The sequence below is a fragment of the Croceitalea sp. P059 genome (assembly GCF_031846365.1).
Taxonomy (GTDB): Bacteria; Bacteroidota; Bacteroidia; order Flavobacteriales; family Flavobacteriaceae; genus Croceitalea; species Croceitalea vernalis.
In genome coordinates, this window is sequence record NZ_JAVRHW010000001.1 from 749,727 (window position 1) to 865,069 (window position 115,343).

Here is a 115,343-nt window from a genome sequence, read left to right on the forward strand (position 1 = left end):
TTTAAGCTTATAATCCAAAATCTCTTCATCTGATAAGTTCTTTTTCTCATGTAAATTTTCTGAAAGAAATTGATATATGGCTAAATAAAAAAGACTGATTGTGGTCATTCTTTGCTGACCGTCGACCAACTCTAAATCGGCAGGTTTATGCGTGTCGGTCTGGGTATTAATACAAATTATTGAACCCAAAAAATGTCCTCCAGCACTTTCTTCGATGTCATCAAATAATGCTTCCCATTCCCATTTGCTCCAGATGTATTCTCTTTGATATTTCGGAATATGGTAACTTACTTTGTTATCAGAACCAAAAAGTTCTGATAATGGTTTATCGTCAGTGTTTTGAATCATATTATTTTTTTAATCCATCAATTATACTTCCTATCACAGCCCCACCCGCCGCAGTCAAACAAAATAGCGGCAAACCTATTGCACCACCGAGTGCGGCAATACCCGCTCCACTAAAACCGACCAATGATAAGGTGCCAACCCCAGCGATGAGCGCCAATCTTTTTGTATAATTGGCACTTTTCCAGTGCTTTTTAGTTTTAGCAATAACAAATTTTGAAGTATTCTTAAAGGTTGAAGAATTGTTTAACGCCTTTAGAGCATTCAGTTTTCCTTTTAGGTTTAGTTTTTTATCAATCCTTATTTCCTGTACTCTTTCAGCCCATTCAAGTAATTGCTTTTTTTCATCTTCTGTCAATCCCTCAAAATCTATGTGCTTATTTGATTGGTTCATACTAATACTCTCTTTGTTGCTGCTTGCAAAATTCCAGTAATTAATTGTCCATTATAATGTACCCATTCGTCTTCATCACAAACCATAATCAAGCGTTCTTTTGCCCTACTTATAGCCGTATTGATGTTGTTTAAACCTGATGACATTGCATTCTGGGAATCAGTAAACCAAGGTTTTCTCCCATTGCCTATATCACAAACCGAATAAATAACCGTATCCCATTCCTGACCTTGCGATTTATGCACTGTTAATACCTTATTGTTTTGTTGGTAAGCTGGTAATTCATTGCTGATAGCACGAACTTGGGCGGAATAAGGTGCCAAAACTGCAACACTAGCTTCTGGCGAAAAATTATTTTTGACCAGATTAACTATGGCATTGGCTTCAGCTAAATTCAACCTACCGCGTCCCCTGTTATTCGCCGCGTTTTTTACATTATAGATTATAATTTCAGTTTCAGTATTCAATTTTGAATGAAATCCTTCAGGGTAAACATATTGTTGCAAGACATCGGCTAAAGACTTTCCAAATCTGAAGGTACCAGTCAAATTTGTTTTCTTTAAATTTTGGAAAGGTGCTCGCTCTCCATTGAGATAATTTGATACAACAGTATTTAGTTGGTCTTGAGCAAAAAGATCCTCTAGATAAATAGCTGATTGATCCCAAACCATAACCGGTCTAAAATTTTCATCGTTCTGAATGTCTCGTTTTGAAATTTCACATACCGGCGGTAATTGCATATGATCTCCTAAAAAGGTAACAGGAATGTCTTGATTAAAAAGGGTCATGGCCTTAATAATATTAGAGTACCCAGCTTCATCCAGAAAAACATGATTGGTATTGAGTTTTTCTTCCCTAAAACGATATAAATAGGTGTCTAGAGTTGCTCCAACTATAGATACATTCTTTAATCTTTGTTCCGTACTATAGTTTTCTAAATGCTCTTTATCTGCCTTTAATTTCTGATATTTTGCTTCTAAAGAAAGTTTGTCCAGAGTCTTGTACTCCATTGATAACGCTTCATAAACCGGTTGGTTGTTTTCAAGTATTTGAATCTCTTCATCTAACTGTTCAGTAAGAAATACGAAATTAGATTCAAGGGTTATTTCAGGTAAATCAATATCAATAGATTCAGATAACACATTTGCCTTTTGAACGGCAATTTTTAGCAATTTTAAACTTTCCTGCTTGGATTGGGTATTAGATGAGATTTTTTGATCAACTGTTCTTCTCTTATTTAGACCAACTACGATAAGATTTTCAAGCTCTACTTGTTTGTCAATTAATGAATTGATTTTTGCATCTAAATCTACTTTAGAGAAAACAGAGATAAATTTATAGGTCAAGGATGTTTTCTTTTTCTTGATGCGAAGCTGCTCCTCATTATTGTATTGAATTTTTAATTCAAGACTCCTTGCTTCGGACGCCCCTAATTTCTTTTGCTCTAAAAGAGATTTCTCTTTTTCATACAGACTAGAAGCTTGCTCATAATTATCTTCGATTTCCTTGAAATAGGTCTTTAATAAATTTATATTTTCTATTTTTTTTCCAATACCGTCAATTCCTAGGATATTTTCAATAATCACTATTTGGTCATTTAGCTGTTTTAGCTGATTTTCCAATCCAATAATTTCGCAGACCTCAGGATAATCATCAGCGAATTTTTTAGAAGGACCGCCTAGTCTCAAAATATTTTCCCTTTTAATTCCGGCTTTATCAGTCATTTTAATAACACCGCGATATATTTGTTCCAAGGCATGGTTGGTAGGGGCAACAATGGTCACTTTTTTATTATTCTCCAAATAGTGCAAAATGGCATAACTTAAAACAAATTGCGTCTTACCCGTACCGGGTGCTCCCCAGATATAGGACAAGGGCTCATTAAAAATCAGCTTCAGCGCATTTATTTGTTCTTCTGAAGGAACACTTTCTTCAAAATAAATATCTGATTTAGGCGTATTCAAAACAGAAGCTTTATCTGGCAGCTTTAAATCCTTACCATTTAGCTCATACCACTCTTTAACCCGCTGAATTAAAAACTTTAAATCGGAGATGATTTGCCAATCATTCACACTGGCATTAACCATCTTGTGAAATACTGAAGAATTTGGTTTAATAACAATCGTATTAGTGTCCCTATCATACACTTGAATTTTTACACTTTCTATTGTCCATTCTTCATTAGTTGCCAAACACTTAAAAATCAGTGTTTCTTGATCAAAAATTTTTGAGGTAATTTTTAGCTTTAGTTTGTCCTCTTTGACCTTTTCAATAGAGCGTATTCGGATGACGTGAACCCCTTTGTTATTTCGATCTAAATGGTCGTAGTATGCCTGTGAACCATCAATACATATTTCTCGAATTTCTTCTTTGGTCATCGTTACTCAAATTCAAGTTTTGGCAACCCCTCCACAATATCCACCGTCTGTACAGATACATTAATAATACTCAACAACAAATCAAAAATATAGCTTGGGTTATCGTGTTCTTTGCCCCAATCATTAGGATCGTTGGTAATGCCACTTTTCTTATCGGTTTTGACTTGGTAACGTTCCATAATCCACTCTATGGCAGATTTGCCATTTACGACATATTTGTATGCTCTTTCTGGGATATTTTTAATGGTAATACGACCGTTATACAAAATGGTGTCTTTTTGGTCTTTTTTAGGGAAACGCATTTTGCTCACGCTGTAAAAATCATAGGCATCTGTTTTAATTAAAGCATCTTGACCAACTACCTCAACATCTGGGTAAGGTTCAACCGACTCATAATTAATATGCAAGTCTGCTAAGGCACGACCTGCTTTAGAAAATTTCCAGAAGTCTCTTGGGCTATCTACCAATGGTAAACGTGGCAACATTTTTTTAAGGTCGTTGGCAAAGGTTTCTCTATAGTCTGGACTATGTAAAATACCATAGACATAATAAAAGATGTCTTCTTTAGTTACCGATTTACCATATTGCTTTTGAGCACGCTCTAAAATAAAATCACTAATACCATCACGTTGTATAAACTCACTTTCACCTTCTTGGTCAAATAAACCTGGGGTTTGTTTGGTGCTCTCTTCATAGTAGTATAGCGGGAACGATTTTGTATCTCCATTAAAATGATAATCTGCTAAATTATCAGAAATAAGACATGACATTCCTTTGGGTGTTGACGAAACATTAATGATAACATTTAAACTATTTTTTAATGGAAAAAAATCTTCGAAATTCCCTTTTCTATGTATCAATAAATCGCCGTAGTATAGATTACTTTTATTAAATGGCCTATATAATGCAGGTCTTAAAACATTAGTATCATACTCATCCTTTCTTCCTCTGCCTACATTTGGAACTAAACTACTTGACCAACTAATTTTTTCATCATTATAATCTATAAATTCCTTTATTGAAAGTTTAGAATTAATAGCCTTAGCTTTCGTATAATCATTGACTTGGTTGTTATAAAAATCAATTGTACCTCTAATGTTTGTTTCTAATTTTTTAGCAGAATAGTTATAAACCCAATAGTCTCTACTTGTACCAATACCAACGGAATAATGAATAAAAAATGAATTGTTTTTAAGTTTCTTTCTTTTTTTAGGTAAAATCTGAATTAATTCACCGAATTTATCATTTCGTTGATTTATCCAGTCTCCTTCCTTATTTGGTTTTAGTATTTTCCATTGCATTTTAGGATTAGAAACTGTTCCAAATTTTTCAATTATATCAAGCTTTTCTTTTTGACTTAAATAATCACCTATATCATGGTATTTTATTACGGCTTTTTCATTTTTAGATTTTGGGTTTTTAACTAGAATTGATACTGATATTGTAGTTCTTGTTCCTTGTCCAAAAACATTGTCTTTTTCTTTTCTTCTTTGCTCGCCTTGCGTACGTGCATTTCCTCTTAAATTGAATACATAAATAGCATCAAATTCTTTCTCGATTATCTTTCTAAATCCATCTTGTGAATTACCATCTATCCATGCACCATTCGATACAAATGCAATGATCCCACCTTCATCATCAGCCAATCTATCCGTACTCCAACGAAATGCTTTGATATAAGAGTCATATAAGGAATTTTTATTCGTCGCTTCAGATACAACAGCATAGGTACTAGAAATACGGTTATCTAAATTTTCGTATTTCATATTTTGTGCATCATCATTTTCAGATTTTTGTCCAACAGAATATGGCGGATTCCCAACAATCACACGAATGGGTCCCTTTTTCTGTATTTCTAAACGTTCCGAATTTTGTGGGAACATTTCAGAGAAAATTACAGAGTCTTTGGTTTCACCTAATTGAAAGGTATCGGTTAAACAAATACCATCAAAAGGCACATAATCGCCTTTGTTACCCATCACATCGTGGTAGGCGTTTTCAATATTAACATCGGCAATATAATAGGCCAGTAACACAATTTCGTTTGCATGTAATTCGCGTTCGTATTTTCGTGGTAAATCTTCTTTTTTAATAAGTCCAGACTGTATTAAACGCGTAATAAACGTGCCTGTTCCTGTAAATGGGTCGAGTACGTGCACATCTTCATCAGAAATGGTTTGTCCAAACTCTTGTTGTAGGACATCATTCACCGAATGCAGAATAAAATCGACCACCTCAACTGGTGTATAGACAATACCTAATTGCTCCACCATTTTTGGGAAAGCGGTTTTAAAGAATTTATCGTATAACTCTATAATGATACGTTGTTTGGCTTCGGCATTATCGATACCTGCGGCACGCATACGAACAGATTCGTAGAATTTGTTGAGGACTTTAGTATCTTTTTCAAGTGCGCCTTCTTCCAATAAGCCCATCATGTGTTCCATCGCCATGGACACCGCATTGTTATCTACAAAGGAATAACCTTCAAATAAGGCTTCAAAGACAGGCTTGGTAATCATGTGCTGTGCTAACATTTCCACTGCTTCCTTTTCTGAAATACTGGAATTGATGTTAGATTGCAAGCCTTTTGAAAATTTGTCAAAAGCCTTTCTATGTTCTGTTTTTTCTTCAATGAGATAGGTAATACGTTCTACCAATCGTTGGGCAATTTCAGCTACATTAGTTGCCCATTGTTCCCAATAACGTCTGTCACCAACCTTTTTAACCAAACGTGCATATAAGACATTTTGTAAAGCATCGAATTGAAATCTAAATTGCTCATTTAATTTATCGGTTTTGTAACCACCTTCATTTTCGTTTACCCAATTACCATCTTCATCAAAGGAATAATCAGGTCGTCCAATTAGGATTTGGTCTGGTCGCTTTTTATTGAGGTCTATTTTATTGATAATGGCATTGAATCTATCATCGTGCGCACGTAAGGCATTTAAAACGGTCCAAACCACAGCATATCGTTTGTTATCATCTAAGGCTTTATCAGCTTCCACATCTGAAGGCACTAATACAGGAATAATGATGTAACCATATTTTTTACCTTCTGAACGTCTCATCACGCGACCAACGGATTGTACCACATCTACTTCCGAATTACGAGCGGATAAAAACATCACAGCATCCAATGATGGTACGTCAACACCTTCACTTAAACAGCGCACATTGGTGAGGATTCTGGTGTCGTCACTATCCTCTTTTAACCATGACAATAATTCTTCCCGCTCTGTGGCAGACATTGTTCCATCGATATGTTTTGCTTCCGTACTGATTCGAACTTTTTGTTCATTTTCTGGTAGAGACTCGATATATTCGTTTGATACTGTATTAAAATAGTTCGCTATTGTTGTTGATGCTGTTGCATCTGAATAGGCCGTTGGATTGATACGAGAGCAAAATGCTACTGCACGTTTCATAGGATTAGGGTCAACCTCTCGTAATGAGCCATCGTCTCCCATCATTTGTTTAGCCAATGCATTGATACAACCTATAAGTTTAGAAGCATCATCACTATTAATTTCCTGTTCTTCGTCAGAAATCATTTTCTGAACTGATGGTGGAACGTCTTTGTCACTTAAGGTAAGGATGAGTACTTTGTAGTCTGTTAAGAGATTCTTTGCAACGGCTTCACCGAATCCAATGCGGTAGATTTCTTCGCCGTATTGCTCTACTTCATCCATTGACCACAAGTCAACAGCATCTTGTGCAGCCTTGTCTTTAGCTTTTGGGTCATACATTCGTGGTGTAGCAGTCATGTAGAGTCGTTTTTTTCCTGCAACAAAATCGTTGTCGTGTACTTTTGTGAATGCTGACTCGTCTTCTCCACTTACTTTAGCACCTGTCGTTCGATGTGCTTCATCACATATAATAAGATCAAATATAGATGCATCACCAATATTATTTTGTAGTGCTTTTTGTGCTGTGGCAATAACTTCTATAGATTGATATGTAGAAAACACAACGGTCATGCCGTCATTACCATGCTCTTGGTAATAGGCAAATTGTCTTATAATATTTTCAATATCTGTAGATGCTGGTAATGCTAAATCTACAGTACTATAAAAATCGGCATCTTCTCCTTTCTTTTTCTTTTTGGTAATATCTGGTTGAGAACAAATACAAATGGCATTAATTGGATTTCTGGCTTGTGCAGTCCATTCGTTTAAAGTTTGACCTATCAAAGCAATTGATGGCACTAAAAATAGAATTAGGCCTTTGCCATTGGTTTCGTGCTCTGCGATACGTAAGGCGGTAAAGGTTTTACCAGTACCACAAGCCATGATGAGTTTACCTCTATCATGTTCCTTAAAATGTTTGTTAGTATTATCTAAGGCTGTTTTTTGGTGGTCTCTAACATCGTACTTTGGTACAAGTGCAGATTTCCCAGTAATTCCATCCTCTAATTTTTGCCAATCGACAGGTGCTTCTTCCAAAGCGAATAAACCTAAACGGGATAACGGAATATTTTGAACAGCAATAACATTCTCTGCATTCTGAGTCCAGCGTTTACCTGTGGTATCTATCCATAAGCGATGTGCAAAACGAGTTGTTTTATGATTTTCACCTTTAAACTGTGTACTTGAAGCTGATAAAAAACTATCTACAGCTTTTTTGTCTATGGTTGCACCTTCAGCATAGCATTTACATTGAATTGCCCAATAATCTCCTTCATTCGTTAAAGCGACGATATCAATGCCAGTGTCATTACCGCCTAAGTCTCTGCGACTTGGAAACTCATTCCATAGCCAAACATTTTTAAATTTGCTCGCATATTTTGGATCAGTTTGTAAAAATGCTGCCATGAGGCGTTCAAACTTATCACCTTTATCACGTTCGGAAAACGCGTATTTACGATACTTTTCTAGGATTTCCTTGAATGTCATTTAAACGTTTGATTAATGGGGGAGTTAATGGTTAACCTAAAATAGCTATTATGAAGGCAACAAAAAACAGAAAACCGTAATTTGGGGTTTAAGGCTAAATTTATTGTGGTTTTAGCACAAAACTGTAAGAAAAATAAGTAATATTTAGTATGCAATTTTCACCTCTGGGTAGTCCATCTTTTCAATATTAGTTTCGTAATTGCTATCCACCGTTCGGCTATACAAGTCTTTGGTTACCGGGTGCATGCTCAACTCGCCTTCCCATAAATCGTCTTCCAATACATGTTGTACATCACTCGCCGTATTACCATCATGCAACCAAGCATCAATATCATCCTCTGCAATGAGCACCGGGCGGCGTTTTTTGTCGTTATGGACTTCCGCAAATTTTGGGGTAGCAGCCTTAGTCAACACCGTAAACGTCCATCGTTCGTCTGCCGTATAGGTATAGATGCCTGCTAAGTACAACGGGTCGCCATCCGTTCTATGCATATAAAAGGGCACTTTATAGTCCTTACCCTTTACCTTCACCTTAGTGTTATGGGGTTCAAAAAAACCATCAATGGGGATCACACAACGCCGCTGCACCCATGAATACCTATAGATAAAATGGTCAAAAAGCTTTTCTGATTTGGCATTGAGCCCCCCAAAGGTTTTTGGGTTTTTAAAATACTCCTTGTAATCAGCCTGCTTTTCTCTTGCTGGTAGCAGTCCCCACATAGCTGGCACCAAATGATTGGGGTATTCTTGGGGTATGATCCACATAATAGGATGGCTCCATCCATTGGCGTGGTAGTAGATCAGTTCTAAATCGGAGTCTTCATTTTTTAGCACCGATTGTAGCTGTAAGCGTTTTTGTAGGGCTTCTTTTTTTCGGGTTTGACGGGTACTATAGCACATGAAAGTAATTTACGAAATATTGTTTTGAGTCATTACTTTTTCCATTGATGAAAAAAGTAAACAAAAAACCTCGACTGATAGTTATTTTGTCCATTTTGTCTTGACACAAAGCGGATTAAAAAGTCAAGAAGATTTTAATGAAATTTTTGGCACTGCCAAAACCATGGATGCTACTATCGCTTCATGCTCTTTTTCGCCATGCGAAACGCACTTCCGCTGGTAGCACCATTATTTCTGGAAAATCTTCGGTCACCGCCCCAAGGTGTCCAGGGTTCTTGAATTCTAAATCGGCCTTTTAAAAAGATGAAATATTTAATTGTTGATTACTTCTCCGCAGCATAGGGAGCAAAAGCTTCGGAACAGCTTTTTAAAGCGCGAAGTTTTGCGAGTGGTTTTACGCAGTAAAAATGCCTATGGAGAAGGCGTGTTTTTCTTTGTTTCGTTTCTTTTGCACGAACAAAAGAAATGAATATAGAATCCTTTTTCAATGGTTTTACTTTTTTCCATTGGTGAAAAAAGTAAACAAAGAACCTCGGCGGATGGTTATTTTGTCCATTTTGTCTTGACACAAAACGGATTAAAAAGTCAAGAAGATTTTAATGAAATTTTTGGCCCTGCCAAAACCATGGATGCTACTATCGCTTCATTCTCTTTTTCGCCATGCGAAACGCACTTCCGCTGGTAGCACCATTATTTCTGGAAAATCTTCGGTAAATAAATGAGTATTAATTCGATAACAAACCATTTTCAATAGCAGGAATTCTAAACCGTTCTGTAGTTGCATTTTCATGCTCCTTTTTAAATATTTCTGCAGCTTGAGCAATCACTTCAGGGTGTTTATCCGCAACATTTTTGGTTTCAGCAGGGTCCGTACTAAGGTTGTAGAGTTCTAAAGTGGGCGCTTTATCATCTTTTAAATGTTGCCGAATCACTTTCCAATCCCCAATTCTTAAGGCTACTTGTCCGCCATATTCTGGAAACTCCCAATACAGAAAATCATGTACTTTTTGTTCTGAAGTATTCAAAAGGGTGGGTAAAAAACTAATGCCATCGGTTGGTGTTTCTTCTTCAAATTTCAATAAATCGTCTAGCGTAGCAAAGACGTCGTACTGGACAGAAATATGATTCGTATGTGAACCAGCTGCAATATGGTTTGGCCAACTAGCGAGCATCGGTACACGGATACCACCTTCATACACAAAACCCTTGCCTTTTCCATAGGCCTCACCAAAGGGTCCGGAACTATTAAAGTATGCGCCATCGGTACCACCAGAATAGGTTACCCCGTTATCAGAGCTGAATAAAATTAAGGTATTCTCATATAGTCCTTCTTGTTTTAAATGCGCTACTAGTTTGCCTATATTCTCATCTAAATAGGATATCATAGCGGCATAACCCGCTCTTGGATTTTGATGTGGAAAATAGCCTTTGTCACCCAAGTAGGGTTCTTCTGCTCCAAACTTTTCCTTGTAATAGTCAACCCAGCGTTCAGGTGCTTGAATAGGGTTGTGGGGTATGGGTGTTGCCCAATAAAAGAAAAATGGTGCTTTCTTTTCTTTAGAAATAAACCCTAGCATTTGGTCAAACATGATATCTGGCGGGTATTCCTTTAGCGTAAAATTGGCATAACTATCTGGGTTATTAGGGTCTGCTCCTTTTGTAAGCTTTGTGCGTGGTGCGATGGTATCATTTTGTAAATGCACTCGATTTTCATTGTGATATAAATGCAGCGGATAATAGGTGTGGGCTTGGCGCTGACAGTTATAGCCATAGAAGAAATCGAATCCCATTTTAGTAGGAATAGCATCGGTATGTGGTGCGCCTAATCCCCATTTGCCAATCATTCCTGTGCGATAGCCTTTTTCTTGAAGTCGTTGAGGTAATAACACGGTGTTGGAGGGTATGGGCCGTTGGCCTTCTAGCGTAGAATCATGTGCCATGGCGCGGTAGTCCCAAACATCACCACGTTCGTTCCATTCATCATTACCTCGTATGTAGGCATGGCCGGAGTGTTTGCCTGTTAATAGCATATAACGTGCTGGTGCGCAAACGGGAGCACTGCTATAATGTTGCGTGAAAAGCATGCCGTTTTTGGCAAGGGCATCTATATGTGGTGTTTCAATCTTTTGTTGACCATAAGCCCCAAGTTCTCCATAGCCCAGGTCATCAGCAAGAATGTAAATGATATTTGGTTTCGGATTTTGTTGCGTAATCTCTTTTTCTTTTGGAGCACAACCCAGCATTAAAGTCAAGAGAAATAAAAGAGTAGGAAGTAAGCTATGTTTAATATTCATCGAACTATTCAGGATTTTCAATTTCTTTTTTAAGCATTTGAAGCACCTGTTTTTTAGGTAAAGCTTCAATCGTATGCCCATTGCGACCGGTCATTGTTTTCGCGGCAAAAAGAGAGTTTAATATGGCTTCTTCGGTAGCTTCAATAGTCGCTAAAAAGAGGGGTGTCATGGCTTCGTTTCGTAAAGTAGTATGGGTCTTTGTGTTCCCCTCAGCACGATATGGAATGCGACAGCTTTCTGCCGTAGAAACCGCAATCACATAATCTCCGCTACCATTACTAGCAATACCCCCAGTTTTTGCCAAGCCCAACATTGCCCGTTTAGCTAAGCGTTCTAAATTGCGGCTATCTAATGGGGCATCCGTCATGACGACCATCATACAAGAACCATCAGCTTCGTATTTAAAACTATCCGAATAGCGCCCTAATTGCTTCCCAACTTGTACTCCGTTTATCTCCAACACGCCCCCAAAATTACTCTGCACTAAAACTCCCAAAGTATAGCCACCTGCTTTTTTGGGTAGTACTCTTGAGGCAGTTCCAATTCCTCCTTTATATCCAAAACAAATAGTGCCCGTACCTGCACCTACATTACCTTCTTTTACTTCGCCGTTATTTGCATTTAAAATGGCATCTAAGACTGCTTTTTCATCTACATGGCGCCCTCGAATATCATTCAAATACCCATCATTAGTTTCGCCCACCACTGCATTTACGGAGCGTACATTTTCATTGCCCGGCAAGGCTAAACTATAGCCAACCAAGGCATCAATAGCGGTAGCTACGTTTAAGGTATTGGTTAGAACAATAGGAGTTTCTATATTCCCTAATTCTTTTACTTGTGAATAACCTGCTAGTTTTCCAAATCCGTTCCCAATATAAATTGCGGCGGGAACTTTTTCTTGAAAAATATTCCCATCATGAGCTAAAATCGCGGTGACTCCAGTTCTGATATGTTCCCCTTCAATAAGGGTAGTATGCCCCACTTGTACTCCGGATACATCTGTGATGGCATTGAGGGCTCCTGGTTGCAACACTCCAATTTCGATGCCGTAATCGCGTGCTCGTTTTTGGTCTTGGGCATGACCTTGAATTACAATCGAAAAAACGAAAATGAATAGGAAACAAACTCTCATAGCAATAAACGAATAAAAGGTATTGGTTTAAAGCTAAGCAAAAAGGTTTAGATGTGGGCTTTGAGTATCACAGGCCTCAATTTAAGTCGTTGTCTGAGGCACTCAATTTAAGTTGTTGTCTGGGGCACTCAATTTACCTCGTTGTCTGAGGCACTCGAAGACAACATTGTCATTTTTTATCGCGATAGGCGATTGATAGCTCTGGTAATTTATTGTGATTACCTTCAATAAGTGCTTCTTTCTTTTTACGACTCCACCCTTAAATTTGTTTTTCTCTATAGAAAGCTTCATCAATACGCTGAAAAATTTCAACATAAACTAAATGCACAGGGAGTCTTTTTTTAGTGTGATTTGCTCCTTTGCCTTCTTGGTGTTGCCGTATACGTAATTCTAAATATTTAGTGCTTCCAGTGTAATAGGTTCCATCAGAACATTCTAAAATATAAGTGTATCCTTTCATAACTATAAATTGGAGTCAATGGACCCTTCAATATAATACTATTTATGTTCACCTTGGTTTTCGCTCTGGGCTTCGAGAGCCTCAGCCCACGCATTAATGAATTTTTTAAATGGCTAACTTTTAGAAGTTCTGGCTTTTTCACTACTTTTAAAACTGACTAATTCCAATCAAATTAAAATGAAACAGCTATTCTCCAAAGCTAGCCTGCTCTTGCTAGCTCTTTGTTTTACAACCATTTCAACAAATTCACAACGTAGAAAATCTAGTACAACTCCTAAAGTACCGGCAGAACTGTATTCTAGTTTAGAATATAGATCTATAGGCCCGCACCGTGGTGGCCGTTCGGCGGCGGTTACTGGAGTGCCTGGTGAACCTAATTTATTTTACTTTGGTGCTGCCGGTGGTGGCGTATGGAAAACACTAGATGGGGGGCGTACTTGGGCTAATATTTCAGACGGGTATTTTGGCGGTAGTATTGGTGCTGTTGAAGTAGCCCAAAGTGACCCTAACGTAATTTATGTGGGGGGTGGTGAAAAAACCCTTCGCGGAAACGTTTCTAGTGGTTACGGAATATGGAAAACCGAAGATGGTGGTAAAACTTGGGCATCTGCAGGACTAAAAAACAGCCGTCATGTTCCAAGAATTAGAATACATCCAACCGACCATAATACAGTGTATGCCGCAGTATTAGGAAATATTTATAAGCCAACCCAAGATCGTGGTATTTATAAAAGTACGGACGGCGGTAAAACATGGGATAAAAAACTGTTTGTAAACGACCAATCTGGTTTTGTCGATTTAACTTTTGACCCAAACAACCCACGTATTTTATATGCATCTTCATGGAGAGCGCAGCGTACACCTTATTCTTTAAGTAGTGGTGGCGATGGTTCTGGACTTTGGAAGAGTACTGATAGTGGTGAGACTTGGACAGAGATTTCAAAAAATGAAGGTTTTCCAAAAGATACTCTAGGGATTATTGGAGTGACCGTTTCTCCTAAAAATAGTGAACGCGTTTGGGCTATTGTAGAAAATAAAGAAAAGGGTGGTTTGTACCGTTCTGAAGATGGCGGAAAAACTTGGGCACAAGTAAATAGTGAGCGTAAATTACGTCAACGTGCCTGGTACTATACCCGTGTGTATGCAGATACGGAAGATGAAGACGTCGTATATGTTTTGAATGTTCGTTATCATAAATCTACGGATGGGGGTAAAACTTTTAATACGTTTAATGCCCCACATGGGGATCATCATGATTTATGGATAGCTCCAGAGAATAGCCAACGTATGATTATAGGTGATGATGGTGGCGCACAGGTTTCATACGATGGTGGTGAAACCTGGAGTACGTATTACAATCAACCAACAGCTCAGTATTATCGGGTGACTACAGATAATGCTTTCCCGTATCGTATTTATGTGGCCCAGCAAGATAATTCTACGCTACGCGTAAATCACCGTTCTGATGGAAGTTATATTACCGAAGATGATTGGGAGCCAACTGCTGGGGGTGAGTCTGCTCATTTAGCAGTAGATCCTAATAATAACGATATTGTTTATGGTGGTAGTTATGGTGGATTCTTAACAAGAGTGAATCATGAAGCGGGTACGGTTAGAGGTATTAATGTGTGGCCAGACAACCCAATGGGATATGGTGCTGAAGGTATGAAGTATCGTTTTCAGTGGAACTTTCCTATACTATTCAGTAACCACGACCCTAAAAAATTATACACCTTTTCACAGAACGTACATATGTCTACCAATGAGGGGCAAAGCTGGGAATTAAAGAGTGGTGATTTAACAAGAAATGACCCAGATAAATTGGTGAGCAGTGGTGGTCCAATTACACAAGATAATACCGGTGTTGAATATTACTGTACCATTTTTGCAGCGAATGAAAGCCCATTAAAAGAAGGTTTACTTTGGGTTGGTAGTGATGACGGATTAATACATGTAACCAAAGATGGTGGTGCTAATTGGGAGAATGTAACCCCAACCAATATGCCGGAATGGAATATGATCAATAGTATTGAACCCTCTGCTTTTGATGAAGGAACTTGCTACGTGGCAGCTACAAAATATAAGCTAGGTGATTTTGCTCCTTACCTGTATAAAACCACTGATTACGGTAAAACGTGGGTAAAAATAACGAACGGTATAGAAAGTGAGCATTTTACGCGTGTGGTTCGTGAAGACCCAAAACAAAAGGGCTTGTTGTATGCGGGTACCGAAACAGGAATGTATATTTCTTTTAATGATGGAGCTAATTGGGAAAAGTTTCAATTGAATCTGCCGATTGTTCCGATTACAGATTTAGCCATTAAAGACGATAATTTAATTGTTGCTACACAAGGGCGTAGCCTTTGGATTATTGATGACCTTTCGGTACTACACCAAACCAAAACAGAGGATGCTGGAGTAGCTATGAAATTGTTTGCACCAAAAGATAGTTATAGAACTAGAGGTAGAGCTGCAAGCAAGCCAAGTTTAACAGCCGGACAAAACCATCCGAATGGTGTGGTAACTCATTTTTATATGAAAGATGTAACTAAGAAAGATAGTGTAAGCTTGACGTATACTTCTATGGCAGGTGATACCTTGGCCAACTTTAGCACTTTTTCCAAAGAAAAGAAGGATAAATTAAAAATAGAAAAAGGAGGCAATACCCATATTTGGAATACTAGAGGAACAGGTGCTGATAAGTTACCAGGAATGATATTTTGGGCAGCGGGTTTTAACGGAGCGAAAGCAGTACCTGGTAGTTACAAAGTACACTTGAATAAAAATGGAGCTACCCAGAGTCAAACTTTTAAAATTTTACCTGATCCTAGAGCTGAGGTTTCGGTCGCCGATATGCAAAAGCAATTTGACTTTATTACCAGTGTGAATGAGACCGTAAATAAGGCACATGAGTCTATTAAAAAGATTAGAGGTATCAATAAAAAGTTAGATGCTTTTATGAAACAGTATAAAGGCAATGAAGCGACGAAATCTTTGGTAGAAAAAGCCAAAACAATGAAAGAAGGTTTTAGTGAAATTGAAAAGGCATTGTACCAAACTAAGAATAGAAGTGGACAAGATCCGTTGAACTTCCCAATTCGCCTGACCAATAAGCTAGCGCACCTGAACAGACTTGTAAGTATTGGTGATTTTCCTCCTACTGACCAAGATGTTGCTGTAAAGAACGAAATGACTACTAAAATAAATGCGCAATTAGCGGCTTTTGATGCTATGGCGGATAAAGAAATGAAAGAATTTAATACAGAATTCAACGCGCTGAATTTGCAATATTTGAGTGTGGAAGATTAAACTATCACGGCTTTTGCCACCCCTCCTTTTTTAAGGAGGGGACTACAAGAGGAACCAGTTTGACATTAGTTAATGATATTAAGATTGGTTCTTTGGTCCTCCCCTGAAAAGGGGAGGTGCCGATAAATAGCTGCTCAAAGTTTAAATATATTTCATATGGGTTTTCACACAGATTACTGTTAAAACCCATTTTCTTTTTTAAGTTTGTTCGACCCTAATGCAGTCAGATTCCATGCAAGACCCAACATCTTTTTACCAATCGCAACTAACTAAATTTCAAAAGCAACTTCAAACGGTAAAAACAACGCTTAATACTTTAAGCCTAATTCGTTTGGTGCTGTTTTTAGCAGTATTAGCTGCTGTTTATTTTGTGTGGGGCAACACCCAAATTATTTTAGGAGTTCTTGTTATAGCTACCGTATTCTTTATTGCGCTTCTGATTCGTTATAACACGCTAAAATATGAGCGTGATTTTTTAAAGGCTTTAATTAAAACTAACGAGACGGAACTTAAAGTCTTAAACCGTGATTTTCATGATTTACCAGATGGAAAAGAATATGCGCAAGGAGCTCATGATTTTAGCCAAGATATTGATTTGTTTGGTCGTGGTTCTTTTTTCCAATACAGTAATAGAACGGCTTTAAAAAGTGGAACAGATCGTTTTGTTCATGGACTACTTTCTAACCATATTCAAAATGTCGACGAAAAACAGGAAGGAATTAAAGAATTGGCTGCTTTACCAGAATGGCGACAACAGTTTGGAGCCGTAGCTACATTGGTCAAAACTGAGGTTAGTGTAACAAGCGTTGTAAATTGGCTTCATCAGTATAGCTTCTTTGTACCAAAAAAAGCCCAATTAATAAGCATACTATTTTCAGCGCTGTCTATTTTAGTTTGGGCGCTCTATTTCTTAAATTTTATCTCTGGCTACCTCGTATTTGCAGTTTTTTTGTTAGGCTTAGCGATAACAGGTAAGTACCTAAAAAGTATCAATAAACTCGCCATACATACTGCACAAATCCAAAGTACTTTTCGACAATATGCTAAACTTATAGCTTTATTGGAGACTCAAGATTTTGACGCAAAGGCCTTAGGTCAAGAAAGAGCTAAAGTCATTGGGGCAGAGGGTTCAAGTTCCACTTTGCTAAAGAAATTCGCAAAGCTATTAGATGCCCTTGATCAACGAAATAATATACTCATTAGTCTTGTAGCCAATGGGTTTTTCTTGCGTGATTTATATATCTGTAAATCTATTGAAGATTGGATTTTAAATCATGGAAAAAAGGTGTCCAACTGGTTTGACGCTATTGCATTTTTTGATGCCTATTGTAGTTTAGGTAATTTTGCTTTTAACCATCCTAGGTATGTTTATCCTTTCATAAATCAAGATCAAAACACTATTGATTGTAAGGGTGCGGTGCATCCATTGTTAGATACTGAAATGGCCATTGCAAATGATTACTGCATTGCAAATGATCAATTTTTCGTGGTTACTGGGGCTAATATGGCAGGGAAAAGCACTTTTTTGCGTACCGTAGGTCTTCAAATAGTGATGGCTAATGTAGGATTACCGGTTGCGGCGACCGAAGCAAAGTATACCCCTATTAAATTAATAACAAGCATGCGTACTACCGATAGTTTGACTGATGATGAAAGCTATTTTTTTAGTGAGTTAAAGCGCCTAAAATTTATTATTGACAAAATTGAAGAAGAACCTCATTTCATAATTTTAGATGAGATTTTAAAAGGAACCAATAGCACAGATAAAGCAGAAGGTTCAAAGAAGTTTATTGAAAGATTAGTACGACTAAAAGCATCGGGTATAATCGCTACTCATGATTTAAGTTTATGTGCTGTTGCTGATAGCTTAAAAGAGGTAAAAAATTACTACTTTGATGCTCAAATTAAAAATGACGAATTATATTTTGATTATGCTTTTAAAGAGGGTGTCTGCCAAAATATGAATGCTAGCTTTTTATTAGCGAAAATGGGCATTGTAGATGATGCTTCATTAGACCATAATTAACAAAATCAACCAAAATGAAAAAAACTTTACAATTCCTTTTAATCTTATCATTTACCACAGTTTTCGCACAAACTGCTGAAGATTATTTTAAACCCTTAAAGTTTAGAAATATAGGTCCTTTTAGAGGTGGGCGTTCTGTTTCGGCCTCTGGAGTTGTCGGTGATGCAATGACTTATTATATGGGTACAACGGGCGGTGGATTATGGAAAACGCAAGACGCTGGACAACGCTGGAAGAATATTTCAGATGGTTATTTTGAAATGGGTTCTGTAGGCGCTGTTGCGGTGTCTACGTATAACACTAATATCGTTTATGTAGGTATGGGAGAACATGCTCCTCGAGGGGTGATGACATCCTATGGAGATGGAGTATATAAATCTACAGATGCAGGTAAGACATGGAAGCATATGGGATTGACAGCAACACAGCATATTTCTCGTGTTATCATTCACCCTACCAATCCTGATATTGTATATGTTGCTGCTCAAGGACAATTATATGGTCCTAATAAAGAGCGTGGAGTTTATAAATCTACCGACGGAGGAAAGACTTGGAAGAATACCCTTTTTGTAAATGAATTAACTGGAGCTGTTGAACTTTCCATGGATGCGAACTATCCTGAAATTATGTATGCAGCCATGTGGGAACACCAACGAAAGCCAAATATGGTTGTTAGTGGTGGTGCCGGTAGTGGTTTATACAAATCAACCGATGCTGGTGAAACTTGGACTGAAATGACCGAAGGCCTTCCTGAAGAAAAAGGTAAAATGGCAATTTCCGTGAGTCCAGCAAATTCAAATAAAGTATATGCCTTAATTGAAAGTGATTCAAATCAAGATAAAGGAGGACTTTTTGTTTCCAATAATGCCGGCAAATCATGGAGCATGGTCAGTGGTGATAATCGGTTGACCCAGCGGGCGTGGTATTATATAGAGGTGTTTACAGACCCTCAAGATGAAGACATTGTTTATGTATTGAGCGCACCAGCACTTCGTTCGTTAGATGGTGGAAAAAACTGGGAACGTATTTCAGGAACACATGGTGATTATCATGATTTATGGATCAACCCTAAAAATTCTTTGAATATGGTCATCGCCAATGATGGTGGTGCAGCAGTAACTTTCGACTTTGGAAAGACCTGGTCCTCGCAGGTGAATATGCCTACTGGGCAGTTCTACCGTATTAATACCGATAACCTTTTTCCTTATAATATTTATGCTGGTCAACAGGACTATTCTTCTGCAATGGTCGCTAATATGTCTGTTGGTAGGGGTGGAATAACCATGTCCGATTTTAGCCCATCAGCTGGTGGAGAAAGTGCTTTTCTGGCTTTTGATCCAGACAATCCTAGATATGTAATGGGTGGAAGTTATTTAGGTACTATCAATGTCTTAGATATGGAATCAAAGGCAACTACGAGTGTGATGCCCGCACCCATTCAATATTTGGGTCGCGAAGCACGAAACATGAAATACCTCTATAATTGGAATGCTCCGACTTTACGTTCGCAGCATGAAGAAAATACCTTTTATCACGGAGCGCAGCTCTTATTAAGAACTCGTGATATGGGTGTTACTTGGGAAGAAATGTCGCCAGATTTAACACGTGACATAGATGCCAAGCAAGGTAATGGGGGTGGCCCGTATACTAATGAGGCCGTTGGAGCAGAGAATTACGGTACCTTGGCTTATGTTTTAGAATCACCACATGAAGCGGGCGTTTTTTATACTGGGAGTGATGATGGTTATGTTCATATTACCAAAGACAATGGAGAGAGCTGGCAAAATATCACACCTAAGAATTTAGGTGAGTCTTTAGTGAATGCCATTGAAGTTTCTCCGCACGATCAAGCAACCGTTTATATTGCTACTACAAAGTATAAGTTTAATAATCATACTCCAGCAATATATAAGAGTACGGACTATGGTAAAACGTGGACCAGTATCAATTCAGGCATACCATATGGTGCGTTTACTCGAGTAGTTCGTGAAGACCCAAGTAAAAAAGACGTTTTGTACGCAGGTACTGAAAAAGGTCTATATCTTTCATGGAATGGTGGAAAAAGCTGGAAGCAGTTTCAATTAAACCTGCCTAAAACACCTATAACGGATATTAAAATTCATGAGGGAGATTTAATAGTGGCAACATCTGGTAGAGCGTTTTGGATACTGGACGATTTAAACTTGTTGTCGCAATATACTCCTGACAATAAGGGGATGAAATTATACCAACCTAACGATGCCATGAATGGTGCATGGTATAGTCAAATGAATGGTAATATTGATAATTTCGATGGTATGAGTACCTTATCAGGTGTGAACCCGGCCAGCGGAATGGTGCTATACTATGAATTACCAAAATTGAATGATTCTGTTGCTCTTAGTATGGACATTATGGATGCAACTGGCAAGCTAGTTAGAAGTTTTTCTTCTGAAAGAGACAAAGATTATGTTCCACATAATGGAGGAGGACCAAGAAGAGGACCTACCTTATCTAAGAAAGAAGGATTAAACCGATTTGTGTGGGATATGAAAACACCAATTTTACCAGGTATTCCAGGAGCTTATATTGAATCGCGTTTTAGTGGTCACGTAGTGCCACCAGGAACTTATACAGTGCGACTAACAGCTGGGAATGAGGCAAAAACTATAGAAGGTAAAATTGTCGCCATGCCAACGTATAGAACGACTACAGAACAGTACGCAGAGTACCACGCCTTTATGACCGATATGGAACTGCGGTTGACCGAAATGCATAATACCGTTAATTCATTGTATAAAGTACAAGGGCAAATTAAAACTGCTTTGAAAGATGTTAAAGATGAGTCGGTTAAAGCAGAAGGAAAGAAGCTATTGGATGAACTAGACGCATGGGATAAAGATATGATTCAACGTAAATCACAAGCCTATGACGATGTAGAGAATTTTCCAAATAAATTCACTGCGGAATATCTGTTCTTAATTGATGCAACTAATAGCACTATTCCAAGGGTGAATCAACCCTCTAAGGATCGAAAAAAGGAGTTGGATGCCCAATGGTCAGGCTTAAAAGCAAGAGCGACTACCTTGATGAAAACATCTATTCCTGATTTTAATAAAAAACTTTGGGATACAGGTATTGGGGCTATTAGGTTGTAGGGAACTAAGTTTTAGCAGCTAGTCTTATTATGCTGTCCGGGCAAGCTGAGTCGATAAATTATGCAAAAATTTGAGAACTGCTCGGTTCACGTTTTCAGGTAAAATTGAATCAAAGCTTGCATTTAATCCTCCCCTTTTTGCAAGGGGAGGTGCCCGTAGGGCGGAGGGGTCTTGTTGAAGTTATGTAAAAAGCAAATCCAATTGATTTAGTTCTTACAAATGCTCTAAATTTGCCATTAATTAACAATGGAATATTACAATTACATAAAATCCCTACACCTCATTTTTGTGGTCACTTGGTTTGCAGGTTTATTCTATATTCCTAGACTGTTTATAAATCATATTGAAGCTCACGCCAAACCATCTCCTGAAAAGGAAATTTTGACGACGCAGCTAAAATTGATGACCAAAAGACTGTGGTATATCATTACCTGGCCATCAGCTGTTTTATGCATTTTATTTGCTGTTTGGTTATTGTTATTAATGCCAGGTTGGTTGCAACAACCTTGGATGCATTTAAAACTGGGCTTTGTTTTTTTATTGCTTTTATACCATTTAAAGTCTCATCAAATTTTTAAGCAATTGCAAGGTGATGATGTAAAATACACCTCGAACTTCATGCGTATCTGGAATGAAGTCACTACGATAATTCTTTTTGCAGTAGTCTTTTTAGTAGTTTTAAAAGACACCTTTAACTGGATTTATGGAGTTGTTGGAATTATTACGCTTGGCATCTTATTAATGCTTGGAATAAGGTTTTATAAGCGAATCCGAGATAAAAATCCCAAAGCTTAAAAAATACAAGGTCAAGTATCAATGACAAGTTCAATTTTATTGACCCTGTTTTTGAGTTTGCACTTGATTCTTGCGCTTGAAGTTATTTTGGTTCGATTATTGCTAACTTTAAAACAAAATTCGGCAAGTCTTGCTCAAAAAATTATCCCTTAGATCACGCATATTTTTCACCATGATTCTTTTGGTGCTTATAGCCTCAGTTTTGATGGCAGGAGTTACCTTATTCCAATATCAAGAGCAATCTGAAGATTATCATGAAAATAGGTTAGAGCGTAAAGAAGAGCAAATTCTACAAAGTATTAGTTATGCATTACGCGAAACTACTTATGAACCTTCCACAGATAACCTAGAACATATTTTTAGAGATGAAATTTACAAGATTGCCGACGTTCAAAATGTCAATTTCAATATTTATGATTTGGACGGAGGACTTATTAAAAGCTCTAAACCTGCCTTTGAGGCCGATTCTGTTTCAAACTGCTTAGATGCTGAGGTTTTAAACAATTTATTGAATAGCCCAGATAAGCGCTATATTGAAGAAAAGAGTACTGCGGGGGATAATTACCAAGCCACTTATAAATACATTACCGACCTAAAGTTTAAGCCCATAGGGATAATGAATCTTCCCTATTTTGAAGACAACTCCTTTAATGATATGGAGCTGCGAGAATTTTTTTATCGCTTAGGAGGCGTGTATTTGGTTATGCTTATTTCGGCTATAGTTTTGGCCTATTTCATTTCAAAATACATTACAAGATCACTACAAACTGTCGCAGATAAAATGGTTCAAACCACTTTAAATCAACGAAACGAAAAGATTGAGATTGAAAATCCTTCAGAAGAAATAGGGAAATTAATTGATTCGTATAATGGGATGATTGATGAATTAGAGGAAAGTGCTGCTAAATTAGCTCGTAGCGAACGAGAACAGGCTTGGCGTGAGATGGCAAAGCAGGTTGCACATGAGATTAAAAACCCCCTAACCCCTATGCGTTTGACAGTTCAAAGCTTTGAACGAAAATTCAATGCTGATGACCCAAAGGCTGAAATAAAACTTAAAGAATTTTCCAAAACTTTGGTACAGCAAATTGATACTATGAGCAATATTGCTTCGGCGTTTTCCAACTTTGCCGATATGCCAGCACAACAGAAAGAAACACTGAATGTGATCAAGGTTTCGAAATTAGCGGTTGATATCTTTCATGAACCATTCATTCATTTTATTTCAGATGAAGAAGAGCTCATTGCAAAAGTAGATCGTACACAACTGATTAGAATTGTGACTAATTTGGTAAAAAATGCCATTCAGGCTGTTCCTGAAGTTGAAAATCCTAGAATATTAGTAACTGTAGCATCTGAAGGACAAGACGTTAAAATTTCTGTTGCCGATAATGGAATTGGAATAGCTGATGAGTTCAAAGACAAAATTTTCGAACCAAAATTTACCACTAAATCGAGCGGAATGGGACTTGGCTTAGGAATGGTTAAAAACATCGTAGAGAACTATAAAGGGAGTATAGATTTTACTTCACAAGTTGGTAAGGGAACAGTATTTACAGTTAAGTTTCCAAAAGAATAAGAATGTTACTACTCGAATTGAAGTTTAAACAGGATTAACAATAGTCAATGGAATATCATAATATTTATATCGAAGAAGAAAACCAGGTCGCGACGATTACAATTGACCGCCCTAAAAAGCTAAATGCACTAAACAAAGCAACGATTGAAGAGTTGCATGAGGCTTTTAAAGAATTAAAAGATGATGATAGTATAAAAGTCATTATCATAACGGGAACAGGAGAAAAAGCATTTGTAGCAGGTGCAGATATATCAGAATTCGCGCATTTTTCTGTTAAGGAAGGTGGTAAGTTGGCCGCCAAAGGCCAAGCACTTTTATTTGATTTTGTCGCCAATCTTTCAACACCAGTAATCGCCGCCGTGAACGGTTTTGCCTTAGGTGGCGGATTAGAACTTGCTATGGCTTGTCATTTTAGAGTTGCCAGCACTAATGCCAAAATGGGTTTACCTGAGGTTTCTTTAGGTGTTATACCAGGTTATGGCGGAACTCAGCGTTTACCTGAACTAGTAGGTAAAGGACGAGCTATGGAAATGATAATGACGGCAGGTATGATTTCAGGGGAAAAAGCATTGGAATATGGTTTGGTTAATTATGTGGTAGAACAAGAAGAATTACTACCATTATGTGTGAAGTTGGCAAGCAAGATATCGAATAACTCTTCTGTGGCTATTTCTCAGGCAATAAAAGCGGTAAATGCTGGTTATAGCTTTAATACCGATGGCTATGCTTCGGAAATTGAAGCCTTTGGCGCTTGCTTTGACACAGATGATTTTAAAGAAGGTACAACGGCCTTTTTAGAAAAACGAAAAGCAGATTTCCCAGGTTCATAGTCAGGTTACCCAAACCTACAAAAATGAAGAAAATACTACTAGTTTTAGTCCTTTTTTGGGCAAATTTGGCAATTTTTGGTCAAAAAATGCCCGTTTCTTATGATTTTGGAGAAAAATTAAACGACAGATATCGCTATTCCAACTTGGTCACTATTGATAACGATGGTGATGGAGGTTATGTGATGGTTAGAGCCTATTTTCAAGGTTTGATCCTCAAACCTAAGGGCTATATTATTGAACATTATAATAAAGATTTAGAACTGGTCTCTGAATTCAATTATAAATTAAGAGGTCTTCAATTTGTAGATGGCTTTATAAAAAATGGGCAACTTCGCCTTATTTTTTTCAATTATGACTTTGAGAGAGGATTCTATGAGTACCAAGCGCATACCACCAATCTGGTAAACTTTGATTTTAAAAAAGAACAATTGCTCAAGTTTGTCACTCCTGCTGTTGAAGGGGCTTTTGGGAAAAATTATTATAACAGGGATTTTAAAAAGGGCTTTTCAACAACCTTATTATTCAACCCGGAAAAAACAGGTTTTGTGATTAGCACCCATCATAAAAAGGGTAAAGAGAACAAGCATACAATTCATCTTTTTGATGATGATTTAAATAAACGATGGGCACACGATTTCTCATCTGAGGTAGAGGAAAAGAACTATGCATTTGAAAATATAGCTTTATCTAGTAACGGAAATGAGGTTTACATTCTTGGGAAAGCATATTTCAAAAAGAACCGTTTTAAAGCCGAAGAACGTAAATTTCAATATGAACTCATAAAGATTGGAGGAGGAATAGCAACTACGCAGTCTTTTGATAATCCTGGGAAGTATTCTGAAGGTCTTTATCCAGTTATTCATAATAACAAGCTGTTTTGTGTTGGCTTTTATGCGGATCGTAAAGACAATCGCTATAATGGCCTGTCCTTTTTTGAGCTTAATCCAGTTTCACTTTCCATCGTAAACAAAAAATATAGTCCATTTACCCAACAGTTTATGGATGATAAGTTTGGTCGTGACGATGAACAAGTAATCAATAATTTGGTATTTAAAAGTGTTGAATGGACGGATCAGAACGAAATTCTATTTAACGCTGAGGAGTATTTTGTAACCTCTAGTATGCAAAGCAGTGGGGCAGCAGGACAACGAATTCAAGTTGAACGTTTTCATTACAATGACATAGTTAGTGCTAAATTGGATATTCAAGGCAATATGATTTGGGCTCGAAATATTAATAAGGCCGAAGTTACTCAAGGTGACGGGGCTTATGCCTCTTATAGCACATACACTAAAGACGGGGCTACTTATTTCTTTATTAGTACAGCATCTGAAAACCCGCAATTAATAAAAGGAGAACGATTGATTTTTAAACAAGGGCTTACAGGAAACAGAAACGTATTCTTGATTTCGCTTGATGAAAAAGGTACCTTAGATTACGAAAAAGTTATTGACGCAAAGGAAGCTCGTTTACCCTTAATGGTATCTAAACCACTTATTGATGTTAATGCAAATGAACTTGTTTTTTACTCTAAAAGAGGTAGCAAAAAACAATTAGTCAAAGTAGAATTTAACTAAGAACAAAATGAAAATGAAAAGAATCTTTAAAGCACCCGTATTTGTAATTTTATTTTTAGGAATACTAATTTCTTGCAGTGATTCAGATGATTCGTCAAGTGAAGCTTCTTTGGCTGGTAATTGGCGTGTGGTTTCAATTAAGGTATCCAATGCTACTCTGGTTCAGCAGGCCCCGGATAACGAAGATATCGTCATTAACTTTAGTGCTAATGGGGATTTTACAGGGAGTACATCTGTAAACCAATTTAGTGGCACTTACGAAACTATTTCAGATACAATGACCATGTTGTCTTTTCAGACGACGGAAGTGGCTGATACGAGATTAGGAACTGCTTTCTACACTTCAATCACAAATGCTCAAGTACCCAATACGACCTTTGCACAGTTCGGTTTTAGCTTTGATAGTGGCAATCTTATTTTGTTTTATGGAGATGGTGGTGAAATGGTTTTAGAATAGTTAAATCATCTTTGTTATTTAACAAAAGCCATGTTTAAAATTAGGATATAATCCATAAATTTGGAAAAAATCCTATTCATTGCACCAAAACGACTTTTTAAAAGGGCGAGGGGCACAGCAAAATGTGCACAATAGATTTGAGCGTCATATTTATGAAAAACGTGCTGATTTTTTAGAGTTCTGCAGAATTGAGGGTGAGCTATCTGATACTAATAAAACGGAGTACATTCCTATTTTTCCGAAAACAATTGTAAACAAGGTTACAAGTCCTGATGTTGGAATGGAGTATTCCATGAATCCTTATCAAGGTTGTGAACATGGTTGTGTCTATTGTTATGCGCGAAATACACATGAATTTTGGGGCTTTAGCGCTGGGTTAGATTTTGAACGCAAAATTTTGATAAAAAAAGATGCTCATTTATTGTTAGAAAAACAGCTTAAAAGCAAGCGTTGGAATGCTAGAACTATCGTTTTGTCTGGAAATACGGATTGTTATCAACCAGCTGAAAAGAAATTTGAAATCACAAGAAGGTGCTTAGAGGTGTTTTTAAAGTATAGACATCCAGTTGGTATTATCACTAAGAATGCGCTTATACTGCGTGATTTAGATATTATTAAAGAACTTGCAAAACATCAATTAATAGGAGTTAATGTGTCCATCACTTCACTATCAGAACAAACGAGAAGATTATTGGAGCCTCGAACCACCACAATTAAAAAGAGATTGGCTACTGTTCAAACTTTATCAGAGAATGGAGTGCCAGTAAATGCGATGTTAGCACCTATAATTCCGGGTATAAATAGTCATGAACTTTTACCATTGGCAAAAAAAGTATCAGAAAATGGGGCCTTATCCTTCGGTTTTACAGTCGTTCGTTTGAATGGAGCTATAGGTCAGATTTTCACAGATTGGATTAAAAAGGCAATGCCTAATAGTGCCCAAAAGGTACTTCATCAAATACAAGATTGCCATGGGGGCACTCTAAATGATAGCAGGTTTGGAATTCGTAGTCGAGGCGAAGGCAAAATTGCCGAACAGATACATGATATGGCAAAATTGGCTAGAAAAAAGTATTTTTCTACCTCGGTTTTTCCTAAACTAAGAACCGATTTACATGAGCAATATAAAGATGGACAATTGAAGCTTTTTTAGCCTAACTCCCAACCTTTACGATATGCTCTTGTAACCCATTCATTAGCTTTTTCATAATTAGTGATTTTCATATTGTCGCCATCCCAGAGTAACTTTCGTCGACCTGGATAATCATATGGAGCCCAATCACCAACTTTTTTACCATCTTGTAAAACCATATATTGATATGCTTTTACTGCTAAATTCCCCATAAGTACAGTTTCAGTCAATGGACCAGCTTTAGCAAAGTTAGATGAGGTTTCCGTGCCATTCATACAACCATCAACAAAGTTGGCAATATGCCCGTCAACACCATTAGGAACTCGAGCATATTTTGGGGCAGGAGATTTGTAAATATCTTTTAATTCTGAAGGTAAAAAACGAGCATTTCTAGAATAAGTATCAAAAATTAGCGTACCTCTATCGCCATACATAATGGTACCACCACCGCCATCACCGATGGTCTCATCGTCTTTTAATTCATCTGGCAAGTCAGGTTTTAATCCGCCATCATACCAATTCAATTGAATATCGCCATGATGTTCGTGCTCAAATTTTAAATGTATTTTAGAAGAAGGGGGACAAGAAGGACTATAATCTGCCTCAACAAAATCTCCTACCCAAACAGTGGTGCAGCTTGCTTCTGCTTCGGTTGGATAGCCCAAATTAAGAACGCTAAAAGGAGTTTCCATAATATGACATCCCATATCACCAAGAGCTCCGGTACCAAAATCCCACCATCCTCTCCATTTAAATGGTAAATAGGCTGCGTTATAATCTCTCATAGCAGCCGGACCTAGCCAAAGGTCCCAATCCAATTCTTTTGGTATAGCTTGTTTCTCAACTGGAATTGGCACGCCTTGAGGCCACACCGGCCTATTGGTCCAACAATCAATGGTATGCACTTTACCGATAACACCACTTTCTACCCATTCACGGGCAATACGGCTATCATCGCTTGAAGCTCCTTGATTTCCCATCTGGGTCACAATTCCATTTTCTGCTGCGATTCTTGTCATCATCCGTGCCTCATGAATATTATGAGTCAAAGGCTTTTCAACATAAGCATGCTTTTTCTCTTTCATAAATGGTAATGCAATAGTTGCATGAGTATGGTCGGGTGTTGCGACCATTACGGCATCGATATCTTTTAAATGCTTATCATAAACCTTTCGAAAATCTTTGTATTTTTTGGCATCTGGGAATGCTGCAAAAGTTTCCTTTGCTCTTCTTTCATCTACGTCACAAAGTGCCACGAATTTAACCTTGCCCGTATCATGAAATCCTCTAATGACTCCGCTACCGCGACCCCCAACGCCAAAGGCACCTACATAAAGTGTATCACTTGGTGGTACGTGATTTTTACCTAAAACAAAACTTGGTACGATGGTAAAAGCTGCAGTGGAAGCAGCTGCATTTTTAATAAACTTTCTTCTTTGCATTCTGATTGGATTTGATAACGCCTTGAAGATACAAAAAACGATGAATTTAAAGACTATCGTTTTTAGCGTTCACCCTTCCACTCGCCATAGAATTGTTCTAAATACCCCAGCATATATTGGTGGCGCTCTTCAGCTATTTTTCTGCCAGTTGCTGTGTTCATTTTATCTTTTAATAGCAAGAGCTTTTCATAGAAATGGTTGATAGTAGGAGCCGAAGAATTCTTGTATTCCTCTTTTGACATATCTAAATTAGGCGATATCTCAGGGTCATAAAGCGACCTATTTTTAAACCCTCCATAATTGAATGCCCTAGCAATACCAATTGCCCCAATAGCATCTAAACGATCCGCATCTTGAACTACTTGAAGTTCTTTAGAAGTAAAACTCTTACTTGTTTCCTCAAGAGAATTTTTAAAAGACATATTTTCTATAATAAGCACTACATTCTTACAAGTTTCTGCATCAATTTGAATGGAATTCAAAAAGTCTTTTGCCATTCTTGGCCCGATGCTTTCATCACCTTTATGAAATTTAGGATCTGCTATATCGTGTAGGAGGGCAGCTAAACTCACTACCAAAATGTTTACACGCTCTTCTTTGGCAATCAAAAGCGTGTTATTAAACACACGTTCAATGTGAAACCAATCATGGCCACCCTCAGCTCCCTTTAGTGTTTTTTTTACAAAGTGAATGGTTTTCTCAACTAACTCAGTGGTTGTCATAAACAATGTCTTTTGTAATTGTTTGTTCAACCTTTAAAATTAATTCGTCGGCGTTACCTATATTTTCAATTGGTTCATGCACTTTAAATTTTAAATAAGCTCCTAATCCCATTGGAAATTGACCAAATCGAAGAAGTTTCCATGAATTATTAATGGTAATGGGTACGATTAAGGCCGAAGGAGCTCTTTTCATAAGCATTTTCAGCCCCATGGGTTTAAAAGGTTTGGGTTTTCCCGTTCTGCTTCTTGTTCCTTCAGGAAAAATAACGGCACTCCGGTTATGCTCTTCAATATAACTCCCCAATTTGGCGATAGCCATAATTGCTTGTTTACCGTCTTTTCTATCGATTAAAGCGGAACCGCCATGACGAAGATTATATGACACACTTGGAATACCTTTTCCTAATTCTTTTTTAGCGACAAACTTGGGATGATGTTTACGCATATACCATATGATCGGAGGAATATCATACATACTCTGATGATTGGTGACTATTATAAGTGGCCTATTACCAGGAATCTTATGCGGGTTATCAAATTGATAGCGACTGCCTAAAATATTAGTAGAGCGCATTAAAAACCAATTTAAAATACTTACAGTTCGCTTTTGTGCAGTATACCCAAACACTTTTAAAGCTATCCATTGAATCGGATGAAATATCACTAGGGTTAAACCGAAGAAGAAAAAGAAAACTAGGGTTATCGGATATGAAATTAGTTTCATCATGGTGCAAAACTAAAAAACCACTTCAATAAGAAGTGGCTTTTTACTAAGATTTTAATCACTCCAAAAGTAGAGCAGCATGCAAAGAGCTACTAACAGTGTTCGTTATAAGCTTCCATTAGGTTTTCGGCAATCATTTCAGCCGGTCTACCTTCAATATGATGTCTTTCAATCATATGCACCAACTCGCCATTTTTAAAAAGAGCCATACTTGGTGATGAAGGAGGAAATGGTACCATTGCAGCTCTAGCCGTATTTACCGCTTCAGTATCAACGCCAGCAAAAACAGTTGTAATATGGTCTGGTTTTTTAGCATTTTGCAGGCTCAACTTCGCAGCAGGTCTTGCGTTTGCAGCTGCACAGCCACAAACAGAATTTACTACTACTAAAGTGGTGCCATCTTGTTTTAAAGCGTTTTCAACGGCGTCGCTAGTATATAATTCTTCAAACCCAGCAACTGCTAAGTCGTTTCTCATAGGTTTTACTAATTCTTCAGGATACATAGTCTTTTTTTTAATATGTTCAAAGATAGGGCTTTTGTCGTTTTTTTTAAAAGACTTAACAATGCATTCACAATCCTATTGTTTGACAAACCGCTATCTTTGAAATTTAAATAATTTCATGCATGATTAAATGGTTGGGAGCCGTTATTGGATTTTCTATTAGAGGTGTACTTGGAGGGATACTGGGCTTTTTGGCAGGTAGCTTTTTGGATAATTTAATGGGAGGAAAATCGCAAAATCCAAGATCTGTTTTTGAAGATTTAACACGACAGAATGTTTCACCTGCGGATTTTGAATTAAATCTTTTATCACTTTGCTCCATTGTAATTAAGGCTGATGGTCAAATAAGCCAGCGTGAGTTAGACTATGTTAGACAATATTTTTTAAGCACATATGGTAAAGAAAAAGCGAATGCAATTTTTAAAACATTTAACGAGGTAATTAAAAAACGTGAGGTGTCTGCCCAGCGTATTTGTCAATACCTAAATCAAAGAACACGTTATGAGGTGCGATTACAATTATTACATTTCTTGTTCGGTATTGCGCAAGCTGATGGTCAAGTAAGTTCTGCTGAAATAAATAAGCTAAATGAATTAGCGGGTTACCTAAGAATAGGTCGAATTGATTTTGAAAGTATTATGGCCATGTTCGTAAAATCTGCCGATAATGCTTATAAAATTTTAGAAATAGAAAAATCTGTAACGGATGATGAAGTGAAAAAAGCGTATAGAAATATGGCTAAAAAATATCATCCTGATAAAGTAATCACAGAAAACGAGGCTATTAAAAAAGGTGCTGAAGAAAAGTTTAAAGAAGTGCAAAAGGCCTATGAGGTAATTCAGCAAGAAAGGGGGATGAACTAAATTTGGTTAGTCTCGATTTAAAACTTTTTTTTAACTAATATTATGCAAGATTTTTGGTTTTATATTCAATTAGGCTTACAACATGTCCTTGATTTAGACGCATATGACCATATACTTTTTTTAGCAGCTTTAGCAGTACCTTTTACTTTTAAAAATTGGAAACAAGTCGTCATATTGGCAACAGTTTTTACTATTGCTCACTGTGCCTCTTTAGCCTTTTCTGTCTATGGTATTTTTTCTGTAGATGTAGGTCTTATAGAGTTTTTAATACCGGTAACAATAGCTTTAACAGCTTTATATAATTTTTTACGAATTTTTAAAGAAGAAAGTATAACAGGAATTTATTTTCAAGCTTTGGCAACCGCTTTCTTTGGATTGATTCATGGTTTTGGATTCTCAAACTATTTTAAAATGCTCATGGCCGAAGAGGAACATAAATTGGGCCCACTTTTAGGTTTTGCAACGGGTATTGAGCTTTCTCAGGTAACCATTATTCTTTTGGTTTTGGTCCTTGCATATATCGTTCAACAAGTTTTTAAAGTAAAGCAATCTATTTTTATTGGTGTTACATCGATTATTATCTTTCTGATTACAATACCCATGTTAATCGCTACGTTCCCTAATTAGGGTATTAGTTAAAATTAATAGAATTCCGTTGTAGGTCTCTTACAAAGCGGGTATATTTAAATATTATCCTCAAATTTTATAATGAAATCAGCAAAGCAAGAAAAATACGATAAGGCCTATTTACGGATGGCTAAGGAATGGGGCAAGCTATCCTATTGTAAGCGTAAGCAAGTTGGTGCTATCATTGTAAAAAATCGTATGATTATTTCTGATGGATACAATGGTACGCCTTCAGGTTTTGAAAATTTTTGTGAAGATGAAGAGGGTTACACCAAGTGGTATGTACTACATGCTGAGGCCAATGCAATTTTAAAAGTTGCGGCTTCAACCCAATCATGTGAGAATGCAACGCTATACATTACACTTTCACCTTGCAGAGAATGCAGTAAGCTCATTCACCAATCAGGTATAAAGCGTGTAGTCTATCAAAATGCATATAAAGATGATTCTGGGCTTCGTTTCTTAGAACGAGCTGGAGTGGAAACCATGCATTTACCTATTTTAGAAGAGTTGGCATAATCCAAAGCCCCAATATGAAAAAGAAATATAGTTATTTATTGCCAACATTGCTTGCACTTGCCGTAGCATTGGGCATTTTTATTGGAGGTAAACTACACTTTAATGATAGCCCTGAAAAATTATTCTCAACGAACTCCAAAAAAGATAAGTTAAACAGACTTATAGATTATATCGACTATGAATATGTAGATGAAATTGACACTGACAGTATTGTTGACTTGACAGTAAATAATATTTTAGGTAAGCTTGACCCACATTCGGTTTATATCTCTAAAGATGAGATGGAAGCTGTCTCTGAGAATATGAAAGGTGACTTTGTTGGTATTGGTATTCGGTTCAATAGGTTTGGAGATACACTAACTGTTGTTAGAACCATAAAAGATGGTCCCAGTTATAAAAAGGGTTTGCGTGCTGGGGATAAAATTTTATTAGCAGATAATGACACGCTATTTGGTAAACGCATTCCTAATTCAAAATTGGTTGAACGTTTAAAAGGTAAAGAAGGGACCAAGGTAAATCTAAAGATATACCGCAAATCTGAAAATAGCATATTTGATGTAACCATAAAGAGAGACATTGTGCCAATCAAAAGTGTTGATGCGCACTTCATGCTGACCAATGATTTAGGATATTTAAGCATCAACCGATTCGCAGAATCTACATTCAGAGAATTTAAAACTGCTTTATTAGAACTTCGTAAAAAAGGAGCAAAAAAATTGGTTCTTGATTTAAGGGATAACCCGGGTGGATACTTAGGGATAGCCGAAAAAATGGCCGACGAGTTTTTAAAGGACGGGAAATTAATTTTGTTTACTAAAAACAAAAAAGGGAAAGTAAATAAAGCCTACGCTACAGATCGCGGAAGTTTTGAAGACAATCCTGTTTATGTGCTTATAAATGAACGCTCTGCTTCAGCTAGTGAAATTATAGCTGGGGCCTTACAGGATAACGATATTGGTACAATAGTTGGACGACGATCATTTGGGAAAGGATTAGTGCAGCGTGAAATGGATTTAGGTGATGGTTCAGCAGTGAGGTTAACAGTATCTAGATACTACACGCCAACAGGCCGTTCAATTCAAAAATCTTATGACAAGGGTCATAAAGACTACTACCAAAAATTCATGGAACGTTATAGTAGCGGTGAATTAATTTCAGTTGATAGTATAAAAGTAGCTGATTCTTTAAAATTCACAACCCCTAAAGGCAAAGTAGTCTATGGTGGTGGTGGTATAATACCTGATGTCTTTGTCCCTATTGGTTCACTTGACCAAGAACGCATTGAGAGTTTAGATTCATCAGGATATTTATCAGATTTTGTCTTTCGATTTTTAGAGCAGGATAGAACCAGGTTCTTGAACTACCCAAAACACGAATTCATTGAAGAATACAGAGTTGATGATATCATTTTTGAAAGATTTATTGATTATTTATTAAATAGAAATCTGAAATTAGATTTTTACGGAAATGAAGAGAAAATTAAAACTTACATTAAAGCTAACATCGCAGAGCAATTGTATTCACCAAATCTTAGTTCACAGATAAAAAGTGAACATGACATTATGCTGAAAAAAATCCTAGATTTAGATGCAGAAGTTATGAAGGTAATGGAGGAATCCTTAATTCAATCCAAAGATTAATTATCCTTCAGTTTTTCTGATATTTTTCTTGAAGTATTGAAAATCAAGAGTATGACAATTGCACAAAAAGAGGCTAATACTCCAATACATGCAATTAAACTATCACCTTCAAATAAATTATTGAAATCAAGTAAGGTGATATTATAGATGGCGAGGGCCAAGGCAAGAATAACTAAAACAATTACAAAAGTCTTATTCATAATACTTTAAGTTAAAATAACTGATTTATGTTGGCAGCGAATAATTTTACCGCTATTGCTAGCAAAATTACGCCAAAAACTTTTCGCAATACGCTCAATCCATTTTTACTTAAAATGCGTTCTATTTTTTTTGAGGACTTTAATACGAAATAAACAAAAACGATGTTGATGAGAATAGCGACAATTATATTTTCTACATAATACTCTGCTCTTAATGCTAAAATTGAAGTCAAGGTACCTGCTCCAGCTATTAATGGAAAAGCAATAGGGACAACAGAGGCGCTTTCAGGTTCTTCGTCTTTGTATAGGGTTATGCCTAAAATCATTTCAATTGCCAGAAAGAAAATAACAAAGGCCCCCGCGACAGCAAAAGAATTTACATCAATACCAATAAGATTTAAAATACGTTCCCCAACAAATAGAAAAGCAATCATTAGGCATGCAGCCACAATAGAGGCCTTTTCAGACTGTATATGACCAACTTTGTTTCTTAATGAAATAATGATTGGGATACTACCTAAAATATCAATTACAGCAAAAAGCACCATGCTTGCTGTTGCAATCTCTTTGAAGTCAAAATTCATCGCTTACCATTTAAATTATGTGTAAATCTACGTTAGAAAGTGTTTCTTGGATTACAAAATGGATTATTAAATTTGTTCTTGTAAAATGGTGACATGTTTCAAATTGAAAATACCCTTATTTCCGAGGAAATAATAGAGAATGATTTTGTTTGTAACCTAAATGCATGTAAAGGTGCGTGCTGTGTTGACGGTGAATCAGGAGCACCATTAGAGGATGCTGAAACTGAAATTTTGGTCGATATTTTTGCTGATGTAAAACCATATTTAACACCAGAAGGTATTAAGGCCATTGAAGAGCAAGGTGCATTTGTAAAAGGTGAAGATGGCGAATGGGAGACACCTTTAGTAAATAAAAGTGAGTGCGCTTATGTTATTTTTTCTGAAAAGGGGGTAGCAAAATGCGGTCTAGAAGAAGCTTATAATCAAGGAGCAACCACTTGGAAAAAACCTGTTTCATGCCACTTGTATCCAATACGAACACGAGAGTATACCGAGTTCACAGCGGTAAATTATCATAAATGGGAAATATGTGATCCGGCCTGCAGTCTTGGACAAGAATTAAAAGTGCCGATTTATAAATTTGTAAAGGAAGCATTGACCAGAAAATTTGGGGAAAAATGGTACTCTGAATTGGAGAAGGTGGCGGAAGAACTAAATTCTAGACCATAGGTATTTCTAAGATGATTTTGGTTCCCCTAGAATTGCCTTCTTCGTTAAACAAATCTATAATATCAATACTAAAGTCATTTTGATAGTCCTTAGCAAAATTAGCCAAACGCTCTTTTGTGATATCAATACCAACTGAGTTTCTCTTCAGTACTCTATTCTCTTTTATCTCTTCAGAAACTTTTCTTCCAACACCATTGTCTATAATACTGATTTGCAAATGAATACTATCTTTTTTGGCTACAATCACCCAAATTTTCTTGTTAGCTTCTTTTGAAGATAAACCATGCCATATAGCGTTTTCTAAAAATGGCTGAAGAACCAATGATGGTATTTTAACTTGTTCGGCATTTATATCGTCTGCCACTTCTATGGAGTATTCAATTTCATCTGAAAATCTAATATTTTCAATATTAAGATAAAGCTCGGCCGTTTCTAATTCTTCTGATAATTGTGTTTCTTTTAATGCAGAACCTTCTAGAATGCGGCGTACTAATTTGGAGAATTTATTCAGATAATGAACTGCATTTTTTTTATCATTATTGATGATATAAAGTTTGATAGAATTTAATGAATTGAAAAGAAAATGAGGATTCATTTGACTTCTCAACATGTGTTGTTCTAAGCCTAAAACTCGTTTCTCATAATTGGATTGTGATTGTCTGTACATAATAAACAGAATGGTTCCGATAAGACCAATTATAAGGGTACTTACCAAAATTGTAGTTTGATTTTTTCTCAATCTTGATTTTACTAATTCATTCTCTTGAGCCAATTCTGAGATTTGACTATTCTTTCTGTCGCTCTGATATTTGAGTATTAAATCATTAACATAACTGAGGTTTCTATCATTCGTAATCTCTTTATAAATTTTCTTGGCCTCTTTTTGATATTCTAATGCTTTACTAAAATTTTCCCTTTTTTCTTCAAGATCAGAAAGGTGCAAATCGGCATACATTACTAAGCTCGGCATGTTGCTCGCTGAAGCTAATTTTCTTCCTTTAACTATATTTTTCTCAGCTTCAGATATGGTCCCAGAATCCAATTCGGCCCAACCAAGATTGATTAAGACAGAAGATAGAAGAAATTTGTCTCCAAGGTTTGTTGCAGGTTCTTTTAAAGTTTGAAGCAGCGCCAAGGCAGCACTTGGCATATCTTGTTTTAAATAAACCTGCGCAATACTATTTTTACAAAGTACCTGTCCGAATTTGTTATTAATTTCATCATTTAAGGCAAGCGATTTTCTATAATAATCTAAGGCGATATCAAGCTGACCTTTTTGTTCGTTAGCTTCACCAATATTTTGATTATTAATAGCTAAACCCAATTTATTATTCAGTGCTCCTTCAAGTTCAAGTGCCTTTTTAAATTGAGTTATCGCCAAATCGTATTGACCCAGGGTGTGATATAAATTACCAATAGAATTAAACGAAATATTAATATGGCGCTTAATATGAACAGATGGATTTTCAATAATTTCGGCAAGCTCTAAAGCCCGATGATGATAGTCAAGAGCAGTTTTGATGGCATCCATTCTTCTGTAAACCACTCCAAGCATATTTAAGCTTAGAACAATAAATTCTTTGTTTTCAATTTCTTCTGAAAGCACTAGTGCCTCTTGATGCAGCGCAATTGCACGTTTGAATTCAGATAAATTTCTATATACCGTACCCTTTTGATTAAGGGCATAAGTATAACCTGCTTGGTAATTATTTTCTAATGCACTTTGAATGAATCTATTTAAGGCAATGGTATCTCTTCGATAAGGTTTTAAAGCCTTATTAATTTTTAGATAAGTCTTTGGCGCTACTAATAAAAGTTCTTCAACTTCTTTTGATAAAACTTGCTCTTCTGTCTGTGAAAAACCAAAATATCCCAAAGCAAAAAAAATAAGGCTCATCATGAAACTTATTTTTTTGACAGTGGATTTTACCAATAAGGTTTTTTTGGTTTTTAGCATTCAAAAAGATTAAAGTAAATCTAAGAAATCAGATTTCTTTTGCCTAGAAACAGGAATTTTATGATTCGTGCTCAAAATCACATAACCGTCAGTTTTAAGAAATTCTTTTATCTTTCCTAAGTTGACTACGAATGAATTATGAATTCTAAAAAAAGATTCTTGCGGCAAAATTTGGTTAACTTCTTTTAATTTTTTGGTCAATAATATTTTTTGACCGTCTTCTAAAAACAAAGTACTGTAATTGCCATCGGATTCAACATATAAAATTTCTTCGCTTTCTAAAAATAATAACTTGCCATCAGTGTTGATGGTGATTTTCTTTTTGATAGATTTTGAATTGAAATTAATTAAAATACGTTCTAACCGATCTGCGGTGTAGTTTTTACTATTGTACTTTTTGACCTTGATGATGGTATCGTTTAAATCATCGCTGTCTATAGGTTTTAAGAGATAATCAATAGCCTCATTTTTCAATGCTTTTAAAGCATATTGATTGTAGGCCGTTGTAATAACAACAGGAAAGTTTTTATTTCTTAGGCTTTTAATAAATTGAAAGCCATCCATAGAGGGCATTTCAATATCCAAGAAAAGACAATCAGGAGTGTTTTTTTCTAAATAATCGAGTGCCTTGTAGGCATCAGTAAATGATGCGATCACCTTGACCTCATCGCTCAGGTTGCTAAGCTCCCAACTTAAACTCTCAAGAGCTTTTGATTCATCATCAACAAGAACTGCTTCTAACATGGTAAAAAGATATTCAATAATAGGTGAAATTACTATTAATATATATGGGATGATTGCGAATTTGTGCTGATGGGTAGTAATCGATTATAAATGGTCATTTAGCATGTAGCTTTAATTTGTAGGATATAGACTACATTATTATATTTAGGTGATTTTAAAGACATAATTGAATTTTTTTGAAGTCCATTTATACATCTTTTGCTACCATTTACACAAAGAGATTATACAAAAGGAAGGTCACCAATTATCTTCGAGGAGATAAGTATACAGCTTTAGTAAAATGAAGAAAAGTTTGATTTTGTTTATTGCTCTGTTGATGACCTTAGTATTGGCGGTAGTCACAGAAAAAGCTGAGACAATGGAAGGTGAAAGGTTAGTTTCTATCATAGCAGAATAAATGAATTAACTACCAACCAGCGTACGGCCAACCAACATGCTAAAAGTATGTGAATTAAAAAGTGTTTGGTCAAGATTGTTTTGATTTTTTGAAATAGGTTTCGGGGGAACTACCTAGACGAAAATGATAATCTATTGACCCGGCCGTACGGTTTGGTGGTAAAATTATAGACCAAAAGGTATTGTAAAATCATACTTTTTGGTCTTTTTTTATTGTATTTTTTTTGTTGATTATTAGCAGAAACTCATCGCTTGTACAAAAGGCTAATGAACATCACTTATCAACCTACATTTCAACAACCTGTGTTAAAAACTTTGAGACGTAATAACTCAAACAAACTTTATGGTTTGCTCACATTTTTGAATCTTTGTTAGTCCCAGCCAAAAGGTAATATCAATTCCGAATATTAAAAATTTAAACTCTGAACGCTATGTCCTCTGCTATTGAACCTATTTTGCAAGAAAATGAAGATCGCTTTGTTATTTTTCCTATCAAGCATCATGATTTGTGGGAGTGGTATAAAAAATGTGAGGCGTGCTTTTGGACTGCAGAAGAAATTGACCTTCACCAAGACCTAACCGACTGGAATGGAAAACTCAATGATGATGAGCGTTATTTCATCAAACATATTTTAGCCTTTTTTGCCGCCTCAGATGGTATTGTTAATGAAAATCTTGCTGAAAATTTTGTAAATGAAGTGCAGTATGCTGAAGCAAAGTTTTTTTACGGATTTCAGATAATGATGGAAAATATTCATTCTGAAACCTATTCGTTACTTATAGATACTTATGTTAAAGAAGAAAAAGAAAAAGGAATTTTATTTAAGGCACTTGAAAATTTTCCAGCAATCAGAAAAAAGGCAGATTGGGCCTTAAAGTGGATAGATTCTCCAAGTTTTGCAGAACGTTTAATTGCTTTTGCTGCGGTTGAGGGTATTTTCTTCTCAGGAGCATTCTGTTCCATTTTCTGGCTTAAGAAAAGAGGTATCATGCCTGGCTTAACATTTTCGAATGAATTGATTTCTAGAGATGAAGGGATGCATTGCGATTATGCTGTTCACTTACATAACAAGCACTTAATTAATAAAGTGCCGAAAGAACGAATAACAGAAATTTTGGTAAATGCCCTTGATATTGAACGCGAGTTTATAACAGAGTCTTTACCGGTTAGTTTAATTGGCATGAACTCTAAATTGATGACGCAATATTTAGAGTTTGTTACAGATCGTTTGTTGGTTGAATTGGAATGCGATAAAGTTTATAATGCTTCCAATCCTTTTGATTTTATGGATATGATTTCTTTACAAGGAAAAACTAATTTTTTTGAGAAACGTGTTTCTGAATATCAAAAAGCGGGAGTTTTGAATAATGATAAAGATACAGACGCTCATAAAATAAGCTTCGATGCTGATTTTTAACGCTTTCTTTTTGCCCCTTTTAGAAAGACGATAAATATTCAAAATCTATAGTGAGAACAGTATCTATTAAAAATTAATTAGTCACCTAAAATACGGAACACATGTTTGTAGTAAAACGAGATGGAAAAAAGGAGCCAATGATGTTTGATAAGATTACAGCAAGGGTAAGAAAACTTTGTTACGGTCTTAATAGTTTAGTGGATCCAGTTAAGGTTGCTGTAAGAGTTATTGAAGGTTTATATGATGGAGTGACTACATCAGAACTTGATAACCTCGCCGCAGAGATTGCTGCAACTATGACAACTACGCATCCTGATTTTGCCAAGTTAGCGGCACGTATTTCCGTTTCTAATTTACATAAGAACACTAAAAAGTCTTTTTCTGAAACAATGGAAGACTTATATAAGTATGTAAATCCAAGAACAGGTAAAAAAGCTCCATTATTGTCTGATGAGGTATATGAAGTCATTTCTAAGAACGCCGATAAATTAGACTCTACCATTATTTATAACCGTGATTTCGGTTACGATTACTTTGGTTTTAAAACATTAGAGCGTTCTTATCTCTTAAAGATAAATGGAAAAATTGCAGAGCGACCTCAACACATGTTAATGCGCGTTGCTGTTGGTATACATTTGAACGATTTAGATTCGGCAGTGGAAACATATGAGTTGATGTCTAAAAAGTATTTTACTCATGCTACGCCAACACTTTTTAATTCCGGAACACCGAAACCTCAGATGTCTTCTTGTTTTCTTTTAGCAATGAAAGAAGACAGTATTGATGGTATATATGACACATTAAAACAAACCGCAAAAATTTCTCAGTCTGCTGGTGGTATTGGATTGTCTATTCATAATGTTCGTGCGACTGGCTCGTATATAGCAGGCACTAATGGTACTTCAAATGGTATTGTGCCCATGCTTAGAGTATTCAACGATACGGCAAGATATGTTGATCAAGGTGGAGGAAAAAGAAAAGGAAGTTTTGCTATTTATGTAGAACCATGGCACTCTGATATTTATGATTTTCTTGATTTGAAAAAAAATCATGGAAAAGAAGAGATGCGGGCACGTGATTTGTTTTATGCTATGTGGATTCCTGATTTATTCATGAAAAGAGTAGAATCAGATGCGGAATGGACTTTAATGTGCCCAAATGAGTGCCCTAATTTATTCTCTACGCATAGTGACGAATTTGAAGCCTTGTATTTAAAGTATGAATCTGCTGGTAAAGGAAGAAAAACAGTAAAAGCTCGTGAGCTATGGGAGAAGATTTTAGAATCGCAAATTGAAACTGGAACTCCTTACATGCTGTATAAAGATGCTGCAAATAGAAAGAGCAATCAGAAAAATCTAGGTACCATACGTTCGTCAAACCTTTGTACTGAGATTTTGGAATACACCTCACCTGATGAGGTGGCTGTTTGTAATCTTGCCTCCATTGCGCTACCAATGTTTATTAAAGATGGTCAATTTGACCACAAGGAGCTTTTTAAGGTAACTAAAAGGGTTACAAAGAATTTGAATAAGGTTATTGATAGAAATTATTATCCGGTCAAAGAAGCTGAAAATTCTAATATGCGCCACAGGCCAATAGGTTTAGGAGTTCAAGGTTTGGCTGATGCCTTTATCATGCTCAGATTACCTTTCACTAGTGACGAGGCTAAAAAACTGAACCAAGAAATTTTTGAAACGCTTTATTTCGCCGCGGTAACAGCATCAATGGAACAGGCTAAAATAGAAGGCCCTTATTCTTCTTATGAAGGTTCGCCAATAGCTCAGGGTGATTTTCAGCACAATCTATGGGGAGTAAAAGATGAAGAATTATCAGGCAGATGGGATTGGGCTAAACTTAGAAAAGAGGTTAAAAAGAATGGGGTTAGAAATTCTTTACTAGTTGCTCCGATGCCAACAGCATCAACATCTCAAATATTAGGTAATAATGAGTGTTTTGAGCCTTACACTTCAAATATCTATACAAGACGGGTACTTTCAGGAGAGTTTATTGTGGTTAACAAACACCTTCTTGAAGATTTAGTGCGCCTTGGGTTGTGGAATGAGAGTTTAAAACAAGAATTAATGCGAGCTAATGGTTCCATACAACATATCGATACTATTCCTGAGGATATTCGAGAATTGTATAAAACGGTTTGGGAGTTAAGCATGAAAGATATCATTGATATGAGCCGTCATAGAGGATACTTTATTGACCAAAGTCAGTCTTTGAACTTATTCATGGAGAATGCTAATTATGCTAAACTGACCTCAATGCATTTCTATGCCTGGAAGAGTGGTTTAAAAACTGGTATGTATTATTTAAGAACAAAAGCGGCCGTAGATGCTATCAAGTTTACTCTTGATAATACTAAGAAAAAAGAAGTGCCTGTTAGTGTTGCTGCGGAAGCAGAAGTAGTTGCTGCGACACCAGCGACAGCAGAGAATTTAAACGTTAATCCGACACCGGAGCAAAAAACGGAGTCGGACATTCAGCCAATGACAGCAGCTGAAATGAAAGAAATGATCGCACGAGCTAAAGAAGGGCAAGCAGATGATGATTGTCTGATGTGCGGATCATAGTGTAATAGTGTTTATTTCATAAAAAAACCCTTTTCTTTAGAAAAGGGTTTTTTCTTTATTATTTAAATTAGGTTTATAGCGACCAAGCCTTGCCTCCACTTAATTCATCTAAATCACCACAAGCAATATATTCACCAGGAACAGGTAAATAAGCCAAAACTTCTTCACCAACGTACTCAGATGATTTATAGCCCCAAGTAGCCATATCTCTTACATTAGTAGCAAAAGTAAAGCAAGCAACTTCTTCATCTAATTCTGCTGATTCACCTTTCATCATGGCTTCCATATATTCACCAATCATTTCTTCTTGAGCTTCTTCGTCCTCGTCAGACCTTTTAGCCAAATATTTACCAAGAAGGGGTTCAAAATCAATTCCTTCAATGTCTGCTAAACTTTCTTTACCAGCACCAGTTAATACTTTGTTCATAAAAGTATCCATCACCATAGTCATGAAACCTTGCTGTTCTTCAGGTAATACCGATTTAGCGAATTCATCAATAAAAACATGAACATTCACATCAGTTGCTGAAGGAGTATCAGTTCTTGGCAAAATCACATCTATCATTTGTGCTAAAGCATAACCTTTATCTTTTTCAAAAAATGAAGGAATCCACTCGGCATAAGGCATTTTTTCTTTACAACTTTGCGCTAAGCTTATAATTGTCGGTGTGGCTACGGCATAGCCGAATACCATTCCTATATTTTTAAGTGCTGATCTTCTTTCCATTAGATATTTGCTTTTTTAAGTTCTTGGGCAGCATGGTTTGCCGCTCTTGCCGTAAAGGCCATATAAGTTAGTGATGGATTAACACATGCAGCTGAGGTCATAAAGGCCCCATCTGTAACGTAAACATTTTTACAAGCATGAATTTGATTGTATTCATTTAATACAGATGTTTTAGGGTCACGACCCATACGGGCAGTCCCCATCTCATGAATACCTAAGCCTAAAGCTCCTGGGTTATCATAAGGTTCTACATCACGAAGACCGGCCTTTTCAAGCATTTCAACTGCTTGTTTTTTCATATCTTCTCGCATCTTCCATTCGTTTTCTTTGAATTCTGCATCAAAAGTTACTGTTGGTAATCCCCATTGGTCAAGATTATCATAATCCAAAGTCATTCGGTTTTCTTCATAAGGAAGTACTTCACCAAATCCACCAATACCAAAAGTCCAACCACCAGGTTTCATTACAGCATCTTTGTAATCTTTACCAAATGATGTTTCGGCAATTGCGTCTTCCCAATTTCCCCGTCTGGCACCACCTTGATAACCATAACCTCTGAGAAAATCTTTGGTATCAGAATCACCTCCTAAGTTTTTAAATCTTGGAATATAAACTCCGTTTGCCTTTCTACCTTTATAGTATTTGTCTTCAAAACCATCAAATTTACCACTAGCGCCAACGCCCAAATGGTGGTCCATAATATTTCTGCCTAGTTGGTCAGAATCATTACCAAGACCATTTTTAAAGCGATCTGATTTTGATTGCATTAAAATAGCTGTAGATGCAATTGCAGAGGCACATAAGAAAATAACTTTAGCATTAAATTCAAAGGTTTCTTTTGTGACTCTATCAATAACTTTTACACCAGTAGCCTTTTTGGTTTTGGCATCATAAATAACTTCGTGAACAATAGAATCTGGTCTTAATGTTAAATTACCTGTGCGCTCGGCAACAGGCAAAGTTGAAGAAACACTACTAAAATATGACCCAAAAGGACATCCTCTAATACATCTATTACGATACATACATTTTGAACGGCCATCACCTTCAAATTTCTTATCACTAGTAATGTGAGCAACTCGACCAGCAGTAATTACACGACCATTAAAATGTTCGGCAACTTTAACTCTAACATGATCTTCTAAACAATTTAGTGGCATCATTGGTTCAAATTGACCGTCTGGTAATTGTGAAAGGCCTAGTAATTCTCCAGAAACACCTATGAACGATTCTACCTTATCATACCAAGGGGCAATATCTTTGTAGCGTACTGGCCAATCGACACCGTGTCCGTCTTTTTTGTTAGCCTCAAAATCTAAGTCACTCCAACGATAACTATGACGACCCCACATAATGGAACGACCACCAACGTGATAACCACGCATCCAATCAAATCGCTTAGTTTCATTATAAGGATGTTCTAAATCATTTACAAACCAGTGTTTCGAATCAGCTCTAGTAGTATAACCCGTTCTGTTTTGCTTTTCTTGTTTAGCTATATCTTCCTGTGTTGGTTGTCTCGCATTTGGAAAATCCCATGTATCTAAATTTGCCGTTGGGTAGTCTTCTCGATGTTTGACCATTCGACCACGTTCTAAAATCAACGTTTTTAACCCATTCTCACATAATTCCTTAGCAGCCCATCCACCACTTATACCTGTTCCTACAACAATCGCATCATACGATTCTTGTTCTTCATTGTAATAGAATTTACTCATGTATTCGTGAATTGTTTATTCCATAAATGTATTAAATATTAAATTAATTTTCTACATTTAATCCTTGTGTTTATTGAGAATTTGACACTACAACGTTATCGTAAATCTTAATTTGTTAATTATCAGAACTTCAAAATAACCGACCATGAATAGAAGAAAATTTGTAAACAGTACTGCAAAAACAGGTTTAGCCCTTACTTTTTTAGGAGCATATGCTTGTAAAGAGAATAAAAAAGAAGAAAAAATTGATGCTACAGAGGAAGTTGTTGAAAAATCGATGGCAGAACCATTCTTTAAATTATCGCTAGCTCAGTGGTCGATAAATAAAATGATAAGAAATGATGGTGTAGACCCATACACTTTCGCAGAAAAAGCTGCGGGATGGGGTTTCACCGGTTTAGAATATGTAAGTCAATTATATAATGCGGAATTAGAGGCTGCCAATTTTTCTGAAGAGGCCATGCAGAATTTTGTTGATAAATGTAATACTGAGGCAAAAAAGCATGGGCTTGAGAATGTTCTGATTATGATTGATAGACAAGGTGATTTGGCTGCATCAGACGAAAAAGAAAGAAAAGAAGCTGTAGAGAATCACCATAAATGGGTCGATGCGGCCGCAGCAATGGGTTGCCATTCTATTCGCGTTAATTTAAATGGTGTGCAAGAACCAGAAAATTGGGTAGCTGCCTCCGTTGATGGATTATCCCAATTAGCTACTTATGCAAAGGATAAGAACATTAACATTATTGTAGAAAACCATGGAGGCTTATCATCGAATGCGGCCATGTTAGCTAGTGTTATGACTAAGGTCAATATGGACAATTGTGGAACACTGCCTGATTTTGGTAATTTCTGTATTAAAAGAGAATCGGGTGATTATTACGAGTCAAAATGTATTGAAGAGTATAACAAATATAAAGGTGTTGAAGAATTAATGCCGCATGCTAAAGCAGTTAGCGCTAAAGCTTATGATTTTGATGAAAATGGTGACGAGACAAAAATAGATTTTGCGCGAATATTAAAACTTGTTAAAGATGCTGGATATTCTGGATATGTTGGCGTAGAATATGAGGGTGAAAATTTAAGTGAAGAAGACGGAATTTTAGCCACTAAGAACCTTCTTATTAAAGAGGGTACTGCATTAGCCTAATTGATTTTTATGGAAGGATTTTTTAATCAACTTTTTGATTACAATTTTTATTGTAATAAAAAGCTTATTGAGCAGGCCGTTGAGTTCGATGCTATTTCTGATAATACTATTAAACTGTTTAGTCATATTCTTAATGCCCATCATATTTGGAATAAAAGAATTTTAAAAGAAGAAAGTAGTTATGATGTTTGGCAAATTCATAAAGTAGCTGATTGGCAAGACATTCATTACGAAAATCAAAGAGCTACATTTGAAATCATTCGAAATAATGATGATTTGAATATTAGGATTGATTTTATGACGACTGAAGGAAGGTCTTTTGCGAATGATTTAAAAGATATTCTATTCCATATTATTAATCATTCAACTCATCATAGAGGTCAAATATTGGCAGATTTTAGAAGTAATAATATACAACCCTTGGGTTTAGACTATATTCATTACAAGCGATAATTTAATAGGTTAAATGAGTAATAAGGTCAAGTTTCAATTGTCTTTTATGATGTTTCTCGAATTCTTTATTTGGGGAGGATGGTTTGTGACTTTAGGTACTTTTTTAGGCGATAACCTCAACGCTAGTGGAGCTGAAATTGCCAAAGCTTTCTCCACACAATCTTGGGGTGCAATTGTAGCTCCTTTTATAATAGGTTTAATTGCTGATCGATATTTTAACGCCGAACGCATTTTAGGCGTGCTTCATATACTAGGGGCCGTCTTAATGTATTTAATGTATGGAGCAGATAGTTTTGACGTATTCTATCCATACGTTTTAGGTTATATGATTTTATACATGCCGACCTTAGCTTTAGTGAACTCTATATCATTTAATCAAATGAAGGATCCAGCTCAAGAGTTTTCACTTATTCGAGTTTTTGGGACTATAGGATGGATTATTGCGGGCTTGATTATAAGTTATGTTTTTCTATGGGATTCACCTGAATCTAGAGCAGAAGGCATGTTGAAAAACACTTTTCTTATGGTGGGTATAGCTTCTGCAATTTTAGGTTTTTTTAGTTTTACTTTACCAAAAACTCCACCAAGAGTTTCAAAAGAAGAGAAAGTTACTATCTCAAGCCTTTTAGGTCTTGATGCGTTGAAACTTCTTAAGGATAAAAACTTTTTGATATTTTTTCTTTCATCTGTCTTGATCTGTATTCCTTTAGCTTTTTATTATCAAAATGCCAACCCTTTTTTGTCAGAAATAGGAGTGAGTAATCCTACAGGTAAAATGACGATTGGTCAAATTTCAGAGGTGTTGTTTATGTTGCTTTTACCCTACTTTTTTAAAAAATACGGCTTTAAAAAAACAATCCTTGCAGGAATGTTAGCATGGACTATTCGTTATTTATTATTTGCTTATGGTAATTCTGGTGAATTAACTTTTATGCTCTTAATTGGTATTGCACTTCATGGTATCTGTTATGATTTTTTCTTTGTGTCTGGTCAAATTTATACCGATACGAAAGCTGGAGAAAAATATAAGAGTGCAGCCCAAGGTTTGATTACATTGGCCACTTACGGTGTAGGTATGTTGATTGGGTTTTGGATTGCAGGAAAAATAACAGACACCTATCTTTTAGAAAACGGAGGTCATACCTGGCAAACCATTTGGATGTATCCTGCTGGTTTTGCCTTATTAGTTTTCGTCATTTTTGCTGTCACATTTAAAAATGAAAAAATAGAATACAAATAGTAACCAATTTAATTAGATAAAATAATCATGGAACAAATAAACAAGAATAAACTCTTTTTTGCAGCCTGTATATCACTGGTCGTTACGTCAATGACATTCGCAATTAGAGCTGGAATATTAACACAATTAGGTGTTGATTTTGAAATTAATAATAAAGAATTAGGATATATTAATAGTATGGCCTTTTTAGGTTTTCCTTTAGCTATGCTTATTGGAGGTTTATTGTACAATGCACTTGGGCCAAAAAAATTATTAATTACAGCATTTGTTTGTCACCTTCTTGGGTTAGTTCTGACTATTTATGCAGGAGGTTTTTGGACCTTAATTATTTCAACCTTTTTTATTGGTTTTGCTAATGGATCTGTTGAGGCTGCGTGTAATCCTATGATTGCCGATATGTATACTAATAATAGAACAGCCATGCTCAACAAATTTCACGTGTGGTTTCCTGGTGGATTAGTAATAGGTTCGCTGGTTTCAAAGTTTATGACTGATGCAGGTCTTGGTTGGCAATTGCAGATTGCAACCATGTTGATTCCTACTTTGATTTATGGCTTTTTGGTATTCACTCAAAAATTTCCAAAAAGCGAGAATATCGAATCCAATACCTCTGAAAATATCAAAGCACTTGGCAATCCGTTATTTTTATTTATGATAGTTTGTATGACGCTGACAGCTACATCAGAATTTATACCACAGCAATGGGTAGAAACTATTTTGGGTAGCTCAGGAGCAAGTCCAATGTTGGTTTTAGCATTAGTTACTGGTATAATGGCTTTGGGTAGATTTTTTGCCGGGCCTATTGTACATAAATTGAACCCAATTGGAGTGCTTTTCATGTCAGCAATTATAACAGCAAGTGCTATCTATTTTATGAGTATCTCTGAAGGTGGAATGATTTATGTTGCTGCTGCATTGTTTGCTCTAGGAGTATGTTATTTCTGGCCAACAATGATTGGTTTTACTTCAGAATATACATCAAAAACAGGGGCTCTCGGAATGTCTTTAATGGGAGGTGCTGGAATGTTTGCAACTTCTATTTGGAACCCAATTATTGGGTCACGATTAGATACTGAAAAAGCCAATGCACTAAGTACAGGCCTTGTTGGAGAGTTAGCAGATATTGAAGCCGGAAGAGCTGTATTAGGCTTTATGGTCTATTTTCCATTGGCTTTGGTTGTGCTTTTTGGAATTCTGTTTGTAATGAGAAAAAAGATTGAAGAACAAAGAATTAATAGCGCTCCGACTGAAGCTGCTTAAAAACATGTTACACTATATAATTTAAAGTAATGCCAAAGAAAATTAGATTAGGAATTTTAGGTGGGGGAGGTGACTCTCTTATTGGTGTTTTGCATCGGGTTGCATCACACATAAATGATAACTATCAAATTGTTGGGGCAGTATTCAATCCCAACCATGAGCAAAGTGTTGCTTTTGCTAAAGAGATTGATATTCCTACCAATAGAATTTATAAGGATTTTGATACCCTAATTGAAGAAGAGTTAAAACTGCCTGAAGATGAACGTATCCAAGTTTGTTCAGTTCAAACGCCAAATTTTTTGCATTTTCCTATGGCAAAAAAGTTATTGGATAATGGCTTTCATGTGATTTGTGAAAAACCAATGACCATGGATTATGCTGAGGCAAAAGAATTGGAAGCTGCTCATAAAAAGTCAGGCAAGGTATTTGCGCTAACGCATACCTACACCGGGTATCCGATGGTACGTCAAATGAGAGAAATGATTAAAAATGGAGAACTGGGTAAAATTCATAAAGTTGATGCTCGTTACTATCAAGGTTGGATTAACCCAATAATTCATGATAAAGAAAAACGTTCATCCGTATGGCGCTTGGATCCAACCAAAGCCGGAATCAGTTCATGTATGGGTGATATTGGTGTGCATGCTTTTAATCTTGTTGAGTTTACTACAGGGCTAAAAGTTAGTTCCCTTCTTTGTGATTTTAATTACCTATATGAAGACAATAAAATGGATGTCGATGGCACCGTATTGATTCGTATGGACAATCATGTAAAAGGAGTAATACGGGCTAGTCAAGTAGCTACAGGAGAAGAAAATGGCTTAGCTATTCGTATTTATGGAGAAAAAGGAGGACTTGTTTGGGAGCAAGAAAATCCTAATTTCTTGTATTATTTTACGGAAGGAAAACCACTACAAGTATATAAACCGGGACATCCATATAATTCTGAAGTTTCTTTAAGCGGAACTAAATTACCAGCCGGACATCCCGAAGGTATTTTTGATTCCATGGCGAATATTTATTTAGGAGCTGCTAAGGCAATTCGAGGAGAAGATTATAACGATTGTGAATTTCCAACTATGGAAGATGGTGTTCGCGGAATGAATTTTATTGAAGGCACAGTTGCCTCACATAAACAAGGAAATGTTTGGATAGATATGGATTAGCCTATTCTGACACCCCGCCTCAAATAAAAATGGCCGCTATATGCGGCCATTGTCTTTTTAAAATACTTTTTCAAAACGTTCAAAAACAACAATCATACTTTCCAATGGTCTTCTATTAAATTCCTCGAGTTCTCGAGTATAATATTCCCAATGAGTTTTTTGCCAATATTCAAGACTTTTATCTCCTTCACCTTCTAAACGAGCATGCTCTGCATGCACAGAAAAATAAGGCATCATTTTTACAGAAGTGGTTTTAATAATACATTTGGCTTTTCCGTTCCAATCCGTTACAATAAAAAAGTCACCAATTTTCGGCAAGGATTTTTCATGTAATTGTAAGCCTAATAACGAATATGAAGTAGCTCTTTTAATCTCTTTTTGGACCAGTTTTGCCAGATTGTTCGCGTCTTTTTCATTATCACCAAAATAGCCAACTTCCGGAGCTTTTTCAAAAGCAAATTCCGTGTGTTTATCTAAAAAATCTCCCCAAAGATTTCTTGCAGAGGCGTTTTCCATGTATTCCAGTATTTGTTAAGCGAATTTACCTAATTTGAATTGTTCAGCAGCATGATTAGCTGCTCTAGCTGTAAAGGCCATATAAGTTAAAGATGGATTTACACAACTCGCCGAGGTCATAAAAGCTCCATCAGTAACATACACATTTGGAACATCATGAACTTGATTGTGTTTATTAACAACTGAGGTTCTAGGATTCCATCCCATTCGTGCACCGCCCATTTCATGAATACCAAGTCCAGGACCGTAAGGACGTTCCCATGTGTTTACATTTTTGAAACCAGCTGATTTCAAAATGTTAACCGATTCTTCAAAAATAGCCTCTCGCATTTTCAGTTCGTTGGCCTTAAGTTCTACGTCAAAGTCAAGTTGGGGTAAACCCCACTTATCTTTTTTATCCATACTCAAAGTGACTCTATTATCATGATGGGGCAGCATTTCTCCAAAACCAGTCATTCCAATTTCCCAAGTTCCAGGTTTTAAAATAGCTTCTTTATACGCCTTACCATAACCCATTTCAGCAACCATTTGCGACCAATCATTTCTACTCGCTGCACCTTGATATCCAAATCCTCTTAAAAAATCATTTCGTTTTGTTTTCTCATCAATATTTACAAAACGTGGAATATAAAAACCATTAGGTCTTCTGCCTTTATAATACTTGTCTAAATGACCATCTACTTTAGCTGTAGCGCCAAGATTATAGTGATGATCCATAATGTTTCGCCCCAATTCATCATAGTTGTTGCCAATACCATTAGGAAATGTAGCTGACTTTGATTGAAGCAAAATTCCAACTGAAGCCATTGCTGAGGCACATAAAAAGACGAGTTTACTTTTAAACTTAATAGTATCTCCGGTTTCGGCATCAACTATTTTAACTCCGGCAGCTTTTTTAGTACTTTCATCATATAAGATTTCGTGAACAATTGAGTTTGCTCTTAAAGTCATATTACCAGTTCGTTCAGCAGCAGGAAGTGTTGAAGAATTACTACTAAAATAACCTCCAAAAGGGCATCCTCTCCAGCATCGATTTCTGTATTGACATGGTCCTCTTCCTTTAAATTCAGTTGTATTTTCGGTAATATGAGCAACTCTTCCAATAGTTAATAAACGACCATCATCAAACTTTTTAGTCATTGCTTCCTGAAGGTCTTTCTCAACACAGTTAAGATCCATCGGAGGTTGAAACTGACCGTCAGGTAGTTGTTTTAAACCAAGGTTTTGCCCACTTACACCAATATAAGATTCCACCTTGTCATACCAAGGAGCAATATCTTTATACCGAACAGGCCAATCGACCCCAATATCTTCTTTTAAATTAGCCTCAAAATCAATATCACTCCAACGATAACTTTGACGTCCCCATGTTAAAGAACGACCGCCTACATGATAACCACGAATCCAATCAAATCTTTTGGTTTCTTCATACGGATGTTCTAAATCGTTTACAAAAAAGTGTTTTACGTCATCAGTTGGGGCCCAGCTAACGCGTCGTTGCTTATGGTATTTTTCCTCGTCTGATTTTGACAAAGTGCCCTTAAAAGGCATATCCCAAGGGTCATCATTCATGGTCTTGTAATCTTCAATATGCTTGACCATGGGACCTCTTTCTAAAACCAATGTTTTTAGGCCATTTTCACATAGCTCTTTGGCAGCCCATCCACCGCTTATACCTGTACCCACTACTATGGCATCGTAAACTGTATTTTGATTCATTTTTGTTGTTTTGAGTATTGGCTAAATCGCTATATTTATAAGCTTACATAGCATGGCTTATAAAATCAAAAGTATAATTCTTAAATATAGGCGATATTCCTTATAGTTTTAGGAAAAAATCGTTCAAAAAATTGATGATAATGAAGACAATTAAAGGTCCAGCAGTTTTTTTAGCACAGTTTGTTGATAGCAAAGCTCCATTCAATACATTGGATGGTATGTGCAAATGGGCAGCCGATTTAGGGTATAAAGGTATTCAAATTCCAACGTGGGAATCTTTTTTAATCGACCTAGATAAAGCGGCAGAAAGTCAAGATTATTGTGATGAGTTAAAGGGGAAAATCAATTCATACGGATTGGAAATTACAGAGTTATCTACGCACCTTCAAGGTCAACTAGTGGCAGTTCACCCAGCCTATGATATAATGTTTGATAATTTTGCTCCTGACGCTTTAAAAGGGAAGCCAAAAGAACGAACGGCTTGGGCAGTTGAAACAGTTAAAAAGGCAGCTACAGCTAGTCGCAGATTAGGGATTAATGCTCATGCAACTTTTTCAGGCGCATTGTTATGGCATACCATGCATCCCTGGCCGCAAAGACCGGCGGGCTTAGTGGAAATGGGATTTGAAGAATTGGCCAAAAGATGGATGCCTATCTTAAATCATTTTGATAAAGAAGGCGTCGATGTTTGTTATGAAATTCATCCAGGTGAGGACTTACACGATGGAGATACTTTTGAACGATTTTTGGAGGCAACAGGAAATCATAAACGGGTCAATATACTCTATGACCCTAGTCATTTTGTATTACAACAATTAGATTATATCACTTATATAGATCATTACCATGAATTCATAAAATCATTTCATGTAAAGGATTCTGAGTTTAATCCAACAGGTAAAAAAGGAGCTTTTGGCGGGTATAATGATTGGTCTGATAGAGCTGGACGATACCGTTCTTTAGGCGACGGACAAATTGACTTTAAAACCATATTCTCAAAGTTAACGCAATATGGATGTGATGTTTGGGCGGTTATGGAGTGGGAGTGTGTTATCAAAAGCCCTGAACAAGGCGCGCGAGAGGGTGCCAAGTTTATACAAGATCATATTATTGAAGCAACGCAAAAAACTTTTGATGATTTTGCCGGAGCCGATATTGATAAAGAAGAATTAAAAAGAATTTTAGGATTATAAAGCCCATAATGGGCTTTTAATTAAAATAGCTAATTGATATGAAAAAAGTAATCACCCTTACCGTAATCGTTTTGCTCTTTAGTTGCAAACAAAAAGAGAAAAAAGAAAACGCAGTTACAGAACCTGAGAAAGAAGTTATTATGGAAACAATGCCAAATGACTGGGTAATGCTTTTTGACGGCACATCATTTGATGGCTGGCATGAGTATTTGGGAGAAGGGGTTTCTGATGCTTGGAAATTGGAAGATGGAGCAATGGTTTTTTATCCTCCAAAAGAACGTAATGGGAAAAGTTATAATATAGTTTCTGATAAAGAGTATACCAATTTTGTGCTCTCCTTAGAATGGAAAGTAAATGAGGCAAGTAATAGTGGTATTTTCTGGGGCATATTGGAAGATTCAAAATATGGTCAACCTTATGAAACAGGTCCAGAGATTCAGGTTTTAGATAATATCGCGCACCCAGATGCTAAAGCGGGTACCACCCATCAGGCCGGTGCTTTGTATGACATGATTGCACCAAGCAAAGAAATGGTCAAACCTGTTGGAGAATGGAATTTATGCCTCATTACTATTAATCATAAGACCAATCAAGGTAGTGTACGATTAAACGGCGAAAATATTGTTGAGTTTCCGGTTCACGGCGAAGCTTGGGATGCTATGGTTGCAAAATCTAAATTTGCTGATTGGGATGGTTTTGGTAAACATCAAACAGGTAAAATTGGTTTGCAAGATCATGGTGATGTTGTTGCTTATCGAAATATTCAAATCAAAGAATTATAGCATGAAAAAATTACTTGGTTTAATGGTGTTAAGTGCTGTATTTTTTGGTTGTAAAGAGACCAATTCTGCAAAGGTGGAAGTCAATACGCAAGTTGTTTCTAAAATGATAAAAGAAGAACCAACAAAGCCGGAAGAAACTGAAATATATGAGCCTGTTCCACCAAAAGTTACTGTTGGTGAAAATGGGGTGCCAAGCGATGCCATAGTGTTATTTGATGGAACAAGTCTGGAGAACTGGATTCATGTTGCAGATAGTTCTGCTGTTAAATGGCTACTTAATGAAGATGGAAGTATGACCGTGAAAGATAAAACAGGGAGTATACAAACCAAGCAAAATTTTGGAAGTGTGCAATTGCATGTAGAATGGAAATCGCCCGCTGAGGTGCAGCGCGAGGGCCAGAATAGGGCAAATAGCGGTGTTTTTCTTCAAAATAGATATGAGGTGCAAGTGCTTGACAATAATGATAACGACACTTATGTTAATGGCCAAGTCGGCTCTATTTACAAGCAATCCATTCCTTTAGCGATGGCTTCAAAACCAAGTGGAGAATGGAATTCTTATGATATCATTTACCATGCACCTGAGTTTGCCATGAGCGGCGATAAACTAGTATCAGGTACAATTACCGTTATTCATAATGGGGTTTTAATTCAAGATCATTATGAATTGGAAGGTACCACAGAATATATTGGATGGCCAAAGAACGCTGTCCACGGTGATGCCCCCATTCAATTACAAGACCATCAAGATAACAGTCGAGTTAGTTATCGTAATATTTGGGTAAGAGCATTAGACTAGGACCATATTCTAATTTTAAATACAAATCCCTGTTTTTCCTACCTTTGGCAAAACCTAGATTTTTTCTATGATTCAATCCATGACAGGCTACGGGAAGCATATCGTACAGCTTTCTTCAAAAAAAATAAGTTTAGAGCTAAAATCACTTAACAGCAAAAACTTAGATATTAATGCCCGTATTCCGCAGGCATTTCGTGAAAAAGAATTACAGTTACGTAAAACCATTGCAGATTCTTTAATAAGAGGCAAAGTTGATTTTAGTCTTTATATTGAAATCACTGGAGAGGAGACATCTACTGAAGTGAATGCTGGGGTAGTAAAAAAGTATATGCAGCAATTGCGAGAGATTGCGGATGGAGATGAAGTAAAGCTATTAGAAATTGCTCTTAGAATGCCTGACACTTTAAAAACAGACAAACAAGATATTGACCCAGAAGAGTTCAAAACAATTGAAAATGCCTTAATAGAGGCTTTAAAAGCAATAAATACCTTTAGAACAGAGGAAGGTATGGTGCTAGAAAAAGATTTTACGAACCGACTTACTACTTTGGATCGTCTTTTAGAAGAAGTCAAAGCCATGGATGATGATCGTTTAGGAACTATTCGTGAGCGTTTAGAAAAGGCAGTTGCAGATTTAAAAGTTGATTTAGACGCCAATCGTTTTGAACAAGAGTTAATTTATTATTTAGAGAAATACGATATCACCGAAGAAAAAGTGCGTTTAGCGAACCACCTAGATTATTTTAGGACCACCTTAAATTCTGCCGATTCTAACGGAAAAAAACTTGGCTTCATTTCACAAGAAATTGGTCGAGAAATCAATACCATTGGATCAAAGGCCAATTATGCTCCTATGCAACAATTGGTAGTTCAAATGAAAGATGAGCTTGAAAAAATTAAAGAACAAATGTTGAATGTATTATGAGTAAAGGAGGCAAGCTTCTTATATTTTCAGCACCATCAGGTAGCGGTAAAACCACAATTGTAAGGCACCTTTTAGCTCATAAAGAACTTAATCTTGCTTTTTCAGTCTCAGCAACTTCGCGTCCTCGAAGGGGAAAAGAGAAAAACGGAGAACATTACTATTTTATGTCTATTTCACAGTTTAAAAATCATATTAAAAATGAAGATTTTTTAGAGTGGGAAGAAGTATATCGTGATAATTTTTATGGCACCTTGAAGAGTGAGGTAGAACGCCTTTGGGCAGAAGGTAAGAATGTTATATTTGATATAGATGTGGCTGGAGGGCTTCGTATTAAAAAGAAGTATCAAAAGGAAACCTTAGCGGTTTTTGTGAAACCACCTAGCGTTGACGAATTGAAAATCCGCTTAAAAAAGCGGAGTACCGAAAGCGATGATAAAATCAATATGCGAATTGCCAAAGCATCAGTAGAATTAGCAACAGCGCCTCAATTTGATGTTATTATTAAAAATTATGATTTAGATATTGCACTTAAAGAGGCCCATGATTTAGTAGCTAACTTTGTTGGTGTAAAAAGTAATTCAGAAGAAGAGTGATGAAGAATATTGGTTTGTATTTTGGGACCTTTAACCCAATTCATATTGGGCATTTGGCCATTGCAAATCATATGGTTGAATTCTCTGACTTAGACGAAGTTTGGTTCGTTATTACGCCCCAAAGTCCATTTAAGCAAAAGAAAACCTTATTGGATAATAACCATAGGTATCAAATGGTTTTAGAGGCTACGCTAGATTATCCAAAGTTAAAGCCAAGTAAAATCGAGTTTGATTTACAACAGCCTAATTATACTGTAAATACTCTTGTTCATTTAGAAGAAAAGTATCCTGAGGGCTATCATTTTTCTTTAATCATGGGAGAGGATAACTTGAAAGGATTCCATAAATGGAAAAATTACGAGGTCATTTTAGAACGGTATAGCCTTTATGTATACCCAAGAATTTCAAAGGGAGTTATAGCACATCAATTTGAAGGGCATTCTAAAATACATCGGGTTGCCGCTCCAATAATGGAAATATCTTCCACATTTATTAGACAACAGCACGCTTTGGGTAAAAATATTAAACCACTATTACCAGCCGCAGTGTGGGAGTATATGGATGAGATGAACTTTTATAAAAATTTAAAAGCGACTCCATAAGAGTCGCTTTTTTAATAGCATTTATTTATCATTTTTCTCATCAATATATTTTACATCTCTTGTATTCTTTTGAACTGCTACTGCTGCAAAAAGGCTTAAAAGAAAGGACATCCCATAAAAACCTTTTTCACTTAGTTCTAAATCAGCATTCCATAGGCCGATTATCAATAATAAGATGGAAGCTATTGTAGTGAACCAGCTTATACCATAGTAAGCATCAGTTACTGGTAGGCCTTCTTGACGGTCGCGAACACTTTTTTGAACGGATACCACCGAAAATAATCCGAATAAGAGCAAAGTAAAATAATACCCCTTTTCATTGAGCCACATATTGGCATTCCATAAACCAATACAGTATGATACCATGCCGATAAATAGTGCTGACCAAGAAGCGGAAATAAATGCCGAGGTTGGTCTCAATTCAAATTTTTCCTTCATTTCTTTTTTCTGAAAAAGTGCATTGCCTTTCTCATTTGATAATTGATTTTCCATAATTGAAATTTTAATTACAGAGCAAATATGTAGTGTTTGCTTAGTTGCATCCAATACAATATATTCGTAATAATAACGATTAAAAAGAAAAAATTACTTTTAAATAATTTAAAATCAAATAATTAAATGATAAATAAGTTATGATTTAATGAAAACAATTAAAGCTATTTGGGCTACCTTATCAGATAAAGACAAGAAAGATTTTTTGTTTTTTTTGGCAAAAAGAAACCGTCGTGGTGATACGAGAAATATTGATTTCGTAAAATTAATGGACTCAGGTCGAACAAAGAATATTGACGAAGTTCTTTATGGAAAAGATTCTAGTGGGGCTTTTAATGCACTTTGTAAAAGGGTACAAGACACGCTTATTGAATTTGTAGCAAGTAAGAGTTTTGCTGAGGAATCTTCTGATGAACTAGAGGTGTTGAAATTACTATTGGCAAGTAGAATTTTCTTTGAACAAAAGCTCTCTAAAATAGCTTTTAAAACACTTGAAAAAGCAGAAGCTCGAGCAAAAAATATTGATAATTACGCATTGCTTGATGAAATTTATCATACTAAGATTCAATATTGTTTTTTAAATCCGAAATGGAATTTAAATACAATAATAGGAGATTATGAAAATAATAAAACCCTTTCACAGCAAGACTTTCATTTAACAATGGCTTACGCCAGAATTAAATCAGAATTACAGAAAAGCCCTAAGAAACCTGTAAATGAAATAGTGATTCAAACGTTTGTTGAATTTGATTTAAAGATAAATGAAGATCTTACTTATAAATCTCTAAATCAATTAATGGAGTTAACTGCAACTACTGCAAAGCTGCAGAATGATTTTTATTCTGTTTCACCTTTTATGATTGAAATGTATGAAGTTCTAAAAAAGAAAGGTGAAGTGCCTCAAAAGCATATTTACTATCATTTAAATATGCTTTATTTAATGTCGGTAACACAATTTCGAAATAAGAATTTTGAGCTTTCAGATGACTTTATTGTAAAGATTGAAACGATTCTTAGTAACAGTCCCAAAACTTTTGTAAGAGGCTTCAATGAAAAAGTGGCTATTCTAAAAGCTTTAAACCAGATTTATACGGGTAATATTTCTCATGGTTTTGAGATCTTGAACAATGGAGTAGAAACTTCTTTAAACAAAAAATTACTTTTACTAATGTGTTTGTTTCAGCAATGTGAATTTGCTACGGCATATGATGTTTTTAAAACTCTTAATCGTACTGATAATTGGTATGAAAAAAAGATGGGCTGGCTATGGGTGTTAAAAAAGAATATTATCGAAGTTCTATTACTGATAGAGTTAGATAAGTTTGACATGGTGCTAATTCGTCTACAACGTTTCTCTCGCAACTTTAACAAAAGACTTCGTCAGATTGGAGAAGATCGGGTTTTGATTTTTATGAATTTAGTCAGTGATTATCATGATAACCCAAAAATTGTAACATCAGAGGACTTTAAAGACCGAGTTGAAAATTCGTTTGAGTGGATCGGTCGTGAACAAGAGGATATTTTTGTGATGAGCTTTTATGCCTGGCTAAAATCGAAAATGGAAAATAGAGACCTTTATGAAGTTACTTTAGAATTGATGAATTAAGAAATTTACATGGCTTTATAGAGCACATCAGTTCCTAAGTACTTATCATCTTTGTTATAATACCAAGCTCTTGTTTTAGGCATTTTGATTCCATTAATTTCTTCTTGGTCCTTTAAGAGAATATATTCTCCATCATTTATAGACTCATCATGAAAAAATTGGTAAACTTCCATTGCGTAAGTTTCAGGGTCAAAATAAAAATACCAAATATCATCACCAACTTCTGCCTTATAAGTAGCTTTTAGTACCAGGTATTTTTTCCCTTTAAATGTTTTTGTTTGAACTTTTGAATCTAATATAGTTCCAGGGTCTTTCAGCTTCATTGGCAACCCGTACAAAAAGGTATAGTAATTTTTGAACATAGCACCACGCTCGCAATTCAACCTAAATTTTTTAATCTTCTCTTGGTCAATTTCACTTTGGCCATTCAGTAAAATTTGACAAGAATCTTTATCAAGTAAATATGAATAAGAATCTGAATCTTGCTGCACTTGTAGCGAAAAAATTTGTCTTGGACTGTTAATACCTATTTGGCTTTTTCTTTCGGAAGAATTTGGGGTTTCCATAACTACCGTAAAGTTGCCATTAAAAGCCGACCATTTACTACTTGGATCGTGATAAGATATTGATTTTTCAAGTAATTCGACACCTGTTAATTCTTGGCAAAATGAACTAGCACTGATTAATAAGCCAACAATAAAAACAGATATCTTCATGAATTAAAATTAATCTTTTTGAATTTTGGCCGGCTCAATTGAACTATCATGTTCCGTGTAATAGAGTTCCAGAATATTCATAGTTACTTTAATCAGGTCTTTACTCTCTGTCAATAATGAGAAATATAAAGTTGTATTTTTTGGACTCGATTCTTCCGTTCTTGTTCGAGCTACTTGTTTTTTTATTTTTTCATCAACCAAATCAATATATGAGTTTTTGGTGGCTAATAAATCTCCGATACGGTCAAAAGAACGACTACTAAAAATTTCAGAAGTGTCCGTTAAAAGTTTTTCTAAATGGAGGTCCAAGTCTTTTAACTCTTTAATTTGATTGTATTTAAGTTTTTTGTGGTTGTTATTTACATGAGTTAGTCCAATTTTTGAAATATATTCTTGTGACTGACCTAAATCTTGTAAATGACCAAGTAAAACAATATAAAAATCACTAGCACCACCAACACTAGATTCATCTAGGTTTTTAATAAAATAGAAGATGTTATTTTGAAGCCCTTCTATTTCTTTGTTCATTTTAGTCACCCCTTTACTATTCTTTTTTAATGATTCTAAATCGTGTCTAGCTAGTCCATTAATAGCACCAGTATAAATTTTGTTACTGCGTTGAATCATCTTTGCAATATTATCAGCACTTTCTTCGATTACCCCTTGAATAGAACTGCTCTCGGCTCTTCTAAGACTATCCTCAGCTTTAATTTCTTTAGACTTTTTATTGTGAGCGATATAGTTTCTCATCAAAAGAGTTGCTGCCACAAGTAATAATATAATTAAAGCAACGAAACCTCCTAAATGAAGAATATAGGCAATTATTGCAGCGGCCGTAAAGGCACTAAAAGCAGTAAAGAACCATCCACCAATAACATTTAGGACTCCCGCTACTCTGTAAACCGCACTTTCAGCCCCCCAAGCTCTATCCGCTAAAGAGGTACCCATGGCAACCATAAAAGTAACGTAAGTAGTAGATAATGGTAACTTCATTGAGGTAGCGATTGAGATTAATACACTTGCTACCATTAAATTTACTGCTGCTCTTACCAAATCAAAAGCAGGCATATCTTGAACTTTGCTTTTAGGTACATACGCATACGGAACCTCGAACTGTTTGTCTATTTTTTTGTTTAGTGTATCTGGAATTAAGTTTGAAAAGCTTTGAAAAGCACCTACGCTCAATTTAACTACTTGTCTTGACAAATAATTGGGTTGAAAACGTTCTTCACCTTCATCTTGCCTGGCAAGGTCAACACTTGTTTTTACTACACTTTTCGCCTTAGAAGAAAACCATAATGTAATTACCATAATGGCTCCTGCCAATAATAATAAATAGGGTTCTGTTCTGACGGCCGCGGTTAACCCTTGCATATTAAACTCGTTAGGACTAATACCAGACCCTTGCCAATCTTGAAAAGATTGTAAAGCAGCTATTGGCACGCCAATGAAATTTACTAAATCATTTCCTGCGAATGCCATGGCCAAAGCAAATGTGCCCAGTACGATAACTACGGTGTATATATTCCACTTTAAAAATGTAGAAACAATCCATGATAATAATGTCCAAATTAAAAAATTGGCAAGTAAGAAAAGTTCTGGTGATTCGCTTACAAATTGTATTACAGATTCATCAAATAAATCGGCACTTTTTAGTCCCTTAACTAGAATGAAATAGATGATTGCAGAAATAGCTACTCCACCAAAAATAGCTTCAATATATTTTGGTTTGTTTCCGTACTTAAAGGTTATTAATACCCTTGAGATAAATTGCACCAAAGCTCCAATGGTAAAGGCAATGAAAACAGAAAGCAATATACCCACAATAATTTCTGTTGCTTTGTCCGTATTGATGTAAGTTCCTAAGTCTGAAAAACTTCCGTCAACACCAATAATTTTAACAAGTGATATGGCTACTGCGGCACCTAAAAGTTCAAATACTATGGATACTGTCGTAGAAGTTGGCATTCCTAAGGTATTGAAAAAGTCAAGTAATAAAATATCAGTAATCATCACTGCCATGAAGATGATCATGATTTCAGCAAATACGAACTCCGTGGGATTAAAAATACCTTTTCTGGCAACTTCCATCATTCCACTGGAAGAAAAGGCCCCAAAGGCAATTCCTAAGCTGGCAACAATCATTATTGTCTTAAATGAAATCGCTTTTGAACCAATTGCAGAATTTAAAAAGTTCACTGCATCATTACTAACACCAACAACAAGGTCGGTTATTGCCAAAATTGCTAAGGCAATGATCATGAAGATGTAGATATTTTCCCCCATAAGATTAAGTCAAAGTACGCAAAAATGCTATTATAATTCTTCTTACAGGTTAATTAAATGTTACCAAATATTTCATGGATTCCTTAATCAAACTTTGATAACTAGTAAGAATAAAGCCATAGCTTTACATTTAGAACCTGATAAAGGCCAAGCAATGAAATGGGAACAACTATTGTCTTTAAAGAGATATGGAGACAGTGAGAAAAGACTACGTAAATTACAAGATGAGACAAGGCTTGGGTTTGAGGTGGATTATGATCGTATTATTTTTTCCTCTGCATTTAGAAGTTTACAAGATAAAACTCAGGTAGTTCCAATGCCTATTGATGTAGGTTCAAGGCGAGATTTCGTTCATACGCGTTTAACTCATAGTCTTGAAGTTTCTGTAGTTGGAAGGAGTTTAGGAAGAATTGCGGGAAAAAAAATATTAGAAAAACATCCTGATTTAAAGGAAGAGCATGGTTATCAGTTTAACGATTTTGGAGCAATAGTTGCGGCTGCCTCTTTAGCTCACGACATTGGAAACCCTCCTTTTGGTCATAGTGGTGAAAAAGCAATTGGTGCTTTTTTTAAAACGGGCAAAGGTGTGAAATATCAATCTGAACTCACCCATAAAGAATACCAAGATTTAGTAGATTTCGAAGGTAATGCAAATGGATTAAAGCTTTTAACGGCATCAAGAGACGGAGTCCCTGGGGGTTTGCGATTGAGTTATGCAACCATTGGGGCATTTATGAAGTATCCTAAAGAATCACTGCCTAAAAAACCAACTAATCATATTTCAGATAAAAAGTTCGGATTTTTTCAGTCTGAAAAAGATGTTTTTAATGATATCGCCAATGAATTAGGATTGCGAAAAAAAGAAGGGCGAGATGATACGGCTTATTATAGACATCCATTGACCTATTTGGTCGAAGCGGCTGATGATATTTGTTATACAATCATTGATTTTGAAGACGGCATAAATTTGGGTTTTATCTCCGAAGATTATGCTTTAGAGTATTTTATAAAACTGGTCAAAGACGCTATAAACACCAAAAAATATAACCAAATGACCAATACTAGTAATCGTTTGAGTTATTTAAGAGCATTGGCAATAAACACTTTGATAAAAGATGCTATCCGCGTTTTTGAAGAGAATGAAGAGGCTATTCTAAACGGTGATTTCGAATCCGCGTTATTAGATAAAAGTATGTACGAAGCTCAAATTGATGATATCATTAGTCTGAGTATTTCTAATATATATCAGTCAAATGAGGTTATAGAAAAAGAATTGGCTGGTTTTAAGGTTATTGCTGATATACTTGAAGTGTACACCGATTGTTTGATAAAATTAAAAAATAATGAAGCCGCCACTTACGACAAATTGCTAATGAGAACCTTACCAAATACTTATCAAGATTATTCTGGTTCTTATTATGAAATATTGCTTAACACTTCTTGTTTTGTTGCTAGTCTATCAGATAGTGCCGCGGTACATTTACACAATAAAATTTTGGGTAGGCAATTGTAAGTCTTTATAAAATGTCTGCGAGATAATTCTGAATTGAATTAATATCAATTTTGCAGATTTTCTTCAATTCTTCAGTTGTGCCATGTGGTATAAAAATGTCTTCAACGGCAAAAACTTTTATGGTGCCAGTGTAATTTTTCTGATTAGCAAATTCAATAACAGCGCTACCAAGACCTCCAATTTCACAGCCATTTTCCAAGGTGATGACATGCTCATAATTTTTAAAAACTGAAGTTAGTTGTTCGGTGTCAATTGGTTTTAAAAAACGCATGTCAATGTGCCCTAAATTTTCAGGATTTTTAATTGTAGCGATAAGCTCAATCACTTGATTACCAATATGACCTAAAGTTAAAAACGCTACCTTATTTCCTTTTTTAATCTCTTTAGATTTTCCAATTTCTATTTTAGAAAACGGTTGTTCCCAATCCATAGTAACTCCTCTTCCGCGTGGATATCTAATAGCAATAGGACCGTCAAGACCTTGCTGAGCGGTGAACATGATATTCCTTAATTCTATTTCATTCATAGGTGAAAAAATACTAATGTTTGGAATACATCGTAAATAGGCCAAATCAAAAACACCATGATGCGTGGGACCGTCTTGACCTACTATTCCAGCGCGATCCAGACAAAATATTACGGGTAAATTTTGCAAGGCCACATCATGAATAACTTGGTCATACGCACGTTGTAAAAAAGTTGAGTAAATATTACAAAAAGGCACTAAGCCCTCTGTGGCCATACCCGCAGCTAAGGTGACAGCATGCTGCTCAGCAATACCTACATCAAAAGCTCTCTCAGGAATTTTTTCCATCATATACTTTAAAGAACTTCCTGTAGGCATGGCAGGTGTGATACCTACTATTTTTTTATTTCGTTGGGCTAATTCAACCAAAGTATGACCAAAAACATCTTGGTATTTCGGTGCTTGTACTTTGTTTGATTTTTGAATGCGTTCCCCGGTTTCTTTATTGAATTTTCCGGGGGCATGGAATACTACTTGATTTTCTTCTGCTTTTTGAAGGCCTTTGCCTTTAGTGGTAATTACATGCAATAGTTTTGGGCCCTTTATCGTCTTCAGTCTTTCTAGCTCAACGAGTAATAATTCTAAATCATGACCATCTATTGGGCCTGTGTAATTCAGGTTGAGACATTCGAAGATATTTTCATCTTTGGCTGTTCCCTTTTTTACATTAGTAAGGTACTTTTTTAGTGCTCCGACGCTTGGGTCAATTCCAATGGCGTTGTCATTTAATATAACCAATACATTGGCGTTGGTAACTCCCAAATGATTCAGACCTTCAAAGGCCATACCACTGGCAATACTTGCGTCTCCTATAACTGCGATGTGATTTCTTTTTAAATCACCTTTTAATTGAGAAGCAATGGCCATACCTAAAATAGCCGAAATAGAGGTAGAACTATGTCCGGTGCCAAAATTATCGAACTCACTTTCCTCACGTTTTGGAAATCCACTGATACCTCCAAATTGCCGGTTGGTTTCAAATATATCTTTTCTACCGGTTAATATTTTATGTCCATAGGCTTGGTGACCAACATCCCAAATAAGCTTATCCTGTGGTGTATTGAAAATATAATGAAGCGCTATGGTTAATTCAATAACACCTAAACTTGCTCCTAAATGTCCCTCTTTGGTGGCAACAATGTCAATTATAAAATCACGCAGTTCTTTGGCAAGTTTAGTTAAGTTCTCAGTTTTAAGTTTTCTGAGATCAGCGGGTGATTGTATGTTACTTAAAAAGTTCTCCATTGCTAGTTCAAAAATACCGATTCTAAAAGATTATAGTTTCTTTGTGATTTGTAGTTTTGAAATAAAATTGGTTTAAATGATAGACCCTTACGACGACAACTATTTCATGAAAAAGGCCTTGGAAGAAGCGCAACTTGCTTTTGAAGAAGGTGAAGTGCCAGTTGGCGCCCTTGTTGTGGCCAAAAATAGAATCATTGGACGTGCTCACAATCTTACGGAACGGTTAAACGATGTCACTGCTCATGCCGAAATGCAGGCAATAACTTCTGCAGCTAATTTTATAGGAGGTAAATATTTGACTAATTGCACCTTATATGTGACTTTAGAACCTTGTCAAATGTGTGCGGGCGCATTATATTGGAGTCAAATATCAAAAATAGTCTATGGGGCAGCCGACTTAGAACGCGGATATAAAGTAATGGGAACTTCGTTACATCCGAAAACTGAAGTTATCGGAGGTGTATTAGAGAAGGAGTCGGCAGAATTACTAAAACGGTTTTTTATCCAAAGACGTAATTTGAACTAACGTTTGTCCTTTTCCTTTTCTTTTTGCTGCATTTTTTCAATATTCTCTTTATTCAACATATAGTCTTTCATTTGCTTGCCCTTACTCTCTTTAAATAGAAACAGGGGCATAGCCAATAAAAAAAGACCTGCTGTCCCGGAGCCGATATATTTATTGGCACTTAATTCATTTTCAGATTTAATTGAAAAACCATAAATAATAGAGCTAAAAGAAGCAATTACAATTAACACGATGAGGTATTTTACTTTCATTATTAGCGAGAATAATTGATTAGTTTACGTCTATAGGCCGTGAGTAGTTTTGACTTTGATACAAAACCCATATATATACCATTCTTTACAACGGGGAGATTCCAAGCCCCACTATCTTGAAACTTTTGCATAACCTGCTTCATAGAATCTGTATTATAAAAAATATGTTCAGGTGCTGAGTGCATAAAATCTTTTACAAAAGTATTGTAGTGTTTTGTAGTATCAAACATGAATTCGCGAATATCATCTAAAAGAACAATGCCAACCATCTTATTCTCTTTATCCAAAACAGGATAAATATTACGGGTAGATTTAGACACTGATTTTAGTAGCATTTCACCCAAAGTCATTTCTGGCTGTACGGTTTTAAAATTGGTTTCAATAACATCATCTAAACGCATTAATGTCAGCACAGCTTGATCTTTGTTATGTGTTAACAAAGCGTCTTTTTCGGCTAGTTCTTTAGTATATATGGTATAGTCTAATATGTTTTTTGTTATTAAATAAGAAATACTAGCCGTAATCATCAAAGGGACGAACAACTCATAGCCCCCAGTGATTTCCGCAATTAAAAAGATAGCTGTTAAAGGAGCATGAATTACCCCGGCAATGAGGCCAGCCATACCAATTAAAGTAAAATTACTTTCAGAGACCTCAAATCCGAAACCTAGATTATTAATTACTTTTGCGACTACGTTACCAAGCGCACTCCCCATTACCATGGTTGGTATAAAAACCCCTCCGGCACCGCCAGCAGCAAGGGTGGTTGTCATGGCTATTGCTTTAAAAATGGTAATGCCAAAAAGTAAAGCAATGACTATCCAGATATTGTCTAAAAACGCATCAAAAGGGGTTTGACCTAAAGCGAGTAGATGTTTACCATCTAAAAGATTATTAATGAAACCGAAGCCTTCACCATAGAGTGGTGGTATAAAATAGAGCATGATACCAATCGCTAATCCTCCAAATAATAATTTGTATTTAGGACTCTTAAACCTCTTGAAAAGTTCTACAATACCGAAATACATTTTTGTAAAATAGATAGAAGAAAAAGCTGTGGCTACCCCTAAAAGAATATAAAAAGGAACATCTTTCAATTGAAAGCCTTCGCTAATTGAAAAATTAAATAACACTTCGTTTCCTAGAAAAAAGTAAGAAGTCAACACTCCAGAAATAGAAGCCAATAAAAGGGGCAATACCGATAACATGGTAAGGTCCAAACTAAATACTTCAACTGCAAAAATAATTGCAGCAATTGGAGATTGAAAAATGGAAGAAATAGCGCCTGCAGAAGCGCAGGCTATTAAAAGTGATCTTGTTTTGACATCAACATGTAGTAACCTACTAAAATTAGAACTTAGGGCGGCGCCAGACTTTACGGCAGGCCCTAATAACCCCACAGATCCACCAAAACCAACGGTTAAAGGTGCTGTTATAAGTGGTGTACATATTTTCTTTGCGGAAAGCAGCCCTTTATTTTTAGAAAGTGCAAATAAAATCGACGGAATCGCATGAGCAATAGGATGCTTGTTCACGAATTTCACATACAGATATACCAATGTTAAACCAACGATTGGAAGTACGAAATACAGCTGATTTTCAGAAATTATAATACCTTTTTCAAGTAGGGATTGAATGAAATAAGTAAAGTTTTTTAAGGTAACTGCTGCCAAACCAGCTAAAAACCCAATCAAAATACTCAGTAATTGAATAAAGGTTTTGTTAGAGATATGTTTATATCGCCATTTTAAAAATTTCTTTAAGAGAATTTTTAGGTTGAGCATTTAAAACAGCTAATGTTGTTTAAAATTAGCGCATTATTTCTGATTTTAATTCTTCAATATCAGATAAGTAGATTTGGCGTAATAATTCAACATAATGATAATTGTTATGAAAGCCAGAATTAAAATCAATCATAGCTTCGTTTATCATTTTCTGTGCTGCTTCTTTTTTGTTCTGAACTAATAGTATTTTGGCCTTGTAATATTTTGCGTCAGCAGTTTGTTTGAAGTATTGAATTGCTTTATTAAAATCTTTCATCGCTTTCTGATTATTTCCAGATTCGTAATGCGCGATTCCACGGTATAAAAAAGCTTCTAATTCAACCCAATCCTCTCCAGTATCTTCTGTTTCTTTTTTGATATGTTTATCCCAATAGGTTATGGAATTATCATAATCTTTTAATCCCAAATACGCAATGCCTCGCCAAAAATCTACACTATGCCCTTGTGGATAGTCAATATGTGTTGTTAAAGTGTCTGATGCGTTAAAGTCAGCAATGGCTTTTTTATAATCTCGATAGAAGTATAGGTACAGATAGCCCCGCCAAGGAACCCATGTTTTTGGGTCGTGTCTAACGGCTTTATTAAATTGAGGTAGCCATTTATGAGGCATCCCTCTTTTGAGATATGCAACTGAAAGCTCTCTTAAGGCCTCGGCATATGTGGTGTCCGCAGCAATGGCCTCTTCAATTCTAGTCATACTTTTTGGTGAACCCTGTGGTAAATGAGAACCATTTTTGAAAATTTCCTCAGCTAATTTTCTTTTCTCAAAAAGGTTTAGTCTATCAGTTGCTTGGCTACAGGAAAATACTCCTAAGACCACCAATAAGGGATTAAGGCAAAATTTCAGTAATTTCCCCATTTTCGATGCGATAAGAGACATACATATAATAGTTTAATGGTGTTCCTTTGTAATTTAATTTATTCCAATGTTTTTGATTTGATGTCAATATCAAAAGCTGGTCGACCATAGCTTTATTAAGTTCAGTCTCTTCTAAATCTAAGTTCATTTTAATTACCTCAAACCACCCAGCTTGTCCTTCACAATTCACTAGAAAACGAAAGTTTAGATACCCTGAATCTGAATAGTCTCTATTTTGATAAGAACTAAAGATGTTGTTTCTAAAAGTTTTTTTTGTTCCTGTAAATGCTCTGAAAGCAGCTCCATTATAAGTATACGCTATATGTTTATCTCCGCAAAGTTCGTGAGTATTATTTAGCTGCGCGTTTTCTTGGTCAATATAACCAATATAGTGTGGATATTTCTCTTTATCATCATCAAACCTGCCCCAGTATTTGTAGTAGCTGAATCCTAATACCCCTGCAACTGCAATAATAAATCCAATAAAAGTGACCAATAAAATTTTAACCCACTTTTTCATAGTCTAAAGTTAGCAAAGAAAAGAATATAACTTAAATGTTAGTATTTGCCTATAAATCCAACTTCAAGTGCAAGTCTTTTAATTGATCATCATCAATAATAGCTGGGGCATCAATCATCACATCACGCCCGCTATTATTTTTTGGAAATGCAATAAAGTCTCGAATGGTTTCTTGTCCGCCAAGAATGGACACTAATCTATCAAGCCCAAAAGCGATTCCTCCATGTGGCGGTGCGCCATATTGAAAAGCATCCATTAAAAATCCGAACTGACTTTTAGCTTCTTCTATAGAAAAGCCCAAATGCTTGAACATGATGGCTTGCGTTTCCTTGTCATGAATACGAATAGAACCTCCACCTATTTCATTACCATTAAGTACTAAGTCATAAGCATTAGCTTTCACTGCACCTGGATCAGTATCTAGTAACTCTAATTGCCCTGGTTTTGGCGAAGTAAATGGATGATGCATGGCATGGTAATGCCCAGTTTCTTCATCTAACTCTAATAATGGAAAATCAATTACCCAAAGTGGGGCGTATTCATCAGCTTTTCTTAAACCTAATCGCTCTGCCATTTCCATACGTAGGGCACTCAATTGTGCTCTAACTTTATTGGTATCTCCAGATAGCACACAAATTAAATCACCAGCATTGGCCTGTGTAACTTCTGCCCATTTAGCAAAATCTTCTTGGTTATAAAATTTATCTACCGACGATTTGAATGTACCATCGTCATTACAACGGCAATACACCATACCTAATGCACCAACTTGGGGTCTTTTCACCCAATCAATAAGTTTGTCAATTTCTTTTCGAGTATAACTATTTGCGCCAGGCACTGCTATACCAACAACCAATTCGGCCGAATTAAAAACTTTAAATTCTTTATGTTGAGCAACTTCATTGAGTTCTCCGAATTGCATTCCGAACCTAATATCAGGTTTATCGTTCCCGTAGGTTTTCATCGCATCGTCAAAAGTCATTCTTGGAAAACTATTGACTGCAACACCTTTAATTTCTTTTAATAGGTGTTTAGTTAAACCCTCAAACGTATTCAAGATATCTTCTTGCTCTACAAAGGCCATTTCACAGTCAATTTGTGTGAACTCAGGTTGTCTGTCTGCTCTAAGATCTTCGTCTCTAAAACATTTTACAATTTGAAAGTACTTATCCATACCACCAACCATCAAGAGTTGTTTAAAGGTTTGTGGGGACTGAGGGAGCGCATAAAATTGACCTTCATTCATTCTACTAGGTACAAGAAAATCTCGAGCACCTTCAGGAGTAGATTTGATGAGATAAGGAGTCTCTACATCAATAAAACCGGCATCAGAAAGATACTTGCGAACCTCCATAGAAACTTTATGTCTGAATATCAGATTGTCTTTAACCGGATTTCTTCGGATATCCAAATAGCGATATTTCATTCTGATATCTTCTCCACCGTCTGTCTCATCTTCTATAGTGAAGGGTGGCAGTATAGATTCGTTAAGCACTTTTAACTCAGAAACAAGCACTTCAATTTCACCTGTGGGTATATTGGGATTTTTAGAAGCACGTTCAATAACTTGACCTTTTATTTGAATCACGGTTTCACGACCAATAGTTCGCGCTTTTTCAAGAAGCTCTTTTGAAGTACGTTCTTCATCAAATACCAGTTGTGTAATGCCGTAACGGTCACGTAAGTCAATCCAAACAACAAAACCTTTGTCTCTAAGTTTATGAACCCAACCGCTTAATAAAACCTCTTTATTAATTTCAGATGCTCTTAACGCACCACAAGTAGTATCTCTATACATTATTCAACAAATAAGTTGCAAAGGTAATGAGTACAAATGTTATAAGTTGACTAACTAAACTTCGTTTTTTAGAATTTTAAAGGAAAAATTAACTGCATTTGATACCGATTTATTGACCATTCATACAATTTTATCAATTATCAGTATTTTATAAATTACTGATATACAGTGTTTAGTATTTATAATGTAAATTTAATGTTATGTAAAAGTTATCAAATAATTTATTTAATGTAAAATATTTGTATATTTGTATCGTTAATGTAAAGGAATGATGAATTAAAAAACATAATGATGAAGAGAAGTATTATTTTATTAGCAGTTTTATTTTCAGTTTGTACATATGCTCAAAACATAAAACCTACGTTTGAAAAAGAAGGCAAAATGGTAAAGGCCACATACTTTCACGAAAATGGTGAAATAGCCCAGACGGGTTACCTTTTAGAGGGAAAATTGCACGGACAATGGTACATGTATAGTGCTGAAGGCAAAAAATTGGCAACTGGAAAATATTTAAATGGCCAAAGAGCTGGTAAATGGTTTTTCTGGAAAGACGATATTTTGAAAGAAGTTGATTTTGAAGATAATCGTATAGCTTACGTAAAAAATTGGAATCAGTCAGAAATTGTTTCTGTCAATAAGTAAACCTTACTACTGTATTCAAAAAAGCCCTGACCAATTTATTGGTTAGGGCTTTTTAATTGTCTTAGAAGAGATTTTTCTACGCTGCTAAATCAACGTTCTCTTCCTTCGTATTACTAGATTTACCAAACCCTCTTAATCGTATTTTTAATCTATAAATAATATTAAAAAGTACAGGTACAATAATCAAGGTCAAAAATGTTGCTACAATTAGACCAAATATGACGGTCCAAGCTAAAGGCCCCCAGAAAATCACATTATCACCTCCCATATAAATATTAGGATTAAAATTGGTAAATAGAGAGAAGAAATCAATATTCAAGCCAATCGCTAGAGGAATTAATCCAAGTACCGTAGTAATAGCGGTTAAAATAACAGGTCTTAATCTCGCTTTACCTCCTTTTATGATAATATCAGTAACCTCTTCTCTAGAGACTAAATCTTTATCGTTCATACCTAGTTCTACCTTCTTTCTATCAATAAGTATTTGAGTGTAATCTAATAGTACAACACCATTATTCACAACAATGCCAGCAAGGGAGATAATACCCATCATAGTCATTAAAATAACGAATGACCAACCAGTAATCATAAGCCCTCCAAACACGCCAATAAAACTTAAAAATATAGCAATCATAATAATCACCGGCTTTGAAATACCTCCAAATTGAAAAATTAGAATGAGCATAATAAGTCCTAAACCTGAGAAGAAAGCACCTACTAAAAACGCCATTTGCTTATTCTGTTCTTCAATTTCACCAGTATAATCTACTTTCACACTCTCAGGTATTCCAGTAAAACTCTCCATTTCTTGACGTACTTGGTCTACAACAGCCGCTGGATTACCACCTGCTTTTAGTCCAGAATATAGTGTTACTACTCTGTTCCCATTTCTATGCTTTATTGCACTAAAACCTGATGAATTTTTTTGCGATGCAACCGCGGCAACTGGCACTTCCTTAATTTGGCCAGAAGCTTGATCTCTGAAAATGATATTTTGATTGAATAAGGCGCTCTGGTCGTAACGAATATCACTATTGAAGCGCACATTAATATCATAATCTTCTCCATCCTTCTTGTATACTCCGGCCTTTTCTCCGAACAACGACCGTCTCAATTGTTGACCTACTTGACCAACAGCTACGCCCAATTCACCAGCTTTTTCACGGTCAACTATCACCTGCATTGAAGGCTTGCTTTTATTTACATCTATTTTTAGTTCTTCAATAAAGGCAATATTCTTGGTGTTCAAGAAAGCCCTCATGTTCTCAGCGACATCAATCAGTTCATCATAGTTTTTACCTTCTATCTCAATATTTACTGGGTAACCTGCAGGAGGCCCGTCCGTATTTTTTTCTACTGAGATTGAAACACCAGGATATATACCTGTTAAAGCTTCCTGTACTTGACCTCTTAATTCTTCCGTATCAAGACCATTTCTATATTTGTATTCCCGCATAGAAACGGTGACTTTACCTCGATGTGGCATTTCTGAAGTTGAACCACCATCTGTTTGTGGATTACCAGCACCCTCACCAACCTGAGATACGGTGGATTCTACTAAATAATTATGTTCACCATTAGTATAGGTGTCTCTATTTACTACATCATAAACCCTATTTTCAATATTTTTAGTGAGCTTATTTGTTTTTTCAATTGATGTACCCTCAGGGTATTCAATGTAAACATAAATCTCGTTTGGCGTATTATCAGGAAAGAACTCGACTTTGGTTCTACCTGAACCTAAAGACATACCAAATAACATGAAAGTGCTAATTAATAAAAGCACCGTTAAACCAAAATACCAATAAACGTTTCTTCCCCTTAAAGCATGAGCAATTCTTCTTTCATACCAGTTTTCAAAACGTACCATGGTATTATTTTGAAACCGAGTGGCCCATTTTTTAAGTACATATTTATATACCCAAAACATGATAGCCGTGAAAATCATTAGTGTACCCAAACCTTTGTATGGGCCTCCAACGACCATAATAAATACGCCAATACCGGTCATAATACCAGTGGTGCGCATTAGTTTTTTTACAGGAATGTTCTTTTCACCAATCTCCATAAATTGAGACACCAACATTGAGTTCATAAAGATTGCAACGAAAAGTGAGGAACCTAAAACAACGGACAGTGTAATTGGGAAAAATATCATGAATTGACCAAAAATACCGGGCCATAAACCTAGAGGAACAAATGCTGCTACCGTAGTTACGGTTGAAATAATTATCGGATAAGCAATTTCACCAATACCCTTTTTGGCAGCCTCGGTTCTAGACATACCCTCGCTCATTAGTCGGTATACATTTTCTACAACAACAATACCATTATCAACGAGCATACCAAGGCCCATAATCATACCGAATAATATCATTGTATTCAAAGTGTACCCTAATAGGTTTAAGATCATGAATGACATAAACATGGACATCGGTATTGCAAAACCAACAAAAAGGGCATTTCTAAAACCTAAAAAGAACATTAAAACTGTTACTACCAAAAGAATACCAAAGATGATATTGTTTACAAGGTCTTCAACCTGATTTAAAGTTCGGTCAGAAGAGTCATTCGCTACAGAAATATTAAGTTCTGCAGGATAATAATTCTCTTGTGCTTCTTTTATAAGTTCACGAATTTGAGTAGTCGCGGCAATTGTGTTTTTACCTGATCGTTTTTTGATATCAAGCATTACTACACTTTTACCGTATTCACGGGCGAATGTAGTTTTATCCTCTTCTTCGAAGGTTACTTTAGCAATGTCTTTTAAATAAACCGCACCGTTATCTGATTTTACAACAAAATTCTCCAGCTCTTTAGGGTCTTCTATTTCACCCAAAACTCGAATTGTACGCCTTTGTTCAGTAGTTTTAATATTTCCAGCGGAAAGTGTCGTATTTCCATTTCCTATTGCACTTATGACATCTTGAAAGCTGATTTTAGCTGCCATCATTTTGTAAATATCTACAGCGACTTCAACTTCTTTTTCTTGAGCACCTCTAATATCAACTTCTTTAACTTCAGGTAAATTTTCTATTTCATCTTGTAAATATTCAGCAAACTCTTTAAGCTTTTCAACCGGATAATCCCCGGTAAAATTTACATTCATTATCGGGAAAGACTCTGCTAAATTCAAATCAAATACATTAGGCTCTACTTTTGCATTATTAAAAGTAGGCCAGTCTTCACTAGCTTTTTCACCATCTACTTCATCTTTGACTTTTTGCTTGGCCTGCTCTACAGTAATATCTTCATCAAATTCAACTGTAATAATGGAGTAGTCTTCTTGAGAAGTTGAGGTTGTTTCAACAACGTTACTTACATTTTTAAGCCTGTCTTCTAAAGGATCCGTAATTAATCGCTCAATATCCTCGGCAGTATTACCAGGGTAGGGGGTACTAACATAAATTTTAGTCTCTACAATTTCAGGATAATCTTCTCTTGGCATAGCTTGGTATCCAAGAAAGCCGATGTAAAGAAACAACCCAATCATTACATAAATGACCGATGGGTTGTCAATCGCCCATGATGATAAACGAAACTCTTTGTTTACATTTTTTTTCTGTTTACTCATCTGTACCTAGATTTAAAATTTTCACATTTTGCCCGTCTTTTACCGTTCTAGCTCCTTCGTCAATTAACAGATCGCCAGAATTAACACCAGACAGTACTTCAACCATTCTGCCTTGAGTTAGGCCAGTGGTTATTATTTGTCTTTTTACAGTTGCAACACCATCATCACCATCTTTAGTAGCAACATATAAATATTGATCACCGCCAGAATTTTCTGAGATAATTCCCTGTGGAATTAAAATAGCTTCTTCATTCGTATAATCATTTAGACTAACCTTAGCTGTCAAATTTGGTTTGATACTACCTGATTTATTAGGTACAGGAACTTCAATTGTAAATGCTCTATTATTAGGGTTAATAAAATTACCAGTCTGGCGGACAGCTGAAACAATGGTATCGCCTAACACAGGAAAGTAAACTTTTGCTTTTTTACCTTTTTTGATACCGTTTAAATAGCTTTCAGGTACTTCAACTTCCACGTACATGTCAGAAAGATTTACTATTCGAAATATCTCTGATCCGGGTCCCGGACTTACAACTGTCCCTTGGTCTTTAATCACGTTATCTACGATACCTGAAAATGGAGCTCTAATGGTAGACTTACCTACTTGACTTTCCATTTGCTTAACAGCACTAGTTTGGGCTTCATATTGCGTTTTTGCCTGTAGATATTGAATTTCAGAACCAATGTTTTGCTCCCAAAGACGTTTTTGGCGCTCAAAAGTTGTTTTGGCTAATTCCGCTTGTGTTCTCATTTGAGCTAGGGAACTTGAAAGGCCACCATCATCAATTGAAGCTAAGATTTTACCCTTACTAACTTTTTGCCCTTCTTTTACATAAACGCGATTAAGTGTTCCAGCCATTTCAGGATAGACCAATACATTTTGCTTTGTCATTACATCGCCCTGCAGTTCTAAATAATGATCAAACTGCTTCACTGATGCTTGATAGGTAGTTACTAGAGGTAATTTTGCATTATCATCTAAAACCATAATAACAGAATCAAGCAGTCTAACCTCTTTTTCTAGATTTTTTTGTTGATTCGTAATTTCAATTCTTTTAGCCCTTATTGTTTCGATATCACTAGAGGCTATTGCATCTGCCACTGAAGCATCTGAACCTCCACCGCAAGAAACGACTACGATAGCTATGGTTACTATTGATATAATTTTTTTCATGATAAAAAGGTTTTGTAATTGCTGTTTTTTGATTGATTATTGATTTAATACTATTTCAAGAGCAGTTTTACGATTAATGACATCGACCATTGATTGTAAATACTCTTGTTGAGTTGCATATAATTGTGTTTGTGCCTGACGTAATTCAAAACTAGTAGCCAATCCTTCTTTAAATTTGATTTGGTTTTTGTTTTCAATACGCTCAGCAAGCTCTAGATTTTGCTTTGAGGTTTCATATTCTTCAATTGATAAGGTGTAATCACTTTTTGCATTTTCAAGTTGTAGTCGGATTTGCTCTTGGGCCTCAGTTAATTGTGTTTTCGCTTTTTCTAAAGCAATTTTTGCTCGCTGGGTACTGGCGCTTCTCCCTAATGAACTAAAGATTGGTATGTTTAAATCTACACCTAGTATGGATGACTCAAACCACTGCTGACCTGAACTTAAAAAATTGAAATTATCGCTGAATGAGTTTCCACCATAGTTGACAAAAGCATTTAAAGAAGGTAATGCTCTACTCTTTGCCAATTTCAATTCAAAATAACGTTGCTCATTTAAGTTTTTGACCAACTTAAAATCAACATTATTTTCCATATTAAATTCAGAATCTAGTAAACCAAGGTTGATTTGTTTTTGAGTTAACTCATCTAAATTCTCCGTGAGAATGGTGTTTGATTCAATAGCAATACCCATTATCAAATTCAACATTTGCATGGTGATTTTTTTAAGGCGTATTGCATTTTTTAGTTGATTTTCTATAGATGAAAGTGTAATCTGTAACTGATCAACGCTTTCTTCATCACCAAGACCATTTTCGAACACTTTTTTAGTTTCAAAAAGGGTTTTTTCAAGGTTCTCTTTGTCTTTTTGGAGTATTGAAGCGCTTTCTTGTGCAAGTAGAACATTGCCGTAGGCTTCGACTACTGCCTTACGCACATCTAAATCTGTTTTTTCCTTGTTGTTTTGGCTATAACTTAAAAAAGTCTTTGTTGCCTGCACTCCAACAATATAAGAGCCATCAAATATTTGTTGTTTAAGAGTGGCTGTTGCATTGGCAGATTGAGCTTGACCAAAAACAACTTCTTGAAAAGTACCAGGCTCGCCACCAAAAAATTCAGCAGGAATCTGAGTTACTGGCTGAATTAACTGATTTTGATACCCGATAGCACCAGATATTTGTGGTAGCCCTGTTGCTATTGTTTCCCATTTTTGCTTTTGCGCGTCAATAATATCTCGCTCAGCATTTATAACGCTATAATTATATTCTAAGGCATAGGCAATAGCTTCGTCAAGGCTATAACCATTTTCTTGACTTTGTGCCCTCCAAAATAAGGAAGGCGCGATTACTAATAAAAGAATGATTGTTCGCATTTATTCTTGGTTTGAATTGATGATTGTGTTTAATATTTTTCGACCTTCTGGGGTGACAATTCCCCTAAGGTGATATTCTAAATAATCGTCCATAAGTTCTTTCATTGGGAACATTGTATTCGGAAATAGAATAGAATCTTTAATACTCGTTACTCCAGAAAAATATATTCTTACAACAAATTCGGGGTTGATATTCTGTCGATATATCCCTAAGTCCATGCCTCTTGTGACATTATCCATGATACAGGTTTGCATTAGCACAAATTGTTTCTGTTTGAGATTTTGATGAACAGTTGGATAATATTTTTGAAGCTGATATTCCGGTGATGATGCTTCGTTTTTTAAGTGGAGCATTACAAAGCGTTTTATTTCGTAAATCTCTTCAATAGGATTTTTTTGAAGGGTGCATATTTTGTCTATACCATCTGAAATATGCCAAAAGAGATTCATGGTAGTTTCTTCAACTAATTGCGTTTTATTCTCAAAATGAGAATAAATTGTTTTTTTGGATATAGCCATTTTGGCAGCCAAATCATCCATGGTAACACTCTTAAACCCGAGGTTTAAAAAAAGTTCAGTAGCCCTATCTAAGATTTTTTCCTTCATAAAATAGAGGCAAATTTAAGTTGGAAACTTTAAATACAAAAAAAGTTTCCAAGGTTTTACATTTTTTTAACTAATACTTAATTTTCACCTTTCACATCATAAACATCAACATTAAGAAAGCCAGATGATTCACTTTTGAGTTGAATTGTTGTTTTATGGCCTAAACTCCAGAAAAAAGCTTTGTGTTGAAACCTTCGCTTTTGTGATTTTTCGTGTTTGCCCTTCAATATTCCTGATTTTTTTCTTCTTTTCGTTTCAAGTAATTCTGAAAAGCTATCTCACCTTCTTCATTCCAAAATTCATCATAGTGCTTCCAATCTGAAAAATCATTTCTAATAACCCCACATTTTTTTGAACCAGATTTTTTCTTAGATTTTTTACTACTTCCTGGTCCATCACCCCCGCCAAAACCAAATATGATTTTTGCTAAAAGCAGAATTCCAACAGCCTGCCAATATCCAACAATGGGTAAGCCAAAAAGCTCTGGCATTAACCAGTTCCATAATCGCATAACGATGTACCCAACTAAAAAGGCAATGCCGATGCCTAGAATTATGAAAAAGAAGACCTTCACGACTTTTTTAACTCCTTCCTCTACATTTCGTTCAACGCTTTGTTTTATTCGTTCGTTATGTTCCATAATTATTTATTTTTTTGTTTCTAAATCTTTTAATAGTAGTGACATAGCTCTATGACGTCTAGACATTAATGTACCTTGTGGTATGCCTGTTTCTTCAGTAATTTCTTTATAAGTATATCCTTCAAAATCGACAGCAAGTATGATATCACGATGAGCTGGTTTTAAATTGAGTATTGCACTTTTTAAATTCTCTTTTAAGTATTCGGGATAATCATATTCTGTACTGCCATAGAATAAATCGGCAAAAGCTATCCATAAATTTTCTAGAGTATTTTCATCATATATGCGCTCTTTTTTAACTCTCATTACATCGATAATTTTGTTTCGAATTGCACCATAAACAAAACCTCCGATATTTTTTATAGGTAGAGCATCAATAGGTCTTGAAAATATTTTAAGAGCCACATCTTGAATAATATCTTCAGCATCACTTTCTGAGGTATAATCAATTTTAGAGCGTACATAGCCCTTGAGTGATTGATACTCTTCTTTAAAAAAGTCGTTTAAGTTATTTTTTGGTTCTTTTTTCGAAACCATTTTAGTTTTTCAATTGGCCTTCACCTATAAAGACGAAGGTTTTTAATTCTATTGCATTTTTCTTTAATCAATTTGACGCAGTTAAATACTATTTGTAACAATGGGTGTATTTTTGAATAAAATTAATTGCATGCAATCCATCGAGTTCTATAGAGAAGAATTTCTTTCCCATTTAGAAAAAAATATTATTCAAAAAGAACCTACCAACCTTTATCAGCCTATTACTTACATCTTAAATTTAGGTGGTAAGCGCTTAAGACCAGTGTTAACTTTATTAACTGCGGATCTTTTAAATGGAAATTATAAGGACGCTCTAGATGCAGCTATGGCTGTTGAGGTTTTTCATAACTTTTCATTGATTCATGATGACATAATGGATGATGCACCACTAAGAAGAGGTAAGATAACGGTGCATGAGAAATGGGATGTTAATACAGGGATACTTTCAGGTGATGCGATGTTAATACAAGCATATCAGCTTTTCGAAAATTATGAACCACAGGTTTTCAAAGAGCTTTTAAAGGTCTTTAGCCAAACAGCTATTGAAGTTTGTGAAGGTCAACAATACGATGTTGATTTTGAAACACGTGATGACGTAACCATACCAGAGTATTTAAAAATGATTGCTTATAAAACCGCTGTTTTGGTAGCAGCTGCTATGAAAATGGGAGCGATTGTTGCGAAGGCAAGTATTGAAAATCAAGTTTTGATTTATGAATTTGGAAAGAATTTAGGTATTGCTTTTCAATTACAAGATGATTATTTAGATGCTTTTGGTGATCCAAAAACTTTTGGTAAACAAGTAGGGGGTGATATTATTGAAAATAAGAAGACCTTCTTATATCTCAAGTCATTAGAGAAAGGAACAAAAGAACAACAAAAGCAATTACTAGACTTATTTTCAATTCAGCCAAAAGATGCAGCTTCAAAAATTGAGGCTATCAAAACAATTTTTACTGAAAGTGGAGCAGTAAGCGCTGCAAAAATTGAGATTGAAAAATATACCAATAAAGCTTTCAACGCATTAAACAATATTCAAGCTACAGAAGTACAAAAGAAAGTTCTGATAGCTTTTGGTCAGGATTTAATGAACCGAAATGTTTAAAAAAGACGAGAAAACAAGGCCTTTATAAAAGGAAATGGTTTAGGTGCCATCATTAGATTAATATCTTCAAAAACCGAAGTTTCTTCATCTAAAAATTTAAATATGGCCTGCGGTTTTCTTTTTTGAAATAAGGATTCAAATATAGATTGTCCCAAATGGTTATTGTGATACAAGATGTCTAGAAGCAGCAAATCATAAAACCAAAACCTACTTTTTGTGCTGAAACTAGAAATTGGTTTACCCTTTGTTAAATGAGTTATCAGGGCTTTTACATTTTTATTAGTTTTCATGAAGGTATAACCTGTACTAGCCTTTGCCCATCCACCTGCCATGCCAATATGGAATAGATGTTTTGAATTATGCTTATTGAAATTGTAACAGGTCATAGGTATACTACCCTGTTCGGTTTCTGTAATGGTATAAGTGCCTGCATTTTTAGCTATTAAATAGTCTTTAATGGCAGTTTCGTATTCCTGATTGGGCAGTAATTTTTCAGAGAACAAGGTATATTCTACTAGGGCCTCGGTCTCAGAAAATGGAAGCACATACATAAACCTTGTATTGCCTTTTTGAGCAATTGAAAAGTCCATAAAAGTGGCTTCATCGCTATTAAAAATAGGATACTCTGTTTTTACAAACCATCCTAGAAAATGTTGTTGTAATACAGGATATTTTTGTTTCGGGTTTAAATTTTTATAACTAAAAATACTATTGAATACCTGCTTTGATTCATAGGTATTTTTTACCGTAGTTACAATTGCATTTTCCTTGTTTTCATTTATTGAAATTACTTCTTCATGAAGTATTGTAATATTCGAAAATTTTTTAAGAGCAGATAAATAATGCTGATAAAAATCAATACCCTGAACCATTTTGTATTGGTATGGGGCAATCTTATATGATTGACTTAATTTTTTACCAGCAAAAAATATTTTTGGCCAAGTTTTATAAAGAATTTCATCAAAATCTCCATCACCTTGCTCCCAAAAGCACCAAGTACGATCATTAGTTTTTTTCTCGTCTTTATCGATTAGTAAGATAGATTTTTTAGTAAAAAAATCATTTTTTCCCATAGCATGCGCCAATAGTAAACCCGAGGCACCTGCGCCGATAATGATATAGTCGTAATTAGACATTTGTCAAAAATACGGAATCAAATATTGACAATTTTAGAAGAGATACGTATAGTTTTATTAACTTAATAAAGTAAAAAAAGTCGCTATGAATCGCAGATATTGGGTTGTTTTAGCCTTATTTATGTTTGTCCTTGCCTGCTCAGATGATAATATCGTTGACAATATGGACCCTGGGCCAGAGATAGACTCAGATATTATTGAAGAAATTAACGTACAACTCAACCCTTCTGGATATTCACCCTTAACTGCTCTTTTAAGCTTAAAGACTTCTGAAGAAGTTTTCGTGGAGGTTTCTGTTATAGGCAAAAACGGGAATGCTTCTACTATTAGTAATAGGTTCCAACAAGAAAACACAGTTTTTAATTTAGAAATATTAGGTCTCTATGCAAATCATTTGAATGAACTTCAGGTAGACCTACTTGACGCTAACGGCACGAGCCTAGAAACTCAAACAATAACTATACAAACTGCACCACTTATAGCTGATCTGCCTCAAATAAATATTGATGTGCCTTCTAAATCGTCATCACCAGAGTTTAATTTTGTGAACTATTTTGGGTTCAATCAAAATTTTAGACCGCAACGACCTTTTATTTTTGATCAGTTCGGTGAGATTCGTTGGTATTTGAATTTTATTTCTCATCCACAGCTGAACAATTTGTTTTACGATAATGGTATGACCCGATTACAGAACGGAAATCTTTTAACAGGTGATGGTTTTACGGGTAATATTCATGAAATTGATATGATGGGGAATCTTATAAATACATGGAGTTTACAGGGCAATGGTTTTCATCATCATGTTATCGAAAAACCAAATGGTAATTTATTAGTAACAATTAATGATATTAACAAAGCGACCGTAGAAGATGTAATAATTGAAATTGATAGAAGTTCAGGTGAATTCTCAAACACATGGGATTTAAATAATTCACTTGATAATACTCGAAGGGCTTGGCCGACTGATTTGGCCGATTTAAATTTTGATTGGTTTCATGCCAATGCGATTGAGTACAGTTCGACCGACGATGAAATTATAATATCAGGCCGTACTCAAGGTATTGTAAAATTAAGCGCTGAAAATGAAGTTAGTTATATTGTAGCTCCTCACAAAGAATGGAATACTTCAGGGAGTGGGATAGAACTATCTCAATTTTTGTTAACACCATTAGATGCTCAAAACCAAGAAATTACAGATGAAGATGTGTTACTAGGTAATACTAATCATCCTGATTTTGAATGGTCGTGGTACCAACATTCTCCGATACTTATGCCCAATGGAAATTTGATGATTTTTGATAATGGCGATAATAGAAATTACACCAATTTTGGTCCTTATAGCCGTGCTGTAGAATATGAAATTGATGAAGTGAACAAAACTATAAAGCAAGTATGGAGTTATGGTAAGGATAGAGGAGAAGAGACCTACGCTAGAATAGTATCTAAAGTAAGTTACGTTTCGGATAATAAATCTATACTATTTACGCCTGGTTCTTCGGTAGATAATGGTACAGCCGCTGGAAAAGTTGTAGAAGTGGATTATGCGACCAAACAAGTGATTTTTGAAGCGACTATTTTACCGCCAAGTACTGTCTTCAATATTAGTTTTCATAATGTTTTACGAATGCAGTTGTATGATTGATTAGTCCATCTTTTCATAGTCAACTTTAGCTTTGACCTGATTTTTTGAATTGGAATCAAGTACAATTCATGTTCTTAGAAGAGTATCAATCTTTTTAGTTCACCTTTAAGGATAGCTATAGCATTAAAATCTTCCCCAGCAAAAGGAATTATGGTTCCCTTTTTTCCTAGCTATTAACATACTTTGAGGTGGTTCAAGAATGAACTTAGTTTGAGCAAAAATTTTGTTTTATCCAAATAGTATTAGGCAAAAGCTAAAAGAAAAAATTTCATTAGAAGATGTTTTTAAATTGACGTTTAAAAACACCTTTTAAAATAGGTTAGGCTAATAAAGTTATGAAACGTTTGAACCACTAGCAATAGTTTTCACTTTTTTGGCAAATAGAGTTTCATGGTGTCGATTATCAATTCGTCAAGATGCCCCATTTTCTTTTCATCTTTTGTTATAAGGTGAAGATGTATATAAGAATCATGATGTGTAAAAATTCCTTTGTGTTCGGTAGAGAAAAACCCTATAATTTCAACTTGCACATTATTTAATTCATAATTAGTTTGTCCTTCATGTGCTTCTGTCGGAGATGTAACGATTGTACTACGTGGTAAATTTTGAATATGAATTATAGCTTTTGAAACTTTTCCTATTAGTTTAAAAGCTAAAGGTCGTTTAAATTCCAATGTTTTTTCGTTAATCAGTTTTTCAATGTCTTTAATGGTTTTAATACTAGAAGACAAGTTAATTTCTAACCAATCGTCTACATTGGTATAAACAAAAAAAGGTGCCCTTAAATCATAAGATTTTTCAACAATCATTGTGGAATCAGAGGTGACCCTTGAGACATAGCTTATACCATCATTAATTAACAATTCGCCCGTTAAGTAGCTTTCGGGTCCGAGCCCATATAACCCCTTTTTATCAGCAATGGTATCAATAGATATGCTTCCATTTAATTCTCCTTTCCACATTACATCTTTCATAGCTCCAATAATAATAATGTCAGAATAGTTATCATTAGATGCCATTTTTTTGTTTGGAGTATTACAACCAAGAATGCCAATCGTTAGAAGAATAAATAGTATTTGTCTTTTGAGCATATATCTTTTAGTCAAAATTAAAGCAAACCTTTTAAAAGGGTAAAGTTATTTTATTCTTCCATTTAACTTGTCATTGCTTTAGTACTAATTGTAATTGTTGATGATAAGCCTGAATGCGAGTATCGGCATTGCTATCCACGAACAAAATTACTATCATCATAGCAATCGTTGTAATGGCAGTTGCTTTCCAAATAGGTTTGTCAACAAAAATAATAAGTAGCGCTGCAACAACAATTAGCAGTGGTATTACTTTAAATACAATCGTTTTGTATTCACCCATTGACTTTTCAGTGCGGATAATCTCTGATTTTACAAATTCAGTGGGGTCTTCTTGGTAGGCCTCCTCAAAGCTTGTAATTCGTGATTTATTAGTGAAAAAAATACCAACTCCCACTGCTAAAATTAAGAGTCCAACTACTAATGTTGGTATGATATAGGCTTTGGCCATTTCGGTTTTGCCAAGCTGCCAAAAACCAACGCTTGCAATTAAAAATAAAATTGCGAAAAAGATGAAGAATCGTGCTGAGAAGACTTCAGATTTGGCCCACTCAGTCGCTATTTTTAGTATTTCCATATCTAATTTAATTTGTATTTTTCTCTATATTCGGTTGGACTGATACCTTCTTTCTTTTTAAATAACCGTGAAAAATAGGGTGGATATTCAAAGCCCAATTCATAGGCCACTTCAGCAATGGTTTTGTTAGGCTTAAGTAGCTTATTCTTAGCCTCATCAATAAGATACAATTGTAAATGCTCTGTCGCGGTTTTACCTGTTTCTTTTTTTAAGGTATCACTCAAATAACGCTGAGATACTGATAGGCTATCGGCTACTTTTTTGATACTTGGAATACCAGAGTTCAAAAACTCGTCGGCATCAAAAAATTCGGATAACTGCCGATTAAACTGCTCTAGTAAATCATTAGAATATTCTTTTCTATTTAAAAACTGTCTTTCATAAAATCGATTCGCATACTTCAATAAAGTATTGAGTTGTGAGATGATGATTTCTTTACTGAATTCGTCTTGATTATTTTGATATTCTAACTCAATACTAGCGACAATGGTTTCCATCTGCTGTTCCTCTTTGGGCGATAAATGCAGGGCTTCATTAACTGAATATGAAAAGAAGCCATATTTTTTGATTTGTTGTGCTAGTTCGGTTCCCTTTAAAAAATCTTCATGAAAGTTGATAGAAAATCCTTTCTGTTCAAAAACAACACTATTGTCCCATTGTAAAACTTGTCTTGGAGCAAGAAAAATTAAAGCACCATTGGTGAAGTCATATTTTGTTCTTCCATAGTTTACCTCACCTTTGACCACTTTTTTCAAACTAATAGAATAACAATCGTTGGTAATTGGAGGTGAACTTTCTTTAGGGCAGGGGAGAAAACCATCACCCCATTCAGCAAAAACACTTAACATTGGATGCTCTGGTGGAGGCAATTCAAGGTATTTTAAATACGCTGATAAGGTTTTAAAGTGCTCCATATAGCTAATTTATATATTCCATTTAAAACTTGTTGCCTTTTCAGACAAGGTCCAAAGTTTTTCCATGACTGGTTTGTCTTTTGCGTGTGGTTCTAAATGACATTCACCAACTGGACCTTTAAAGTAGCCGCGACCAGTAGGGCCATAAAATCCGTCTTGATTTAAATTTGATTCTGTAGCACACATCAATTCAGGATAAGCGCCTTTTTCAGCCGATTGAACCAGAGGCGATAATTTCATGAGTTGCCAAACAAAACGCGTCATTAAGCCACCACTAGTTTTAATTAAAGATGTTCTCGATGCACCTGGATGACAAGCGTAGACCTTGACATTGTGCTTACCCATTTTTTTCAAACGGTCCTGTAGCTCGTACACACACATTATCTGCGCTAATTTACTTTGGCTGTAAACACCATTGGGGCTATAGTTAGTATCCCAATTCATATCATCGAATTGTATGGTTTTAATCCCAAGATTATAACCCATACTTCCTACGGTCACTATACGCCCTTTTGATGCCTCAATTCGTGGGTAAAGTAATCCCTGAAGTAAAAAATTACCGTAATGGTTAACACCTAATTGACTTTCAAAACCATCAACAGTAAAGGTTTGTTTTGGCACTTGTGCAATAGCCGCATTACAAATTAGGCCGTCAATTTGAGGAACAGTATTGAGCACCTCTTCAGCTGCTTTTTTTACTGAAGCCAGTTCAGCCAAATCCATTCGAATATTTGTTATGTTAATATTAGCACCAAGTTCTTGTTTTAAAGCGGTAATGGTGTTTGCCGATTTTTCCGGGTTACGATTGAGCATAACAACTTTTGCCCCTTTTGACAGTAATATTCTTGTGGCCTCAAAGCCTGTACCACTTGTAGTACCAGTAATAACAAAAGCCTTTTCATTTAAATCACTAATTCTTTCAGGCGTCCATCCTTTTTTACCAAATTGAGTTGTCTTCATTAGTTCTTATTTTATGTTTCAAAGAATAAGACAAAGGTAGATTTGTTGAGGTCTATAGATGATATACAAATTTTCGAATATGTGATACTTTTTAGTTTGTCCTAGCTCAAGACTTTAAGCATTCTTAATTGCTATTTGCAGTCCTGTGGTATGATGGTTCATAACGGAACGATTTGAATTATTTGAAATTGAAAGTTCTTTAATTTCCAGTGCTGATGATACTTATATATTATTCAGTAAGTAAAAATTGCCAAGACACACCAAATTTATCTTGACACCATCCAAATTTTTCACCAAAACCATAGTCTCCTTCACCTTTGTAGTTTTCTAGTGGCATCATTACTTGCCCATCATTTGAAGAAATTTTATCATAAAGTGATTGAATCAAATCGTTAGCATTGTCGCTTATTAAAATTGAAACAGCGGGTGTAAAGGACCATGCATGATTATAATTACTCTCAGATACCATATATTCACTTCCGTTTAAGGAAAACACGCCATATTTAATCAATTCGGGGGTACCTCCAGGTTCGCCATCTGCGTATTTAGTAATGCTTTTTATTTCTGAATTTGGAAAGATGGTGGTATAGAAGTTTATGGCTTCTTCAGCCTTACCACATTGGTTGCCTACAAAGGTCAAAAATGTTGTTGTTATCATAATACTTATTCTAATAGTTTGACGTTTCTATAAGCTCCTTTCGAATTGAAGCCAGACCAAAGTCCAATTTTGTCTGAAACTTGTTTTTCCAATCTGTTCACATGTAATAATTCCGTATTTGTTTTTTTGTCATATACATAAACATGGTCTTCGGTAATTTTTATGATAATGCTAAACCAATCATCAGGTGACGGAGCATTTGCATATTCTGCTTCGTAAATTCCCTCGTGGTTAGTTCTTAAATATCTCCATGTATTTTTTGGATGACTTATGTATTGAAGGGAATGTTCTCTTCTAATTAATTCGTCAGATTTAAAATTAAAAGGTCTAAAATATATGGCTTCATAGGTAGAGTCATTTTGAATATTAAAGGCCACTCCAACAAAGCTTTTCCCCGGATTATTCTCTCCTTTAATATCTAAGTCTATAGCACCTGTTACAAAGCTTTCATTTTTAAGAATAGCCATTCCGTCACCCATTTTATTAGTTAAGGTAAGTGTACTTTTTATGTTCTCCTCCGATGCTCCAATATCTCTATTTACGACCATCAAATTATCGGTACTTAGGTCAAGATTGTTTTGAGCTTTTGAAGTAAATAGTGATACGAATACAGTCGCCGTAGCAATTAAAGTTTTGTTTTTCATGTTGCTGTTTTTTGATGAATTTGAATAAATGATCCCTACTTTTTAAGCTGTGATTTAGCAGCTTCTTTTTAAAGTTAGCAAAAAGAGCTCAAGTTTGGTTTCTATTGTGATTTCTTTATCACCGCACAAATCGCTCTGCTACAAATTATTGCAAAGATTGTTAAGAGCTTTTTTATTTCAATATTTTCACAATACGGTCAATAGAAATCTTAGATAAGTTCCAATCATATGCCTCAAAATCAGTTATATTGATAAATTGAACGACAACTTCAGCTATCCCTTTACCAAAATCCATAGGACAAATTACAAGGAGCCTATTGATGCACCAATAAATAATATTCTAAGTGGTTGTTTGATTTTCTTTTTACTCTTATGAAACTTATCAATTAAATCGTTTCAGTAGGTTATTTTTCTCCATAGATTTCAATGATACCCATAGTGTCACCTGTCTGTAGGTCTTGAAAATTAAAATTAGAGAAATCAGGATTCATAACATTTTCGGTACCGACATGCCCTAATCCTAAAACATGGCCAATCTCATGTAAAGCAAAAATGTAAAATGAATTACAATCGTTGATTCCTAAATCTGATTGAATAATTACGTTTCCAGAAAGATTACCACATAAATTGTCAGGATAGTTAGGGTAACCTATCCCACCTTGAATAATGTCTGCAGTATAAAAACGAATATCGGCAATACTATTCTCAGGTAGTTCTTCAAATTCAATAGCAGCAATTTTGGCCCAAGATCCAAGAGCATTTCGTATTTCTGTTTTTGCACACGATAAAATGTCATTAAAAGAGTTACTTGGCAAATCTATTTGACGATGGGTATTAATAAGGCCATTTTCTTCTTGAAAACTATAAGTTACCACTCCGCCACTCGAGGCAGGTCCTTGGGCGTCATATCCTGATTGCGAAAAAGAACCGTCTGCTCCCCATTTAAATCCGAATAGGCAGTAATTTCCATTCCCGTTAATACATGCGCTTAATTGTGAATTACAGAGGGCAAAATCACCGGAAAGATTTATTGGGCTTGGGTCTTCATTTTCTTGTTCTTTTTTGCATGAAAAAAATAATATCAAAGCAAACAAAAAATAAATTCTCATAGATGATATTTCTATTTCTTTTCAACTCGTAAAATCTTTTCCATTTTACGACCTTTTGCGAGTTCATCAATTAGCTTTTCCATACGCCTACATTCTTTGTAAACTTGAAATTCATCTTCTATTTCTTCAATTCTATAACCACATACAACCCCTTTAATCATGTGAGCATTCGGATGAATTTTTGCCTGTTCAAAAAACGTTCTAAATGTTACTTTTTCCTTAATAAGTGCTTGTATTTTGGCCTCATCAAAACCAGTGAACCATTTTAATACTTGATGAAACTCTTCTCTTGTTCTGCCTTTTTTTTCCAATTTATTCCAGTAGAGGGGATAAATAGATGCAAAAATCATATTGGCAACTTTTTCATTTTTTTCAGCTGTAACCTTCATTTTTTGTCGATTTAAAATTAGAGCTAATGGTCTGGTATATGACTGATGAGATAAGTATCAAAAGACTTTTCATCCCAAGCACAAACCTTTTTATAAAGTTATGAAATTTCACTGCAATTTTTTACGACAACCCTTGTACACTAAAGTGAATTCAAATTCTAGCTTCTTAAAACTTAATCTACCATCAATGAGTTTTTGTATTTTCAGCAACCCTATCATAATATTCTTGTGTTACAACTTCGGTCCATGTTGTTGGTTGTCCACCGCCGTATAACGCCAAATAGGTTACATCATTAAACTTGGTCGAGGAGTGCCAATGTTCAATATCTTTTTCGCATTTAATGACATCGCCTGTTTTGAGAATAACGGGTTCTTTTCCTTTTTCTTGATAATAAGCTTCTCCATCAACAATGATTAAGACTTGTGCAGAACTATGTTTATGCCAATCTAATGTCGAGTTCGCTTTAAACGTTGCTTTAATTATGTTATAACCTAATTCAGTATCATCATGTAAAATGGCATTTAACCAAGCCTCTCCAATATAATGGGTATTTGGCGCCTTGTTACCAGCCGTAAAATATGATGAAACTTTATATTCAGAATTTTGCGCAAACACGGATAATGAGCTTACTATAAACAGTGTTAAAACGGAGTATTTCATTATATAATACTTTAAGAGGTTATTCTTTATGTTTTTACTAATGATGGAATTTTTTATGAGCTTAAATAGCTAAAGGTTATACTTGAAACCCGCGTTGATACTAGTCATTTTTCAAAAATAATTTTACCTTCTTTTATGGTTTTTAATACTTCAATATCTTTAATGTTTTCTGGCTCAACTTTTAATGGGTTTTTATTTAAAATAACTAAGTCGGCTAATTTTCCATTTGCTAGACTTCCTTTTTTATCTTCCTCATAATGTTGGTAAGCAGACCATATGGTTATCGCTTGTAATGCTTCATAAGGTGTTAATCTTTCTTCAGGACCAATCACTTTACCCGAACGAGAAGTTCGCTCCACAGCGGTCCATAAAACACGCATAAGATTAGGTAAAGCAACTGGTGCATCTGTATGAATAGTAATATCCATACCTTTATTTAGAGCAGATTTCACAGGGCTTATATTTTGAACTAACGAATCACCTATTAACTGCGTATGCCAATCTCCCCAATAAAAGGTGTGTAATGGAAATAGAGATGCAATCATTTTCATTTCTTTAGCTTCATCTAGTTGGTCGTCACGGATATATTGCCCATGAATAATTACGTCACGCCTATCATCGTTGCCATACTTTTCTTTTAAAGGTTTCATAGTTCTTATAAGTTGGTCAACTGCCGCATCACCATTGGTATGGGATAAAATTTGCCAATTATTTTTGAACCCCTTTTCAAATATTGATGTTAGAACGCTATCATTCGGAATGGCGGGATACCCACTGTAATCGTGAGGCATTCCCTCTGGCGGAATCAAATAAGGTTCTGTTCTCCAGGCAGTTCTGCCTTGTGGCGAACCATCCAAGGTAACTTTCATACCACCTATTCTATATTTATTCGTGTAATTTTTACTATTCCATTTACCGTCCATATAGTCATCGACGAACATATAATCTATGTAGCTAACTACATCTATTTTAAATTTATTATTTTCTGCCATAGCAGCGAGCATTTCATGATTTTGCATAGCCCTTCCTTCTTGTGCAGTGGTATAGCCGTATGATAAAGCCATTTCTTGACCGGCTTCGAAAAACTTGGTTATAGCTTCTTGTGATTTAGGCGCTAAAGCTTGCATCATATATGGTATGGCAGCTAATTCTTCTAAAACCCCATTTGGTTCCGTAGAGTTTTTTTCACGTCTAATAATACCGCCTTTGGGATCTGGGCTTTTATCATCTATACCTAATAGCTCTAATCCTTTTGAATTGACCACAACAAAATGGCCAGAAATGTGCATTATCATTACCGGAAATTCTGTACTTACTTTATCTAAATCATGTTTAGTGGGAAATCGTTTTTCTTTCAAGACCGAATCATCAAAACCGGTACCAAATATCCAACCCGTAAGAGCTCTATTCTCAGGAGTGTTCCATTCTTCTAAAACGGAGATTAGCATATCAATGTCGTCAACATTGGCATCAGGTGAGGCCAATAAAAGTGCACCAATAGCCTGCGCTCCATAATTTGCAAAATGACAATGACCATCTATAAAACCAGGCACCAGCGTTTTTCCTTCTAGGTTTATCATTTGGTGATCTTTACCTGCGATTGTCATTGCTTCATCACTCGAACCCGTAAAGATAATTTTCCCTTCTTTTTCGACAATTGCTTCAACGTAATTTGGGCTTTCGCCAACCATGGTAATAATATCACCATTGTAATACACTGTTGCCTGACTCATTTTTTCAGGCTCCGCGCAAGAAGTTAAAAAGGTTATTATAAATATTAAAGGCAATATTTTTTTTAACATTAGTATAAGTTTTTTAATCAGCGATATAGTATAAGCTCCTGATTCAAGTTTTGAAATCGATACATGTTAAAAATAGGAATTATTCTTTTTGTTAAGTAACTAAGGTTAAATTGTAGGTTTTTTTATTGATTTTGGACAAAGCCATAAATAGTGGTTTGCATACCCGCAATTTTCCATTCTCCATCAACTTTCTCCATGAGTCTAGTCTCGCGTTTTAAGCCACGCAATGAATCTTGTTGTTCATAAGTAACCCAAGCTCCATTACCATAGAGACGAACATTAATTTCGTTTAATAGTTCTGGCATTGGTTCAGGTTCAGGATGTTCTTCAATAAAGGTTTTTACGAATTGGCTTATTTCGTTCCAGCCAATTGATTCGGTAAAAGTATTTTCAGGAAAATCGATATAAGTTTTCGTTATGCTAGGGTCATGAACCCAATTTTTAGTCCAAGCTTGATAATCCCGCTGAAAAGCCGCCGTAGTTTCATTATTTAATGTTTCCAAAATGGCTTCTTTCTCTTGCTCAATATTTATTCCTTCATTTACGATTTTTTCAGCTCCATTATTTTTGTCTTTTTTACAACCTGCTGCAAATAGAAGACCTAAAAATGTGAAACTTATTAAATTTTTAATTGTCATAATAAATTTTTTCAGCTTTTTGCTAACGATTAAGCTATGATTTCCAGCTGTAGCAAATCCAGCCGTTAATTATATCTAGGTTTGAAGCTAACGAATTGTAGCCATAAATTATATCCATTGTTGTACACCGTTATTTTTCAATAATTTCTTAATCAATGTATGATTTCCGTTCACAAAATACTGCAGGTATTCCAAGGATTTGTCTAGTCCCGATATGGCACCAAAATGCCATACATTAGCCTCGCGTTGAGCGTAGCCTAATTGCACTAGAGCAAATAGCATTAAAAGAAGTAACTTTTTCATGAGTATTACCTCCTCTAATATATATTTTTTTGAATAATTAATTGTTAACTGAGAGATTGTCTTAGTTAGCTTGCAATATTGATCTGTTAAGTGCAGTCGTTAGAGCCAATTATAATGTAAAATAGGTTCTTAAACCTAGTACAGAAGCATCTGGTAAGTTGGATAAACTTGCTCCGCCAGGATTAATAATTTGTTGCAGACTTACTTGCAATTGCCACCATTCTTTAAGTGTTACCAAGTAGGTGAGTTCTAAAAACTGCTCAGTTTTAAGAGATTGTTGCGCCCCAGGTTGAGCTCCTTCGCCCAAATGAGGGTAAAAATAGCCCAAACCCAATTCCCCATTTTGTTTTTTTACAAAGTGACGCCAACTAATGCCACCTCGTAAATCATAATCAAATTGCGCATAGCTCCAATTGGTTGCAGTACTGGCAGAGGCAAAAAGAAACATTCCTTTTTCTGTGGCATTTGGATTTTTAAACAATTTGGTGTCTAATGAAAAATATAAGGAAGTAAGACCGTTTTTCTCTTCTCCAGTATTAGAGAAATAGGAGTTGGTATCATGCATGACCCCAAATCTTAAAAAATGGTTGTTTTTTGCATAATTACCTTCTGCAATAAATAGATGACCGGTAGGCGTAAGACTAAAGTCTAGTCCTGTAGAATTAATAATTTCATCAATTATTTCAGGTCCTGCTTGATAAATTCCTGTTCTTACTTTCCATAAACCGTTTAGTTGATAAGAGGCAAAGACAGACATTGCGGCTACGGGCCATTGCGGATAATTATTACTTAAGGTAAAGGGATAAGCTGCCACACCATGAACAAATAGATTGCTAATATCAGTGGTCAAAAACTCATCATCTATTGCTTGCTTTCCAAACCTTAGAACCAATTTTTCGTTTTTAGATTGATGTTGTAAATAAAGATTTTGCATCCTAAAACCAGAGAGCGCCTCAATATTTGAGGATAATAAATCGTCGCCAATTAAATCGGAAATACTTTTGCCATGTACATGTATGGTATTAAAAAAGATTGAAGTTCTTTTAAACCCGACCAACTTGTCCAAATCAAATTCTCCAGAGAAATCAAGGTAACCTTTGTAGTTTGTGCCTGTTTGAGCCCCGCCTTTTAGGTTAGAAAAAGATTCTGAAAAATAAGATAGCCCAAGCTCAATGGTTTTTGCTTTATTCTTTTCGGTTTCTTGGGACCTTAAAGGTGAATAGAAAAGCAAAAAGGCCAATAATAATATTCCGAAAGGGTTCATTACTTGTAAATGTACTATTTGCAGATAAAACTAAAATGAATTTAACCACAAGATAATTTTAAAAGTTAAAAACTAATATTTAGACAAATCTAAATATTAGTTTTTGTAAATAAAAATGTATTTTTGAAAAAACTTTTTAATTGACAAGGGCAGAAGAAAATTACATAAAGGCTATATATCATTTAGGCGGGAAAGAATCTTTTTCCATTTCTACCAATGCCATTTCCAAAGAAATGAAAACAAAGCCATCTTCTGTTACAGATATGGCAAAAAAACTGGCGGAAAAAGGGCTGGTAAACTATATAAAGTATAAAGGGGTATGCTTAACAAAAAAGGGCATAAAAACTGCTCTTACAATAATTAGAAAACATCGTTTATGGGAAGTTTTTCTTTTTAAAAAACTGGATTTTAGTTGGGATGAGGTTCATGAAGTAGCAGAACAACTAGAGCATATTAAAAGTGAAAAATTGATTGATAAAATTGACGAATTACTCGATTTTCCTAAATACGATCCTCACGGTGACCCCATTCCTAGTAAGAATGGACATTTTCAAGAAAGAGCTAAGCAGCTTTTAAGCGAGTTACCTATACCTTCTAAAGGAATTTGTGTTGGTGTAAAGAATACATCTTCAGCATTTCTGAGGTTTTTGGATAAAAACCAGATTGCTTTAGGAGATGCCATTGAAGTTTTGGAAAAGGAAGCTTTTGACGATTCACTTTATATTAATATCAATGGTCAAAAACTTCATGTATCAAATCAGATAGCAACAAATTTATTTATCAAAAAAGAATAATTAATGGAACAAGTAATTACATATTTTGAATCTATTGACCCTATTTTAGCGGCTTTTTACGCCACACTTTTTACCTGGGGATTAACAGCTGCTGGGGCAGGATTGGTGTTTTTCTTTAAAAACCCGAATAGAGCGGTTATGGATGCTATGCTCGGTTTTACTGGTGGAGTAATGGTAGCAGCAAGTTTTTGGAGTCTTTTAGCTCCGGGTATTGAGATGAGCCCTGGTGAAGGTTTTGTAAAAGTGATTCCGGCAGCAGTAGGCTTTTTATTGGGAGCCTTCTTTCTTTTTGGACTCGATAAGGTGCTCCCGCATTTACACCTTAATTTTAAAGAGAGTGAAGCTGAAGGCGTCAAAACCCCATGGCATAAAACCACCCTATTAACTTTAGCAATTACCTTACATAACATTCCGGAAGGTCTGGCAGTAGGTGTTCTTTTTGGTGGTGTTGCTGCTGGTTTTGATGGTGCAACTATTGGTGGAGCGGTAGCTTTGGCTTTGGGAATTGGTTTGCAAAATTTTCCTGAAGGTTTTGCGGTTTCTATGCCTTTGCGTAGACAAGGACTTAGCAGAAGAAAGAGTTTTATGTATGGTCAAGCTTCTGCCTTAGTAGAACCTATTGCTGCTGTTATTGGTGCTTGGGCGGTAATTACTTTTCAGCCTATTTTACCCTATGCGCTGGCTTTTGCAGCAGGAGCAATGATTTTTGTGGTAGTGGAAGAGGTGATACCTGAAACGCAGCAAGACAAGCATTCTGACGTAGCCGTAATGGGCTTTATTGGGGGTTTTATTGTGATGATGACTTTAGATGTTGGTTTAGGTTAAGCTAGCTCAAGAACCCTAAAATTATTTAGTATGATTCGATTTTTAACTCTTTGTCTTTTTTTATTTTCAATAGACGGTTTTGCCCAAAAGGATACTGCAGCTCTTCAAGAAGAAATTAATCAAGAAGTTTGGAAGGCCTTTCAAAATGCATTTCAAACTTTAGATGGTGAGGCTTTAAATGCGACTTATGCAGAAACGGTTTTACGCGTGACTCCTAGCGGTATTGATACCCAAAATAGTTTTAAAGCAAAAAATTTAGAGCGTTTTATGGGGTATGAGAAAGAGGGAGTATTAATCACTTTGGATTTCTGGTTTGATAGCAGACATACCAATACTACAGCATCTTACGAAGTTGGGTTTTACCGAATTGGGTTTATAAAGAACAATGAAACTTCATATAGTTATGGGCAATTTCATATTGTAATTCAAAAACTAAATGGACAATGGAAAATAACCCAAGATTGGGATACCGATACCATTAATGGTGAAAAGATTGGTGCCCAGGATTTTGGTAAACGAGCACCTTTAAAGTTCTAACTCATCTAAAAGTAAGCCGTAATCATACTGCAAATCTTCATGAAGCAGTCCTATTTTTTTTTGAATGTAATCTAACTGACGTTGATAAAGGTTCATTAGCGTTGTATTTCTTTTTATAGAAGGTTTAAAATCACGCAGTTTTTCACAGAAATACAGTAAAAGAGCGACTTCGGTTTCTTTATTACCAGAATATCTAGCGTATTTTTTAATTGTTCTAAGAATCTTACGTACACTTTTTTTAATGTAGAAATAACTGTTGGTATTGATAGCTTCAAACTGCTCATCAACTTCAGCTTTAACGGTTTCAATATAGCCAGATTCACTATCAGATTCAAACAAGAGATAGGTGAGTAGTTCTTTGTTTTCTTTTTTAAACCGAGCCAGTCGAAGGCATAATTGCAGCAACTCATCTGGATTTCTATGTTGTAATTCTTTTTTGAGTTGGGATACCGTAGCTGCTTTCATGGGCTAAAATTAGCAAAATTAAAGTACCTTATTGTTATCCTAGGCCCAGTCGAAGGAAAGACAAGGTTTCTATACTTTTTGGATGTAAGGAATTGTATTTATTTGAGTTTTTTAACCGGATTCTGAATTGTTTCTTTTGGGAAGATTTTATCGCTCTTTTTCTTCGACTGCGCTTAGCATGACGAAGAAAAACTCTAGCTCCTTAAATAACTTGCCCCATTCACATCTATGATTGTACCGGAAGAATAGGCGGCCTTATCTGAAGCCAAAAACAAAATTGCATGTGCAACTTCTTCTGGCTGGGCCATTCGTTTAAAAGGTGATTCTCGAAGTAATTTTTCACGTTCAGCAGGTGTTAGGGTAACTGCTGCCATTTCAGTTTCTGTAAACCCTGGTGCAACAACACCAACATATATTTTATAAGGGGCTAATTTCTTTGCGAGGGACTGGCTCATTGCATTCAAAGCCGCTTTACTAGATCCATAGGCCGGTTTTGTAGGTTCGCCTCTAAAGGCACCTCTGGAAGAGACATTTACGATATGTCCTCCTCCGGATTTCATCATGGCTTGTGCTGCCCAATAACTAGTATTAGCCGCCGCAAATAGATTGGTTTTATATGTGTTTTCCCAAGCCAGTGTCCAATAGTCAAAATCTACCTCATCAATATCATGAAAAATGGAAATCCCGGCATTGTTGACTAAAACATCAATGCTTCCATATTGAGCCACAAAATCTTCAACAAGCACTTTGGTTTCTTCTTTTTTAGATACATCGTATTGAAACAAATGATGCCCTTTGCCAGATAATTCTGCTAAAGTTTTTTTTGCTTCTTTAGTATTGTTTCGGTAATTGATACCCACTTTAGCACCTTTTTTTGCAAAGGCCATGGCTGTTGCTTTGCCGATTCCTCTTGAGGAACCAGTTATAAGTACTTTTTTGTTTTTGAAATCCATATTATGGGTTTAGATAATTCGCAATCTTTTCTTTTAAGAAAATTGTTTTTTCTAAAGATGTTTCTTTTAAATGCGCTCCAGCATAGCGGAATGACCCCCGATGTTTTATCATATTAATGTACACTTGATCTTTTAAGAGCGATTCATAATCTATGGGTATAACATCGTAATTAGGATCTTTTAATCCTCTAGACTTCACATCTACCACTCGGAAGTATTTGTGGAAAAGCGGTAATGAAGCAGAGGGCCAAAATTGATTCTCCAACCTAACGGTTAATGCAATGAGAACACCATATTCTGCATCAAATAGGTCAATCATCAGTTTTCTAATTTCGCTATCAGAGATTATTTGAAATCCCTGTGATTTAATTGCTTCAAATGCAGTGTTGGAAATAACAATGTCCGAGGCAAAGTCAGCTCTTCCAAAATGATAGTTCATACTATCAACATGAGCGAGTTTATTTTCTAAGACTTCAACTACAAAATCTATCGAACGCGCGGTTTCATATTCTTCAGTGATACTATTTTCTAGTCTTTCAGCATTAATACTTAGATTTTCTAGTAGCTCTGATAATAACTCTTTTTCTATTTTAGAATCTATTTTGTCTTGATTCCAATTATTTATCTGTAGTGCTATCAAAATACCAAAGACTACTAAGATGATTTCACCAATAGCATACAAAAAGTATTTAGAGAACTTGTTCTCAGAGAGTAGTTGTTGTCGAATACGACGGAAGAATTTAATCATAGCATTAATTTAAGTATTTTTAAAGACCTACAATTGCAGCTTCTGTACAGCGTTCCCCATCCATTGCAGCAGAAATTATTCCACCGGCATAACCACCACCTTCACCACAGGGGAATAGGCCTTTAATTTCTGGGTGTTCTAATTGTTCCGTTCTGGGGATAGTAATTGGTGATGAGGTTCTAGATTCTACACCAACAATATTGGCTTCTTCAGTATAATAACCCTTCATTTTTTTACCAAATTGCTCAAAGCCTTTTCGTAAGCGACCTCCAATCAATTTTGGAAATAAAGAATGCAAAGGCGATGAATTAAGTCCTGGTTGATAAGATGTTGGGTTAAGGTCTTGAGAGATTTTACCTTCCACAAAATCAGTTAACCGTTGTGCCGGAGCAGTTTGTGTTCTTCCGCCAGCCGTAAAAGCCAAACGTTCTAAATTTTTTTGATATTCTAGACCTTTTAGAACTCCATATTTCTCATAAGTTGGTAAATCTTTATCCACATTAATTTCGACAACAATACCAGAATTGGCAAACTTGTTATTCCGTTTTGAGGGTGACATACCATTAACAACAACCTCACCTTCCGCTGTTGCTGCCGGTACTATAAACCCACCAGGGCACATACAAAACGAATACACGCCTCGGTTTTTTACCTGCTGCACAAGACTGTAGGCCGCCGCGGGCAGTAATTCACTGCGTTCTCCACGACAGTGGTATTGAATAGAATCAATAATATGCTGTGGGTGTTCTACCCGAACCCCCATGGCAAAAGACTTGGCTTTAAGGGCAATGTTTTTGTTATATAACAGCTCAAAAATATCACGAGCAGAATGGCCAGTAGCTAAGATTACGCGTTGAACTTTTAATTCTTTTTCGCCATTGAGAACAATAGCTCTTATGCGATTATCTTTTAATTTAATGTCCGTGACTTTAGTGTCAAAATGGACTTCGCCACCAAACTTGATAATGGTTTCCCGAATATTTTGAACAATTTTAGGGAGCTTATTGGTGCCTATATGTGGGTGTGCATCCACCAAAATTTCTTCGGTTGCTCCATGAAAAACAAGGCTTTCAAAAACACGACGTACATCGCCTCTTTTTAAACTACGGGTATACAATTTACCATCGGAATAAGTACCTGCACCGCCTTCACCAAAACAATAATTAGAATCTTTATTTACAATATGATCTTGATTAATGGCTTTTAGGTCTCGACGTCTATCTTTTACGTTTTTACCGCGTTCTAAAACTATAGGCTTATACCCTAATTCTAAACAGCGAAGAGCTGCCCACATACCAGCTGGGCCAAAACCAATAATATGAATGGACTTGGCAGTAGAGACATCTTTATATTCGAAATGATAGGTATTGTCTTTTGGGGTAGGTTCGTTAATATAGACTTCAAGCTTATAATTGAAGTAGATAGTGGGCTTACGAGCATCTATTGATTTTCGTTGCACTTTAATTTCAAAATCATCTTCTGAAACCCCGAGGTATTTGGCTGTTCTAGCTTTCAGTCCATCTGGTTGGCCTTCCTCTTTTAAACTTATCCGTATTTGGATGTTTCTTATCATTAAAAATTATTTGGAAGGTTTACAAAGAAATTAATCATTCGGGTCAGGTTCTGTAAGTCGAACAATGTCATTAATCATAGCAATGACTCCTTCTTCAACTACAGTAGTCAAATTATTGTCTAAATCTCCAGCTCTCTTATTCAAAAAATTTCTATTGTTTTTACTAAACAAGGCTTTAGTGTTTTCTGGATCGTTATCGCTGTCTGGGTCAAAATTTGTTCTTACCCATGGGCCATATTCGTAAAACAAAAAGTTGACAGCAAACTCCTCTTCTTCTAAGTAATCTCCGAGAACATCTTTCCATGAAATTAGATTCCGTCTTAAAGTATCGTTTTTGATTAGGTCAAATGAAGACGAGTTTAAAAGCGCCTCAACGGCCCCATTTTTTGGATTGAATGATTTATTTCTCCAAACCAAGTTATTGTAATATCCAATGCTATCAGCGAAATGGGCATTTGATTTATTTCGTTGTGGATTATTATGATCAAAAAAACTCATGATTTCTAATAATCGTGTTGCAGCATGTAGATTAGTTTTATTGAAAATAATGATAGAGTCTAATTGCGCTTTATTGGATTTGAAGTCTAAGTTAATCTCTCTTAAAAATGCTTGTTCTTTTTCATGTTCCTTTTTTTCTTCATTCCAATTATTAATCTGAAGTGCTATTAGAATACCAATGACCACTAAGATGATTTCACCAATGGCATATTTTAAGTATTTGCCCGTTTCACCTTTTGAAAGTAATTCTTGGCGTGTTTTTCTGAAGAACTTTAGCATTACTTCACTTTATTAGGTTGACTATTAGTGCTAGTAACTTTCCACATTTCGTCTTCGTAAATAGAGGTGTAAATCACTTCAATTTCAAATGGGCCATCATCATCAGGGCCAATATTTAAATAACTAAGAACACTATCTAATTTTGAGGCAGGCAGATTATATGTGTAAATAGACCGCTCTTCTTCAGGAGTTAAAGTGGTACCACGACCTAGAGTAGCATGCTGGGATAGATAGCCATAATCCAATAATTTTGGAAGCTGACTACTTAGTAATTTTTCGCTATCCAAAGAAAATATCTTATCGTTATATTTAAAGTAGATTGAATCAATAATGGCAGGCCCTAGTCCCTTATTTTCTATAACCTGTTGAAAAATAATAATCGAATCATTACCACCTTGGTTTGTAGTAAAATCTAGTCTTGGTTTTACAGAGAGCTTACTTTGAACACGCATAATATCAGTTTGATAAATAAATATGGCAAGCGTAAGCACACTTATAGCCATAGCCGATATGCCTAGAATGCGGTCGGAATTAATCTTTCTTGATTTCATAACTATTTCAGGAATGGTTATTGCTTTAAAGATAATAGTTATTCATTTACATTGTGCGGAAGTAAAAGAACAAAGGTTTGATTACTTTTAAAAGTATATTTAGCATTGGAATAGTACTATCATGAAAAAGAAAAACTGGTTTTGGAATCTTGTTATTTTACTCACCGTTGTTGGCTGTATTTTCGCTTTTGCGTTGCATTATAAAAATTGGTCTAAGTTCGAAGAAGGAAACTTTCAAGTAGCATCGGGTATTTATAAACAAAGAATTCCAATTATTGAAATTGATAAAGTCACATGGCTTAATAAATTGCCAGCTATGCAACGAATGAATGGGTTTTCGTGGTTAGCTAAAGAGAAGGGTGTGTTTGTTGATTCATTAACTCAAACCAAGGTTTATGTATTTGTTGATGACTTAAGACAGCCAAAGCTTCGGATTACTCATCAAGATAGCTTGCTCTTGTATTTGAATTTAGCAGATAGTATAGAAACTCAAGAAATCTACGAGAAATTAACTTTGGCTTTAGAACAAAAAGATTAAGGTATTTTATCTTTGAATACAGCTAATTTAAAACTCTTAAGAGTCTTTTACGTAATCGAAAATTTCATTTAATGAAAATTATTTTCAGCAGTTTTTTATTAATTTCTAGTATTTGCTTTGCCCAGCATAAGATAACAGTACATGTAGAACAAGTGCCTTCTTCAAAAGGTAAAGTGAGCGTGGCGGTTTACGAAAGTCATGAAACATTTTTAGAATTTGATAAGGTTTTTGCCTCTGGTAGTGCCAAAGCTAAGGAAGGTAGAACAACCGTTGAGGTTGATGAGATACCTAATGGTGAATATGCAATTGCTTTATTTTATGACGAAAACGGCAATGACGAATTAGACACCAATTGGTTTGGAATACCTAAGGAAAAAGTTGCCTTTTCACATGCCAAGATGAGGGCATTTGGCCCTCCAAAATTCAAAGACTGCGCCTTTGAAGTAGCTAAAGATGTTCAAGTTACTATTTCGCTCTAATACTTATCTACTATAAACACGCACCCAGTCTACTTGCATTTGCGAAGTATCCACAAATGTTGATGAAGATTGATTTGGAAAAAAGAATCCGCCAACAGCAGTATTTAAAACAATTTGTTGTTTTTGACCAAAGAGTGACGAAATAAAGTTTAGCCCATTAGCATTGTATTTATGTAGGCTTTCGTCATCAAAAATAATTTCTAAACTATTGGACGTCCAAATGAGTTCATAGGTATGAAAATCGGCCGTGATGTCGACTTCTAATTCATGTTCCACAACTGTATTGTCATTGTTGGTAATAGGAATACCCTCTTCAACACCGTAAAAGATATTAGAAGAAAACTCCATTGGCAGATTACCTCTGGCTTCTATAATATCTATTTCGCCTTTTGTTGGCCATGGGTCACCATAAGACCAAAATGCAGGCCACATTCCATTGCCAGAAGGGAATTTGATACTGGCCATAAATCGGTATTCGGTTTCACCTGTTGCACTTGATGGTCCGTATGTTGTTTTGGTTTCTATTCTGCCGGAAACGTATTCAAACTCTTTGTCCGTACTATCAAATGGATTGTTAGGACCAATAATTCGTTCACGCTGCACATTAATACTTAAAATGCCGTTTTCTAATACTAATTGCTCCGGACGGTAAAACTGTATTTCATTATTAAAAGCACCGCTTTCCCATATATTCCATTCTGATAAATCAGACTCAAATTCTTCTTCCCAAACTAAATTCCAAGGTCTGTTGGGGTCAATTGGTTCTGGGTCATTTGCTTCTTCTTCCTCTTGAATAATTGGGTCAGGACCATCTCCATCAGAATCGGAACAGCCTGAAAAAGAACAGAATAACAATAAGGTAAATAAAGAAGTTAAAAGTCGAAGTTGAAAAGGTTTTCTCATTGCGTAGGATTACTGTTTTTTATTCTTTTAAGGTGGTGAGTTTGATAACTCCGTTGGCACCACGACTGCCGTAAAAAGAAGCATCAGAAGCTGATAAAACTTCTATTTTCTTGACCATAAAATTAGTAACCAGATCATTAACGGCACTAAATGAATTGCCTACTATTAAATCATCCAGAACATATAGAGGCTCGCTCGTACCAAATGGCGAAATGGAATTTGCCGTTTTTTGAAGAACAGGGACTCCATTTTTAAGAACAATGCCAGGTTTTTGTCTTATTTGTGTCAGTAAAGAAACATTTGCTCTATTTTTTTTATCTAAACTTTCTTTAAGATTAGATTTATTGGTTTCATTGCTTTTTGTTGCAGAACAGCTAACAATAAATAAGCAAAGTACTATTGAAAGTAAAGAAAGAATTTTTTTCATGGCACGTTTTTTAGCTGCTTTAAAATACGACAAATTCTTGTAATGTTTGAGTTTGATTAAAGAACATAAAAAAAGGCGCATATCATGCGCCCCAAAATATTTGTCTTAGTACCAAATTTATTTTCTCAAATACATGTTACCATTAATGGTATTGAGACTAAGCTTATTTTTAAAACTACCTCCATCACTTTCTACTTTTTGGCCAACATGCCTGTCATGAGCAACAATACTTAGGTTTTCATCAGCATAAATATCACCGTGAATAGTTTCAGCTACGAATTTGGTATTAGAAACTTTTAAATCAATTTCTCCATTTATAGTGGTTAATTTTAATTCGCCAGCATAGGCGCCAATATCGATATTACCATTAATGAGATCTGCAGTAAAGTCGCCTTCAATCAATTCAGATTTCATACTTCCATTAATACTACTTACTTTAAACTTGGCATTTTTTGGCACATACAGCACATAATCAAAGTCGTATTTTCTATTCGAATAGTAATTATGCTTATTCTCTTTTTGCCATTCGTTTTTAAATGCGTCAAAAAGCTTTTCAGTATCAGATGCTATGATAATCGAATTACTATTCTCTTTAATATCTAACTTATAAAGCTCAATATGTTTATCATCTTTGGTGCTGATATTAGCTTTGAAATAAACACTTTGCTTGTCCCAAGTTTTTACTTCAATATCTGAAGCGAAAGGCACTTTCATTTCAATATATTGGTTGTTATAGTCAAGGTTTTTTTCAATGATTTTCTGCCCAGTTACTATCGTTGTGATAAAACACAAGAGTAGCCCTAATTTTAAATTTTTCATGATTGTTCGTTTTTTGTGCCAAGCCAGTTTCTGTAATTCATAGTATCAAGCTCAACTTATTTTTGTTAGTTTATTTTTTTCTTAAATAAATAGTTCCGTTGGTGGATTTTAATTTAATAGCTACACCTCCGCCATTAATGGCTCCTTTTATGTTCTTGCCAGATACTGATTTGAGCCCCTCTTTGTCAGGTCTCTGCAAATCAAAATTGGTATAAATATCACCATTCCAAGAGCTTAGTTCCATATCGGCCGAAGTGTTTTCTGGTAGCGTAACATCAATTTCTCCATTAGTTGTTCTAATTACAATTGGAGCGTCTTGACTGATTTTATCAAAAGACACTTCAATACCTTGATTCAATGAATAGGCAGTAACAGGACCAGAAAGGTTCTCCATTTTAAGTCCGCCATTTAGATTTGCATTAGCTTCAACTTCACCTGAAAAACCTGCTATGTATATGTCTCCATTCCATGAATTGGTTACTGAAACATTTTGAGTTTTTGGCAGAAATATTTCCGCTTTTTCAGACCTTCTCAAATTCTTAACTAACATAGTGCCTCCATCTTGCACTACATAAAAACCTACATCAGTATTATCAGTGCCACCTGCACCAACTAATTTTAGTCCTTTGGCTTTTTCAGATTTCTTTTTTCTTGAAGATACTTTGATTAAAAGCTCATTTTTGTCGTGTGTTTTTAATTCAATTCCTGATTTTGATTCGATCTTAACCCAATCAACCCCACTTAAAGATTTAGTGTAATCCGTTTGCGCTGTTGCACTCCAAACAAATGCGCAGATAAATAAAATACTTGATACTAATTTCATGATTTTCGTTTTTTGATGTTTATATAATTTCTGATAATACTTGATTAATTTCATCCTTAACAAATGGCTGAGTGTCTTCTTGTTCTAATAATTTTTTCATTGGTTCTAGGGCTTTCTTTTCTTGTGTTTTCACAAGATTTCGAATAAGTGAAATTTGTACACTCGGGTCTTTTTCTGTTTCTAAAGCTTTGATAAAAGCAATTTTGACCAATTCAGCACTTGAAAAATTTGACAATGCCTCTACCGCTGTTAACCTCACATTAATGTTTTCATCATGAAGCATTCTATCAGTTAAGGCAGTGATAATGGCCTCATCAGGATTTTTAAAGTCTTGAATAAATTGAACACCTTGAATTCGTTTACTAGCAGATTGATTCTCCATAAGTGAAATCATAGCCGTCTGTTTTAATTGTTGACTTTCATTTTCTATTGAAGCAATAGTTAGGTTTGCTTTTTCAGATTGAAAATAACGCCCAGAGGCAAAAGCAATAGCTAGAATGGCTATACTCGCCGCAATTTTCATAATACTTTTGAGCCAGTTATTATTATTTTTAGAGGTAGATTGGTTGATGGCAACTACCTTAACTGAATTGTTCTTTTCTTCTTCTAAAAGCGCAAGAAAACCTTCTTTTAATTTTGACGAAGGCGCTTCAACTTTTTCTCGTTCGATAGCGTTAAAAAGAAGTTGGTATTCTTCTACTTCGGTTGCAAAAGATTTGGATTTTTTAATATGTGTCTCGACAATAATCCTTTGGTCATTATTGAGCTTACTATCTAAATAATCTGGAATCAAGTCTGTTATATTTTCTTCGTTCATCATCAGATATTTTGTAGGTAAATTGTTTTTAATTTTTTTAAGGCTCTACTCACTTTAGTCTTCACCGCTCCTGGTGTTGAGTTTAAAATTTCAGCTAATTCGACATATTTAATTTCATGAAATTTATGTAAAACAATTGCCTCTCTGTCAGAAGCTTCTAACCGGTTCAATGCTTTTTGTAAATGCGAATAGTCTTCTTTGTTTTCTATTTGTTCAGCTGCTAGTTGATATGAAACAGCATCAATATCATTATGTACTTCTTTATTTCTCGTAAAATGTGTTTTCAGACTATTTCTAGCAATGGTAAATAACCAAGAGACGAACTTTCCGTTTTTATAAGATGACCTATACTTAATCACCTTGTAAAATACATCTTGAGTTAAATCTTCACTCAACATTCTGTCACCACACATTTTATATAAAAAATTAAAAATGTGAATATGGTGTCGTTCAAAAAGTACTTTTAAAACATCTAAGTTTCCTAAAGCTACTTCCCCCATTAATTTTTCGTCTGTTTGCTCTTTTAATAGCATGTTCTTGGTTGGTATTCGTAACTATATAGTCAGAAAAGTACAAAAGGTTACAAAGCGGCCTTAAATTTTTAAAAAGAAATAATAGAATAGGAGTGAATAAGTAGGCTAGCGATTAGAAATAAATTTTAAGAACAACCACAGTCATTATTTGAACAGCCCTTAGAATTTGAATTTTTCTTAAACCTTAAGCTTTTCGGAAAAACATATTTTAAAAGCAGATATCCTACGGAGAGTGCTAAAAAAAAGTATACTAATATGTGTTGAAAAACTTCCATTTATTTTAAAACTTGGTACGCTACCAAAGCTACAAGGTAGGCAAAACCGCTCATAAATACTAGTTGATATAAAGGCCATTTCCAAGAATTGGTCTCGCGTTTTACAACAGCTAGTGTACTCATACACTGCATGGCAAAAGCATAAAAAAGCATTAAGGATATACCTGACGCTAAATTAAATAGGGGTTTATTACCTGAATTGTCTAACTCAGCGGCCATTCTATTTTTTATAGTTTCCTCTTCGTCATTACCAACACTATAAATGGTAGCTAGAGTACCTACGAATACTTCCCGGGCGGCGAACGAAGTTAAAACGGCGATACCAATTTTCCAATCATAACCCAATGGTTTTACAATAGGTTCTATTGCCTTACCAGCATAACCTATATAAGAATGTTCTAATTTGAAGCTCGTAATTTCTTGAGCAATAGCTTTCTCGGTCAATCTTAGTTTGACAATATCTAAGGAATCTTTAGCAGACTGAATTAATTCAGGATCTGGAGATTTCTCAAAAGCAATTAAGCTGTTTTTTATATAATTTTTGCTGTAATTATTTAAACCGTTTTTTTCAATTCTTTGAGTAACAATTTCTTCTGCATTTTTAAATTCCTCTGAAAAACCATTAGAACCCAAAAACCAAAGAATGATTGAGATTGCTAAAATGATTTTACCTGCTCCAAAAACAAAACTTTTTGTTTTTTCAAGCACTGTGTAAAAAACATTTTTAAAAAGTGGAAGCCTATAGGTTGGCATTTCGATCATGAACAACGATTTGTTTTGAATTTTCAAATACTTGTTCAATAACATTGCCGAAAGAATGGCCATTCCAAATCCTAAAAGATAAAGAAGCATTAAGGTTAAGGCCTGATAACTTAAGCCTAGAAAACTACCTTTTGGGATAACCAGTGCAATTAAAATTAAATACACCGGTAATCGCGCAGAACATGTAGTAAAAGGCACAACTAAAATGGTAATTAATCGTTCTTTCCAATTTTCAATGGTACGTGTTGCCATCACAGCTGGTATGGCACATGCAGTACCAGAAATTAAGGGTACAACACTTTTTCCACTAAGTCCAAAGGGTCGCATTAGTTTATCCATTAAGAACACCACGCGACTCATATACCCTGATTCTTCTAATAATGAAATGAATAAAAACAAGAATGCAATTTGTGGTATAAAAACGGCGATACCTTTAATACCTGCAATAATACCCTCGGCCAATAGGTTGGTAAATACCCCTGAAGGTAAGGTGTCTTTGACCCATTCGCCAGCCATAGAAAATTGTATATCAATCCAATCAGAGGGGTATGAGCTCCATTCGAAAATGGCCTGAAAAATGGTCAATAAAATGATACAGAAAATAAGATATCCAAAAACTTTGTGAGTCAAGACCTTATCAAGACTAGCTCTTAATCCTTTGGCAGATTGCAAATCGACCTTATAAGCTTCCTTTAAAATTCCGTTGATGAATTGATACCGAATTACAGTCTCTTTGTGTTGTAATTTTTTTAATTCATTTTTTGATTTAGTTGAGAATGAAGTTGCATCTTGAATACGTTTCTTCTCAATGGGCATGAAATTGACATCTTGTGTAATTACCAACCACAATTTGTACAAATCTTCTTGAGGAAAGGTTTTTTGTAAACGCGCAAAATACTCAGGTGAAATTCTAGAGGTATTCGTATTAGGTTTTGAAGAAAGACTTTTGTAATTGGCAATGAGTTCTTTAACTCGTTCAATGCCCTGACCCTTTCTAGTGCTCACTAAAGCGATTTTAGTGTCTAGTTTTTTCTCGAGTAATTCAATATCTATTGAAATTCCTTTTCTGGTCATTCTATCAGCCATATTGATTACTAGTACGGCAGGAATTTGAAGGTCTTTTATTTGAGTAAAAAGTAAAAGATTTCGTTTTAGGTTTTCTATATCGCTAATGACTACCGCTACATCTGGATAATCTTTATCATTTTTATTGAGCAATAACTCTACAACAACACTTTCGTCTAAGGAAGTCGTATTAAGACTGTAGGTGCCTGGTAAATCTAAAACATGAGCTTTTACCCCTCGTGGTAGTTTACAAATCCCTTCTTTTTTCTCAACTGTAATACCTGGATAGTTACCTACTTTTTGATTAAGCCCAGTAAGTTGATTAAAAACTGAAGTTTTACCAGTATTTGGATTTCCAATTAAAGCAACATTGATGTTTTTACTCATGAATTAGAATCTTCAATAATGTCTAGTTCAATTAATGAGGCCATGGATTTACGAATAGCAATATGAGATCCGTTCACATTAATATATACCGGGTCGCTAAGAGGTGCAATCTGTACTAATTCAACTTGATTACCTGGTAAACAGCCTAATTCTAAAAGTTTAATGGGCAGTAAAGATTCAGAAAACTCTTTAATTATACCCTTTTGACCATACTTCAGTTCCGCTACCGTAATCACTTATTTTTATTTAGATTGATTATAAGTAGTCAAAAATAGGACAAAATCGCGAATCTATCTCTGAAACCTATGAAAATGATTTCTTATTTTTTGAAAAGGTCATTTGAGTTAACTCTTTTGATAAGATGCCTTTAGAATACTGAGGTCCTCCAATAGCTCCTTAATTTCTTCTTCATTAGTGCCATCATAAAAACCACGAATACGTCTCTCTTTATCAACCAAAATGAAGTTTTCGGTGTGTATCATATCAAAGGGTCCACCATCTCCATCATTTTTAACTGCTAAATATGACTTTCGAGCGAGTTCATAAATTTGTTTTTTATCACCGGTAACCAAATTCCACTTAGCATCAATAACTCCTTTTTCAATAGCATATTTCTTGAGCTGTTCCACAGAATCTATTTTAGGGGTTACAGAATGAGAAAGCAACATTACTTCATCATCATTTAAAATTTGTTCCTGAATGTTAGCCATATTCTTGGTCATTATTGGACATATGCTGGGGCATGTGGTAAAGAAAAAGTCAGCGATATAAATACTATTTTCATATGACTGTTCAGTTATAGTTTCACCATTTTGATTGGTCAGCATAAAATCTGCTATGGTATGATACTTTTTAGTATCATGTAACGTACTATCTACCAATTCAGGATTTACCATATTCGGTTGGTAAATAGGTAATCGTTTTTGAGGTTTTAATGCATTATAAATAAAGTATATGATTATTATTGAAATGATACCCAGTACGATACCAAAAAATTTGAACTGACTAAAAAACCTTCTCATAGACTGCAAAAATAGCTTAGGAAGCGACATTTATCAAGAAAATGGAAGATTTAGATACTAAATCTTTCTTAAAATGAAATATGCTTTAAAGGGCTGTTTTTTTTAGCGAGTCTAAAAACTTACTTTTGTGGGCTTCAAGCAAAATAATACATGAGTCCCATCATTATACAGATTATTCAATTCTTTTTGAGTTTGTCCCTTTTAATAGTTCTACACGAATTAGGACATTTTATACCCGCAAAATTATTTAAAACTCGAGTGGAAAAATTCTATTTGTTTTTTGATATCAAATATTCTTTGTTCAAAAAGAAGATTGGTGAAACAGTCTATGGTATTGGTTGGTTGCCTTTAGGCGGTTATGTGAAGATTTCAGGTATGATTGATGAAAGCATGGACACGGAGGCCATGAAAGAAGAACCTAAACCTTGGGAGTTTCGCAGTAAACCAGCTTGGCAAAGGCTAATTATTATGCTTGGTGGTGTTACTGTGAATTTTGTTCTTGCTGTAATCATTTATATTGGAATGGCATACCAATATGGTGATAAGTATGTGCCGATGGATAGCTTAAAAGATGGTGTTTGGGTAATGGAAGAAGTGATAGGCAATAAAGCCGGAATTCAAACTGGGGATAAAATTATTGCTGTTGATGGGCAGAAACTAAAATCTTTTAGTAGCGTATACTTAGAATTAGTCAATGGCAACACACTTACTATTGAACGCGATGGGCAGCGTATAGAAAAAGAAATGCCTGTTGATTTTATTGAAACACTGCTTGAGGATGAAGATAAAGTACGATTTTTATACCCAAGGATACCTTTTATTGTTGGTGAAATACCTAAAGATTCTCATAACGCTGCCTCAGGTTTGAAGCTCGAAGACGTCATCAATAAAATTGGAGACGAAGAAATTACTTATTACGATGAGTTCAATGGTATTATTCAAAAATATAAAGGGCAGAATGTGCCTTTTACAGTAACAAATAAAGAAGGGTCAACCAGAATGGTACAAATGGTAGTCAATGACTCTGCTAAAATAGGCGTCCGTTTAGGATTTCCTGGTCTTTTTGATTTAGCCGATAGAGAAATTTTAAAAGTAGAAACTACTAGCTATTCTTTTGCAGAAGCAATTCCTGCCGGCATTAATGAAGGAGTTGAAACGCTAAGCAATTACGTAAAGCAACTGAAGAAAATTTTTAACCCCTCTACAGGAGCTTACAAAGGCGTTGGTGGTTTTGCGGCGATTGGTAAAATGTTTCCTGATACTTGGAACTGGCCCGCATTTTGGTCGACAACGGCCTTGATATCAATTATTTTGGCTTTTATGAACATATTACCAATACCAGCTTTAGATGGGGGTCATGTCATGTTCTTATTATATGAAATGGTGTCTGGTAGAAAACCAAGCGATAAATTTATGGAGTATGCGCAAATGGTAGGTTTCTTTTTATTAATCGCATTATTGTTGTTTGCAAATGGTAATGATGTCTACAAATGGCTTTTTAAATAAAAATGATTAATTTTTTCTTTGTAGTGTTCTAAAGAAAAAATTATATTTGCACCCGCTTAAGGTAAAACATTCCTCCTTAGCTCAGTTGGTTAGAGCATCTGACTGTTAATCAGAGGGTCCTTGGTTCGAGCCCAAGAGGAGGAGCAAAAGCAGCTATATAACATAGCTGCTTTTTTGTTTTCTATACTTTCCACATCACTTTTTATGTCTTTTTAAAAAAAAATGCATCAAAAAATTCTCTAAATGCTTGTAACTAAGGGTGCAAATTATGATGTTGATAAAATTGTTGAGAACCAAATTTTGTAATGTAAAATCTGAGTAAAGAAATGATGAATTTTATAATCTGGTTTTAAGGAACAATTCCGAACAAATTCAATTTTTTTATGGAGATTATCAAGATTACTAAGAGAGATTTTAGCACCAAAACTTTTGAGCTTTATAAAATCACTAACGCGATTTTAAAGGCAATGACAGCTGTTGAAAATGGTCAAATGGAAGATGCTCAGCGCATTGCAGACCAAGTTTACACATCGCTTTTAGTAAGACAAGGTAATGATGCGGAGTACACTCCAACCGTAGAAGAGGTTCAAGACGTGGTGGAACAAAAACTCATGCAAAGTGAGTTTCAGGATGTTGCTAAAGCTTATATCATTTACCGTAACGAGCAAGCAAGAATTAGAAAATCAAATATTTTTGAAAAACGTATCAATTTAAAACCATACGAATACCCACAACTTTACGAATATGTGCCTGCCATACGTCATTCGTATTGGATTCATACAGAATTTAATTTTACAAGTGATATTCAAGATTTTAAATCTCGATTGAATAGTGTTGAGCAGAATGCTATCAAAAATACAATGTTAGCGATATCCCAGATTGAAGTGGCAGTTAAGTCATTTTGGGGTGACATATACCAAAGAATGCCTAAGCCAGAAATAGGTTCAGTTGGGGCAACTTTTGCAGAAAGTGAAGTTCGTCATCATGACGCGTATTCTCACTTACTTGAAGTATTAGGTTTGAATGAAGAGTTCAAAAACCTCAAGAAGAAACCGGCTATAATGAAGCGAGTGCAATATTTAGAAACTGCACTTAAGAATTCAAGAAGTGATAGTGACAAGGAGTATGCTGAAGCAATTTTATTGTTCTCATTATTTATTGAGCATGTTTCTTTATTTTCTCAGTTCTTGATTATTATGGCCTTCAATAAGCATAAAAATATGCTTAAAGGTATTTCAAATGTTGTGGAGGCAACTTCAAAAGAAGAACAAATCCATGGTGATTTTGGTATTGACATCATAAATATTTTAAAAGAAGAACATCCTGAATGGTTTAATGATGAATATCATGCTATTATCCAAGACATGTGCAAGAAGGCCTTTGAAGCGGAGAGTAGTATAGTCGATTGGATTTTTGAAGATGGAGAGCTAGATTTCTTGCCAAAAACAGTAGTGAATGAATTTTTAAAGAACAGATTCAATAGCTCACTAGAGAGTATCGGAATTAATTCCGTTTTTGAAGTTGACCAGAAGTTGCTTTTAGAAACAGAATGGTTTGATGATGAAATAATTGGGACAAAACATGGAGATTTCTTCGTAAAACGTTCCATCAACTATAGTAAAAGAACACAAAGTATAACCAGCGACGATTTGTTTTAAGATATGCAGAACCAACTAGACAAAAACCTAAAAGAAACCACCACCAACCCAGCTAAAACTTTAGTGAATGCTAGAAAAGAAGCACTATCCAATGTTATAACTGAGAATGCTACTTCTGAAGAATTTGCGTGGTTAAATGATAACAGCAGGAAATTTTTAGCTGCGGGTTATTTAACTAAAGATGCCACTCCGGAAGGCAGAATTCGTGAAATAGCAAATAGAGCAGAACAAATTTTACAAATACCAGGTTACGCAGATAAGTTTTACAACTATATGTCTGAAGGTTTTTTCTCTTTGGCCTCGCCAGTGTGGTCAAATTTTGGTAAAGAAAGAGGTTTGCCAATAAGTTGCTTTGGTTCTCATGTCGATGATGATATGGGTAATATTTTATATACCCAATCGGAAGTTGGAATGATGTCTAAATTAGGTGGTGGAACTTCTGGATATTTTGGAAAAATTCGTCATAGAGGAGCG

General features: G+C 35.5%; 107 protein-coding genes and 1 tRNA gene (2 of these 108 cut by a window edge). 43 read left to right on the plus strand and 65 right to left on the minus strand.

From position 1 onward, the window contains the following. From RM542_RS03360 to RM542_RS03380, 5 genes are all read right to left on the minus strand, one after another. Positions 1–348, minus strand: partial view of a DUF262 domain-containing HNH endonuclease family protein gene (locus tag RM542_RS03360; protein ID WP_311384296.1) — the 5' portion only. The gene continues 1,467 nt to the left of window position 1, outside the view; 348 of the gene's 1,815 nt are visible here — the first part of the coding sequence; the start codon lies at positions 346–348; its stop codon lies beyond the left edge, outside the window. Between the two features lies 1 nt (position 349). After that, a complete protein-coding gene (locus RM542_RS03365; RefSeq protein ID WP_311384297.1) occupies positions 350–739 on the minus strand; it encodes a hypothetical protein in 390 nt (129 codons plus the stop codon). Further along, the gene (locus tag RM542_RS03370) at positions 736–3,117 is read right to left on the minus strand and encodes an AAA domain-containing protein (RefSeq protein ID WP_311384298.1); all 2,382 of its coding nucleotides are present in this window, start codon (positions 3,115–3,117) and stop codon (positions 736–738) included. Before RM542_RS03370 ends, RM542_RS03365 begins: the two co-directional genes overlap by 4 nt. Positions 3,118–3,119: 2 nt before the next feature. Further along, positions 3,120–8,015 (minus strand): type ISP restriction/modification enzyme, encoded by a 4,896-nt coding sequence (locus RM542_RS03375; protein WP_311384299.1) that lies wholly within the window; start codon positions 8,013–8,015, stop codon positions 3,120–3,122. A 144-nt stretch (positions 8,016–8,159) separates the two neighbouring features. Then, positions 8,160–8,915: an SOS response-associated peptidase gene (locus tag RM542_RS03380; protein WP_311384300.1), complete on the minus strand. Its 756-nt coding sequence runs from the start codon at positions 8,913–8,915 to the stop codon at positions 8,160–8,162. A gap of 487 nt (positions 8,916–9,402) precedes the next feature. Between RM542_RS03380 and RM542_RS03385 the strand changes: the two genes are divergently transcribed. Further along, on the plus strand, positions 9,403–9,600 hold the full coding sequence (locus tag RM542_RS03385) for a hypothetical protein (protein ID WP_311384301.1): 198 nt from the start codon (positions 9,403–9,405) through the stop codon (positions 9,598–9,600). Positions 9,601–9,640: 40 nt separating this feature from the next. Here the strand turns inward: RM542_RS03385 and RM542_RS03390 are convergent, their stop codons facing one another. The 3 genes from RM542_RS03390 to RM542_RS03400 all read right to left on the minus strand — a co-directional run bounded on the left by RM542_RS03390 (position 9,641) and on the right by RM542_RS03400 (position 12,804). Beyond that, entirely contained in the window at positions 9,641–11,209 is a 1,569-nt protein-coding gene (locus tag RM542_RS03390; protein ID WP_311384302.1) for an arylsulfatase, read from the minus strand. Between the two features lie 4 nt (positions 11,210–11,213). Beyond that, positions 11,214–12,344 carry a P1 family peptidase gene (locus RM542_RS03395; protein ID WP_311384303.1) on the minus strand — a complete coding sequence of 377 codons (1,131 nt, stop codon included), beginning with the start codon at positions 12,342–12,344 and terminating at the stop codon, positions 11,214–11,216. 259 nt (positions 12,345–12,603) lie between these two features. Then, on the minus strand, positions 12,604–12,804 hold the full coding sequence (locus tag RM542_RS03400; RefSeq protein WP_311384304.1) for a GIY-YIG nuclease family protein: 201 nt from the start codon (positions 12,802–12,804) through the stop codon (positions 12,604–12,606). A 177-nt stretch (positions 12,805–12,981) separates the two neighbouring features. On the opposite strand from RM542_RS03400, the gene RM542_RS03405 reads away from it, so the two are divergent. The 9 genes from RM542_RS03405 to RM542_RS03445 all read left to right on the plus strand — a co-directional run bounded on the left by RM542_RS03405 (position 12,982) and on the right by RM542_RS03445 (position 27,667). Then, a complete protein-coding gene (locus RM542_RS03405) occupies positions 12,982–16,113 on the plus strand; it encodes a VPS10 domain-containing protein (protein WP_311384305.1) in 3,132 nt (1,043 codons plus the stop codon). Positions 16,114–16,330: 217 nt separating this feature from the next. Next, entirely contained in the window at positions 16,331–18,139 is a 1,809-nt protein-coding gene (locus RM542_RS03410) for a MutS-related protein (protein WP_311384306.1), read from the plus strand. Positions 18,140–18,153: 14 nt separating this feature from the next. Then, entirely contained in the window at positions 18,154–21,276 is a 3,123-nt protein-coding gene (locus tag RM542_RS03415) for a VPS10 domain-containing protein (RefSeq protein ID WP_311384307.1), read from the plus strand. A gap of 246 nt (positions 21,277–21,522) precedes the next feature. Further along, the gene (locus RM542_RS03420; RefSeq protein WP_311384308.1) at positions 21,523–22,071 is read left to right on the plus strand and encodes a CopD family protein; all 549 of its coding nucleotides are present in this window, start codon (positions 21,523–21,525) and stop codon (positions 22,069–22,071) included. A gap of 172 nt (positions 22,072–22,243) precedes the next feature. Then, positions 22,244–23,650: an ATP-binding protein gene (locus RM542_RS03425; RefSeq protein WP_311384309.1), complete on the plus strand. Its 1,407-nt coding sequence runs from the start codon at positions 22,244–22,246 to the stop codon at positions 23,648–23,650. Positions 23,651–23,697: 47 nt separating this feature from the next. After that, positions 23,698–24,480 (plus strand): enoyl-CoA hydratase-related protein, encoded by a 783-nt coding sequence (locus tag RM542_RS03430; protein ID WP_311384310.1) that lies wholly within the window; start codon positions 23,698–23,700, stop codon positions 24,478–24,480. 23 nt (positions 24,481–24,503) lie between these two features. Continuing rightward, a complete protein-coding gene (locus RM542_RS03435; protein ID WP_311384311.1) occupies positions 24,504–26,057 on the plus strand; it encodes a hypothetical protein in 1,554 nt (517 codons plus the stop codon). Between the two features lie 13 nt (positions 26,058–26,070). Further along, on the plus strand, positions 26,071–26,514 hold the full coding sequence (locus RM542_RS03440; protein WP_311384312.1) for an META domain-containing protein: 444 nt from the start codon (positions 26,071–26,073) through the stop codon (positions 26,512–26,514). 79 nt (positions 26,515–26,593) lie between these two features. Continuing rightward, positions 26,594–27,667: a PA0069 family radical SAM protein gene (locus tag RM542_RS03445; protein WP_311384313.1), complete on the plus strand. Its 1,074-nt coding sequence runs from the start codon at positions 26,594–26,596 to the stop codon at positions 27,665–27,667. Here the strand turns inward: RM542_RS03445 and RM542_RS03450 are convergent. The 4 genes from RM542_RS03450 to RM542_RS03465 all read right to left on the minus strand — a co-directional run bounded on the left by RM542_RS03450 (position 27,664) and on the right by RM542_RS03465 (position 31,037). Continuing rightward, positions 27,664–29,088, minus strand: coding sequence for a Gfo/Idh/MocA family oxidoreductase (locus tag RM542_RS03450; RefSeq protein WP_311384314.1), 1,425 nt, complete (start codon positions 29,086–29,088; stop codon positions 27,664–27,666). The two genes, RM542_RS03445 and RM542_RS03450, sit on opposite strands and share 4 nt — an antisense overlap. A 62-nt stretch (positions 29,089–29,150) precedes the next feature. Continuing rightward, entirely contained in the window at positions 29,151–29,810 is a 660-nt protein-coding gene (locus tag RM542_RS03455) for an HD domain-containing protein (protein WP_311384315.1), read from the minus strand. Next, complete coding sequence (locus RM542_RS03460; protein ID WP_311384316.1) at positions 29,797–30,537, minus strand: lysophospholipid acyltransferase family protein; 741 nt, start codon at positions 30,535–30,537, stop codon at positions 29,797–29,799. Before RM542_RS03460 ends, RM542_RS03455 begins: the two co-directional genes overlap by 14 nt. Before the next feature lie 89 nt (positions 30,538–30,626). Next, positions 30,627–31,037 (minus strand): BrxA/BrxB family bacilliredoxin, encoded by a 411-nt coding sequence (locus RM542_RS03465; RefSeq protein WP_311384317.1) that lies wholly within the window; start codon positions 31,035–31,037, stop codon positions 30,627–30,629. A 122-nt stretch (positions 31,038–31,159) separates the two neighbouring features. On the opposite strand from RM542_RS03465, the gene RM542_RS03470 reads away from it, so the two are divergent. The 4 genes from RM542_RS03470 to RM542_RS03485 all read left to right on the plus strand — a co-directional run bounded on the left by RM542_RS03470 (position 31,160) and on the right by RM542_RS03485 (position 34,686). After that, positions 31,160–31,900: a TerB family tellurite resistance protein gene (locus RM542_RS03470; protein WP_311384318.1), complete on the plus strand. Its 741-nt coding sequence runs from the start codon at positions 31,160–31,162 to the stop codon at positions 31,898–31,900. A 42-nt stretch (positions 31,901–31,942) separates the two neighbouring features. After that, positions 31,943–32,527, plus strand: a complete 585-nt coding sequence (locus tag RM542_RS03475) for a HupE/UreJ family protein (RefSeq protein WP_311384319.1) — start codon at positions 31,943–31,945, stop codon at positions 32,525–32,527. A gap of 81 nt (positions 32,528–32,608) precedes the next feature. Then, positions 32,609–33,046 (plus strand): dCMP deaminase family protein, encoded by a 438-nt coding sequence (locus RM542_RS03480; protein WP_311384320.1) that lies wholly within the window; start codon positions 32,609–32,611, stop codon positions 33,044–33,046. 14 nt (positions 33,047–33,060) lie between these two features. After that, positions 33,061–34,686, plus strand: a complete 1,626-nt coding sequence (locus RM542_RS03485; protein ID WP_311384321.1) for a S41 family peptidase — start codon at positions 33,061–33,063, stop codon at positions 34,684–34,686. Here the strand turns inward: RM542_RS03485 and RM542_RS03490 are convergent. Then, positions 34,683–34,886, minus strand: coding sequence for a hypothetical protein (locus tag RM542_RS03490; protein ID WP_311384322.1), 204 nt, complete (start codon positions 34,884–34,886; stop codon positions 34,683–34,685). The two genes, RM542_RS03485 and RM542_RS03490, sit on opposite strands and share 4 nt — an antisense overlap. Before the next feature lie 11 nt (positions 34,887–34,897). After that, entirely contained in the window at positions 34,898–35,470 is a 573-nt protein-coding gene (locus RM542_RS03495) for a MarC family protein (protein WP_311384323.1), read from the minus strand. A gap of 93 nt (positions 35,471–35,563) precedes the next feature. Between RM542_RS03495 and RM542_RS03500 the strand changes: the two genes are divergently transcribed. Next, positions 35,564–36,139: a DUF3109 family protein gene (locus RM542_RS03500; RefSeq protein ID WP_311384324.1), complete on the plus strand. Its 576-nt coding sequence runs from the start codon at positions 35,564–35,566 to the stop codon at positions 36,137–36,139. Here the strand turns inward: RM542_RS03500 and RM542_RS03505 are convergent. Beyond that, the gene (locus RM542_RS03505) at positions 36,129–38,039 is read right to left on the minus strand and encodes a tetratricopeptide repeat protein (RefSeq protein WP_311384325.1); all 1,911 of its coding nucleotides are present in this window, start codon (positions 38,037–38,039) and stop codon (positions 36,129–36,131) included. The genes RM542_RS03500 and RM542_RS03505 overlap by 11 nt on opposite strands. A gap of 66 nt (positions 38,040–38,105) precedes the next feature. Next, on the minus strand, positions 38,106–38,840 hold the full coding sequence (locus RM542_RS03510) for a LytTR family DNA-binding domain-containing protein (RefSeq protein ID WP_311384326.1): 735 nt from the start codon (positions 38,838–38,840) through the stop codon (positions 38,106–38,108). Positions 38,841–39,667: 827 nt separating this feature from the next. Between RM542_RS03510 and RM542_RS03515 the strand changes: the two genes are divergently transcribed. Both RM542_RS03515 and RM542_RS03520 read left to right on the plus strand, forming a co-directional pair. Then, entirely contained in the window at positions 39,668–40,654 is a 987-nt protein-coding gene (locus RM542_RS03515; RefSeq protein ID WP_311384327.1) for a ribonucleotide-diphosphate reductase subunit beta, read from the plus strand. 101 nt (positions 40,655–40,755) lie between these two features. Further along, positions 40,756–43,233, plus strand: a complete 2,478-nt coding sequence (locus RM542_RS03520; RefSeq protein WP_311384328.1) for a ribonucleoside-diphosphate reductase subunit alpha — start codon at positions 40,756–40,758, stop codon at positions 43,231–43,233. Positions 43,234–43,306: 73 nt separating this feature from the next. Here the strand turns inward: RM542_RS03520 and RM542_RS03525 are convergent, their stop codons facing one another. Beyond that, on the minus strand, positions 43,307–43,960 hold the full coding sequence (locus RM542_RS03525) for a gluconate 2-dehydrogenase subunit 3 family protein (protein ID WP_311384329.1): 654 nt from the start codon (positions 43,958–43,960) through the stop codon (positions 43,307–43,309). After that, on the minus strand, positions 43,960–45,678 hold the full coding sequence (locus RM542_RS03530; protein WP_311384330.1) for a GMC family oxidoreductase: 1,719 nt from the start codon (positions 45,676–45,678) through the stop codon (positions 43,960–43,962). Before RM542_RS03530 ends, RM542_RS03525 begins: the two co-directional genes overlap by 1 nt. Before the next feature lie 145 nt (positions 45,679–45,823). Between RM542_RS03530 and RM542_RS03535 the strand changes: the two genes are divergently transcribed. From RM542_RS03535 to RM542_RS03555, 5 genes are read left to right on the plus strand one after another with little or no spacing between them, the layout of a single operon-like run. After that, positions 45,824–46,828: a sugar phosphate isomerase/epimerase family protein gene (locus RM542_RS03535; RefSeq protein ID WP_311384331.1), complete on the plus strand. Its 1,005-nt coding sequence runs from the start codon at positions 45,824–45,826 to the stop codon at positions 46,826–46,828. 9 nt (positions 46,829–46,837) lie between these two features. Then, positions 46,838–47,281, plus strand: coding sequence for a DinB family protein (locus tag RM542_RS03540; RefSeq protein ID WP_311384332.1), 444 nt, complete (start codon positions 46,838–46,840; stop codon positions 47,279–47,281). A gap of 13 nt (positions 47,282–47,294) precedes the next feature. Continuing rightward, positions 47,295–48,521 carry a nucleoside permease gene (locus RM542_RS03545; RefSeq protein WP_311384333.1) on the plus strand — a complete coding sequence of 409 codons (1,227 nt, stop codon included), beginning with the start codon at positions 47,295–47,297 and terminating at the stop codon, positions 48,519–48,521. 27 nt (positions 48,522–48,548) lie between these two features. Further along, the gene (locus RM542_RS03550) at positions 48,549–49,781 is read left to right on the plus strand and encodes an MFS transporter (protein ID WP_311384334.1); all 1,233 of its coding nucleotides are present in this window, start codon (positions 48,549–48,551) and stop codon (positions 49,779–49,781) included. Between the two features lie 29 nt (positions 49,782–49,810). After that, positions 49,811–50,947, plus strand: coding sequence for a Gfo/Idh/MocA family oxidoreductase (locus RM542_RS03555; protein WP_311384335.1), 1,137 nt, complete (start codon positions 49,811–49,813; stop codon positions 50,945–50,947). A 57-nt stretch (positions 50,948–51,004) separates the two neighbouring features. On the opposite strand, the gene RM542_RS03560 is transcribed toward RM542_RS03555, so the two are convergent. Together RM542_RS03560 and RM542_RS03565 are read right to left on the minus strand one after the other, a co-directional pair. Beyond that, a complete protein-coding gene (locus RM542_RS03560; protein ID WP_311384336.1) occupies positions 51,005–51,463 on the minus strand; it encodes an ASCH domain-containing protein in 459 nt (152 codons plus the stop codon). A 15-nt stretch (positions 51,464–51,478) separates the two neighbouring features. Further along, positions 51,479–53,182 (minus strand): GMC family oxidoreductase, encoded by a 1,704-nt coding sequence (locus RM542_RS03565; RefSeq protein ID WP_311384337.1) that lies wholly within the window; start codon positions 53,180–53,182, stop codon positions 51,479–51,481. Between the two features lie 140 nt (positions 53,183–53,322). On the opposite strand from RM542_RS03565, the gene RM542_RS03570 reads away from it, so the two are divergent. From RM542_RS03570 to nadD, 6 genes are all read left to right on the plus strand, one after another. Next, on the plus strand, positions 53,323–54,375 hold the full coding sequence (locus RM542_RS03570) for a sugar phosphate isomerase/epimerase (protein ID WP_311384338.1): 1,053 nt from the start codon (positions 53,323–53,325) through the stop codon (positions 54,373–54,375). Between the two features lie 38 nt (positions 54,376–54,413). Continuing rightward, positions 54,414–55,157: a DUF1080 domain-containing protein gene (locus tag RM542_RS03575; RefSeq protein WP_311384339.1), complete on the plus strand. Its 744-nt coding sequence runs from the start codon at positions 54,414–54,416 to the stop codon at positions 55,155–55,157. A 1-nt stretch (position 55,158) separates the two neighbouring features. Next, the gene (locus tag RM542_RS03580) at positions 55,159–55,956 is read left to right on the plus strand and encodes a DUF1080 domain-containing protein (RefSeq protein ID WP_311384340.1); all 798 of its coding nucleotides are present in this window, start codon (positions 55,159–55,161) and stop codon (positions 55,954–55,956) included. A gap of 67 nt (positions 55,957–56,023) precedes the next feature. Then, entirely contained in the window at positions 56,024–56,881 is an 858-nt protein-coding gene (locus RM542_RS03585) for a YicC/YloC family endoribonuclease (RefSeq protein WP_311384341.1), read from the plus strand. Next, positions 56,878–57,474, plus strand: a complete 597-nt coding sequence (gene gmk, locus RM542_RS03590) for a guanylate kinase (protein WP_311384342.1) — start codon at positions 56,878–56,880, stop codon at positions 57,472–57,474. The genes RM542_RS03585 and gmk overlap by 4 nt, the downstream gene beginning before the upstream one ends. Next, positions 57,474–58,076 (plus strand): nicotinate (nicotinamide) nucleotide adenylyltransferase, encoded by a 603-nt coding sequence (gene nadD / locus RM542_RS03595; RefSeq protein WP_311384343.1) that lies wholly within the window; start codon positions 57,474–57,476, stop codon positions 58,074–58,076. The genes gmk and nadD overlap by 1 nt, the downstream gene beginning before the upstream one ends. 21 nt (positions 58,077–58,097) lie before the next feature. Here nadD and yiaA read toward each other — a convergent pair whose 3' ends face one another. Beyond that, positions 58,098–58,568: an inner membrane protein YiaA gene (gene yiaA / locus RM542_RS03600; RefSeq protein WP_311384344.1), complete on the minus strand. Its 471-nt coding sequence runs from the start codon at positions 58,566–58,568 to the stop codon at positions 58,098–58,100. A gap of 148 nt (positions 58,569–58,716) precedes the next feature. Here yiaA and RM542_RS03605 point away from each other — a divergent pair, with 148 nt between their 5' ends. Next, positions 58,717–60,174 (plus strand): hypothetical protein, encoded by a 1,458-nt coding sequence (locus tag RM542_RS03605; RefSeq protein WP_311384345.1) that lies wholly within the window; start codon positions 58,717–58,719, stop codon positions 60,172–60,174. A gap of 5 nt (positions 60,175–60,179) precedes the next feature. On the opposite strand, the gene RM542_RS03610 is transcribed toward RM542_RS03605, so the two are convergent. Beyond that, a complete protein-coding gene (locus RM542_RS03610) occupies positions 60,180–60,890 on the minus strand; it encodes a DUF6503 family protein (RefSeq protein ID WP_311384346.1) in 711 nt (236 codons plus the stop codon). Positions 60,891–60,899: 9 nt separating this feature from the next. Next, complete coding sequence (locus RM542_RS03615) at positions 60,900–63,176, minus strand: inorganic phosphate transporter (RefSeq protein WP_311384347.1); 2,277 nt, start codon at positions 63,174–63,176, stop codon at positions 60,900–60,902. A gap of 154 nt (positions 63,177–63,330) precedes the next feature. On the opposite strand from RM542_RS03615, the gene dgt reads away from it, so the two are divergent. Beyond that, complete coding sequence (gene dgt, locus RM542_RS03620; protein WP_311384892.1) at positions 63,331–64,689, plus strand: dGTP triphosphohydrolase; 1,359 nt, start codon at positions 63,331–63,333, stop codon at positions 64,687–64,689. 4 nt (positions 64,690–64,693) lie between these two features. Here the strand turns inward: dgt and RM542_RS03625 are convergent, their stop codons facing one another. Next, entirely contained in the window at positions 64,694–66,460 is a 1,767-nt protein-coding gene (locus RM542_RS03625; protein ID WP_311384348.1) for a 1-deoxy-D-xylulose-5-phosphate synthase, read from the minus strand. A gap of 76 nt (positions 66,461–66,536) precedes the next feature. Between RM542_RS03625 and RM542_RS03630 the strand changes: the two genes are divergently transcribed. Further along, positions 66,537–66,986, plus strand: a complete 450-nt coding sequence (locus tag RM542_RS03630) for a nucleoside deaminase (RefSeq protein WP_311384349.1) — start codon at positions 66,537–66,539, stop codon at positions 66,984–66,986. On the opposite strand, the gene RM542_RS03635 is transcribed toward RM542_RS03630, so the two are convergent. The 5 genes from RM542_RS03635 to aspS are packed head-to-tail and all read right to left on the minus strand — an operon-like array spanning position 66,983 to position 72,198. Then, positions 66,983–67,237 (minus strand): hypothetical protein, encoded by a 255-nt coding sequence (locus tag RM542_RS03635; protein WP_311384350.1) that lies wholly within the window; start codon positions 67,235–67,237, stop codon positions 66,983–66,985. The two genes, RM542_RS03630 and RM542_RS03635, sit on opposite strands and share 4 nt — an antisense overlap. A 2-nt stretch (positions 67,238–67,239) precedes the next feature. After that, positions 67,240–69,021 carry a chloride channel protein gene (locus RM542_RS03640; protein WP_311384351.1) on the minus strand — a complete coding sequence of 594 codons (1,782 nt, stop codon included), beginning with the start codon at positions 69,019–69,021 and terminating at the stop codon, positions 67,240–67,242. 25 nt (positions 69,022–69,046) lie between these two features. Then, positions 69,047–69,880 (minus strand): tetratricopeptide repeat protein, encoded by an 834-nt coding sequence (locus RM542_RS03645; RefSeq protein ID WP_311384352.1) that lies wholly within the window; start codon positions 69,878–69,880, stop codon positions 69,047–69,049. Beyond that, positions 69,852–70,400, minus strand: a complete 549-nt coding sequence (locus tag RM542_RS03650) for a hypothetical protein (protein WP_311384353.1) — start codon at positions 70,398–70,400, stop codon at positions 69,852–69,854. Before RM542_RS03650 ends, RM542_RS03645 begins: the two co-directional genes overlap by 29 nt. Before the next feature lie 49 nt (positions 70,401–70,449). After that, positions 70,450–72,198, minus strand: a complete 1,749-nt coding sequence (aspS, locus tag RM542_RS03655) for an aspartate--tRNA ligase (RefSeq protein WP_311384354.1) — start codon at positions 72,196–72,198, stop codon at positions 70,450–70,452. Positions 72,199–72,489: 291 nt separating this feature from the next. Here aspS and RM542_RS03660 point away from each other — a divergent pair, with 291 nt between their 5' ends. Next, entirely contained in the window at positions 72,490–72,840 is a 351-nt protein-coding gene (locus RM542_RS03660; RefSeq protein WP_311384355.1) for a nicotinic acid mononucleotide adenyltransferase, read from the plus strand. A 76-nt stretch (positions 72,841–72,916) separates the two neighbouring features. On the opposite strand, the gene RM542_RS03665 is transcribed toward RM542_RS03660, so the two are convergent. From RM542_RS03665 to RM542_RS03690, 6 genes are all read right to left on the minus strand, one after another. Beyond that, positions 72,917–76,414, minus strand: a complete 3,498-nt coding sequence (locus tag RM542_RS03665; RefSeq protein ID WP_311384356.1) for an efflux RND transporter permease subunit — start codon at positions 76,412–76,414, stop codon at positions 72,917–72,919. After that, entirely contained in the window at positions 76,407–77,591 is a 1,185-nt protein-coding gene (locus tag RM542_RS03670; protein WP_311384357.1) for an efflux RND transporter periplasmic adaptor subunit, read from the minus strand. The genes RM542_RS03665 and RM542_RS03670 overlap by 8 nt, the downstream gene beginning before the upstream one ends. Positions 77,592–77,627: 36 nt before the next feature. Continuing rightward, entirely contained in the window at positions 77,628–78,959 is a 1,332-nt protein-coding gene (locus RM542_RS03675) for a TolC family protein (protein ID WP_311384358.1), read from the minus strand. Continuing rightward, positions 78,960–79,565 (minus strand): TetR/AcrR family transcriptional regulator, encoded by a 606-nt coding sequence (locus tag RM542_RS03680; protein WP_311384359.1) that lies wholly within the window; start codon positions 79,563–79,565, stop codon positions 78,960–78,962. It lies immediately after the preceding gene. 223 nt (positions 79,566–79,788) lie between these two features. Then, on the minus strand, positions 79,789–80,205 hold the full coding sequence (locus RM542_RS03685) for a hypothetical protein (RefSeq protein WP_311384360.1): 417 nt from the start codon (positions 80,203–80,205) through the stop codon (positions 79,789–79,791). A 6-nt stretch (positions 80,206–80,211) separates the two neighbouring features. Then, positions 80,212–80,742 carry an RNA polymerase sigma factor gene (locus RM542_RS03690; RefSeq protein ID WP_311384361.1) on the minus strand — a complete coding sequence of 177 codons (531 nt, stop codon included), beginning with the start codon at positions 80,740–80,742 and terminating at the stop codon, positions 80,212–80,214. A gap of 130 nt (positions 80,743–80,872) precedes the next feature. On the opposite strand from RM542_RS03690, the gene RM542_RS03695 reads away from it, so the two are divergent. Beyond that, positions 80,873–81,847 (plus strand): polyprenyl synthetase family protein, encoded by a 975-nt coding sequence (locus RM542_RS03695; RefSeq protein WP_311384362.1) that lies wholly within the window; start codon positions 80,873–80,875, stop codon positions 81,845–81,847. Here the strand turns inward: RM542_RS03695 and RM542_RS03700 are convergent. Beyond that, a complete protein-coding gene (locus RM542_RS03700) occupies positions 81,844–82,983 on the minus strand; it encodes a lycopene cyclase family protein (protein ID WP_311384363.1) in 1,140 nt (379 codons plus the stop codon). The genes RM542_RS03695 and RM542_RS03700 overlap by 4 nt on opposite strands. 85 nt (positions 82,984–83,068) lie before the next feature. On the opposite strand from RM542_RS03700, the gene RM542_RS03705 reads away from it, so the two are divergent. Further along, a complete protein-coding gene (locus RM542_RS03705) occupies positions 83,069–84,625 on the plus strand; it encodes an aryl-sulfate sulfotransferase (RefSeq protein WP_311384364.1) in 1,557 nt (518 codons plus the stop codon). Positions 84,626–84,990: 365 nt separating this feature from the next. On the opposite strand, the gene RM542_RS03710 is transcribed toward RM542_RS03705, so the two are convergent. The 14 genes from RM542_RS03710 to RM542_RS03775 form a co-directional block, all read right to left on the minus strand. Further along, positions 84,991–85,644 carry an acetolactate decarboxylase gene (locus tag RM542_RS03710; protein WP_311384365.1) on the minus strand — a complete coding sequence of 218 codons (654 nt, stop codon included), beginning with the start codon at positions 85,642–85,644 and terminating at the stop codon, positions 84,991–84,993. Between the two features lie 142 nt (positions 85,645–85,786). Next, positions 85,787–86,290: a hypothetical protein gene (locus RM542_RS03715; protein WP_311384366.1), complete on the minus strand. Its 504-nt coding sequence runs from the start codon at positions 86,288–86,290 to the stop codon at positions 85,787–85,789. Positions 86,291–86,292: 2 nt separating this feature from the next. Continuing rightward, the gene (locus RM542_RS03720) at positions 86,293–87,204 is read right to left on the minus strand and encodes a helix-turn-helix domain-containing protein (protein WP_311384367.1); all 912 of its coding nucleotides are present in this window, start codon (positions 87,202–87,204) and stop codon (positions 86,293–86,295) included. Positions 87,205–87,213: 9 nt separating this feature from the next. Continuing rightward, positions 87,214–88,164, minus strand: coding sequence for an SDR family oxidoreductase (locus RM542_RS03725; RefSeq protein WP_311384368.1), 951 nt, complete (start codon positions 88,162–88,164; stop codon positions 87,214–87,216). A gap of 229 nt (positions 88,165–88,393) precedes the next feature. Further along, positions 88,394–88,822, minus strand: coding sequence for a VOC family protein (locus RM542_RS03730; protein WP_311384369.1), 429 nt, complete (start codon positions 88,820–88,822; stop codon positions 88,394–88,396). Positions 88,823–88,827: 5 nt separating this feature from the next. Continuing rightward, positions 88,828–89,466: a hypothetical protein gene (locus RM542_RS03735; RefSeq protein WP_311384370.1), complete on the minus strand. Its 639-nt coding sequence runs from the start codon at positions 89,464–89,466 to the stop codon at positions 88,828–88,830. A 172-nt stretch (positions 89,467–89,638) separates the two neighbouring features. Further along, entirely contained in the window at positions 89,639–89,761 is a 123-nt protein-coding gene (locus tag RM542_RS03740; RefSeq protein ID WP_311384371.1) for a hypothetical protein, read from the minus strand. Positions 89,762–89,870: 109 nt separating this feature from the next. Further along, positions 89,871–90,575, minus strand: a complete 705-nt coding sequence (locus RM542_RS03745) for a matrixin family metalloprotease (RefSeq protein ID WP_311384372.1) — start codon at positions 90,573–90,575, stop codon at positions 89,871–89,873. Between the two features lie 11 nt (positions 90,576–90,586). After that, entirely contained in the window at positions 90,587–90,964 is a 378-nt protein-coding gene (locus RM542_RS03750; RefSeq protein WP_311384373.1) for a DUF2200 domain-containing protein, read from the minus strand. A gap of 184 nt (positions 90,965–91,148) precedes the next feature. Beyond that, positions 91,149–91,625, minus strand: coding sequence for a cupin domain-containing protein (locus RM542_RS03755; RefSeq protein WP_311384374.1), 477 nt, complete (start codon positions 91,623–91,625; stop codon positions 91,149–91,151). 104 nt (positions 91,626–91,729) lie between these two features. After that, complete coding sequence (locus RM542_RS03760; protein WP_311384375.1) at positions 91,730–93,427, minus strand: amidohydrolase; 1,698 nt, start codon at positions 93,425–93,427, stop codon at positions 91,730–91,732. A 122-nt stretch (positions 93,428–93,549) separates the two neighbouring features. After that, positions 93,550–94,065 carry a hypothetical protein gene (locus tag RM542_RS03765; protein WP_311384376.1) on the minus strand — a complete coding sequence of 172 codons (516 nt, stop codon included), beginning with the start codon at positions 94,063–94,065 and terminating at the stop codon, positions 93,550–93,552. Between the two features lie 108 nt (positions 94,066–94,173). Further along, on the minus strand, positions 94,174–94,368 hold the full coding sequence (locus RM542_RS03770) for a hypothetical protein (RefSeq protein ID WP_311384377.1): 195 nt from the start codon (positions 94,366–94,368) through the stop codon (positions 94,174–94,176). Between the two features lie 109 nt (positions 94,369–94,477). Next, complete coding sequence (locus tag RM542_RS03775) at positions 94,478–95,632, minus strand: carbohydrate porin (RefSeq protein ID WP_311384378.1); 1,155 nt, start codon at positions 95,630–95,632, stop codon at positions 94,478–94,480. Between the two features lie 140 nt (positions 95,633–95,772). Between RM542_RS03775 and RM542_RS03780 the strand changes: the two genes are divergently transcribed. Genes RM542_RS03780 through RM542_RS03790 form a run of 3 tightly spaced genes read left to right on the plus strand, consistent with a single transcriptional unit; the run spans position 95,773 to position 97,788 of the window. Further along, positions 95,773–96,426 (plus strand): metal-dependent transcriptional regulator, encoded by a 654-nt coding sequence (locus RM542_RS03780; RefSeq protein WP_311384379.1) that lies wholly within the window; start codon positions 95,773–95,775, stop codon positions 96,424–96,426. Positions 96,427–96,429: 3 nt separating this feature from the next. Then, on the plus strand, positions 96,430–97,251 hold the full coding sequence (locus RM542_RS03785; protein ID WP_311384380.1) for a ZIP family metal transporter: 822 nt from the start codon (positions 96,430–96,432) through the stop codon (positions 97,249–97,251). A 30-nt stretch (positions 97,252–97,281) separates the two neighbouring features. Beyond that, a complete protein-coding gene (locus RM542_RS03790) occupies positions 97,282–97,788 on the plus strand; it encodes a hypothetical protein (RefSeq protein ID WP_311384381.1) in 507 nt (168 codons plus the stop codon). On the opposite strand, the gene RM542_RS03795 is transcribed toward RM542_RS03790, so the two are convergent. The 6 genes from RM542_RS03795 to RM542_RS03820 form a co-directional block, all read right to left on the minus strand. After that, the gene (locus RM542_RS03795) at positions 97,777–98,253 is read right to left on the minus strand and encodes a hypothetical protein (protein ID WP_311384382.1); all 477 of its coding nucleotides are present in this window, start codon (positions 98,251–98,253) and stop codon (positions 97,777–97,779) included. The two genes, RM542_RS03790 and RM542_RS03795, sit on opposite strands and share 12 nt — an antisense overlap. Before the next feature lie 194 nt (positions 98,254–98,447). Continuing rightward, positions 98,448–99,206 (minus strand): SDR family oxidoreductase, encoded by a 759-nt coding sequence (locus tag RM542_RS03800; RefSeq protein ID WP_311384383.1) that lies wholly within the window; start codon positions 99,204–99,206, stop codon positions 98,448–98,450. 1 nt (position 99,207) lies between these two features. Beyond that, positions 99,208–99,954, minus strand: coding sequence for a hypothetical protein (locus RM542_RS03805; RefSeq protein ID WP_311384384.1), 747 nt, complete (start codon positions 99,952–99,954; stop codon positions 99,208–99,210). A gap of 19 nt (positions 99,955–99,973) precedes the next feature. Then, positions 99,974–101,527, minus strand: coding sequence for an FAD-dependent protein (locus RM542_RS03810; protein WP_311384385.1), 1,554 nt, complete (start codon positions 101,525–101,527; stop codon positions 99,974–99,976). A 30-nt stretch (positions 101,528–101,557) separates the two neighbouring features. Continuing rightward, the gene (locus RM542_RS03815) at positions 101,558–102,304 is read right to left on the minus strand and encodes a DUF6090 family protein (protein ID WP_311384386.1); all 747 of its coding nucleotides are present in this window, start codon (positions 102,302–102,304) and stop codon (positions 101,558–101,560) included. Further along, positions 102,304–102,855 (minus strand): hypothetical protein, encoded by a 552-nt coding sequence (locus RM542_RS03820; RefSeq protein ID WP_311384387.1) that lies wholly within the window; start codon positions 102,853–102,855, stop codon positions 102,304–102,306. The genes RM542_RS03815 and RM542_RS03820 overlap by 1 nt, the downstream gene beginning before the upstream one ends. Positions 102,856–102,976: 121 nt before the next feature. Here RM542_RS03820 and RM542_RS03825 point away from each other — a divergent pair, with 121 nt between their 5' ends. Both RM542_RS03825 and RM542_RS03830 read left to right on the plus strand, forming a co-directional pair. Next, a complete protein-coding gene (locus tag RM542_RS03825; protein WP_311384388.1) occupies positions 102,977–103,393 on the plus strand; it encodes a hypothetical protein in 417 nt (138 codons plus the stop codon). A 71-nt stretch (positions 103,394–103,464) separates the two neighbouring features. After that, positions 103,465–103,872 carry a DUF2141 domain-containing protein gene (locus RM542_RS03830; protein ID WP_311384389.1) on the plus strand — a complete coding sequence of 136 codons (408 nt, stop codon included), beginning with the start codon at positions 103,465–103,467 and terminating at the stop codon, positions 103,870–103,872. Positions 103,873–103,875: 3 nt separating this feature from the next. On the opposite strand, the gene RM542_RS03835 is transcribed toward RM542_RS03830, so the two are convergent. From RM542_RS03835 to RM542_RS03875, 9 genes are all read right to left on the minus strand, one after another. Continuing rightward, on the minus strand, positions 103,876–104,775 hold the full coding sequence (locus tag RM542_RS03835; RefSeq protein WP_311384390.1) for a glycoside hydrolase family 16 protein: 900 nt from the start codon (positions 104,773–104,775) through the stop codon (positions 103,876–103,878). A gap of 19 nt (positions 104,776–104,794) precedes the next feature. Beyond that, positions 104,795–105,202, minus strand: a complete 408-nt coding sequence (locus RM542_RS03840) for a TonB-dependent receptor plug domain-containing protein (protein ID WP_311384391.1) — start codon at positions 105,200–105,202, stop codon at positions 104,795–104,797. Between the two features lie 117 nt (positions 105,203–105,319). Beyond that, on the minus strand, positions 105,320–106,021 hold the full coding sequence (locus RM542_RS03845; RefSeq protein WP_311384392.1) for a hypothetical protein: 702 nt from the start codon (positions 106,019–106,021) through the stop codon (positions 105,320–105,322). 70 nt (positions 106,022–106,091) lie between these two features. Beyond that, entirely contained in the window at positions 106,092–106,844 is a 753-nt protein-coding gene (locus tag RM542_RS03850) for a DUF4097 family beta strand repeat-containing protein (RefSeq protein ID WP_311384393.1), read from the minus strand. Between the two features lie 19 nt (positions 106,845–106,863). Continuing rightward, positions 106,864–107,661 (minus strand): HEAT repeat domain-containing protein, encoded by a 798-nt coding sequence (locus RM542_RS03855; RefSeq protein ID WP_311384394.1) that lies wholly within the window; start codon positions 107,659–107,661, stop codon positions 106,864–106,866. Positions 107,662–107,663: 2 nt separating this feature from the next. Beyond that, positions 107,664–108,194 carry an RNA polymerase sigma factor gene (locus RM542_RS03860; RefSeq protein WP_311384395.1) on the minus strand — a complete coding sequence of 177 codons (531 nt, stop codon included), beginning with the start codon at positions 108,192–108,194 and terminating at the stop codon, positions 107,664–107,666. Positions 108,195–108,469: 275 nt separating this feature from the next. Continuing rightward, on the minus strand, positions 108,470–110,683 hold the full coding sequence (feoB, locus tag RM542_RS03865; protein ID WP_311384396.1) for a ferrous iron transport protein B: 2,214 nt from the start codon (positions 110,681–110,683) through the stop codon (positions 108,470–108,472). Then, complete coding sequence (locus tag RM542_RS03870; RefSeq protein ID WP_311384397.1) at positions 110,680–110,919, minus strand: FeoA family protein; 240 nt, start codon at positions 110,917–110,919, stop codon at positions 110,680–110,682. The genes feoB and RM542_RS03870 overlap by 4 nt, the downstream gene beginning before the upstream one ends. A gap of 108 nt (positions 110,920–111,027) precedes the next feature. After that, entirely contained in the window at positions 111,028–111,705 is a 678-nt protein-coding gene (locus RM542_RS03875) for an SCO family protein (protein ID WP_311384398.1), read from the minus strand. 150 nt (positions 111,706–111,855) lie between these two features. On the opposite strand from RM542_RS03875, the gene rseP reads away from it, so the two are divergent. From rseP to RM542_RS03895, 4 genes are all read left to right on the plus strand, one after another. Continuing rightward, positions 111,856–113,211, plus strand: a complete 1,356-nt coding sequence (gene rseP / locus RM542_RS03880; RefSeq protein ID WP_311384399.1) for an RIP metalloprotease RseP — start codon at positions 111,856–111,858, stop codon at positions 113,209–113,211. Between the two features lie 70 nt (positions 113,212–113,281). After that, a tRNA-Asn gene (locus RM542_RS03885) sits at positions 113,282–113,355 on the plus strand. Positions 113,356–113,594: 239 nt separating this feature from the next. Further along, on the plus strand, positions 113,595–114,869 hold the full coding sequence (locus RM542_RS03890) for a ribonucleotide-diphosphate reductase subunit beta (protein WP_311384400.1): 1,275 nt from the start codon (positions 113,595–113,597) through the stop codon (positions 114,867–114,869). 3 nt (positions 114,870–114,872) lie between these two features. Then, positions 114,873–115,343, plus strand: the 5' portion of a protein-coding gene (locus RM542_RS03895) for a ribonucleoside-diphosphate reductase subunit alpha (RefSeq protein WP_311384401.1). 1,320 nt of this gene lie beyond the right edge of the window; 471 of the gene's 1,791 nt are visible here — the first part of the coding sequence; the start codon lies at positions 114,873–114,875; its stop codon lies off the right edge, out of view.

What these genes read in the sequence shown, in the direction of transcription:
- RM542_RS03490 (WP_311384322.1), bottom strand. Translation starts at nt 34,886, where the DNA reads ATGAATAAGACTTTTGTAATTGTTTTAGTTATTCTTGCCTTGGCCCTC.
- RM542_RS03450 (WP_311384314.1), bottom strand. Translation starts at nt 29,088, where the DNA reads ATGCAAAGAAGAAAGTTTATTAAAAATGCAGCTGCTTCCACTGCAGCT.
- RM542_RS03685 (WP_311384360.1), bottom strand. Translation starts at nt 80,205, where the DNA reads ATGGAACATAACGAACGAATAAAACAAAGCGTTGAACGAAATGTAGAG.
- RM542_RS03400 (WP_311384304.1), bottom strand. Translation starts at nt 12,804, where the DNA reads ATGAAAGGATACACTTATATTTTAGAATGTTCTGATGGAACCTATTAC.
- RM542_RS03485 (WP_311384321.1), top strand. Translation starts at nt 33,061, where the DNA reads ATGAAAAAGAAATATAGTTATTTATTGCCAACATTGCTTGCACTTGCC.
- RM542_RS03520 (WP_311384328.1), top strand. Translation starts at nt 40,756, where the DNA reads ATGTTTGTAGTAAAACGAGATGGAAAAAAGGAGCCAATGATGTTTGAT.
- RM542_RS03670 (WP_311384357.1), bottom strand. Translation starts at nt 77,591, where the DNA reads ATGAAAAAAATTATATCAATAGTAACCATAGCTATCGTAGTCGTTTCT.
- RM542_RS03630 (WP_311384349.1), top strand. Translation starts at nt 66,537, where the DNA reads ATGATAGACCCTTACGACGACAACTATTTCATGAAAAAGGCCTTGGAA.
- RM542_RS03525 (WP_311384329.1), bottom strand. Translation starts at nt 43,960, where the DNA reads ATGGAAAGAAGATCAGCACTTAAAAATATAGGAATGGTATTCGGCTAT.
- RM542_RS03695 (WP_311384362.1), top strand. Translation starts at nt 80,873, where the DNA reads ATGCAATCCATCGAGTTCTATAGAGAAGAATTTCTTTCCCATTTAGAA.
- RM542_RS03805 (WP_311384384.1), bottom strand. Translation starts at nt 99,954, where the DNA reads ATGATTAAATTCTTCCGTCGTATTCGACAACAACTACTCTCTGAGAAC.
- RM542_RS03515 (WP_311384327.1), top strand. Translation starts at nt 39,668, where the DNA reads ATGTCCTCTGCTATTGAACCTATTTTGCAAGAAAATGAAGATCGCTTT.
- RM542_RS03755 (WP_311384374.1), bottom strand. Translation starts at nt 91,625, where the DNA reads ATGAAATACTCCGTTTTAACACTGTTTATAGTAAGCTCATTATCCGTG.
- RM542_RS03420 (WP_311384308.1), top strand. Translation starts at nt 21,523, where the DNA reads ATGGAATATTACAATTACATAAAATCCCTACACCTCATTTTTGTGGTC.
- RM542_RS03480 (WP_311384320.1), top strand. Translation starts at nt 32,609, where the DNA reads ATGAAATCAGCAAAGCAAGAAAAATACGATAAGGCCTATTTACGGATG.
- RM542_RS03760 (WP_311384375.1), bottom strand. Translation starts at nt 93,427, where the DNA reads ATGTTAAAAAAAATATTGCCTTTAATATTTATAATAACCTTTTTAACT.
- RM542_RS03545 (WP_311384333.1), top strand. Translation starts at nt 47,295, where the DNA reads ATGAGTAATAAGGTCAAGTTTCAATTGTCTTTTATGATGTTTCTCGAA.
- RM542_RS03570 (WP_311384338.1), top strand. Translation starts at nt 53,323, where the DNA reads ATGAAGACAATTAAAGGTCCAGCAGTTTTTTTAGCACAGTTTGTTGAT.
- RM542_RS03430 (WP_311384310.1), top strand. Translation starts at nt 23,698, where the DNA reads ATGGAATATCATAATATTTATATCGAAGAAGAAAACCAGGTCGCGACG.
- RM542_RS03650 (WP_311384353.1), bottom strand. Translation starts at nt 70,400, where the DNA reads ATGAAAAAGTGGGTTAAAATTTTATTGGTCACTTTTATTGGATTTATT.
- RM542_RS03370 (WP_311384298.1), bottom strand. Translation starts at nt 3,117, where the DNA reads ATGACCAAAGAAGAAATTCGAGAAATATGTATTGATGGTTCACAGGCA.
- RM542_RS03560 (WP_311384336.1), bottom strand. Translation starts at nt 51,463, where the DNA reads ATGGAAAACGCCTCTGCAAGAAATCTTTGGGGAGATTTTTTAGATAAA.
- RM542_RS03835 (WP_311384390.1), bottom strand. Translation starts at nt 104,775, where the DNA reads ATGAGAAAACCTTTTCAACTTCGACTTTTAACTTCTTTATTTACCTTA.
- RM542_RS03740 (WP_311384371.1), bottom strand. Translation starts at nt 89,761, where the DNA reads ATGGATTTTGGTAAAGGGATAGCTGAAGTTGTCGTTCAATTTATCAAT.
- RM542_RS03530 (WP_311384330.1), bottom strand. Translation starts at nt 45,678, where the DNA reads ATGAGTAAATTCTATTACAATGAAGAACAAGAATCGTATGATGCGATT.
- RM542_RS03500 (WP_311384324.1), top strand. Translation starts at nt 35,564, where the DNA reads ATGTTTCAAATTGAAAATACCCTTATTTCCGAGGAAATAATAGAGAAT.
- RM542_RS03475 (WP_311384319.1), top strand. Translation starts at nt 31,943, where the DNA reads ATGCAAGATTTTTGGTTTTATATTCAATTAGGCTTACAACATGTCCTT.
- RM542_RS03410 (WP_311384306.1), top strand. Translation starts at nt 16,331, where the DNA reads ATGCAGTCAGATTCCATGCAAGACCCAACATCTTTTTACCAATCGCAA.
- RM542_RS03365 (WP_311384297.1), bottom strand. Translation starts at nt 739, where the DNA reads ATGAACCAATCAAATAAGCACATAGATTTTGAGGGATTGACAGAAGAT.
- RM542_RS03845 (WP_311384392.1), bottom strand. Translation starts at nt 106,021, where the DNA reads ATGAAAAATTTAAAATTAGGGCTACTCTTGTGTTTTATCACAACGATA.
- RM542_RS03700 (WP_311384363.1), bottom strand. Translation starts at nt 82,983, where the DNA reads ATGTCTAATTACGACTATATCATTATCGGCGCAGGTGCCTCGGGTTTA.
- RM542_RS03720 (WP_311384367.1), bottom strand. Translation starts at nt 87,204, where the DNA reads ATGGAGCACTTTAAAACCTTATCAGCGTATTTAAAATACCTTGAATTG.
- RM542_RS03795 (WP_311384382.1), bottom strand. Translation starts at nt 98,253, where the DNA reads ATGAAAGCAGCTACGGTATCCCAACTCAAAAAAGAATTACAACATAGA.
- RM542_RS03565 (WP_311384337.1), bottom strand. Translation starts at nt 53,182, where the DNA reads ATGAATCAAAATACAGTTTACGATGCCATAGTAGTGGGTACAGGTATA.
- RM542_RS03825 (WP_311384388.1), top strand. Translation starts at nt 102,977, where the DNA reads ATGAAAAAGAAAAACTGGTTTTGGAATCTTGTTATTTTACTCACCGTT.
- RM542_RS03725 (WP_311384368.1), bottom strand. Translation starts at nt 88,164, where the DNA reads ATGAAGACAACTCAATTTGGTAAAAAAGGATGGACGCCTGAAAGAATT.
- yiaA (WP_311384344.1), bottom strand. Translation starts at nt 58,568, where the DNA reads ATGGAAAATCAATTATCAAATGAGAAAGGCAATGCACTTTTTCAGAAA.
- RM542_RS03775 (WP_311384378.1), bottom strand. Translation starts at nt 95,632, where the DNA reads ATGAACCCTTTCGGAATATTATTATTGGCCTTTTTGCTTTTCTATTCA.
- RM542_RS03855 (WP_311384394.1), bottom strand. Translation starts at nt 107,661, where the DNA reads ATGAACGAAGAAAATATAACAGACTTGATTCCAGATTATTTAGATAGT.
- RM542_RS03605 (WP_311384345.1), top strand. Translation starts at nt 58,717, where the DNA reads ATGAAAACAATTAAAGCTATTTGGGCTACCTTATCAGATAAAGACAAG.
- RM542_RS03405 (WP_311384305.1), top strand. Translation starts at nt 12,982, where the DNA reads ATGAAACAGCTATTCTCCAAAGCTAGCCTGCTCTTGCTAGCTCTTTGT.
- RM542_RS03820 (WP_311384387.1), bottom strand. Translation starts at nt 102,855, where the DNA reads ATGAAATCAAGAAAGATTAATTCCGACCGCATTCTAGGCATATCGGCT.
- dgt (WP_311384892.1), top strand. Translation starts at nt 63,331, where the DNA reads ATGAAATGGGAACAACTATTGTCTTTAAAGAGATATGGAGACAGTGAG.
- RM542_RS03375 (WP_311384299.1), bottom strand. Translation starts at nt 8,015, where the DNA reads ATGACATTCAAGGAAATCCTAGAAAAGTATCGTAAATACGCGTTTTCC.
- RM542_RS03505 (WP_311384325.1), bottom strand. Translation starts at nt 38,039, where the DNA reads ATGATGAGCCTTATTTTTTTTGCTTTGGGATATTTTGGTTTTTCACAG.
- RM542_RS03635 (WP_311384350.1), bottom strand. Translation starts at nt 67,237, where the DNA reads ATGAAAGTAAAATACCTCATCGTGTTAATTGTAATTGCTTCTTTTAGC.
- RM542_RS03460 (WP_311384316.1), bottom strand. Translation starts at nt 30,537, where the DNA reads ATGATGAAACTAATTTCATATCCGATAACCCTAGTTTTCTTTTTCTTC.
- RM542_RS03665 (WP_311384356.1), bottom strand. Translation starts at nt 76,414, where the DNA reads ATGAGTAAACAGAAAAAAAATGTAAACAAAGAGTTTCGTTTATCATCA.
- RM542_RS03645 (WP_311384352.1), bottom strand. Translation starts at nt 69,880, where the DNA reads ATGGGGAAATTACTGAAATTTTGCCTTAATCCCTTATTGGTGGTCTTA.
- RM542_RS03785 (WP_311384380.1), top strand. Translation starts at nt 96,430, where the DNA reads ATGGAACAAGTAATTACATATTTTGAATCTATTGACCCTATTTTAGCG.
- RM542_RS03425 (WP_311384309.1), top strand. Translation starts at nt 22,244, where the DNA reads ATGATTCTTTTGGTGCTTATAGCCTCAGTTTTGATGGCAGGAGTTACC.
- RM542_RS03610 (WP_311384346.1), bottom strand. Translation starts at nt 60,890, where the DNA reads ATGAAGATATCTGTTTTTATTGTTGGCTTATTAATCAGTGCTAGTTCA.
- RM542_RS03455 (WP_311384315.1), bottom strand. Translation starts at nt 29,810, where the DNA reads ATGACAACCACTGAGTTAGTTGAGAAAACCATTCACTTTGTAAAAAAA.
- RM542_RS03750 (WP_311384373.1), bottom strand. Translation starts at nt 90,964, where the DNA reads ATGAAGGTTACAGCTGAAAAAAATGAAAAAGTTGCCAATATGATTTTT.
- RM542_RS03535 (WP_311384331.1), top strand. Translation starts at nt 45,824, where the DNA reads ATGAATAGAAGAAAATTTGTAAACAGTACTGCAAAAACAGGTTTAGCC.
- gmk (WP_311384342.1), top strand. Translation starts at nt 56,878, where the DNA reads ATGAGTAAAGGAGGCAAGCTTCTTATATTTTCAGCACCATCAGGTAGC.
- RM542_RS03390 (WP_311384302.1), bottom strand. Translation starts at nt 11,209, where the DNA reads ATGAATATTAAACATAGCTTACTTCCTACTCTTTTATTTCTCTTGACT.
- RM542_RS03435 (WP_311384311.1), top strand. Translation starts at nt 24,504, where the DNA reads ATGAAGAAAATACTACTAGTTTTAGTCCTTTTTTGGGCAAATTTGGCA.
- feoB (WP_311384396.1), bottom strand. Translation starts at nt 110,683, where the DNA reads ATGAGTAAAAACATCAATGTTGCTTTAATTGGAAATCCAAATACTGGT.
- RM542_RS03585 (WP_311384341.1), top strand. Translation starts at nt 56,024, where the DNA reads ATGATTCAATCCATGACAGGCTACGGGAAGCATATCGTACAGCTTTCT.
- RM542_RS03745 (WP_311384372.1), bottom strand. Translation starts at nt 90,575, where the DNA reads ATGAGAATTTATTTTTTGTTTGCTTTGATATTATTTTTTTCATGCAAA.
- RM542_RS03790 (WP_311384381.1), top strand. Translation starts at nt 97,282, where the DNA reads ATGATTCGATTTTTAACTCTTTGTCTTTTTTTATTTTCAATAGACGGT.
- RM542_RS03875 (WP_311384398.1), bottom strand. Translation starts at nt 111,705, where the DNA reads ATGAGAAGGTTTTTTAGTCAGTTCAAATTTTTTGGTATCGTACTGGGT.
- RM542_RS03555 (WP_311384335.1), top strand. Translation starts at nt 49,811, where the DNA reads ATGCCAAAGAAAATTAGATTAGGAATTTTAGGTGGGGGAGGTGACTCT.
- nadD (WP_311384343.1), top strand. Translation starts at nt 57,474, where the DNA reads ATGAAGAATATTGGTTTGTATTTTGGGACCTTTAACCCAATTCATATT.
- RM542_RS03710 (WP_311384365.1), bottom strand. Translation starts at nt 85,644, where the DNA reads ATGGCATCTAATGATAACTATTCTGACATTATTATTATTGGAGCTATG.
- RM542_RS03860 (WP_311384395.1), bottom strand. Translation starts at nt 108,194, where the DNA reads ATGCTATTAAAAGAGCAAACAGACGAAAAATTAATGGGGGAAGTAGCT.
- RM542_RS03730 (WP_311384369.1), bottom strand. Translation starts at nt 88,822, where the DNA reads ATGATAACAACAACATTTTTGACCTTTGTAGGCAACCAATGTGGTAAG.
- RM542_RS03640 (WP_311384351.1), bottom strand. Translation starts at nt 69,021, where the DNA reads ATGCTCAACCTAAAAATTCTCTTAAAGAAATTTTTAAAATGGCGATAT.
- RM542_RS03765 (WP_311384376.1), bottom strand. Translation starts at nt 94,065, where the DNA reads ATGACAATTAAAAATTTAATAAGTTTCACATTTTTAGGTCTTCTATTT.
- RM542_RS03800 (WP_311384383.1), bottom strand. Translation starts at nt 99,206, where the DNA reads ATGGATTTCAAAAACAAAAAAGTACTTATAACTGGTTCCTCAAGAGGA.
- RM542_RS03615 (WP_311384347.1), bottom strand. Translation starts at nt 63,176, where the DNA reads ATGGGGGAAAATATCTACATCTTCATGATCATTGCCTTAGCAATTTTG.
- rseP (WP_311384399.1), top strand. Translation starts at nt 111,856, where the DNA reads ATGAGTCCCATCATTATACAGATTATTCAATTCTTTTTGAGTTTGTCC.
- RM542_RS03680 (WP_311384359.1), bottom strand. Translation starts at nt 79,565, where the DNA reads ATGAAGGAAAAAATCTTAGATAGGGCTACTGAACTTTTTTTAAACCTC.
- RM542_RS03840 (WP_311384391.1), bottom strand. Translation starts at nt 105,202, where the DNA reads ATGAAAAAAATTCTTTCTTTACTTTCAATAGTACTTTGCTTATTTATT.
- RM542_RS03660 (WP_311384355.1), top strand. Translation starts at nt 72,490, where the DNA reads ATGAAGAGAAGTATTATTTTATTAGCAGTTTTATTTTCAGTTTGTACA.
- RM542_RS03830 (WP_311384389.1), top strand. Translation starts at nt 103,465, where the DNA reads ATGAAAATTATTTTCAGCAGTTTTTTATTAATTTCTAGTATTTGCTTT.
- RM542_RS03495 (WP_311384323.1), bottom strand. Translation starts at nt 35,470, where the DNA reads ATGAATTTTGACTTCAAAGAGATTGCAACAGCAAGCATGGTGCTTTTT.
- RM542_RS03440 (WP_311384312.1), top strand. Translation starts at nt 26,071, where the DNA reads ATGAAAAGAATCTTTAAAGCACCCGTATTTGTAATTTTATTTTTAGGA.
- RM542_RS03850 (WP_311384393.1), bottom strand. Translation starts at nt 106,844, where the DNA reads ATGAAATTAGTATCAAGTATTTTATTTATCTGCGCATTTGTTTGGAGT.
- RM542_RS03395 (WP_311384303.1), bottom strand. Translation starts at nt 12,344, where the DNA reads ATGAGAGTTTGTTTCCTATTCATTTTCGTTTTTTCGATTGTAATTCAA.
- RM542_RS03770 (WP_311384377.1), bottom strand. Translation starts at nt 94,368, where the DNA reads ATGAAAAAGTTACTTCTTTTAATGCTATTTGCTCTAGTGCAATTAGGC.
- RM542_RS03810 (WP_311384385.1), bottom strand. Translation starts at nt 101,527, where the DNA reads ATGATAAGAAACATCCAAATACGGATAAGTTTAAAAGAGGAAGGCCAA.
- aspS (WP_311384354.1), bottom strand. Translation starts at nt 72,198, where the DNA reads ATGTATAGAGATACTACTTGTGGTGCGTTAAGAGCATCTGAAATTAAT.
- RM542_RS03735 (WP_311384370.1), bottom strand. Translation starts at nt 89,466, where the DNA reads ATGAAAAACAAAACTTTAATTGCTACGGCGACTGTATTCGTATCACTA.
- RM542_RS03580 (WP_311384340.1), top strand. Translation starts at nt 55,159, where the DNA reads ATGAAAAAATTACTTGGTTTAATGGTGTTAAGTGCTGTATTTTTTGGT.
- RM542_RS03470 (WP_311384318.1), top strand. Translation starts at nt 31,160, where the DNA reads ATGATTAAATGGTTGGGAGCCGTTATTGGATTTTCTATTAGAGGTGTA.
- RM542_RS03575 (WP_311384339.1), top strand. Translation starts at nt 54,414, where the DNA reads ATGAAAAAAGTAATCACCCTTACCGTAATCGTTTTGCTCTTTAGTTGC.
- RM542_RS03625 (WP_311384348.1), bottom strand. Translation starts at nt 66,460, where the DNA reads ATGGAGAACTTTTTAAGTAACATACAATCACCCGCTGATCTCAGAAAA.
- RM542_RS03550 (WP_311384334.1), top strand. Translation starts at nt 48,549, where the DNA reads ATGGAACAAATAAACAAGAATAAACTCTTTTTTGCAGCCTGTATATCA.
- RM542_RS03510 (WP_311384326.1), bottom strand. Translation starts at nt 38,840, where the DNA reads ATGTTAGAAGCAGTTCTTGTTGATGATGAATCAAAAGCTCTTGAGAGT.
- RM542_RS03690 (WP_311384361.1), bottom strand. Translation starts at nt 80,742, where the DNA reads ATGGTTTCGAAAAAAGAACCAAAAAATAACTTAAACGACTTTTTTAAA.
- RM542_RS03415 (WP_311384307.1), top strand. Translation starts at nt 18,154, where the DNA reads ATGAAAAAAACTTTACAATTCCTTTTAATCTTATCATTTACCACAGTT.
- RM542_RS03540 (WP_311384332.1), top strand. Translation starts at nt 46,838, where the DNA reads ATGGAAGGATTTTTTAATCAACTTTTTGATTACAATTTTTATTGTAAT.
- RM542_RS03675 (WP_311384358.1), bottom strand. Translation starts at nt 78,959, where the DNA reads ATGCGAACAATCATTCTTTTATTAGTAATCGCGCCTTCCTTATTTTGG.
- RM542_RS03715 (WP_311384366.1), bottom strand. Translation starts at nt 86,290, where the DNA reads ATGGAAATACTAAAAATAGCGACTGAGTGGGCCAAATCTGAAGTCTTC.
- RM542_RS03380 (WP_311384300.1), bottom strand. Translation starts at nt 8,915, where the DNA reads ATGTGCTATAGTACCCGTCAAACCCGAAAAAAAGAAGCCCTACAAAAA.
- RM542_RS03705 (WP_311384364.1), top strand. Translation starts at nt 83,069, where the DNA reads ATGAATCGCAGATATTGGGTTGTTTTAGCCTTATTTATGTTTGTCCTT.
- RM542_RS03465 (WP_311384317.1), bottom strand. Translation starts at nt 31,037, where the DNA reads ATGTATCCTGAAGAATTAGTAAAACCTATGAGAAACGACTTAGCAGTT.
- RM542_RS03815 (WP_311384386.1), bottom strand. Translation starts at nt 102,304, where the DNA reads ATGCTAAAGTTCTTCAGAAAAACACGCCAAGAATTACTTTCAAAAGGT.
- RM542_RS03890 (WP_311384400.1), top strand. Translation starts at nt 113,595, where the DNA reads ATGGAGATTATCAAGATTACTAAGAGAGATTTTAGCACCAAAACTTTT.
- RM542_RS03385 (WP_311384301.1), top strand. Translation starts at nt 9,403, where the DNA reads ATGGTTTTACTTTTTTCCATTGGTGAAAAAAGTAAACAAAGAACCTCG.